A 115343-nucleotide genomic window follows, 5' to 3' on the forward strand; every position below is an offset into this window, starting at 1 on the left:
TGCATATCCTGACTCCTGTTAGCGAAGAAAAAATGGCTGCATACCGATAGTAGCTGAGTCAGGGCGAGCGGCGGCGACTGGCGCACGAGAGGTTAAAGAGAAAATGCGGCTGGCCAGATGTCCCTCAGGCCAGCGTTTCGCAGCGAATTTTACAGGCCGAAAACTTCACCGATCAGCAGGCAGGCATTGAGCGCGACCACCAGAACTACAATGGCGCGTCCGGCGTTCTGCATCAGGCGTGAATTGACCATGTCGCCCATGATTTCCCGGTTGCCGGTAAAGGAGAGCAGCGGCACCAGCGCCAGCGCGATACCAAAGCTCAGCAGCACCTGGCTCATCACCAGAATACGCGTCGGGTCCCAGCCCAGCATAATTACGATAAAAGAAGGCATCATAGTGACGACGCGACGCACCCACAGCGGAATATGAAAGCGAATGAACCCCTGCATCACCACCTGACCGGCCAGCGTGCCGACCACGGTTGAGGAGAGACCTGCCGCGACCAGGCTCAGGCCGAACACCGTTGCGGCCGCATGGCCGAGCAGCGGCGTCAGGGTCAGGTAAGCCTGATCAAGCTCGGCAATGCCGCTATGCCCGCTAAAGTGGAACGCGGCTGCGGCGGTCGCCATCATCGCCAGATTAACAAAACCGGCAATGGTCATGGCGATGGCCACATCCAGTTTGGTGGACGAGTAGCGCTGGCGCTTATTGCCGCTCGGCCCCACCTGCGTCAGCGCCGAATGCAGATAGATAACGTGCGGCATAATGGTTGCGCCCAGCACGCCTGCGGCAAGAAACACCGCATCCGATGTCGGCAGCGACGGCAGCGCCATGCCGGTGACCAGCTCGCTGACTTTCGGCTGCGAGAAGAACAGCTCGACGATATAAGCCGCCGCCACAAACAGCAACAGACCGCCAATCACCAGCTCCAGCGGCTTTTGCCCCCGGCTCTGTAGCATCAGGATCAGAAAGGTCGCCACGCCGGTTAATACCGCGCCCTGCAACAGCGAAATGCCGAGCAGCAGCTTAAAGCCGAGCGCCGCGCCGATAAATTCAGCCAGATCGGTGGCCATGGCGATGATTTCCGCCTGCACCCAGTAAAGCCACACCGCCGGGCGCGGGAAGCGATCGCGGATATGTTCAGCAAGGTTTCGGCCGGTAGCAATACCGAGCTTGGCGGACATCAGCTGGATAATCATCGCCATGATGTTAGCCCAGACGACGACCCACAGCAGCTTATAGCCGTAGGCTGCCCCCGCCTGGATATTGGTGGCGAAATTGCCCGGATCGATATAGCCGATGGCGGCAATAAAAGCCGGACCCAGCAGCGCGAGTTTGATTTTTCTGGCTCCGCGGGCGGCACGCTCGGCGGTACGGCTCTCAAACATAATTCTCTACCTGTCTGAACGCGTTTGACCATGGCAGCTTATGGCCCGATCGCGGCAAGTGAAATGCGGTTATGGTTATTGCTGTAATAGATAATGCTATAAAGTATAGCCATTGCTATACCTTAGGGTAAAGGCAGACGTGCTAATTAAATGTGCAATACGTTTAACTCTACGCCTCGAACATATTATAGACAATGAATTTGTGGATATAAGGTGTGAATGTTTTGTGAACAGGCTGTGATCGGTAAGACTATTCTCAAGAATCGGGTGATAGCGAATCCTTATAATGTGGATTTGATCTCGTTTTTAAGTAACGCGTTACATAGAATACGCAGCAAATTACAACTCTCCTCAAATCTGGAGCAAGCATGTCCCATATTTTGCACTTCCTTTTAGCACTGGTGGTGGTAGGCGTGCTGGCGTTACTCGTCAGCCATGACCGTAAAAGTATTCGCATTCGCTACATTGTCCAGCTTCTGGTCATTGAAGTGCTTCTGGCGTGGTTCTTCCTGAACTCCGAAGCCGGCCTGGGGTTCGTTAAAGGCTTCGCCGGCTTGTTTGATCATCTGCTTAAGTACGCTGCGGAAGGGACTAACTTCGTATTTGGCAATATGAACGACAAAGGCCTCGCCTTCTTCTTCCTGAACGTGCTGTGCCCGATCGTGTTTATCTCTGCGCTGATCGGTATCCTGCAACACTTCCGCATTCTGCCGTGGGTGATCCGCGGTATCGGGACAGTGCTGTCAAAGATCAACGGCATGGGCAAGCTGGAGTCGTTCAACGCCGTCAGCTCGCTGATTCTGGGACAGTCAGAAAACTTTATCGCCTATAAAGATATTCTCGGCAAAATGTCGCAGCGCCGCATGTACACCATGGCTGCGACCGCGATGTCCACCGTTTCCATGTCTATCGTCGGCGCCTATATGACAATGCTGCAACCCAAATATGTGGTGGCGGCGCTGGTGCTTAACATGTTCAGCACCTTTATCGTGCTGTCGCTGATCAACCCCTACCGCGTCGACAGCGAAGAAGATTTGCAGCTACAGGATATTCACAAAGGGCAGAGCTTCTTTGAGATGCTGGGCGAATATATCCTTGCCGGTTTCCGCGTGGCGATTATCGTTGCGGCGATGCTGATCGGTTTTATCGCCCTGATTTCAGGCCTGAACGCGCTGTTTGATTTTATCTTCGGCATTAGCTTCCAGGGCGTGCTGGGCTATGTGTTCTACCCCTTCGCCTGGGTGATGGGCGTCCCGGCGCATGAAGCGTTGCAGGTAGGCAGCATCATGGCGACCAAGCTGGTGTCCAACGAGTTTGTCGCGATGATGGATCTGCAAAAGCTGGCGGGTCAGCTGTCGCCGCACGCTGAAGGCATTCTGTCCGTGTTCCTCGTCTCCTTTGCCAACTTCTCTTCTATCGGCATCGTGGCGGGCGCCATTAAGGGCCTGAACGAAGAGCAAGGCAACGTGGTATCGCGCTTCGGTCTGAAACTGCTGTACGGCTCGACGCTGGTCAGCGTCCTGTCCGCTGCGATTGCCGGTCTGGTGCTGGCGTTCTGATAAAAACAGGGCGAGACAGCTTCTCGCCCTGTTGCATCCAGACGAAGAGAAAGGTAAATACGCGCGCCGCCTTTCGTCTGAAAGGCAAAACGTTTATCCATGCGGCGCGGATCCGGCAACGGCAGCCTCGCCCGCACCCGACCGGACAGCCTGATGCGCTGTCGCTGTTATTCGCTCCCGCGCCGATTTTTCACTTTATTCTTAATTATTCCTGCTTGTTATAACCGCTTCCGCCGCATGCCAGCCGCGCCGCGACGCCCTTCCCCGTTTCGCGCAATTCCTTTGCACAATATCGAATTTCATCTCGCGCCTGCCGCCCCGTAGTTTTTCTGATGACTTAACATCGGGAGAAGAGCATGAGCATTCAGTTTCTTGGCATGATCGGCCACCGCCTGGCATCAGAAATTATTCCCGCCAGCGGAACGCTATTCGATAAAAACTATATCGCTAATTTTGCCCGCGCCCATGAAGAGGCGGGATTTGACCGGATTCTGGTGGGCTACTGGTCCGATCAACCTGACGGTTTTTTAGTGACGGCGCACGCCGCCGCCCATACCTCACGTATTAAATTTTTGCTGGCGCACCGTCCCGGTTTCGTCTCGCCGACGCTGGCGGCGCGCAAGCTGGCGTCGCTCGATCACCTGACCGACGGACGTCTGGCGGTACATATCATCAGCGGCGGCAGCGACAGCGAGCAGCGCCGCGATGGCGACTTCCTTAACAAAGCGGAACGCTATGCGCGCACCGACGAATTTCTTAGCGTGCTGAACAAAAGCCTGACCTCAGCCCAGCCTTACGATCATCAGGGCGACTTTTACCGCGCCGAGCAGGCGTTCTCCGCTATCAAACCGCTGCAAAGCAAACTGCCGATCTATTTTGGCGGCTCCTCGCCAGAGGCCATCGATGTCGCAGCCCGTCACGCCGACGTCTTCGCGCTGTGGGGCGAACCGCTTCAGGGCGCAGCGGAGACGGTGCAAACCGTGCGCGCCGCCGCGGCAAAAAAGGGACGCGACATAAAATTCAATATCTCTTTCCGTCCGATCATCGGCAACACCGAAAAAGAGGCCTGGGAGCGCGCCGCGCATATCTATGAAACGGCGCAAAAACAGCTGGCCGAATCGGGCTATACCTTCGGCCTGCCTAAGCCGCAAAGCGTAGGCGCGCAGCGTCTGCTGGCGGCGGCGAACGAAAGCGACCGTCACGATAAGGTGCTGTGGACCGGCGTGGCGAAGCTGGTCAGCGGCGGCTATAACTCCACGGCGCTGGTGGGCACGGCGGATCAGGTGTCTGACGCGCTGCTTGATTACTACAACCTCGGCATCGACAGCGTGCTGATTCGGGGTTTCGATCCCCTGAACGACGCGGTGGAATATGGCCGCGAACTGCTGCCGCTGACGCGTGAAAAAGTCGCTGCGCAGACGCGCGGCAAAAGGAGCGCCTGATGCGTCTGGCTAGCCTGTTTGCCGGTATTACTCTGGCCTTAAGCCTGAATCACGCCTTCGCAGCCGAAAAAGTCACGCTGCGTCTTGGCGATGTTAAGGGCGACCGTTTTGCTTCGCTGAAAGCCTCAGGCGAGCTGGATAATCTGCCCTACGACCTGAAGCTTACCGCCTTCGACTCTGGCGCACCGGTGCAGGAGGCGTTAAATGCCGGCGCGCTGGATGTCGGCTTTACCGGCGATTTGCCGTTTCTGTTTGTCTATGCCGCAGGCGCGCCGGTGAAAGCCGTCGGCGCCTGGCAGAACAATCCGGACAGTATTGCGCTGCTGACCCGCCCTGATGCGGGCATTCACAGCCTGCGCGATTTAAAAGGCAAGCAGATCGCCGTCAATCGCGGCGGCTGGGGGCACTATTTACTCCTCGGCCTGCTGGAGCGCGCCGGACTGAAGCCCGACGACGTGACGCTGCGCTTTCTTGGTCCGGTTGACGGCCGCGCCGCGCTGACCTCCGGCGCGGTTTCCGCCTGGGCGCCGTGGGAGCCTTATATCGCCACCTCTACGCAGGTTGACGGCACGGTGCGCGTGCCGCAGGGCGGCGGCAACGGCATTATGTCAGGCTACTCCTATGCGCTGGCGCGCAAAGAGGCGCTGGCCGACCCGGAAAAACGCAAAGCCATCGCCGACCTGCTGACCCGTCTGGCGAAGGCACAGGTGTGGGCGGCGCAGCATCCGCAGCCGTTCGCGCAGGCGCTGGGCAAATCGCTCAATATGCCGACGACCATCACCAGCAGCTGGATCGCCGACGCGCGCATTCGTCCGCTGGTGTTCGATGCGTCCATTATCCCCACGCTGCAAAAATCCGCCGACTTTTTCCATCGCTATCAGGTGCTGCCAAAGGCGGTCGACGTCAGCAGCGCGTTTGATTTCACTCTGGCTGATGGCGCAAATCAGGTCGCGAAGCAGTATCAGGAGAATAAATCATGAGTGAGCTTCACCATCACCGCCTGCGCGATTTTGTGGCGCAGCTGGCCGCCCTGCTCGACCAGCAGCCGGACGAGGCGACTATTCTTGAGCGTGGCAGCGAGCTGCTGCGCCCGCTGTTACAGCACGACGACTGGCTGGATGAGACCTTTGCTCAGCCGCATCCACAGCACTACCAGCAATACCTGCTCTATGCCGATGCGCAGCAGCGCTTTTCGGTGGTGAGCTTTGTCTGGGGACCCGGCCAGCAGACGCCGGTGCACGATCATCGCGTCTGGGGGCTGATCGGCATGCTGCGCGGCGCGGAAGTGTCGCAGGGCTTCAGGCTGGCGAACGGCGAACTGGTGGAAGAAGGTGCGCCGGTGCGTCTGGACCCTGGCCATATCGACGCGGTCTCACCCCGCGTGGGCGATATTCACCGCGTCAGCAACGCCTTTGACGATCGCGTGTCTGTCAGCATTCACGTTTACGGCGCCAACATCGGCGCGGTGACGCGCGCGGTCTATCGTGAAGACGGCAGCGAAAAACCCTTTATCTCCGGCTACAGCAACCGCTACTTACCTAATATCTGGGACCTCTCACATGGCTAAAACTTTTCCTCTGCGCGAAGCCGCAGAGATTCAGCAGGCGCTGCGTCAGCAGCAGGAAGTGGCGCTGGTCGATGTACGCGACGAAGCGCTGTATGCGCAAGGGCATCCATTGTTTGCCGTGAATATTCCGCTTTCGAAGCTGGAGCTGGAGTGGCTGGATCGTATCCCCCGCCGCGACACGGCGATAACGCTGTATGACAACGGCGAGGGCCTGGCGCAGGCGGCGGCAGAGCGGGCGTCATCCTGGGGTTACAGCAATATTGCTCTGCTTAAGGACGATCTTGCCGGCTGGACGGCGGCAGGCGGCGAGCTGTTTATCGATGTCAATTCACCGAGCAAAGCCTTTGGCGAGCTGGTGGAATATCATAACCATACGCCGTCGTTGCCTGCGGAGCAGGTCGATGCCCTGCTGCGCGATAAGGCCGATGTCGTGGTGCTGGACGCGCGCCGCTTCGATGAATATCACACCATGTCGATTCCCGGCGGCATTAGCGTACCGGGCGGCGAACTGGTGCTGCGCGTGCGCGATCTGGCTCCTTCGCCTGACACGACGGTTGTTGTGAACTGCGCGGGACGCACGCGCAGCATTATTGGCGCCCAGTCGCTGGTCAATGCCGGCATCCGCAATCCGGTCTATGCGCTGCGCAACGGCACTATCGGCTGGACGCTGGCGGGGCTAACGCTGGAACAGCAGCAGAACCGCCGCTATGGCGAGACCAGCGAAACCGCGCATCGCCATGCCGTGGCGCAGGCGCGTCAGGTGGCGGATCGCGCGGGCGTGGCGCGCATTGACGCAGCGGCGCTGGCGCGCTGGCAGCAGGAAGCGCGGACCACCTATCTGTTTGACGTGCGCGATGCTGATGAGTACAGCGCCGGGCATCTGCCAGGCAGCCGACACGTGCCGGGCGGGCAACTGGTGCAGGAGACCGATCACTACGCCAGCGTGCGCGGCGCGCGTATTGTGCTGGTGGATAACGATGGCGTGCGCGCCAGTATGACGGCGTCCTGGCTGGCGCAGATGGGCTGGGAGGTGGCGGTGCTTGACGGGCTGCGACCGCAGGATTTTAGCGCCACGGGGGGCTGGACGCCGCGCGTTCCCGCCGCGCCGGCCGCAGAGACGGTTTCGCCGCAGCAGCTTAGCGACTGGCTACAGCAGGGCGACACCCAGGTGCTGGATTTCACCACGCGCGCCAACCATGTGAAGAGCCATATACCCGGCGCGGCCTGGCTGCTGCGCTCTACCCTACAGCAGCAGGGCCGCGCGCTGCTGCCGGATGCGCAGCGCTATGTTCTGACCTGCGGCAGCAGCCTGCTGGCCGGTTATGCGGTTGAAGAGGTTCAGGCGCTGACCGGTAAGCCCGTTTATGTGCTGCAAGGCGGCAATGCGGCCTGGCGTAACGCGGGGCTTCCAACGGAAGCCGATGAAGAGCGGCTGCTCTCCCCCGCCATCGATCGCTATCGTCGACCTTATGAAGGCACCGACATTGAAGCGGCGGTGATGCAGGCCTATCTTGACTGGGAATACGGGCTGGTGGCGCAGCTGGACCGCGACGGCACTCATGGTTTTCGCGTGCTGCAACCGCAGGCGCAAAGCGTGACGGCGTAAGCCCGGAGACGTGAATAAAGAGCGGCAGCAATGTCGCTTTTTTGTCTGTAAAGGACGCGAAGCTGAGTAAAGTTTCTGGAATATGCCTGTGAAAACAGGACTTAAATAATGGTGGAGATAAGCGGGATCGAACCGCTGACCTCTTGCATGCCATGCAAGCGCTCTCCCAGCTGAGCTATACCCCCACATCTGGAATCGTTTTTTCAGTGCCAAATCGTTGGGATGCGATTTGGTGGAGCTAAGCGGGATCGAACCGCTGACCTCTTGCATGCCATGCAAGCGCTCTCCCAGCTGAGCTATAGCCCCTAACCGAAAAAACCGTCGTGTTACTCGACGGACGGCATAATATGAAACCGTCCTCACAGTGTCAACGGCAAAATGAAAAACCGTAACCGATCGCTGAAAAAGGCGGCAAGTCGTGGATTAAACTGTTATTTCAGCAGCTTCAACCTGCCCGCTTTTCGTCAGGGCCGCTGTTGCCCTAATCAGGCGCGCTTTGCCCCCTGAGTAAGTTAAATTACGGTTAAACACCCTTTAGGATTTTTCTTGTTTTCCGTTAAAAGCCGTGTAAAACTTAGCCCGCTAACTATGTGATCATCGCTGATCGCGCCTTTAAACAACACCATCCCTGTCACAACTATCAATAATATTCGAGATACTATGTCGCTGCATTCACCTAAAGAGATCGCTCAACTGGCGATTCAGGCTGGCGTCACCAAAAGCCGCGCTTCCATTCCGACGTTATTAATTCTTGGTTTTATGGCCGGAGCCTTTATTGCCACCGGCTTCCTGCTCGATCTGCATGTGATTAACTCGCTGCCCGCTGAATGGGGTTCGTTTGGCGGCCTGTTGGGCGCTGCCGTGTTCCCGGTAGGGTTGATTCTGACCGTGCTGGCGGGCGGCGAACTGCTGACCGGCAATATGATGACTATGCCGGTGGCCTGGTTCGCGCGTCGCATTAGCGGTTTCGCCGTGCTGCGCAACTGGTTCTGGGTGACGATTGCCAACTTTATCGGCAGCATCGCGGTGGCCTGGTTTTTTGGTCACATGCTGGGCATGACCGAAGGTGATTACCTGAAGAAAACCGTCGCAATCGCCAGCGCAAAAGTAAATGCAGACTTTCTGCACGCTTTTATTTCCGGCATCGGCTGTAACTGGCTGGTGTGCCTGGCGGTCTGGCTGGCATTCGCCAGTAAAGATGTCGTGGGTAAAATTTTTGGTATGTGGTTCCCGGTAATGGCCTTCGTTGCCATCGGCTTCCAGCACGTGGTCGCCAATATGTTTATCGTGCCTGCGGCGATTTTTGCCGGTCAGCTGAGCTGGGCCGAATATGTACCGAACTTTATCGCCGTATTCCTGGGCAATGGGGTCGGCGGCGCTGTTTTTGTTGGTCTCGCCTATTTCCTCGCTTTCCGTCCTGCCAGCGAAGCGGTCGGTACTGCGCAGTAATTTTTTGCCTTTTGCCTCAGGCGAAAGGCAATTTCCTTCAGGGTTACTTTCACACGTAACGATTTGCTGTAATATGTAGAACTAATGTATTAAACAGGGACAGCATCGTGAAAAAGGAATGGTTAACCCCCGAAGAGCTGGCAAATGAAACGGGTTATAGTCGCCAGACGGTGAATAAATGGATCAAACGCGAAAACTGGACGACTACGCCGAAGCCCGGTGTACAAGGCGGTAAGGCGCGATTGATTCACATTGATGAGCGTGTAAAAAGCTTTATTCAGTCCATGCGTAATCTGAATGAACCTAACGCCTCCTACATCGCACAGCAGAACTCTTTACCTGCGTTACTATTAAGTTCCGTACAGCAAATGACACAAAATGAGCAAGACTTGCTCGCGGCGATGATTTTGCGTGAAGGAATTAAAGGCGTACTGCAACGGTTAGGTATTGGCGAAGAATAAAAAAACCGGAAGCGTAATGCTTCCGGTTTTTTTTATCAGGCCTGCGCTTCGCGTTCTGCGATAAAGCCCAGCGCTTTTTCGATGCGCGCCACGCTGCGGCGCTGTCCAATGGCTTCAACGGTGACGTCCAGGCCCGGCGACTGCCCTGCGCCCGTGACGGCGACGCGCAGCGGCATACCGACTTTGCCCATGCCAACTTCCAGCTCATCTGCCGTGCTCTGAATGGCATGATGTACGTTTTCCGCCGTCCAGTCGGAGATAGCGGCCAGCTTGTCGCGTACCACTTCCAGCGGCTGGCGAGCAACCGGACGCAGGTGTTTTTTCGCCGCGTCGGCATCAAACTCATCAAACTCTTCATAGAAGTAGCGGCAGGATGCCGCCATCTCTTTCAGCGTCTTGCAGCGTTCGCCCAGCAGCGTAACCAGTTTAGCCAGCTCCGGACCGGTGCGCGTGTCGATGTTCTGCTGTTCAATGTGCCATTGCAGGTGCGTCGCCACATATTCCGGCGGCAGGCTGTTAATGTAGTGATGGTTCAGCCACTGCAATTTTTCGGTATTGAACGCGCTGGCGGATTTGCTTACGGCTTCCAGCGTGAAGAGTTCTTTCATCTCTGGAACAGAGAAGATTTCCTGATCGCCGTGGGACCAGCCCAGACGGACCAGGTAGTTGAGCAGCGCTTCAGGCAGATAACCGTCGTCGCGATACTGCATAACGCCAACGGCGCCGTGACGTTTTGAGAGTTTTTTACCGTCGTCGCCGAGGATCATAGAGACGTGCGCATAAACCGGCACCTGCGCCCCGATAGCCTTGAGGATGTTGATCTGGCGCGGCGTGTTGTTGATGTGGTCTTCGCCACGAATAACGTGGGTAATGCCCATATCCCAGTCGTCGACAACCACGCAGAAGTTGTAGGTTGGCGAGCCGTCGGTACGGCGGATGATCAGATCATCCAGTTCCTGGTTGCTGAATTCAATCGGACCACGGATTTGGTCGTCAAAGATAACAGAGCCTTCCTGCGGGTTGCGGAAGCGCACCACGCAAGGCTCATCGGCCGCATGATGTTCATGGCTGTCGCGGCAGCGGCCGTCGTAGCGCGGCTTTTCGCCGTTGGCCATTTGGGTTTCACGCAGCTGTTCCAGGCGTTCTTTAGAGCAGTAGCATTTATAAGCCGTACCCGCTTCCAGCATTTCGTCGATTACTGCGTTATAGCGATCGAAGCGTTTGGTCTGGTAATACGGGCCTTCGTCCCATTCCAGGCTCAGCCAGTTCATACCGTCCATGATGGCTTCAATGGCTTCCGGCGTCGAACGCTCCAGATCGGTATCTTCGATACGCAGGACAAATTCGCCCTGGTTGTGGCGGGCATAAAGCCAGGAGTAAAGCGCGGTGCGTGCGCCGCCGACGTGCAGGTAGCCGGTCGGGCTGGGTGCGAAGCGAGTTTTGATTTTCATTCAGCAGTGCCTTAGATGCGCAGGTTTTATGTCTGGATGACAAAAAACGGGTTAGACGCGAAAAAACAGTGCGCACATTCTAGCACCTGGCGTTGAATCCTCAATGACTGCGCGCCAGCGCAAAGGCGTAAAGCCACAGGTTTCTGCTAATAAAACCAGCACATTGGCTAAAAGCAGCGCGGGATGCCTAATTTTGAAGCGAACGCGCATTTTAGTTTTAAAAAGCGTTGACTCACTTCGAAGGATCCCTATAATGCGACTCCACACAGCGGGGGTGATTAGCTCAGTTGGTAGAGCATCTCCCTTACAAGGAGGGGGTCGGCGGTTCGAGCCCGTCATCACCCACCACTCTTCAGGTGGCCCGCAGTGAACAAGAGATAAGATATGGGTGATTAGCTCAGTTGGTAGAGCATCTCCCTTACAAGGAGGGGGTCGGCGGTTCGAGCCCGTCATCACCCACCATATCTCAGTCAGATGACGCTCTTGTTAAGTAGTACCGAAGTGGGTGATTAGCTCAGTTGGTAGAGCATCTCCCTTACAAGGAGGGGGTCGGCGGTTCGAGCCCGTCATCACCCACCACTTCGGGTCGTTAGCTCAGTCGGTAGAGCAGTTGACTTTTAATCAATTGGTCGCAGGTTCGAATCCTGCACGACCCACCAGTTTAGAAAAAAGCGCCCTATGGGCGCTTTTTTCGTTCAGGCCCGCAGCAGAGCCTGACGTGCAGGATGAGAACCTGCGCAGGTTCGACTGAATCGCCAGAGGCGATTCAGGCTGATGCGAAGCATCACCCGCAAGGGCGAGGCCCATAGGGCCGAGGCAAATCCTGCACGACCCACCAGTTTAGAGAAAAGCGCCCTATGGGCGCTTTTTTCGTTTCTGTGCTCTGTGCTCTGTGCCGGATGATGGCGTTTTCCGCGCCGGGAAGTATCGTGCTTTTCAGGCATGGAATACGGGCCGTTACGTAAAGTCGGCGTGAACACGTCCGTGTGGCCTCGGCCGCCGCCTCCCTGCGGCGGACGCTTTACTCCACGGCCCGTATTCCACGCCTTTATGTAAGTAAGGTGCGGGCTAAAGATACCCTGCTGAGGATGCTTTATTTCACAGCCCCTGCTCCACGCCTTTATATAAGTAAGGTGCGGGCTGGTAGCTATTAAAAATTTCTGCGGCCGATGCTTTACTTCAGAGCCTGTGCTCTGCGCGATGATGCTATTCAGACGCAAACAGGTTTAGATATTTCTGAGCCTTATGGCCTAGCCCTTTCAAATCCTTAACGCTTTCCTGTCTTAAGTGATCTCTTCCTGAGCCGATAATGATCTTGTCTTATTACAAGGAGGACACCTATGTCATCAATATCCGCTTTATCTGGCAGTACCGGCAGTAGCGCAGGCAGCAGCGCCAGCGTGTCGTCACAGATTTCCGCGCTAAATAAACAGATCCAGAACATCACGAAGCAGGTAAAAGAGCTATCGGATAATCAGGAGCTGAGCGATGAGCAGAAGTCTGAAATGGAACAGATGTACCAGTCACAGATAGCCATGCTTGAAGCGCAGATTGCTCAGCTTGAGCAGAAGCAAACCGAGCAGGCGCAGCAGAAAAGTGAACCGGCACCACAGGCGGCGAGCGTGAAAGCGGCTGACGGCATCAACCGCCCGACCGCGACCAACCAAATCAACGTCTATATCTAAAACGCCGGATTGCTCGTGCGTTGTTGCGTCAGCAGCATTGCCTGCTGACGCACTTCCTGCCAGATTGCCTCTGATGCGGGCGTCAGTGAGCGGTTTTTCCGCTTAACCAGCATCAGACTACGGTTGATTTCGGGATAGAGCCGGCGCACGGTTAATGCCCTGCCCGCCGGCAGCGGCAGAGCCAGCGCAGGTAAAATGCTAATGCCGATGCCCGCATCAACCATAGGAAACAGCGTCGCGGGATGTCCGATGTCCTGCACGACGTTGATCGCCACCTGCTGCTGGCGCAGCGCCGCGTCAATCAGCGCGCGGCTGCCCGACGCGTAATCCTGTAATACCATATCGCGCCCTGCCAGCATGCTCCACTGCGCCTTATCCACCGAGGCGAGCGGATCGTCGCTGCGGCATAGCAGCAAAAATGGCTCTTCCAGAATCCGCTGGCAGTCAAGATCGCTGTCGGTAAGCGGGCCGATAACAATACCAAAATCCACTTCAGCGTTGCGGACGCTCTGTAAAACCACCTGCTGCATCCGGTCATGCAAAATCACTTTTATATCAGGATAGCTTTGCTGGCTGGCGGCAAGACACTGCGGCATAAGATGCGCGGAGATAGTCTGGCTGGCGGCGATGCGCACCGTGCCGCTTCGCTGCTCACCGTAGCTGCGAATATCCAGCAGCGTAGAGTTTATCTCTTCCAGCAGGCTCGCCATACGTGAGGCCAGCTGCTGTCCTGCTTCCGTCAGCACCACCTCGCGGGTGGTTCGATCCAGCAGCCTCACGCCGGTAACCGCCTCCAGCTCTTTAATGCTGTGGCTGACGGCCGACTGACTCAGTCCAATGACCTGACCGGCCTGACTAAAACCGCCATGATGGGCGACGGCGACAAAAATGCGAAGCTGACGCAGAGTGTAATTCATCTAAAGCGCTCATAGATTGATGCAATAAATCAATTTTATTTCTAAACCCGCTTGCTGCACAATCACAGCATGTAACTTTTAACCGGATTTTAACAATGGGATTTCTGCGACTCGATCCAATGATGATCAAACTGATCATTACGGTGCTGCTGGCGACCTTTCTGCCTGCTAAAGGCGTCTTTGTCGATCTCTTCGACTATCTGACCACGGCTGCTATCGCCCTGCTGTTTTTTATGCACGGCGCTAAGCTGTCGCGCGACAAGATCATTGCGGGCAGCAGCCACTGGCGACTGCATTTGTGGATTATGTTCAGCACCTTTGTGCTCTTCCCGATTATTGGCCTGCTGATCGTCTGGTGGCATCCGGTCAATCTTTCTGCGGAAATTTATACCGGCTTTATCTATCTCTGTATCCTGCCCGCCACCGTACAGTCTGCTATCGCCTTTACCTCTATGGCAGGCGGCAACGTCGCGGCCGCGGTATGCAGCGCATCAGCGTCGAGTCTGCTGGGCGTCTTTATCTCGCCGCTGCTGGTAAATCTGGTGATGGACGTGCACAGCAGCACGCCGACCGACGGATTTGAGCAGGTCGGTAAAATTATGCTGCAACTGCTGGTGCCGTTTGTTCTGGGCCATCTGTCGCGTCGCTGGATTGCCGGCTGGGTGGAAAAACATCGCGGCCTGATTGGCAAGACCGACCAGACCTCGATTCTGCTGGTGGTTTACTCCGCCTTTAGCGAAGCGGTGGTCAACGGCATCTGGCATCGCGTCGGCATTGATACCCTGCTGTGGATCCTGGCGGGCTGCATCCTGCTGCTGGCGCTGGTGCTGGCGATCAATATCTGCGCCTCGCGTTTGTTCGGCTTTAACCGCGCCGATGAGATCGTAGTGCTGTTTTGCGGTTCGAAAAAGAGTCTGGCGAACGGGGTGCCAATGGCCAATATTCTGTTCCCGGCCAGCGCAGTGGGGATTATTGTGCTGCCGCTGATGATCTTTCATCAGGTGCAGCTGATGGTCTGCTCTTATATTGCCCAGCGTTATAAAGTCAGCCATGAGAAAAAGCTGGCGCAGCAGGCTGTAAAAGCGTCGGTAGTCGAGTCGCAGAAATAACAAAAAGCCCGCCGAAGCGGGCTTTTTTATACTTCGCGCTTAAGGGGCTTCACCAGACCTTCCAGTCCTTCAATCTTGATGGCGAGCGTCATCTGCATCAGCTCGCCCAGATGACCTGACGGAAATTCGCCTTTCCGCGCAAACCACAGCAGATAAGGCTCCGGCAAATCGATAAGCAGGCAGCCTTTATATTTGCCAAAGGGCATGGCGGTATTGGCGATTTCAACCAGGTGCGCTTTATCCATATCAGGCGTCCAGCAGGCGGATCATTTCGTCTTCGTCGATGACCCTGATGCCCAGCTCCTGCGCTTTCGCCAGCTTGGAGCCTGCCGCTTCGCCGGCGATAACCAAATCGGTTTTCTTTGACACGCTGCCGCTGACTTTTGCGCCCAGCGCGGTCAGACGATCTTTCGCCTCGTCGCGCGTTAGCTGCGTCAGCGAACCGGTCAGCACCACGGTTTTACCGGCGAACGGGCTGTCGATCTCTTCGGCTTTCACCACCGCAATCGGCGGCCAGTGCACGCCGATCTCCTCGACCAGCTGGCGAATGACCTCCCGGTTGCTCTCCTCTTCCATAAAGTTGCGCACATGCGTCGCCACCACGGTGCCGACGTCCTGCACGGCAATCAGCGCGTCCAGATCGGCGTCCATAACTTTTTGCAGTTCGCCAAAGTGGTTTGCCAGGTTGGCGGCGGTGGCCTCGCCGACTTCACGAATGCCGAGCGCATAGAGGAAACGCGCCAGCGTGGTTGATTTCGCTTTCTCCAGCGCATTCACCACGTTTTGCGCCGATTTGGGTCCCATACGGTCCAGACCCAGCAGCTTTTCTGGCGTCAGGCGGAAAAGATCTGCGGGCGTTTTAACATATTCCGTGTCTACCAGCTGGTCGATGATTTTATCGCCCAGTCCGTCTACGTCCATGGCGCGACGCGAAACAAAGTGCTTGAGCGCCTCTTTGCGCTGCGCGCCGCAGATTAGTCCGCCCGTACAGCGCGCCACGGCTTCGCCCTCGACGCGCTCAACGTCGGAGCCGCAAACCGGACAGTGCGCAGGAAATACCACTTCGCGCGCGTCAGCCGGACGCTCAGAGGCGACGACGTTGACGACCTGCGGAATGACATCCCCTGCACGACGGATCACCACTTTATCGCCAATGCGCAGACCAAGGCGCTCAATCTCATCGGCATTATGCAGCGTCGCGTTACTGACCATGGCGCCCGCCACCAGGACAGGCTCCAGACGCGCTACCGGCGTCACCGCTCCGGTGCGCCCTACCTGAAACTCCACGTCGCGCACCACCGTCATCTGCTCCTGCGCCGGGAACTTAAAAGCCACCGCCCAGCGCGGCGCGCGCGCCACAAAGCCCAGCTGCTCCTGCAACGCCTGCGAGTCGACCTTTATCACCACGCCGTCAATGTCGAAGCCGAGATCGGGACGGTCGGTTTCAATCTGACGATAAAACGCCAGCGCCTCTTCGGCGCTATGCACCAGTCGAATGCGATTGCTTACCGGCAATCCCCAGGCCTTGAACTGCTGTAAACGCTCGTAGTGGCTGCCCGGCAGCTCGCCGCCCTCCAGCAGGCCGAAGCCATAGCAGAAAAAGGTCAGCGGTCGTTTTGCGGTAATGCGGGGGTCAAGCTGACGCAGCGAACCGGCAGCGGCGTTGCGCGGATTGGCGAATATCTTACCGTCGGTGCGGCGCGCTTCGGCGTTCAGCTTTTCAAAGCCGCGCTGCGTCATAAACACTTCTCCACGCACTTCCAGCCGCGCCGGAAAGTCATCGCCCTTCAGGCGCAGCGGGATGGCGCCGATAGTGCGAACGTTAGCGGTAATATTTTCGCCCGTGGTGCCGTCGCCGCGCGTAGCCGCTCGCGTCAGCAGCCCGTTTTCATACAGCAGGCTAACCGCCAGACCGTCGAGCTTGAGTTCGCAGCAGTAAGCGATGTCATCGCTGTTTTTCAGGCGATCCTGCACACGTTTGTTGAAGGCAAGAAAGCCCGCTTCATCAAAGGTATTGTCCAGCGACAGCATCGGCACTTCATGACGTACCTGCTCAAACACCGTCAGCGGGGCCGCCCCGACGCGCTGCGTTGGCGAGTCAGGGGTAACCAGCTCAGGATGCTGCTCTTCCAGCGCCCGCAGTTCACGCATCAGCCGGTCATACTCGGCGTCAGGTATCTCAGGCGCATCCATGACATGGTAAAGATATTCATGATGGCGCAGCGTGGTGCGCAGTTCGGTGATTTGGTCCTGGACGGATTTCATATTGCCCCATCAGATAAAAAACCCCCGACAGGCGGGGGTTTGGTAAGTCACAATTAACAGCCTGGCTTATTCCTGGGCTTCAACAACCTCGCGAATGCGGGTTTTATAGGTTTCCAGCTTCTGCGGCGTCATCATGCGGCGCTCATCGTCCAGCACGACGCCGCCCACATCGTCAGCAATACGCTGCGCCGACTGTAGCATCAGCTTGAAGTTTTGGTTCGCATCGCCGTAGGAGGGCACCATCATAAAGATAGAGACGCCTGGCGTGGAAAAATCAGACATCTCATCCGGATTGAACGAGCCGGGCTTGACCATATTGGCCAGGCTGAACAGCACCGGGCCGCTGCCTGCCGGGCTGAGATGACGATGGAAGATGTTCATTTCACCAAACTGGAAGCCTGCCTGCAAAATGCCCTGAAGCAGCGCCTCGCCGTTTAGCGTGCCGCCGGTATGGGCGGCGACATGCAGCACCAGCACTGCCTCTTTCGGCTTGCTGGCGGCTTTGGGCGCGTCCTGACGCACAGGCGCAGGCTGTTCCGGCTGATGATGAGCGGGCTGCTGCGGCTGGTGATGAGCAGGCTGCTGCGGCTGCGGCTCGGCCTGAAACTCCGGCTCAGGCTGCGCCGCTTCCAGCGGATCGGCCTGAATCGGCTGCGCAGGGGCGAAGCGCGGCGCAGGCTCCTGCGGCGCAGCAGGCTGAGCGGGCTGTGGCTGAGGCTGAGGCTGCTGCGGACGCGGCTGTTGTGGCTGAGGCGTCAGCAGCGGGTCGTTTTCAGGCTGAGGCTGCGGACGCGCAGTCTGCTGACGCGGCGCCTCTGCCGTCGCGCTGAAAGCAGGCGCGTCGTCCTGCTGGTCATCGCGCAAATGATCGATACGCGGCTCCTGATGCTGGTAAGGCCGCTCGTGGCGCACGCGCACCTCGCCGACGCCCTCTTCTTCGTCGTCGGTCAGATTGTCTTCATCATCGCGCTGTTCGCGCTGCTTGAGCCGTTTGTGCGGGCGATCGCGGAACACTGACGAGCGCTCTTTACGGCTGGTCCACAGTCCGTGAAGGAGAAGCGCTATAATGGCGATCGCGCCAACAACGATTAATATCAGACGCAAATCCTGCATCATTGTATTCTCTGTTGTTCCAATACCTTGCCACCGCGGCAAACTTTATCCTCTAACTGTATTTGCCCAGCTAAACAAGTGCAAGCTCGTGCAGTATTTTCTGACAAATAAGATAGTCACCCCACGTTTTTTTGCTGTTTTTTCACACAATCGCCTCATGGTCAGGAGAAAAAGCCAGGTTATCATGGGCGCGCCTGATTATTTTCTGGAGAGATGCCTGTATGGCCCAAGACAATACTGTCTCACGTTACAACGGCGTGCACTATTTTAGCGAAGGATGGAGACTGGTTCGTCTGCCCGGCATCCGGCGTTTTGTCATTATTCCGCTGCTGGTCAATATCCTGCTGCTGGGCGGCGCGTTTGTCTGGCTGTTTTACCGTCTGGGCAGCTGGATCCCTCAGCTAATGGCGCAGATTCCCGACTGGCTTCAGTGGCTGAGCTATCTGCTCTGGCCGCTGTCGGTGATCTCTATCGTACTGGTGTTCAGCTACTTCTTTTCTACTATTGCCAACTGGATCGCCGCGCCCTTTTGCGGCCTGCTGGCGGAACAGCTGGAAGGCCGTCTGACCGGCCAGCCTTTACCGGACAGCGGCTGGCTGGGAATGCTGAAAGATGTGCCGCGCATTATGAAACGCGAGCTGCAAAAGCTTGGCTACTATCTGCCGCGCGCGCTTGGCCTGCTGCTGCTCTATTTTATTCCGGGCTTCGGGCAGACGGTCGCGCCGGTGCTGTGGTTCCTGTTCAGCGCCTGGATGCTTTCAGTGCAATACTGCGACTATCCCTTCGATAATCATAAAGTCAGCTTCCAGCAGATGCGCATTGCGCTGCGCCAGCACAAAACGGCCAACATGCAGTTCGGCGCGCTGGTGAGTTTGTTCACCATGATCCCGGTGCTTAACCTGGCCATTATGCCGGTGGCGGTATGCGGCGCGACGGCGATGTGGGTCGATCGCTATCGCCAGCAACTGGGACGTATTGAGCTACGCTAGTACTCATCAGGACGCCTTATGCATTTTTTTACAAGGCTTATTGCGTGGGGACATATAGATATGCGTTTTCTTTCCTTCCGCCCGTAAACAGAAAGGGTATGCTCTGAGGGTTCCCAATAATTCATACAGTTAAGGACGGGCTATGAGTAAGATCTATGAAGATAACTCTTTGACAATTGGTCATACGCCACTGGTTCGACTGAACCGCATCGGTAACGGCCGCATTCTGGCGAAGGTAGAATCCCGTAACCCGAGCTTCAGCGTAAAATGCCGTATCGGTGCCAATATGATTTGGGACGCAGAGAAACGCGGCATTTTGAAACCCGGCGTTGAGCTGGTTGAGCCGACCAGCGGCAACACCGGCATCGCGCTGGCCTATGTGGCGGCGGCGCGCGGCTACAAGCTGACGCTGACCATGCCGGAGACCATGTCTGTTGAGCGACGTAAGCTGCTGAAAGCGCTGGGCGCCAATCTGGTGCTGACCGAAGGGCCGAAAGGCATGAAAGGCGCTATCGCTAAAGCGGAAGAGATCGTTGCCAGCGATCCAGACAAGTACGTGCTGCTGCAACAGTTCAGCAATCCGGCCAACCCGGAAATTCATGAGAAGACCACCGGTCCTGAGATTTGGGAAGACACTGACGGCGCAGTAGACGTATTTATTGCTGGCGTCGGCACTGGCGGTACGCTGACCGGCGTCTCCCGCTACATCAAAAACACCAAAGGCAAAAAAGAGCTGATTACCGTGGCCGTAGAGCCGACCGACTCACCGGTTATCGCTCAGGCGCTGGCAGGCGAAGAGATTAAACCCGGTCCGCACAAGATTCAGGGTATCGGCGCGGGCTTTATCCCCGGCAACCTGGATCTGGATCTGGTGGATCGCGTCGTCGCTATCACCAATGAAGAGGCCATCAGCACGGCGCGTCAGCTGATGGAAGAAGAAGGCATCCTGGCCGGGATCTCCTCTGGGGCGGCCGTTGCGGCAGCGCTGAAGCTTCAGGAAGATGAGTCCTTCGCCAACAAGAACATCGTGGTTATCCTGCCCTCTTCCGGGGAGCGCTACCTCAGTACCGCGCTCTTTGCCGATCTTTTCACCGAGAAAGAGCTACAGCAGTAAGTTTTGCGTGCGAAAATGCTGAAAAAAGCACCCGAACGGGTGCTTTTTTGTGGTGCAGATCTCACTTTCGTTACCCCCCAGATTGATTTCAGTGACTCAGCTCTGGTATTTAAGCTGCCAATTATTTCGGTGCCTGAAATTAATCAGCCTTTGAAGTGGATCAAGCTGAATCGATTTACACATTTGGCGATACGGCGAATCACGGCATAATTAGCAGCTGAAGCGCTCGACATGGATATTGACCCTTCATCTGGAATGACGCAGTTATGCAAGCGCATTTATTGGTCAGCGTCAGGCTATACCCGCGCACCTACACAGGCTAAAGTTACGGCTCCAGGCTAGACTTTAAGTCCATAACACCAAACCTGATAACGTTGGGGAAACAGAATGTTCCAGCAAGAAGTTACAATCACCGCACCTAATGGTCTTCACACTCGCCCTGCTGCGCAGTTTGTTAAAGAAGCAAAAGCGTTCCAGTCAGAAATCACCGTTACCTCTAATGGCAAATCCGCCAGCGCCAAGAGCTTGTTCAAACTACAGACGCTGGGCCTGACTCAGGGTACGGTTGTGACGCTTTCCGCAGAAGGCGAAGATGAGCAGCAGGCTGTGGAACATCTGGTTAAACTGATGGCTGAGCTGGAGTAATCCAGTCAGCTTTTGCTGTATACCGACTCCTTTGCCCCATTGAGTGCAAACATCTTGATCGCGGACAACTTGTCCGCGTTATCACATCCGTAGAGTACAGCTCCCGCGACAATGGCAATGCATTGGGTCAAAGAGCCATCGTGATTAAAAGGTAGGGTTATGATTTCAGGCATTTTAGCATCACCAGGTATCGCTTTCGGCAAAGCTCTGCTGTTGATTGAGGATGAGATCGTCATCAACCGCAAGAAAATTTCTGATGACCAGGTTGATCAGGAAGTAAAACGCTTCCTTGATGGCCGCGCTCAGGCTGCGCAGCAGCTGGAAGCCATCAAAGTTAAAGCGGGTGAGACGTTTGGTGAAGAGAAAGCAGCCATCTTCGAAGGCCACATCATGTTGCTGGAAGACGAAGAGCTGGAGCAGGAAATCATCGACCTCATCAAAAAAGATCACGCGTCAGCCGACGCCGCAGCCTATTCCGTGATCGACGGTCAGGCGAAAGCGCTGGAAGAGCTGGACGACGAGTACCTTAAAGAACGCGCCGCTGACGTTCGTGACATCGGCAAACGTCTGCTGCAAAACATCCTCGGTCTGCACATTGTTGACCTGAGCGCAATCCAGGATGAATCCATTCTGGTGGCGAAAGATTTAACCCCGTCGGAAACGGCGCAGCTAAACCTGAAAAAGGTGCTGGGCTTTATTACCGATCTGGGCGGCCGTACCTCACACACGTCGATCATGGCGCGCTCGCTGGAGCTGCCGGCGATTGTAGGCACCGGCAATGTCACCGCGACAATCAAAAACGGCGATTTCCTGATTCTGGATGGCGTAAACAACAAAGTTTACGTTAACCCCTCAGAGAGCGAGCTGGAAGAGCTGAAAGCCGTTCAGACGCAGTATCTGAGCGAGAAACACGAGCTGGCTAAACTGAAAGATCTGCCGGCGATTACGCTGGATGGTCATCAGGTTGAAGTTTGCGCGAACATCGGTACCGTGCGTGACGTCGCAGGCGCCGAGCGCAACGGCGCTGAAGGCGTCGGTCTCTACCGTACCGAGTTCCTGTTTATGGATCGCGACTCGCTGCCTACCGAAGAAGAGCAGTTTCAGGCGTACAAAGCCGTTGCCGAAGCCGTCGGCTCGCAGGCGGTCATCGTGCGTACCATGGACATCGGCGGCGACAAAGATCTGCCTTACATGAACCTGCCGAAAGAAGAGAACCCGTTCCTCGGCTGGCGCGCTATCCGTATTGCCATGGATCGCAAAGAGATCCTGCACGCTCAGCTGCGCGCTATTTTACGCGCTTCCGCCTTTGGCAAGCTGCGCATTATGTTCCCGATGATCATCTCTGTGGAAGAAGTACGCAGCCTGAAGGGCGAGCTGGAAATCCTCAAGGCGCAGCTGCGCGAAGAAGGAAAAGCCTTCGACGAGAGCATCGAAGTGGGCATTATGGTGGAAACACCGGCTTCTGCGGTTATTGCGCGCCATCTGGCAAAAGAAGTGGACTTCTTCAGTATTGGAACAAACGACCTGACACAGTATACACTGGCTGTCGATCGCGGTAATGATCTGATTTCTCACCTGTATAATCCGATGACGCCGTCGGTGCTTGGCTTAATCAAGCAGGTGATTGACGCGTCTCATGCCGAAGGTAAGTGGACCGGCATGTGTGGTGAGCTGGCTGGTGATGAACGTGCTACACTACTGTTACTGGGTATGGGGCTGGACGAATTTAGTATGAGTGCCATTTCAATCCCAGGGATTAAGAAAATCATTCGCAATACTAATTTCGAAGATGCGAAGGCTCTGGCGGAGCAGGCTCTGGCTCAACCAACAGCAGAAGATCTGATGAACCTGGTCAACAAGTTCATCAAAGAGAAAACGCTCTGCTGATCCACGAGACGCTGGCCCAACAATACTGTTTAGGAGAAGAATATGGGTTTTCTTGACAAGCTTTTTGGCAATAAATCAGAAAGCACATCTGGGACGATTGATATTGTTGCGCCTCTGTCAGGCGAGATCGTAAACATTGAAGACGTACCGGATGTAGTATTTGCCGAAAAGATCGTGGGCGACGGCATCGCTATCAAACCCACCGGCAATAAAATGGTAGCGCCGGTAGATGGGACTATCGGTAAGATTTTCGAAACCAACCATGCGTTTTCAATCGAGTCTGACAACGGCATTGAGCTGTTTGTGCACTTTGGTATTGATACGGTAGAGCTGAAAGGCGAAGGCTTTAAGCGTATCGCCGAAGAAGGCCAGAAGGTCAAGAAAGGCGACGTAGTGATCGAGTTTGATCTGCCGCTGCTGGAAGAAAAAGCGAAATCTACGCTGACGCCTGTGGTTATCTCCAACATGGACGAGATCAAAGAGCTGATTAAGCTTTCTGGTCAGGTTACCGTTGGCGAAACGCCGGTTATCCGCATCAAGAAGTAACGGATTCAGCGAAGAGAAACGGCACCCTCAGGGTGCCGTTTTTTTTAGCTATTCGGTCCCGGCGGCGCAGGCGACGGGAAGCGACAGCAAGGCCGTCGGGCGCGTCACTACCCTTATCGGGCCTGAGACACGCCCGTTATCACGCGAGACGCGCGCGCCTGGCCGTTTTACCCCTGCTGCTGTTTTTCTGCGATCCCGCTCTGATAGCGCGGCGCTGAAAGAAAAAGCTATGCTCTTTCCCTCTGCGACTGCCAGCGCGGCAAACGGATAGTCAGTTCCAGCCCACCCTCAGGCCGGTTTACCGCATGCACCTCGCCATGATGCGCCAGCACCACCTTCCGCACGATCGCCAGCCCCAGACCATAGCCCTTGCCCAGCAGCGGCGAGTTCACCCGCACAAAGGGATCGAAGATGCTGGACAGCTTCTCATTATCCACGCCCGGTCCCTGATCGCGCACGCGGATCGCCAGCCACTGCTGCTCCGCCCTCAGGTTAACCTGAATATGCTGACCGGGCAGCGAGAAACGCAGCGCATTGCGCAGTACGTTTTCCACGCCGCGACGAATCAGCTCGGCGTTGCCGCGCACCGTATAATCTGTGCTCTCATCAACCTGAAAATCGACCTGCACGCCGGGGATCTGCGCCTCGTAGCGCACGTCAGTCACCACCGCATGCACCAGACCGGTCAGGTCGAAATACTGTTCATCGGGGATGCTTTCATGTTCGGCCCGCGATAGCGTCAACAGCTCGCCAATCATTTTATCCAGCCGCCGCGCCTCTTCATCAATGCGGTCCAGAGAGGCGTTAACACTCTCCGGCGTCTGGCGCGCCAGGCCGGTCGCCAGCTGCAAGCGCGCCAGCGGCGACCGCAGCTCATGGGAAATGTCATGCAACAGCTCTTCGCGCGCGCGCACCAGCGTATCGAGCCGTTCAACCATGGCGTCGAAGGCTTCCGCCACGTTAGACAGCTCATCATGACGTTTGCGCATCATCGGAAAGAGCCGCACGCTGAGATCGCCGTTCGACACGCGCGTAAATCCTTCGCGCAGCTGGCGCATTGGCCGCGTCAGGTTCCACGCCAGCAGCAGACTGAACAGCAATCCCACCGACCCGGCAAACATAAACATGGGTTCAGGGATATTCAGAATGCGACGCGGCCCGTCCATTCCCATCGAGCTGTCTTCGCGCAGCCCTTTGACGTTGTAACGCAGTTCATACTCTTTGCCATCCGCGCCCTTTACCCAGCGCACAATGACGTCAGGGAATTTTCCTTTGAACGGTGGATTAAAGCTCTCCGGCAAGGATTCAGCGCTGGCGGCGCGCGCGTGTTGGATCACGGAAAAGAACTGACGATCGTTAGGCTCCCAGTCCGCCATCATATCTTCCAGCGCCGCCGGCCCACCGCGCTCCAGCATCGAGACGGCGGACGCCATCTGCAAATTTACAATGCGGCGCGTGGCGATAATCTCCGGCGGCTCATGGCGATTGCCGGCGATATTGAAGCCGAGCCAGAGTAGCTGACTGATGATAACGAACACGATCCAGAAGCCAATAAGGATCTTCCAGAACATACGCCCACGATAGTTTTGTCTCATCGAATGCGATAACCGATACTGCGCACCGTTTCGATATTAATGCTGTCAGCGGTCAGCGCGGCCAGCTTCTGGCGAATATTGCTGATATGCACATCGACGCTGCGATCGTAGGCTTCGCGCGGACGCCCCAGCCCTTTTTCCGACAGCTCGTCTTTCGACACCACGCGATCCGGCGCGCGCATCAGCAGATCCAGCAGATTAAACTCTGATGCCGTCAGATCGAAGGCTTTGCCCTGCCATTCGGTAATGCGCGTGGCGGGATTCAGCGTCAGTTCGCCCCAGTGCAGCACGTCCTTTTTATCCGGCAGCGGCGCCTGCTCCTCAAAGCGACGCAGCACGGCCCGCAGGCGCGCGACCAGCTCACGCGGATAGCAGGGTTTTGGCACATAGTCGTCCGCTCCCATCTCCAGCCCGATAACGCGATCGATATTGTCGCCTTTCGCCGTCAGCATGATCACCGGCAGGCGGCTGTTTTGTCGCACCTGGCGCAGCACATCAATACCGCTCATATCCGGCAGCATAATATCGAGGATCATGGCGGTGTATTGTCCGGAAAGGGCGCCGTCAATTCCCGCGCTGCCGGTTAAAACCAGCTGAGTTTCAAAGCCTTCCGCAATAAGGTACTGGCTGAGCATGGTGCCCAGCTCTACATCATCATCAACTAACAAAATTTTCATGGTGTTCTCTCGCCTGAATTGTCGCTATTTTGTCCTGAGCGGACGCCGGACGCAGCCGATTTTACGCGTTCCTTACAGATTCGACGTCAGAAGATGCTCTGGAGGACTATAGACACATTCGGCCCGCTAGTCCGGGCCGAAGCAGCAAGAGGGTTACTGATAGACGCCGGTAGAGAGATAGCGATCGCCGCGATCGCAGACGATGGCGACGATCACGCTACCCGGCTGCGCCTGAGCGATGCGTAACGCGCCCGCCACTGCGCCGCCGGAGCTGACGCCGCAGAAAATGCCTTCGCGCCTTGCCAGCGCGCGCATAGTCTCTTCCGCTTCAGACTGTCCCATATCCATCACCTCATCCACCAGTTCGGGGCGATAGATGCCGGGCAGGTAGGCCTGCGGCCAGCGGCGAATGCCAGGAATGGCGCTCCCCTCTTTCGGCTGCAATCCCACAATCTTTACGCTGCTGCTTTGTTCTTTCAGGTAACGGCCAACGCCGGTAATGGTGCCGGTGGTGCCCATGCTGGAGACAAAATGGGTCAGCCGTCCGGCGCTCTGCTGCCAGATTTCCGGGCCGGTCGTTTGATAGTGGCCAAGGGGGTTGTCAGGGTTATTGAACTGATCGAGCACATGCCCTTCGCCGCGCGCCATCATGCTCAGCGCCAGGTCGCGCGCGCCCTCCATGCCCAGCTCACGGCTCACCAGCACCAGCTCAGCGCCATAAGCGCGCATGGCGTCCTGCCGCTCTTTGCTCATATTTTCAGGCATCAGCAGGCGCAGCGCATAGCCTTTCATCGCGGCGATCATCGCCAGCGCGATGCCGGTATTGCCGCTGGTCGCTTCAATCAGACGATCGCCCGGCGCAATCTCGCCGCGCAGCTCGGCCTGATGGATCATCGACCAGGCGGCGCGATCCTTGACCGAGCCTGCGGGATTATTGCCTTCCAGCTTGAGCCAGATTTCACTGCCGTTGGCAGGCGTCAGGCGCTGGAGTTTGATCAGCGGCGTATTGCCGATAGTGTTATGCAGAGTGGTCAAGATGCGTTTCCCGGCGAACAAAGCGAGCAAAAAAAGGGCGGGAACCATCCCACCCGCTGTCGCGTGAGAAAATATCAGGCGCTTTCGGCGAAGGCAACAGCCCGCAGCGGCGTGGCACCCTGATAGAGTCGCGCCTGTTGCAGGCCAACAAACAGGCGTTCCCCGCGCACCGGCGCGCTTTTTTCACCGTCGAACACCAGTGAGAAAGGCTCGCTCTGCCAGCCAGTCGGCTGTACCACCAGCTGCCAGAAGTGGCCGCGCGGGCTGACTTCCAGAATGTGTACCGGCAGCGGCGTCTCCAGGCTGCTCTGACGGGAAACATCAATTTCCCACGGACGCAGAAACAGCTCGACCTCGCCCTGATGCGCCGGCGTATAGCCCAGCGGCCAGTGATGCGCGCCGACGTGGAACTGCGAACCGTGGATCTCGCCGTCGAAGCGGTTCACTTCGCCGAGAAACTCCAGCACAAAACGGGTAGCGGGATCGCGCCACACCTCATCCGGCGTGCCGACCTGCTCGATATTGCCCTGGCTCATCACCACCACCCGGTCGGCAACTTCCATCGCCTCTTCCTGATCGTGCGTCACGAACACGCTGGTAAACTTCAGCTCTTCGTGCAGCTGGCGCAGCCAGCGACGCAGCTCTTTACGCACCTGGGCATCCAGCGCGCCGAACGGCTCGTCGAGTAGCAGAATTTGCGGCTCCACCGCCAGCGCACGCGCCAGCGCCACGCGCTGTTTCTGACCGCCCGACAGCTGTGCCGGATAACGGTTCGCCAGATGCGCCAGCTGCACCATTTCCAGCAGACGGGTTACGCGCTGTTTGATTTCGGCGCCAGAGGGACGCTCGCGGCGCGGCAGCACCGTCAGGCCGAAAGCGATATTGTCGAACACCGTCATATGGCGGAACAGCGCATAGTGCTGAAACACAAAGCCAACCTGACGGTCGCGCGCGTGCAGCGCGCTAACATCTTTATTGTGAAAGCGGATCTGTCCGCTGTTCTGATGCTCCAGTCCGGCGATAATACGCAGCAGCGTGGTTTTTCCGGAACCGGACGGACCCAGCAGCGCGACCATCTGACCAGAAGGAATATCCAGAGAAATATCGTTCAACACCGGGGTGCGACCGAAAGATTTATTGATCTGATTAATCTCAATGCTCATGATTTTCCTCCTGTTGCAGGCGATGCTGCTGTTGCTCTAAACGCCACTGCAACACACTTTTCAGAAACAGCGTCACAATTGCCATCAGGGTCAGCAGCGCGGCGGCGGTAAACGCGCCCACGACGTTGTAGTCCTGATGCAGTAATTCAATTTGCAGCGGCAGCGTGTAGGTTTCGCCGCGAATCGATCCCGATACCACCGAGACCGCGCCAAATTCGCCCAGAGTACGCGCGTTGGTCAGCACCACGCCGTACAGCATCGCCCAGCGGATGTTCGGCAGGGTAACGCGGCGGAACATCTGCCAGCCGGACGCGCCCAGCAGCACCGCCGCCTCATCTTCGTGGCTCCCCTGACTCAGCATCAGCGGCACCAGTTCACGCACCACAAACGGACAGGTCACGAACACGGTAGCCAGCACCATGCCGGGCCAGGCGAACATCACCTGGATGTTATGCGCGTCCAGCCAGCTCCCTGCGGTTCCGTTAACGCCCCAGAACAGCAGATACATCAGACCAGCCACCACCGGCGACACGGCGAAGGGAATATCAAACAGCGTCAGCAGCAGTTGACGCCCAGGGAAATTAAAGCGCGTGACCAGCCAGGCGAGCAGCGTGCCGAACACCAGATTGACCGGCACGGTAATCAGCGCCACCAGCACCGTTAGCCAGATAGCATGCAGCATGTCGCTGTCGGCAAGATTCTGGAAGGTAACGCCTAGCCCCATCTTCAGCGCTTCGTAGAAGATGGAGACCATCGGCACGACCAGCAGCAGCAGGGAGAACAGCACGCCGACGCCAATCAGCAGCCACTTGCCCCAGTTGACCGGCTGGCGGTCGGCGTTGATGTGTGAAATATCGGCCATTAGTGACCTCCCAGTCTGCGGCCAAAGCGGCTTTGCAGCGTGTTAATGGCAAACAGCAGCACCAGCGACGCAGCCAGGATCACCGACGCTATCGCGCTGGCGGCCGGATAGTCGAACTCCTGCAAACGCACAAAAATCATCAGCGAGGTGACCTCTGTTTTCCAGGCGATATTCCCGGCGATAAAGATAACCGCGCCAAACTCGCCGATGCTGCGCGTAAAGGAGAGCGCCGTGCCTGCCAGCAACGCAGGCGCCACTTCCGGCAGCACCACGCGGCGGAAGCTCTGCCACGGGGTCGCGCCCAGGGTTTGCGCCGCCTCTTCATATTCCGGTCCCAGCTCTTCCAGCACCGGCTGCACGGTACGCACCACAAAAGGAATGCTGGTAAAGGCCATCGCTACGGCGATGCCGAGCCAGGTATAGGAGACTTTGATGTCGAAAGCCTGGTAAATCCACTCGCCGTACCAGCCATTCACCGAGAACAGACCGGCCAGCGTCAGGCCCGCGACCGCCGTTGGCAGCGCGAACGGCAGATCCACCAGCCCATCCAGCAGCGTGCGGCCAGGAAAACGGTAGCGCGTTAAAATCCACGCCATAATCATGCCGAATACCGCATTAAACAGTGAGGCCACGCCCGCCGACAGCAGCGTGACTTTGTAGGCCGCCACCAGCTGTGGATTGCTGATCACGTCCCAGTACTGCGCCAGCGTCATCTGCGACAGCTGCATCAGCAGCGCGCTAATCGGCAGCAGCAGGATTAAGCAGGTGAATAACAGGCTGGTGCCGAGACTCAGGCCGAAGCCAGGCAAGACGCGTTTCTGACTTAACGCAAACATTATCCACGCCCCGCTGATAACAGTTGATCCAGCTCGCCGCCGCTGGCGAAGTGGGTTTTCATGACGTTCTCCCAGTTGCCGAACTGATCTTCCACGCGAAACAGCTGCGTTTGCGGAAAGCGATCTTTGTGCGCATTCATCAGTTCAGGGTTGTTCACGCGATAATAGAAATCGGTAATGATCTGCTGCGCCTGCGGCGTGTAGAGATAGTTGAGATAGGCTTTCGCCGCGTCGCCGGTGTTATTGTGCTCGACGTTTTTGTCGACCCACGCCACCGGGAACTCGGCGAGAATATCGGTTTTCGGCACCACAACCTCGTAATCATCCTTGCCGTACTGGTTACGGATGTTGTTCACCTCGGATTCAAAGCTGATCAGCACGTCACCCAGACCCCGCTCGGCGAAGGTCGTGGTCGCCCCGCGGCCACCGGTATCGAACACCTCAACGTTCTTAAGAAACTTCGCCATAAAGGCGCGGGTTTTCGCCTCGTCTCCGCCGTTGCTCTTGCTGGTCGCGCCCCAGGCCGCCAGCCAGGTATAGCGGCCGTTGCCGGAAGTTTTAGGATTTGGAAAAATCAGCTTCACGTTGTCGCGGCTTAAATCAGCCCAGTCGTGGATCTGCTTTGGATTGCCTTTACGCACCAGGAAGGCCATGGTGGAGTAAAACGGCGAGCTGTTGTTCGGCAAACGGCTTTGCCAGTCGGCCGCCACCAGATTGCCTTTATCGTGCAGCACCTGAACGTCGGTGACCTGGTTATAGGTCACCACGTCGGCACGCAGCCCTTGCAGGATCGCCAGCGCCTGTTTTGAAGAGCCAGCATGCGACATTTTAATGGTAAGTTTGTCGTCGGGATGGCTGGCATCCCACTGTTTTTCGAAAGGCGCATTCAGGGCGACAAACAGCTCGCGCGCGACATCGTACGAGCTGTTGAGCAGTTCGGTGGCATTCGCCGCGCCCGCAAGGCTGAGCGACAAGGCGATACCGCCAACGATATTTTTCATCGTTCTTTTAGTCATTGGGCACCCTGAGAAAACATAAGATCTGGCTCCCGCCAGCCGTTAGCCCAGTGTATTTATAACCCCACGAAAAGCAGTAGCGGTTTTATATATCGTTTGATGATTTCAAAGTCGAAAATGGCATAAGACGCTGCAAGAGTTTATGCCTGAAACGGAAAAGCAACGGGCCGTCGAACGCGGCCCGAAGAGATTATAACGCCTGCAACTGCGCCAGAGAGGGCGCATAGAAGTAGCTGCCGCTGACCGGTCTGGTGAAACGCAGCATGGCGTCGAACTTGCCGTCGCGCTCGCCGAACATGCTCAACAGCTGCTGTTCAATGTTGTAGAGCCGCGCCGCATAGGCGATAAAGTACAGACCGTTCTTACCGCTGGCGCTGCCGTAGGGCAGACTCTGGCGCAGAATTTTCAATCCTTTGCCCTCTTCTTTCAGATCGACGCGCGCGACGTGAGACGTCGTCAGACGCGCCTCGCCTTCCAGCTCCTGATTATCGGCTTTGGTGCGACCGATAACGGCCTCCTGCTTCTCCACCGCCATGCGGTTCCACACCTTCAGATTGTGCTCCCAGCGCTGGGTAAAAACGTAGCTGCCGCCTGCATCCACGCCGTCAGCAATAATGGCCACCGCTTCGCGCTGTTCGCCCTGCGGGTTTTCGGTGCCGTCCACGAAGCCGGAGAGATCGCGGTCTTCTGTCCAGCGAAAGCCCTGCACTTCTTCCTGCACGCTGATGGCATCGGCAAAAGCGGCGACGGCCGCCTGCGCCAGGGAAAAATTGACGTCGTGGCGCAGCGACTGGATATGGATCAGCAGATCGCGCTGAGTCGCGGGCGCAATACCGTTGCCCAGCGGCTGAAAATCCTTCAGCGCCGGCGCGCTGTCGCCGCGTTTCATATCGCGCCACAGCGCATCGCCAAACGCCACCACTGCGCCGAGACCCGCATCGGGAAAGCGCTGCTGGAGCGCGGTAAGCTGAGTAAGAAACGCCTGAACGCCGGCGCGCAGCGCCGCGCTGTCACCCTGAACGCTGGCTTCCAGCCAGATAGCAAAACGGCGGTGTTCCAGCAGGATCCCGCTCTGATAATGAGCCATGCTCATGCTCTCCGATATAATCTGATTTTCGCCGGTATCATACCGGAAAGCCTTTATGCGCTACGCCTTGTTTTTAAAGGATTAACGCTGCCAGATGATTTTGCTCAATTTCCAGCTTTTTAGCACGTCATCCGACGGCATCAGGCCGTCCGGGCCGTGCCAGTCGCCGCTGTAGACATAAGAGAGGTGCTGGCTGCCCGGCGCGCGGCACGCCACATCATGGTTATTGCCCCCGCCCGCCAGCTTGCAGTTATTAAAAGCTTTACTGAATTTGTCGCTAAAGGCGTCACCGATTTTGCTGCCATCCTGCGCGGCAATGCGGCTGTCGGTGACCTCAATGCGCTCTACGCTGCTGCGTCCGCTGATTTGCATTTTCACCTCTCCGTCGTCCAGCGCCTGCCAGAACGCCACCACATCGCCGTTCTCGCTGCGCATGCCCTGACGCAGCTTATAGTCGCCGTTCAGGCCGTCGCTGATGGCGCTTTCGCTCATGGCGGTGGCGCTGCCGACGCCGCCGACGCCCTGTTCCGTCGCGGTCAGCGATGAGCCGAACCAGTTCCACGGCAGCGCCGATGACCAGTGATAGCTCAGCGGGTTATACCAGCTGACGTCGGAATCAGAGGAAGAGGCGGCGCCGGAGCTGGCGCAGCCGCTGAGCAGCGCCGCGGCCACCAGCAGGGAATAAGGTAAAGCTTTCATCAAAACTCCTGTTAATACGGTGCCGACTGGCAGAACTCATTGGAGTCGCCCGGCGCAAAAAAGTTTATTCCATTAGCTGATGTTCCTGCCGAAAACAGTCGCGCAGCCTGGCATTGAGCAGCAGCCACGTCAGCGCCAGCCCGTCGAACAGCGTCAGCAGCAGCGGCCAGGGGGACGTCAGCAGATCTCCTGCCGCAAAGGAGATGCCCTGCCACGCCAGATTCACCGCCAGCGACAGCGCCAGCACCCAGCGCCAGGCTTGCCACAGGCGCGGCCAGCGCGAACGATAGCCGGTCAGCAGCAGGCCTGCCAGCGCAGGCGCGCCGAGCATTAGCCCAAGCCAGAATGCCTGTCGATCGGGATAGAACAGCCCCAGCAGATCGCTGCCCTGCTGGCGCGACGCCCCCGCCATTATCAGCAGCAGCCAGGTTCGCGCCAGCAGCAGCAGGATAAGCCAAAAAAGAAACGGCAGCCGCAGCTGCCCTTTCGCATCATATTCATCCGGCAAATACTTCACCGCATTAATACTCCCGATCCTCAATCAGCCGCTTACCGAGCAGCACTGAATCAACCGGTTCATATTCCAGCTTCTCGTAAAACGCCACCACCTGATCGTTCTCTTCTCGCACCATCAGGTTGATTTTGGGGCAGCCGCGCGCGATCAGCTTTTTCTCCAGCCGGTTCATCAGCGCGTTGGCGAAGCCGCGCCCCTGATAATCAGGGTGCACCGCCAGATAGTAGGCGGAGCCGCGATGCCCGTCGTAGCCGCCCATCAGCGTGCCGACCACTTCGCCGCCCACTTCCGCTACCAGAAACAGATCCGCGTCATGGTTCATCTTGCGTTCGATATCCAGTTCCGGATCGTTCCACGGACGTAACAAATCGCAACGCTCCCAGAGCGTAATCACCTCTTCGAAATCTTCCTGGCGGAAAGCGCGAATTTCCATTGTATTTATCCTGCAATAAGCTCAATTCGCTGATTATCACGCATTCCGGGCCGCGCGCAACCCTGGTTAGCGCAGCGTGGAACAAAAAGCGGTAATTTTTCTGTTAGCAACCTGACATACAAAGTAATGCGCTGAAAGGATTGCGCTGTCGCAGCGAACAAAACGTTACGATATAACACTGGGCACAATTTTCTCTAACGGGCCTGCACATGCAAAAACTCTCTCTGCTTAAGCGACTGACGAATCGCCGTCAACTGCTGCTCTCCGGCCTGGCGCTGGCTATCCTGTCGCCGCGGGCGATCCAGGCGAAAGAAGAGGACGCCGCTCTGACAATGCGTTCGCGACACGCGAAGCCTGCGCCGCAGAACAACGGCAAACGTATCGTGATGATCGATCCTGGTCACGGCGGCATCGACTCCGGGGCAGTGGGCAGCGAAGGCTCAGAAGAGAAACATGTGGTGCTGGAGATTGCCGGTCACGTTCGTCAGCTGTTGCAGGACCATCCGCGCATCGACGTGCGGCTGACCCGCGACAGCGACCATTTTATTCCGCTTTATCAGCGCGTTGAAATTGCGCACCAGCACGGCGCCAGCCTGTTTATGTCTATCCACGCCGACGGTTTCACCAGCCCCGATGCCAGCGGCGCCTCGGTATTCGCCCTGTCAAACCGCGGCGCGAGCAGCGCGATGGCGCGCTATTTGTCGGATAAAGAGAACGCCGCGGATAAGGTTGGCGGCGCGAAAGTCGAACAGCAGGATCACTACCTGAATCAAATTTTGTTCGATCTGGTGCAGACCGATACGATTCGCAACAGCCTGACGCTGGGCAAACATGTGTTAGATCAGATCCGCCCGGTGCACCATCTGCACAGCGAACACACCGAGCAGGCCGCGTTCGCCGTGCTGAAATCGCCGTCAATTCCGTCGGTGCTGGTCGAGACTTCCTTTATTACCAATCCGCGCGAGGAGAAGCTGCTTGGCACCACCGCGTTTCGCCGCACCATCGCTACCGCTATCGCTGGCGGCATTACTCGCTACTTTGATGAGTACGATCGCCGCAATGGTCAGGTATAATCGCGCCACATTTTTTGCCATGAGCCAGATGTTATGCCCGATATTTCCCGCGTTAAAGCCTTTCTGCTGAACCTGCAAGAGACACTCTGTAATCAACTGGCGGCGGCCGACGGCGGCGCGCAGTTCGCCGAAGACAGCTGGCAGCGTCCAGGCGGCGGCGGCGGTCGCAGCCGCGTGCTGCGCGACGGCGCGGTGTTCGAGCAGGCGGGCGTTAACTTCTCGCACGTTCATGGCGATCAAATGCCGGCTTCGGCCACGGCGCATCGTCCTGAGCTGGCAGGCCGCAGCTTTGAGGCGATGGGCGTATCGCTGGTGATCCATCCGCGCAACCCCTACGTCCCGACCAGCCACGCCAACGTGCGCTTTTTTATCGCCGAAAAGCCGGACGCCGACCCGGTGTGGTGGTTCGGCGGCGGGTTCGATCTGACGCCCTATTACGGCTTCGAAGAGGATGCGGTGCACTGGCATCAGACCGCGTTCGATCTCTGCCAGCCGTTCGGCGATGACGTTTATCCGCGCTACAAGAAGTGGTGCGATGACTACTTCTATCTGAAACACCGTGACGAACAGCGCGGCATTGGCGGGCTGTTTTTCGACGATCTTAACGTGCCGGACTTTGAGACCAGCTTTCGCTTTATGCAGGCGGTGGGCAACGGCTTTCTTGACGGCTATCTGCCGATTGTGGAACGGCGCAAGGCGCTGCCCTGGGGCGAGCGCGAGCGTCAGTTTCAGCTCTATCGTCGCGGTCGCTATGTGGAATTTAATCTGGTGTGGGATCGCGGCACGCTGTTTGGTCTGCAAACCGGCGGCCGCACCGAATCGATATTGATGTCGATGCCGCCGCTGGTGCGCTGGGAGTATGACTATCAGCCAGAGCCGGACTCGCCGGAAGCCGCGCTGACGCGCGACTTTTTACCGGTGCGCGACTGGCTATAGCGGCGCGGTCTGCGCTTCGACTACGGCCAGCGCCACCATATTGACGATACGCCTGACCGAGGCAATACGCGTCAGCACATGAACCGGTTTGCTGATGCCCATCAGCACCGGGCCGACGGTGACGCCTTCCGAACTGGAAACGCGCAGCAGGTTGTAACTAATGCGCGCCGCTTCCACGTTAGGCATGATCAGCAGGTTCGCCGCGCCTTTCAAAGGGCTGTCCGGCATCAGCTCGCGGCGGATGTTTTCAACCAGCGCCGCGTCGCCGTGCATCTCGCCGTCAACTTCCAGCTCCGGCGCGCGGCGCTGAATAATCGCCAGCGCTTCGCGCATCTTGCGCGCTCCCGGCGCGTCAGAGGTGCCGAAGCTGGAGTGCGACAGCAGAGCGACGCGCGGCTCAATGCCAAAACGCCGCACCGTTTCCGCCGCCAGCAGCGTCAGGTCGGCCAGCTGTTCCGGCGTAGGGTCCTCGTTAACGTAGGTGTCGGTAATAAAGGTATTGCCGCTCGGCAGCAGCAGCGCATTCATCGCGCCCGCGACCTTGACGTCATCGCGCAGCCCGAACACTTTTTCCACCACGTCATAGTGCTCATGGTAATCGCCGATGGTGCCGCAGATCATCGCGTCCGCTTCGCCGCGATGGACCATAATGGCCCCGATCAGGGTGGGATTGCCGATGACCGCGCGCTGCGCCTGCTCCGGCGTCACGCCCCGCCGCTTCATCATCTGGTAATACTCATTCCAGTACGCTTTGAAGCGGGGATCGGATTCGTTGTTCACCACGTCGAAATCTTTGCCTGCCTCAATTTTCAACCCCTGCTTCTGCAGGCGCATAGCGATCACGTTGGGACGCCCAATCAGTACCGGCCGCGCCAGCCCAAGCGTTACCAGCTCCTGCGTCGCGTGCAGCACGCGCACTTCCTCGCCTTCCGCCAGCACCACCCGCTTCGGCGCTTTGCGCGCCTGGGAAAAGATCGGTTTCATAAACAGATTCGTTTTATAAACGAACTCGGTGAGCCGCTCGCGATAGGCGTCGAAATCGGCGATGGGCCGGGTCGCCACGCCGGATTCCATCGCGGCGCGCGCCACCGCGGGCGCGATCTGCACGATCAGGCGCGGATCGAAAGGTTTAGGGATCAGGTACTCCGGGCCGAAGCTTAAATCCTGGTCATCATAGGCTGATGCGACCACATCGTTCTGCTCCGCCTGCGCCAGCGCGGCGATGGCGTGCACGGCGGCCAGCTTCATCTCCTCGTTGATGCTGGTCGCGCCGACGTCGAGCGCGCCGCGAAAAATAAACGGGAAGCAGAGCACATTGTTGACCTGGTTGGGAAAATCAGAGCGTCCGGTGCAGATAATGGCGTCAGGCCGCACCGCCTTCGCCAGCGGCGGCATTATCTCCGGCTCAGGATTCGCCAGCGCCAGAATCAGCGGATCGCGCGCCATCTTCCGCACCATCTCTGGCGTCAGCACGCGCGGCCCGGAACAACCGAGAAAAATATCCGCGTTCCCGATCACCTCTTCCAGCCGACGCGCGCCGCTATCCTCGACCGCATAGGCCGCTTTGGTCGGCGTCATGCCCGCGTCGCGATTGCGGTAGATGACCCCTTTTGAGTCGCACACTACAATATTGCGCTTCTGCAACCCAAGCGCCGTCAGCAGATTAAGGCAGGCAATCGCCGATGCGCCCGCGCCGGACACCACCAGCCGCACCTCGCTTATCGCTTTATCCACAATGCGTAGTCCGTTCAGCACCGCAGCGGTACAGATGATGGCCGTGCCGTGCTGATCGTCATGAAACACCGGCACCGACATGCGCTGCCGCAGCTGCTGCTCAATGTAAAAGCATTCCGGCGCTTTAATGTCTTCCAGATTGATGCCGCCGAAGGTCGGCTCCAGCGCCGCGATAACGTTGATCAGGCGATCGGGATCCTGCTCGTCGATCTCAATATCAAACACATCAATTCCGGCGAACTTTTTAAACAGCACGCCTTTGCCTTCCATAACGGGTTTGCCCGCCAGCGCGCCAATATTACCCAGCCCCAGCACGGCGGTGCCGTTGGAGATCACCGCCACCAGATTGCCGCGGGCGGTGTATTTATGGGCCGCCAGCGGGTCCTCAGCGATTTCCAGACAGGGCGCGGCGACGCCGGGCGAATAGGCCAGCGCCAGATCGCGCTGGGTAGCCAGGGGTTTAGTGGGCGAAACCTGAATTTTGCCGGGAGTGGGATATTGATGAAAGTCCAGCGCGCTCTGCTTGAGTTGATCGTCCATTGTCGGTTCCTTTTGTCAGCTTCTGTGCGCAAGTAGTATAAAAGTTAGCCAGCGCGGAAAATGCTGGAGCGATCGCGATAAAGCCGTTTCGTACCGGAGAAAAACCAGGTCGGAATGTGCGGTTCGTCCGGCAGAACCCGCCAGTTCTGCTAACCTTTGTGATGCGCGATTTTCGCTCTCCGGCTCGCTGACAGGATGTTGCAGCACGCTCGCCCTGTTTGACGTTACGCTGTTTTCGCCGCGCGGAGCACGATGAGTTCAACCCATCGCAATAATCAGAAAAAGAGTATTTTCATCACCGAACGCCTGATGCACTGTGTTGCAGGGTGAAATCATTCGCAATAAAGAATTGCTCATCAAGGAGTTAAAAGATGAACCAGCTAGACGCACTAAAACAGTTCACCACCGTCGTGGCGGACAGCGGCGATATTGAATCTATTCGTAATTACCATCCTGAAGACGCCACCACCAACCCTTCTCTGATTCTGAAAGCCGCGGGTCTCGAAGGCTATAAGCACCTGATCGACGACGCCATCAACTATGCGAAGAAGCAAGGCGGCAGCAAAGAGACGCAGATTATCAACGCCAGCGACAAAGTGGCGATTAACCTCGGTATGGAAATCCTGAAGAGCGTACCGGGCCGTGTTTCGACCGAAGTGGATGCGCGCCTCTCTTTCGATCGTGGCATGTGTGTGACCAAGGCGGAAAAACTGGTTCGCCTGTATGAAGAGCACGGCATTGACCGCTCTCGCATTCTGATCAAGCTGGCGTCAACCTGGGAAGGCATCAAGGCCGCTGAAGAGCTGGAGAAAAACGGCATTCACTGCAACCTGACGCTGCTGTTCTCCTTCGCCCAGGCGCGCGCCTGTGCCGAAGCGGGCGTATTCCTGATTTCGCCGTTCGTGGGTCGTATCTATGACTGGTACAACAGCCGCAAGCCGCTGGACCCGTATGTGGTTGATGAAGATCCGGGCGTGAAATCCGTTCGCCGCATTTATGACTACTACAAAAAGCATCGCTATAACACCATCATCATGGGCGCGAGCTTCCGTAAAGTTGAACAGATTATCGCGCTGGCGGGCTGCGACCGTCTGACCATCTCCCCGAACCTGCTGGAAGAGCTGCAAAACAGCGATGCGCCGGTTGAGCGTAAACTAGAGCCTTCCACCGAAGGTTTCCACCAGCCTGCATCGCTCTCTGAAGCCGAGTTCCGCTGGGAGCACAACCAGGATCCGATGGCGGTAGAAAAACTTTCCGACGGCATCCGTCAGTTTGCTGTCGATCAGCAGAAACTCGAAGACGTGCTGGCCGCACGCCTGTAGTTTTTGCCTGTTTAATTTCGTCGGGCGGGTCTCCCGCCCGCACTTCTGCTCAACGAAGGGAGAACCCTATGTCATCACGCAGAGAGTTGGCGAACGCGATTCGTGCGTTAAGTATGGATGCGGTACAAAAAGCAAACTCCGGTCACCCAGGCATGCCGATGGGCATGGCAGACATCGCCGAAGTGCTGTGGCGCGACTACCTGAAACACAACCCGACCAACCCGGCCTGGGCCGATCGCGACCGTTTTATCCTCTCTAACGGTCACGGCTCGATGCTGCTCTATAGCCTGCTGCACCTTACCGGCTACGATTTACCGATGGAGGAGCTGAAAAACTTCCGCCAGCTCCACTCTAAAACTCCCGGTCACCCGGAAATCGGTTACACGCCCGGCGTGGAAACCACCACCGGTCCGCTGGGCCAGGGTCTGGCCAACGCTGTCGGTCTGGCCATCGCCGAACGCACGCTGGGCGCGCAGTTCAACCGTCCGGGCCACGACATCGTCGACCACTTTACTTATGTGTTTATGGGCGACGGCTGTCTGATGGAGGGCATCTCCCACGAGGTCTGCTCGCTGGCGGGCACGCTGGGTCTCGGCAAGCTGATCGGCTTCTACGATCACAACGGCATCTCCATTGACGGCGAAACCGAAGGCTGGTTTACCGACGACACCCATAAGCGTTTTGAAGCCTACAACTGGCACGTCGTCGGCGAAATCGACGGCCACGATGCCGAGGCGGTCAGCCGCGCCATAAAAGAGGCGCAAAGCGTGACCGACAAACCGTCGCTGATCATCTGCCGCACCATTATCGGCTTCGGCTCGCCCAACAAAGCCGGGAAAGAAGAGTCCCACGGCGCGGCGCTGGGCGACGCGGAAGTGGCGCTGGCGCGTAAAGAGCTGGGCTGGACCTCCGCCCCGTTCGAAATCCCGCAGAATATTTACCAGCAGTGGGACGCCAGAGAGGCAGGCGCCGAGCGCGAACGCGCCTGGAATGACAAGCTGGCCGCCTACAAACAGGCGCACCCGGAACTGGCGGAAGAGTACCAGCGCCGCATGAACGGCGAAATGCCCTCAACCTGGGAGAAGGAGACGCACAAGTTTATTAGCGAGCTCCAGGCCAATCCGCAGAAGATCGCCAGCCGTAAAGCGTCGCAAAACACGCTGGAGCACCTGGGTTCTCTGCTGCCGGAGCTGCTGGGCGGCTCAGCCGACCTTGCGCCAAGCAACCTCACCATCTGGTCAGGCTCTAAGCCGATTAAAGAGGATCCGGCGGGCAACTATATTCACTACGGCGTGCGGGAATTTGGCATGACCGCCATCGCCAACGGCATCGCCCACCACGGCGGCTTTGTGCCCTACACCGCGACCTTCCTGATGTTTGTCGAGTATGCGCGTAACGCCGCGCGTATGGCGGCGCTGATGAAGGCGCGTCAGATCATGGTCTATACCCACGACTCTATCGGTCTCGGTGAAGATGGTCCGACGCACCAGCCGGTCGAGCAGCTCGCCAGCCTGCGTCTGACGCCTAACTTCAGCACCTGGCGTCCCTGCGATCAGGTTGAAACCGCGGTGGCGTGGAAAGCGGCGATCGAGCGCCATCACGGGCCGACCGCGCTGATCCTGTCGCGCCAGAACCTGTTACAGCCGGAGCGTAGCCCTGCGCAGGTCGAAAATATCGCGCGCGGCGGCTATATCCTCAAGGACTGCCAGGGCACGCCAGACATCATCCTGATTGCGACCGGTTCGGAAGTCGAAATCACGCTGGGCGCGGCGGAGAAGCTGACCATCGACGGGCACAAGGTGCGCGTGGTCTCGCTGCCGAGCACCGATGTGTTTGACAAGCAGGACATCGCCTACCGTGAGTCGGTGCTGCCGACGACGGTGCGCGCGCGCGTCGCCGTCGAAGCGGGCATTGCTGATTACTGGTTCAAGTATGTCGGCATCGACGGCAAAATCGTCGGAATGACCACCTTCGGCGAGTCTGCGCCCGCCGGTAAACTTTTCCCTGCCTTTGGCTTCACCATTGAAAACGTGGTGGCGCAGGCGGAATCGTTACTCAAGCCCGCGTAATGCTTTGGCCCTTCCCCGCGCCGTGGGAAGGGCTTTTCACTTCACAGCCTGAAACAGAAAAAAATCGCTTCAGCCCCCTTCTCCCCCTCAGCAAACGCATTACTATAGGATCTTTCCCTGATTCCTCTAGCCGGATGCTTTCCCGTTGAAAAAACGTACGCCCTATCTACTGGCCCTTATGGTTTCCCTGCTGCCGTTAGCAGGCAAGGCGCAGATCGCGCCCGATCCCCTGCTCTCTTCCCAAATCGTTGACCGCTATGCTGAACATATTTTTTACGGCAGCGGCGCCACCGGCATGGCGCTGGTGGCGATCGACGGCAACCAGCGCGTGTTCGCCAGCTTTGGCGAAACGCGACCGGGTAATAATATTCGCCCGCAGAAAGACTCGCTGATCCGTATCGCCTCGCTCAGCAAACTCCTGACCAGCGAAGTCATGGTAAAGATGGCGGAGCGCGGGCAGCTGCGCCTGGACGATCCGCTCAGCAAATACGCGCCGCCGGGCGTCCGCGTTCCGAGCTATGCGGGTCAGCCGATTCGTCTGATTAACCTTTCCACCCATACCAGCGGCCTGCCGCGCGAACAGCCCGGCGGCAAACCGCATCGCCCGGTCTTTGTCTGGCCGACACGCAGCGATCGCTGGAGCTGGCTGGCTAACGCGAAACTCAAGGCCGCGCCGGGCACCTGGGCCTCCTACTCCAACCTGGGCTATGACCTGCTGGGCGATGCGCTGGCGCGCGCCGCTGGCATGCCCTATCCGGCGCTGCTTCAGCAGTTGATTACCCGCCCGCTGGGCATGAAAGACACCACCTTTACCCCCTCGCCAGAGCAGTGCGATCGCCTGATGGTGGCGGAAAAAGGCGCCAGCCCCTGTAACAATACGCTGGCGGCGATCGGCAGCGGCGGCGTCTACTCAACGCCGGATGATATGGCGCGCTGGATGCAGCAGTTCCTGAACTCAGATATTAACCCGCGTTCGCCGCAGGTCGATCGCATGCAGACGCTGATCTACCGCCGCAGTCAGCTGGCGAAGGTGGAAGGCATGGATGTGCCAGGCAAGGCCGATGCGATTGGCATGGGCTGGGTCTATATGGGACCCAAAAACGGTCGTCCCGGTATTATTCAAAAAACCGGCGGCGGCGGCGGTTTTATTACCTATATGGCGATGGTGCCGCAGAACAACGTTGGGGTATTTGTCGTGGTCACGCGCTCGCCGCTGACGCGCTTTACCGCCATGAGCGACGGCGTTAACGATCTGCTGGCCGAACTGGTCGGCAACCAGAACGGTTCGCCGATGATGGTGCAGGCTATTCCTTAAGGCGACGCTGACGGCGGCGACTGGGACACCCATAGCGTGGGCCAGTCGTCGCTGCTGTGCCAGGCGTCGCAGGTCGACTCTTCCGCATACTCCGCCAGGGTGAAATCGGTGCCGTTAAAGCGCCAGCGCGTGGCGGAGCCGCAGTCGCCCAGTCCCCGCCCCTTGCTGAAGGTATAGAGCTGCCCCGTGCTGGCATCATAGTCCGCATTAATCAGCTCCAGCTGACGTTCGCCGCGCGGCGGCGTAAACGGCAGCGTCAGACTAATGCCGCGCGCGACGTAGGGCGCAGTGCGCGTCACCTCAAAAGCCAGGTCGATAACGTTATAGGCGCCCATTTCGCAGCTCACCATCAGCAGCGCTTTGCTGTCGGTCAGCGGCGCGACGTTGACCTCGCGCCGCATCGGATCGAGCGAGCAGGTATCGGTATTCAGCCGCCAGGTGCCATAGTCCAGCAGGCCGCTGGTCTCTTCGCGAGTCAGTGCGGCAGGCGGCCCGCCCGGCCCGGCTAACCGGGGCGCGGGCGGCGCGGGCGGCACATCCCACAGCGCGCGGGAGCCGCGCTTTATCCAGGCGCTCATGCCGTTTACCCTGCCTTGAATGTCATCCATCAGCAGCAGCGCGGCCTTCAGACCATGCAGCGAAATAGCGGCCTGTGCATTGTAGGTCAGCTGGATGGCGTCCGCGTCGAGGATTTGCGCCAGAAACTCATCAATGGCGATGGCGTTGCCGGTGGCGAGATGATGGGGTTCAACCGTCCAGTGTTTGAGATCGGGACGCAGCCGACGCTGATCCAGCAGCAGGTTATCCTGTAGCGGCGCGCCGGGTACTTCGCCGCTATAGGCGCTGCCGTAGTCAATACGCAGCAGCGGACGATCGTCAACGCCGGCATGGCGGGCAATGGTCATTACCAGTCCTTTATCGCCGGGTATATTGCGCGCAACGCAAAACCCAACGTTATTACAGGTCACCTGCCAGTCGGAAAACGACTTTTGCAGTGGTTCTGCTTTAACGCAGGCGACGTAAAGAAAAGGTAGTGCCAGCAGTGATTTCGTCCAGGTCGACATCAATAAAAACGGTCCCCAAAATCTCAGAGTGGAGATGATAGCGCAACGGCCGGACATCAGGTGGGCCGAAACTGTGACCACGTCCAGAAAGCGCACCTGACTGCTGAAAAAGCATACGACAATGCGGTATGGCGTCAGGGAAATCACCGCTTCATCATGAGTAGCGCGTGGGCCGACCTCAATCGGATTTGTCGGACAATCTCACGCGACGCAACGGCATCCCCGATGCGTCTGCGGCGAAGATCAGGCGGTTAGCCAGCCGGCCAGCTGCGCGTGTTGCAGCAGCATAATGGTTTTGCCGTCGCGGATGCGGCCATCTTTTACCATCGCCAGCGCCTCTGGAAAGGCAATCTCCAGCACATCAATATCCTCATCTTCCACGCCGCCGCCCGCGTTATCGCGCAGGGATTCGTTATACTCGGCGGCAAAGAAATGGATCAGCTCGGTGACGCCGCCAGGCGACATATAGGCTTCATAAAGTTTTTTTACCTCGCCCACGGCGTAACCGGTCTCTTCAATGGCCTCCTTGCGAATGCAGACCTCCGGCGAGTCATTGTCCAGCAGCCCGGCGCACGCCTCGATCAGCATTCCGCTCGCGTTGCCGTTTACGTAAGTGGCGATACGAAACTGACGCGTCAGCACCACGCTGTTTTTTTCACGGTTATAGAGCAGGATGGTGGCGCCGTTGCCGCGGTCATAGACTTCACGCTTGTGGCGCACTAGCTCTCCGTCGCGGGTGGCCAGCTCATAGGTGTAATTACGCAGGATGAAGTAGTTATCAGAGAGAAGCTTGTCTTTAATGATGTTGATCCTGAACGACATAGTGACTCCACCGCAAAATTGAGGGAGCCTGCCATCATAGGCGTAAGCGTATGGGAAAACTATCTGAAAGCGGGAATAAAAAAGCCCGCCGTAGCGGGCGGGCTTTTCAGCGAGGCTTAATGCGCGGCGTCGTCCGCCAGCGCGTGCGGCTTCGCCTCGTCATGCAGATGGTCGTGCTCGGTCTGGGCAATGGCATGCACGCGCTTGCGCACGCCAAACCAGCCCAGCACCAGGATCACCGCCAGCACCGGGATGGCCGCGATGGTATAGGTGCCGTTCGGATAATCGAACGCCATCAGCACCAGCACGCTCAGCAGGAACAGCAGCGTCAGCCAGGAGGTGACCGGCGCGCCAGGCAGCTTAAAGCTGACATCGTCCGCTTTGCCCTCTTTGATGGCCTTACGCAGACGCATCTGGCAGATCACGATAAAGCCCCACGAGGCAATAATGCCCAGCGACGCCACGTTCAGCACAATCTCGAATACCTGCGAAGGCACGTAGTAGTTCAGCACCACGCCGATCACATAGACCGCGATAGTCACCAGGATACCGGCGTAAGGCACCTGCTGGCTGCTCATTTTCGACATAAACTTCGGCGCGGAACCGCCCATCGCCATAGAGCGCAGAATACGGCCGGTTGAGTAGAGACCGGAGTTCAGGCTGGAGAGCGCCGCGCTCAGCACCACGATATTCATAATGCTGCCGACATAGGGCACGCCCAGCTTCGAGAAGAAGGTAACGAAAGGACTCTGGCCTGCCTGATAGGCGTTCCACGGCAGCAGCAGCACCAGCAGCACCACAGAGCCGACGTAAAACAGGCCGATACGCCAGATGACGCTGTTGATCGCTTTCGGCAGCATGGTTTCCGGATCTTTACACTCCCCTGCGGCCGTTCCTACCAGCTCAATGGAGGCAAAGGCAAACACCACGCCCTGCACCAGCACCAGCGCGGGCAGCAGGCCATGCGGGAACAGCCCGCCGTTGTCGGTCACCAGGTGGATGCCGGTCGCGTTGCCGTCCAGCGGCTTGCCGGTGCCAAGGAACACCACGCCGACCACCAGGAAAATAGCAATCGCCAGCACTTTCACCAGCGCGAACCAGAACTCCATCTCAGCAAACCATTTCACGCCGATCATGTTCATGGTGCCGACAATCGCCAGCGCGCCCAGCGCGAAGACCCACTGCGGCACGTCGCCGAATGCGCCCCAGTAATGCATATAGAGCGCGACGGCGGTGATGTCGACAATGCCGGTCATCGCCCAGTTAACAAAGTACATCCAGCCTGCGACATAGGCGGCTTTTTCTCCTAAGAATTCACGCGCATAGGAGACGAAGCTGCCGCTTGACGGGCGGTGCAATACCAGCTCGCCGAGCGCCCGCAGGATAAAAAACGAGAAGATGCCGCAGACCAGATAGATCAGCGCCAGCGCTGGTCCCGCCGCCTGAAGACGTCCGCCTGCTCCGAGGAACAGGCCGGTGCCGATAGCGCCGCCGATAGCAATCATCTGAACGTGACGATTGCCCATCGCCTTGTGGTAGCCGGTGTCATGTGAGTTCAGCCAGCGTCTTTTCGCAGCACGCATTTCGGCTGCGGTTTTTTTAGTAGATTTCATAGCCTTCCTGTTTGTCCTGACCATCAATCACAGCGTTCACAAACGATTGCGTACGCTATGCGAAATGGGGTAATTGCCCGCTTAATCTGCCTGTGAGTTATAGGTAAAGCGGCAGGGGAAATTACGGCGATGAATCCTACCCGTTCTGCGTGAACGAAGCAAAAGATACCGGCAAGGCGCACAAAGTGTTTTGTAATAATCAGGTTTAATGCACAAAAAAAACCGGCCATTGGCGGGCCGGTAAATGCTACAGGGATGGAAAGGTGAGCTTCTTGAGGGTTAGCGATAAATCTCTGCGGTGCCTCTCCACAGGCTTGAGTCGCCCGGATTTTCGACGCCGATAACGCGATAGTGACTTGCGCCCATCTCTTCGGCTTTTTGCGACAGCTGACGCGTCGCGTCGTCCAGCGAGCCGCGGGTATTAGAGACAGAGACGCTGCCGATGCTTTGCAGTCCCTGCGCCTGTTCCTGACTGACCGGCGTGGCCGCCAGCGTAGAGAACGATGCGGTCGCGAACAGGGCACCAGCCAGAATCACAGTAAGTTTTTTCATAGCATGCTCCTTCAATGACGATGCAGGGGATTGGCTTAATTCCGGTTAGAATTATTAGCGCCACAATGAAAGCCAACATGCGGCCGATGTAAACCTGTGTACTTTTTGAGCGCCGCCTGAGGTTTACTCCTGGGATAGGTCAGCCGAGGTCAGTTTTTGTACCAAATGTAACTCATTATGTAGACCGACACGGGTTAAGGTGACGGTCAGAGTCTCTCTCCCCTATAATGCCCGCAACAAATACAGGGATATTCATGTGATAGTAAAACGTTCTGTGACGCGCAGCATCGCTCAGGCGCTGAGCGCTATCGTCCTGCTGGCGCTGCTGACGACCGGTCTGGCGCTGATGACGCTCTCCAGCAGCCTGCGCGATGCCGAAGCGATCAATCTGGCGGGTTCGCTGCGTATGCAAAGCTACCGGCTGGCCTGGGACAGTAACAGCGCCCCCCAGCAGCTCAGCCAGCACTTGCAGGAGTATCAGCAGACGCTGGATAAACCTGCGCTGCGCGACCTGGATCGCCCCTGGGTGCCGCAAGAGGTGATCGGTCGCTATCAGCACCTGCGCAACGCCTGGCCCGTTCTGCAACAGCAGCTTCAGCACGGCGATGCCCGTCTCTATCAGCAGCAGGTGGCGAACTATGTAGGCGAAATCGATCGCTTTGTCATGGGGCTACAGCGCTACAGCGAACGAAAAATGGAGCTGGTGGCGGCCAGCAGTCTGCTGGGCGTAATTGCTATTGTGGCGCTGGCGCTGACGACCATCCGCTTTACCCGGCGGCAGGTAGTGCGTCCGCTGAACGCGCTGGTGACCGCCAGCCGCTATGTGGAAAGCGGCAATTTCGCGTTTCCGCCGCTGGTGGTTGAGCAGGATAACGAGCTGCGCGTGCTGGCGCATACCTTTAGCGCGATGGCGTCACGCCTGCATTCTCACCATCAGGCGCTGGCCAGCGCGGTAGAAGAGAAAACGCGCGATCTTCAGGAGGCCAATCGTACCCTGTCCCTGCTGTATGAAAGCTCGCAGATGCTGACCGCCAGCCCGCTCAGCGCGGCGCTGATTGAAGCGGCCATGGCGCAGGTCTGCGAACGCGAGCAGCTGCGCGTGCTGGTGCTGGAGAGCGAGCACGCCCGGTTTGCTGTGGGAGAAAGCGACCCTGCGCAGCCCTGGCACAGCGTCCCTTTGCAACAGGATGACGAACACATCGGCTCGCTGCGCTGGCAAAGCGCACAGGCCGAGCCGCGCATGGCGCTGATGCAAAGCCTGGCCAATATGCTGTCGCGCACCGTCTGGATCTGGCAAACGCAAAAACAGGTGCAGCAGATGCTGCTGATTGAAGAGCGCGCGACTATTGCGCGCGAGCTGCACGATTCGCTGGCGCAGGCGCTCTCGTTTATGCGCATTCAGCTGACGCTGCTGCGCCGCACCCTGACTACGCCGGATTCCGCGGCGCAGAACATTATTGCCGATTTTGACCGTACGCTCGCCGACGCTTACCGCCAGCTGCGCGAACTGCTGGCGACCTTTCGCCTGACGATAGAACAGGCCGATTTGGTGGCGGCGATGCAGGCGATGATCGCCTCGTTACAGGAACAGGTTACGGCTAAAATTAGCTTTAGTTTTCAGCCGGGTCTGGAAACGCTGGATGCGCAGCAGCAGGTGCATCTGTTGCAGATCGCTCGCGAGGCGGTGCTGAACGCGATTCGCCATGCCAGCGCTGAGACAATCAGCGTGCGCTATGAGCGCAACAATCAAGGTGAGCATTTACTGACTATCACTGACGACGGCGTGGGTATCGCCAGCACCGAGGAGCCAGAAGGCCACTATGGTTTGACCACCATGTCGGAGCGCGCGGCGCGGCTGGCGGGTGAACTGAGTATTCAGGCGCTGGGACGCGGCACGCAGGTCGCGCTGCGCTTTCCGCCCCGCGCTGACGTCATATCATCGCGTTGAAACCTGACGCGATTTTTCTAACCCTTTAAGCGTTTTTGCTTTATTCGCCAGGAGTAACCATGCAACAACCCATGCTGACGGTAATGATTGTGGACGACCATCCGCTGATGCGGCGCGGCATTCGCCAGCTGCTGGCGCTGGAGCCGCGCCTGGAAGTGATTGCCGAGGCGAATAACGGCACTGAAGCGCTGGCGGAAGCGCGCCGTCTGACGCCGGACATTATTCTGCTCGATCTCAATATGAAAGGGATGTCGGGACTCGACACGCTGAAGGCGCTGCGCCATGAAGAGATCAGCGCGCGCATTCTGATCTTCACCGTGTCGGACGCGCACAGCGATATCGATACCATTATTGACGCCGGCGCCGACGGCTACTTACTGAAAGACAGCGACCCGGAACTGCTGCCCGGCCAGATTCTGGCGGCCGCGCGCGGCGAAAAGGTCTTCAGCGACGCGGTACGAAACTACCTGGCTACGCGTCAATACAGCGCCAGCCCGCTGCGGCTGCTTACCGAACGCGAGCGCGACGTGCTGCAAGAGGTCGCGCGCGGCCTGTCGAATAAAGAGATTGCCGCCACGCTGCATATTTCAGAGGAGACGGTAAAAGTGCATATCCGTAATCTGCTGAAGAAACTCGACGTCCGCTCGCGCGTGGCGGCAACCGTGATGTGGCTGGAAAGCCGCAACACTTAACCTGACGCGGGATTTACACTTTCTCCACATTTTCTCCACGATTTCCTAATTTGCAGCACGTAGAGTAAGTTCCGGCAGGCAATCTCCCCTTACCTGTCCGCACGGCCCGCCTGTATTGCGGGCCGCATTCTGATAATAACAAGCGAAACGCTGCTGAGGAGTGTCGATTCGATGTCGAATTTTTTCATCGACCGCCCCGTATTTGCCTGGGTGCTGGCGATTTTAATCAGCCTTTGCGGCATGCTGGCTATTTTTTCCCTGCCCATTGAGCAGTATCCCGACCTGGCGCCGCCTAACGTCCGCATCACCGCCAACTATCCGGGCGCGTCGGCGGAAACGCTGGAAAACACCGTCACTCAGGTGATAGAGCAGAACATGACCGGCATCGACAACCTGATGTATATGTCGTCGAACAGCAGTAATACCGGTCAGGCGCAGATTACCCTCACCTTCTCCGCCGGCACCGATCCCGATGAGGCGCGCCAGCAGGTACAGAACCAGCTTCAGTCGGCGCTGCGCAAACTGCCGCAGGCGGTTCAGTCGCAGGGGGTAACGGTGAATAAAACCGGCGACAGTAATATTCTGATGGTCGCCTTCGTCTCTACCGACGGCAGTATGGATAAACAGGATATTGCCGATTACGTCGCCAGTAATATTCAGGACCCGCTGAGCCGCATCGACGGCGTCGGCCAGGTCGACGCTTACGGCAGCCAGTATGCGATGCGCATCTGGCTCGATCCCACCCGCCTTATCGCCTATTCGCTGACCACCGACGACGTGGTCAGCGCGATTGAGGCGCAAAACGCGCAGGTCGCGGTGGGTCAGGTGGGCGGCCTGCCCTCAGTAGACAAGCAGGCGCTGAACGCTACGGTCAACGCGCAGTCGCTGCTACAGACGCCTGAGCAGTTTAAAGCCATTACGCTCAGAACCAATCCTGACGGGTCGGTGGTCACGCTGGCCGACGTTGCGCAGGTGGCGCTGGGCGCAGAAAAGTATGACTACCTGAGCCGCTATAACGGCCAGCCGGCTTCGGGACTCGGCATCAAGCTCGCCTCCGGCGCCAATGAGATGAACACCGACAAGCTGGTGCGCCAGCGCATCGAAGAGCTGTCGCACTACTTCCCGCACGGGCTGGAAGCCAAAATCGCCTATGAAACCACCCCGTTCGTTAAAGCCTCGATCCTCGACGTGGTGAAGACGCTGGTAGAAGCTATCGTACTGGTATTTGGCGTAATGTATCTGTTTATGCAGAATTTTCGCGCTACGCTGATCCCCACTATCGCGGTGCCGGTCGTGCTGCTCGGCACCTTTTCCGTGCTGTACGCCTGCGGCTTCAGCATCAACACCCTGACGATGTTCGCGATGGTGCTTGCCATCGGCCTGCTGGTGGATGACGCCATCGTCGTCGTCGAGAACGTCGAGCGCATCATGAGCGAGGAAGGACTCTCACCGCGCGCGGCGACGCGTAAGTCGATGGGGCAAATCCAGGGCGCGCTGGTGGGCATTGCGCTGGTGCTGTCGGCGGTCTTTGTGCCGATGGCCTTTTTCGGCGGCACCGTCGGCGCCATCTATCGTCAGTTCTCCATTACTATCGTGTCGGCCATGGTGCTGTCGGTGCTGGTGGCGATGATTTTGACGCCCGCGCTCTGCTCAACGCTGCTGAAGCCGCTGGCGCAGGGAGAGCATCACGGACGCCGCGGCTTTTTCGGCTGGTTTAACCGCCATTTCAACCGCAACGCGGAGCGCTATGAGCGCGGCGTGGCGCGCATTTTGCGCAAAGGCGGCCGCTGGCTGCTGCTCTACCTCGCCATTATCGGCCTGATGGCGTTCCTGTTTATTCGGCTGCCCACCTCTTTCCTGCCGCTTGAGGATCGCGGCGTCTTTATGACCCAGGTGCAGTTACCGCCAGGCTCAACGCTCCAGCAAACCTCAAACGTGGTGGCAAAAGTAGAAAACTACTATATGACCGAGGAGAAAGAGAACGTGCTGTCGGTATTCTCGACCATCGGCTCAGGTCCGGGCGGCAACGGCCAGAACGTGGCGCGTCTGTTTGTGCGCCTGAAAGACTGGGAAGAACGTCCTGGCGCCGATCGTACCTCGTTTGCCATTATCGAACGCGCGACGCAGGCCTTCCGCTCGATCAAAGAGGGGCGCGTGATCGCCAGCAGTCCGCCCGCCATCACCGGGATGGGCAGCTCTTCGGGTTTTGATATGGAGCTACAGGATCACGCCGGGATTGGCCACGCCCAGCTCATGGCCATGCGCGACAAACTGCTGCAACTGGCGGCCAGCAACCCGTCGCTGTCGCGCGTGCGCCACAACGGACTTGACGACAGCCCGCAGCTTCAGATCGACGTCGATCAGCGCAAAGCGCAGGCGCTGGGCGTATCTATTGATACCATTAACGATACCCTGACGACCGCATGGGGTTCGACCTACGTCAACGATTTTCTCGATCGCGGCCGCGTGAAGAAGGTCTATGTGCAGGCCGCGCCGTCATTCCGCATGCTGCCGGACGACATCAACAAATGGTATGTACGCAACAGCAGCGGCGGCATGGTGCCCTTCTCCGCCTTTGCCACCAGCCGCTGGGAAATCGGCTCGCCGCGTCTGGAGCGCTATAACGGCTACTCATCCATTGAGATTGTCGGCGAGGCGGCGCAAGGCGTCAGCAGCGGTACGGCAATGAACGTCATGGAGCAGCTGGTGGAGAAGCTGCCGCTCGGCGTCGGCTTCCAGTGGACCGGCGCCTCTTATCAGGAGCGACTGTCCGGATCGCAGGCCCCGGCGCTGTACGCCATCTCGCTGCTGGTGGTGTTCCTCTGCCTGGCCGCGCTCTATGAGAGCTGGTCGATTCCCTTCTCGGTCATGCTGGTGGTGCCGCTCGGCGTGGTCGGCGCGCTGATCGCCACCTGGCTGCGCGGTCTGGAGAATGACGTCTACTTTCAGGTTGGGCTATTAACCGTGGTGGGGCTGTCGGCGAAGAACGCCATCCTGATTGTTGAGTTCGCCAGTGAGATGAACAGCAAAGGCGTCGAACTGACTGACGCGACGCTGTCCGCTTCGCGCCAGCGCCTGCGGCCGATTCTGATGACGTCGCTGGCCTTTATTTTTGGCGTACTGCCGATGGCGATCAGCACGGGGGCCGGTTCCGGCAGCCAGCATGCGGTCGGCACCGGCGTGATGGGCGGAATGATCTCCGCCACGGCGCTGGCCATTTTCTTTGTGCCGCTGTTCTTTGTGCTGGTGCGCCGCCGCTTTCCGCTGAAGGCAAAACCGCTCGACTGAGTGCAAACGTAAAGGCAGCCACCGAAGTGGCTGCCTTAGATTACTGTGTGTGGTCAGAATTACAGCAAAGGGGAAGTGTGCTGCGTTTTCGCCGCGGGTTACTTAGTGCGTAACATCGCCGCGATAAATTCTTTCCAGTTCCCCATTTCAACGTCAATCATATTAACCCTCTCTTGTTGTGCTACCGATTTTACGCGGAAACTTTCGCCAGGTGAATACGGTTACACCTGTTTTCACTATCGGCAAAGACGATTAATAACTGGAGTTTTTTTAATCTGCTAGCTGAAGCACATTTCAGCAAACCGCTAATGATCCTCGTTAAAAGCCAGATTAGCCGGACCAGGCGGCCGCAGTTTCACTTAAGATTATTCTTAACACGCTTATGATAAATATCGTAACTGTCACGCGCAAAAATGAAAACGGTTACTAAGATTAATCCTGGCGACAAAATGCGCCTTTGTTTCATGGCTTTTTCCCTGCCAGCCGCTCAGAAGGCTAACCGTCTGTGGTAAACTGCCGCTCTCTTTTCACGACGGGGAAGCATGATGACAGCGCAGTGGGTGATGTACGGCATAAAAAATTGCGACACAATAAAAAAAGCGCGCCGCTATTTAGAGACTGCCGGCATCGGTTATGCATTTCATGACTACCGCGCCAGCGGGCTGAGCGATGCGCTGCTGACGCAGTTTATCGATCAACTCGGCTATCAGACGCTGCTCAATACGCGCGGCACCACATGGCGTAAGCTACCGGAAGCCGAGCGCGACGCCATTACCGACGCCGCCAGCGCCAGCGCGCTGATGCAGGCGCAGCCCGCCATCATCAAACGACCTTTACTGCGTGCGCCGGACGGTACGCTGCTGGTCGGATTCAGCGAAACCGCATATCAGGCATTTATTCAGGAGAAGTCATAATATGTTCTGCCCTGTCATTGAATTAGCACAGCAGCTGATCCGTCGCCCTTCGCTGAGTCCGGATGATGCCGGCTGCCAGGCGCTACTGATAGCCCGTCTGGAAGCCATTGGTTTCCACATTGAGCAGATGCCTGTCGACGATACGCTGAATTTCTGGGCGACGCGCGGCCAGGGCGAGACGCTGGCGTTCGCCGGCCATACCGACGTGGTGCCGCCGGGCGACGCCAGCCGCTGGATCAATCCGCCATTTGAACCCACCATTCGCGACGGCATGCTGTTTGGCCGCGGCGCGGCGGATATGAAGGGTTCTCTGGCGGCGATGGTGGTCGCGGCGGAGCGCTTTGTGGCCTCTTATCCCAACCACAAGGGCCGTCTGGCGTTTCTGATCACCTCTGACGAAGAAGCCAGCGCGAAAAACGGCACGGTGAAGGTGGTAGAACGCCTGATGGCGCGCCGCGAGCGGCTGGACTACTGCCTGGTCGGCGAGCCTTCCAGCACCGAAGTTGTCGGCGATGTAGTAAAAAATGGCCGTCGCGGCTCGATGACCGCGAACCTGACGATTCACGGCGTCCAGGGGCACGTCGCCTATCCGCATCTGGCCGATAATCCGGTACACCGCGCGATGCCGGCGCTCGCTGCGCTGGTGGCCACCGAGTGGGATCGCGGCAATGAATTTTTCCCGCCGACCAGTATGCAGATCGCCAACGTGCAGGCCGGCACCGGCAGTAATAACGTTATTCCCGGCGAGTTCTTCGTCCAGTTCAATTTTCGCTTTAGCACCGAACTGACCGATCAGATGATCAAAGAGCGCGTTGCGGCGCTGCTGGACAGCTACCAGCTGCGCTACACGCTGGAATGGAGTGTGTCGGGTCAGCCCTTCCTGACCTCGCGCGGCAAGCTGGTTGACGCCGTGGTCAAGGCGGTATCGCACTATAATGAGATTAAGCCGCAGCTGCTGACCACGGGCGGCACCTCTGACGGGCGCTTTATCGCGCGTATGGGGGCGCAGGTGGTCGAACTGGGACCCGTGAATGCGACTATTCACAAAATCAATGAGTGCGTGAAGGCAGCCGATCTGCAAACGCTGAGCCGTATGTATCAGCGGATTATGGAACAGCTGGTCGCCTGAGCGCGATCGAGAGGAGCAGGCAAATGGAATTTATTAAAGAATACTGGTGGATCCTGGTGATCCTGTTGCTGGTTGGCGTGCTGATGAATGTCTATAAGGATCTGAAGCGTATCGACCATAAAAAATATATGGCGAACAAACCCGACCTGCCGCCCCATCGCGACTTCAACGATAAATGGGATGATGACGACGACTGGCCGAAGAAGAAGTAACCCGGCGCCCTTATCTGAACGCCCCCGCCTGCGCGGGGGCGTTTTTACATCATCATAATCACGTCGTCATCGCCGGGCTTCGCCCCGCTCAGCGCCTCGTCGAAGTAACGCTTCGGCACAGTGTAATGAAGATGCTTTAACGCCAGCGCCATACTGCGATCGTCGATGGCGTGCGGCAAATCCTCCACAATATCCAGGGTGACGTCGCCCCCCAGCGCAGTCAGCCGCTGCGCCGCCTGCTCGGCGTGCTGCATCGGGATCTGCTCGTCATACTCGCCGTGAATAAGATGAATGGTGGTGCGCGTCGTGGCGCTTTCGGGAAGCGTGGCGTAGCGGCCGCTGAACGCCACTACGCGACCAGCCAGATCCGGCTGCGCCTTCACGCCTTCCAGCACCATGGTGCTTCCCTGTGAAAAGCCCACCAGCGCGGTGGCGTTGGACTGTACGCCGCTTTGTTGTTGCCAGTAGCGTACCGAATCAACGAACTGCGGCAGCACGGCGTTAACCCGCTGCTGCTCGCTCTGGTCGTGCTGCGCCGTTTCACTGAACCAGTAGTGGCCGGGCGCAGGCGCGCCTACCGCCACCACCTGCGCCTGCGGAAACTCGCGGGCGAACCAACCGCCCAGCTGCGCCATAGAGTGCGGGTTATCGCCGACGCCGTGATAGAGCAGGAACAGCTGTTGTGCAGCCGTGCTCGGCTGCTGAACAATAACGTATTGCAGTGTCATATCGACCTCCTTCAGTCACTATACGCTGCTGTGCGTAGAGCGCTATTGGGAAAATTTGAATGACTTTGTGGATTTATTCCACTTGCTGCTGAAGCCTGCGGGCCGATACCGCATCCCATGCCGTCAACGCGGTCGCCGTGTCGCGCCGCAGTTGCGCGATCAACGCTTTACGTCCCGGCAGCCCGGCCTGCTGCGCCAGGCGACCCGCCTCGGCCTGCGGCTGGAGCGCGGCGCGCAGCAGCGGTGGCGCAGCGTCGCTGGCGGCGACGAGCCGGTGCAGCACCGGCAGGCTCGCTTCCAGCGGCCGCTGCGCCCAGGCAAATCCCGCCGCCAGCAAGGCGTCTTCCGCCGTAAAAACAGAGGCGCTCTCCGGCAGATCGAGTGACGCCGCAATCTGATGACGCAGATATACCCAGTCACGCGCCAGCCGCTGCGCCGCGCGCCGCTGAAGCTCAGCGCCTTCAGGGGTCAGCGCGCATATCGCCATCGCGGCATAGCAGCCGCTGCTGGCTTCCCGCTGGGTGCCGATGCGGACCAGGGTAAAACCGCAGGCGCGCCAGAAGGCCCAGAGCGGCTCGGTATAGCCAAAGCTGACCGACAGAAAATCCGCCTCCTGCTGCGCCTGCGCCGCGGCGACCAGCGCCAGGCCGATGCCCTGCCTGCGCTGTTCCGCCGCGACCGCAATTCGGCTGATGCGCCGGGATCGCAGCGTCGCCGCCTCCACCAGTCCGGCGTGCGCGGCCAGCGACTGCGCCACCAGATTGCCGCGCGGTCGGCGTCTGCCCGCCCACACCGCCTGCGCCAGTTCGGGGTCTAATCCGCCCTCCTCGACCAGCCAGAGCGCCCCCTGCAAGGCCGGCGCGCTGCCGCTCAGCCACAGCGTCATGCCGGGCGCGTCCATTAACCGCCGCAGATCGAGCGGCGAGGTACGATAGTGGGCGCTGGCCAGTAGTCGGTAAGCGGCTTCGGGCTGGGCCGCATCCCGCTGCCAGGCGTCGGCGGGCATTAGCCAGGGCGCGCCGGGCAGCGACGCGGGCGCGGGGGCGGCGTCCTCAAACAGCAGCGCCTGATTCAGCCAGGCTTCCAGCGGGTCCTGACGCGACCAGCGCAGCGGCTCATCCAGCGTGAAATAGCGCGCCTGCGCCAGTCCGGCGCAAAATTTAAGAATAAAACCGCGTCCGGTGCCTTCGTACCCCTGAACCGTGGTGGTCAGCAGCACGCGCGGAAAGCGAGCCGCCAGTTGAGTAAGCAGCGGAGCCGGAATGGCGGCGGCCTCATCGACAATCAGCCAGCTGGCGCTCACGTCCGGCTGGGCAAGAATGGCATCCGGCGCCATAAAGCGAAAATGGTCGCCTGCAAAGCGCGCCAGCACGTCGGTCGCGACCTTCGCTGGCGCGGTAATCAGCGCGTGGGGAGCCTGCTGCGCCAGCATTCCCGCCAGCGCCGATTTGCCGCGGCCGCGCGGAGCGGTCAACACCGCGACGCCGGATGTCATGGTCAGAAGCTGCTGCAGGATGGCCTGCTGCTGCTGCGGCGCGCGACAGCGCCAGCGGGGCCAGGCAGGCAGCGACGCGATGCGCGGCGGGGCATCCTGACGCAGCAGCGCGACGGCGGGATCGGCGAGCAGCGTCTGTTGCAGATGGCGGACAAAGTTCGGCACAGGCAGGGGTTCGGCAACGTCGGCCCAGCGCAGGCTGTCCTCGTCCGGCTGCCGCGCCCAGCGCGACCACGGCGGCGTCAGCAGCAGCAGCCAGCTTCCGGCGCGCAGCGTGCCGGCCAGCGCGGCGAAGGCTTCGGCATGAAAGCCGCGCCGCGCATCAAAAATAGCATGGGTAAATTCCCGACCAAGCAGCGTGCGCAGCGCCGTCGGCGCGCAGTGGGGAAGATCGTCAACAGGCGTATCGCCGACCACCAGCCAGTCGCCCGGCAGACCGTCGCGCCATTCTGCGGCCTGCGCCAGACACCAGGCTGCGTCGCCGCTGAGAATACAGAGCCGCCTGATGCCTGCCTGCTGCATCTGGCGGCTAAGCTGTTCAGGCGTCATCCGTTGCCAGCAAAGGTATTACACTGACCGGGATCGCCGCTGTCGAATCCGCGTTTAAACCAGGTGTAGCGCTGTTCCGACGTGCCGTGGGTAAAGCTGTCAGGCACGACGCGTCCCTGGCTGCGCTGTTGCAGACGATCGTCGCCAATCGCCTGCGCGGCGTCCAGCGCCTGTTGCAGGTCGCCGGTCTCCAGCCAGTTATCCTGGCTGACGTAGTGGCCCCAGACGCCCGCGAAGCAGTCCGCCTGTAGCTCCATTTTCACTGACAGATGATTGATTTGCGTCTGGCTTGCGCCTTGCTGCATCTCGCGCACTTTTGGCTCAATGCCCAGCAGCTTCTGCACATGGTGTCCCACCTCATGCGCCACCACATAGCCTTGCGCAAACTCGCCGCCCGCGCCCAGTTTGGTTTTCATTTCATCGTAGAAAGAGAGATCGATATAGACGCGCTGATCCGCCGGACAGTAGAAGGGTCCCATCGCCGTCTGGCCGGTGCCGCAGCGGGTCTGGGTCGCCCCGCGATACATCACCAGAGTGGGCGCGACATACTCTTTACCCATCTGCTGGAACAGCTTGCCCCAGGTGTCTTCCGTAGAGGCGAGAATAACGCGGGTAAACTTCGCCGCCTCGTCGTCGTTGGCGCTGACGCGCTGCTGCTGGCTGGTTGGCGCGACGTCGCCGCCGGTCAGCAGTCCCGTCAGGTCATAGCCGTAGTAACCGGCCACAGCGACCACCACGAGCAGGATAATGCCGCCCTTTCCGCGCGGAATACGGATTTGCCGTCCGCCGCCGTAAACCGGGCTTTGGTCCCGACGGTCTTCAACATTGTCGCTCTCGCGACGTCCTTGCCAGCGCATAATCTGCTCCTGATTAAAATAGTTTTCCGTGATTTTAGTTGCGCGGCGAGACAACTACCAGTCTTACGGTCAAATGAAAAAAGGAGAGCCTCGGCTCTCCTTTTTCTGTTTCAGAAGCGTTTAATTCAGTCGAGCTTTACGCCCAGCCGCTGCGCCACTTCTTCGTAGGCTTCGATCAGGCCGCCCAGGCTCTGACGAAAACGGTCTTTATCCATTTTATCCATGGTCTGCTTGTCCCACAGGCGCGCGCCGTCCGGCGAAAATTCGTCGCCCAGCACCACTTCGCCTTTAAACAGGCCGAACTCCAGCTTGAAATCGACCAGGATCAGGCCCGCATCGTCGAACAGCTTGCTCAGCACCTCGTTGGCCTTGAAGGTCAGCTCCTGCATACGGGCCAGATTGGCTTTGCTCACCCAGCCAAAGGTTTCACAGTAGGATTCGTTGACCATCGGGTCATGCTTCGCGTCGTCTTTAAGAAACAGGTCAAACAGCGGCGGATTGAGGATCATGCCCTCTTCGACACCCAGACGCTTGACCAGCGAGCCTGCCGCGCGGTTGCGCACCACGCACTCGACCGGCACCATCTCCAGCTTTTTCACCAGCGCTTCATTGTCAGAGAGCAGCGCCTCCATCTGGGTCGGAATACCGGCTTCCTGCAATTTGGTCATGATGAAGTGGTTGAACTTGTTGTTCACCATTCCCTTACGATCGAACTGCTCGATTCTGGCTCCGTCGCCTGCTGACGTATCGTTGCGGAATTCGAGTACCAGCAGATCCGGATTGTCGGTGCTGTATACGGTTTTCGCTTTACCGCGATACAACTCAGCTCGCTTTTGCATCTTATTAACTCCAGACTTGAAAATTTCGGGTGTTCTGCGGCGGCGGGCCGCTGCGGGACGGCAACGACGCAATCGTTTACCTTGCCGCGCGCTATTATGCCAGAGACGAAAAAAAAAGGCCGGAGAATCTCCGGCCCTGAGGCGATTTATTTGTTGAGCGCCGCCTGGAACACGGCCACCAGCGCATCGTTCTGCGACTGGCTGAGCACATGGCCTTTGGGATCGATAAATTGCAGGCTGCTGCGGTTATCCAGGTCGCCGATCTGAACTTTATAGTCGCCGTTCGGCAGTTCCGGATCTTTCGCGCCAACCTCATCCCACGCGCCGCTGCCCGGCGATTTGTAGGTGACGTTGAGGCTGCCCTGGGCGCGATTGCTGTCGGTGACGTCCATGCCGACGCGCTTCATCGCTTCCGGCAGACGCTGCCAGGCAACGTTAAACGGCGTGCGCAGCACCAGCAGCGGCAAGCCGGTATCGTCCGCCCCGCTCTGTACGTCAATGCTGCCGCTGGCGCGGCCGGCCGCGGCGTTTTCGTTAGCCACGTCGATTTTGTCCAGACCGGCGCTTATCGCGTTCAGCATCTGCGCGGTATAGCGCTGAATCTGTACCGGCGAGGTAACGGCTTTATCCTGCTGCTGGAGTTCCAGCAGACGCACCGTCAGCACCTGCTGATAGCTCTGCGACTGAACGCTGATCTGATAGCGACCGCGGTACTGATTATCTTCATCGGCGCGGTTCCACTGCACCCAGTCAGTGGTGAGCTGCTGTCGCGCGTCATTACGCTGCGCTACAGGGTAGTTGTTCGCCGCCACCACGCTGGACACCTGCGACCAGACGGAACTGCGGTTGCCTTCCAGCATCAGCACGCCGGTATTGCCGGTGAACTGCGTGCGGGCGCCGTTGACCAGCGCCAGCGCCTGAGCCGGAGGACGAATGTCGAGCTGCTTGCCCACGTTGCCGCTGGCGGCTGCGTGCGGCACATCATAATCGCCGTGCGCTACCGGCAGGATCATACCCGCCGGGGCTTGCAGATCGTGCAGTTCGCTGGCCTGCAAATAGGACTCGTCACCGCTAACCTGACGCTTATAACGCTGATCGCTGGAACAGGCCGTTAGCAGCATCGCAGTAGACAGCGCCACAACGGTCGCAACCGCTGAGCGCTTTACAGAATGATTCATTGAAACTCCCTAACTTATCGCAAACCCGCTTTAATCAGCGCCTGCTCAACTTTTGGTATGGCCGCTGAAGTCAGCGGCGTCATTGGCAGACGCAGCGTGTCACTGGCGATTAATCCTAACTGTTTCGCCGCCCATTTGACCGGGATAGGATTGGGTTCACAGAAAAGCGTCTGGTGCAGATGCATCAGACGCTGATTCAGGCGACGCGCCTCGGCGAAATTGCCCTGCTGGGCCAGCGCGCACAGCTCAGCCATTTCACGCGCCGCGATATTGGCCGTTACCGAGATAACGCCCTTGCCGCCCAGCTGCATCAGGTCAAGCGCACTGGCGTCGTCGCCACTCACGATAATAAAGTTCTCATCGACCAGTGCTTGGATCTGGCTAACGCGCGATAAGTTCCCGGTTGCCTCTTTGATTCCGATAATATTTTTGATTTCAGCAAGGCGCGCGACGGTTTCCGGCAGCATGTCGCAGCCGGTACGCGAGGGGACGTTATAGAGCATTTGCGGCAGCGCCGTGCTTTCCGCAATCGCTTTGAAATGCTGAAACAACCCTTCCTGCGTCGGACGGTTATAGTAAGGCGTCACGGTCAGGCAGCCGACGACGCCGCTGTTCTCGAAACGTTTGGTGAGAGAGATGCCTTCTGCGGTGGCGTTAGCCCCGGTTCCGGCGATCACCGGAATGCGTCCGTCAGCCAGCTCCAGCGTCAGCATCACCACCTCGCCGTGCTCTTCATGGCTCAGCGTTGCGGATTCTCCAGTGGTGCCGACAGAGACGATCGCCGCGGTGCCGCTGGCGACATGATAATCAATCAGTTTTTTCAGACTCGCACGGCAGACATTACCTTTGTCATCCATTGGCGTAACGAGTGCAACAATACTTCCCGTGAACATTGGCGATCCCCTCGACAAACAAGTGCTTCATGGTACGTTTTACTCTTGTTGAAAAGCAAGCAGGCCACGCCGCTCCTGCGCTTGTCAGCAGTTTTTTTTATGTTTACCTTATAGTTATTAGCGAATGAACAGGAAATCCCACTTTGCCGCAGTCTCAACCCCACCATTTGGTGATCACCGCACTGGGTGTTGACCGTCCGGGTATCGTCAATACGATTACCCGCCACGTCAGCAGCTGTGGGTGCAATATAGAAGACAGTCGTCTCGCCATGCTTGGGGATGAGTTCACCTTTATCATGCTGCTTTCCGGCAGCTGGAACGCCATCACGCTGATTGAATCCACCCTGCCGCTGAAAGGCGCGGAGCTGGAGCTGCTGATCGTGATGAAGCGCACCAGCGCGAAAACCCGTCCGCCCATGCCGGCGACGGTCTGGGTACAGGTCGAAGTGCCGGATTCGCCCCATCTTATCGAGCGCTTCACCGATCTGTTTGATAAACATGCGATGAATATCGCCGAACTGGGTTCGCGTATTGAAACAGGCCAGGCGGATCAGACGCCGACGCTCTATATTCAAATAACGGCGCACAGTCCGGCGGGCGTTGGCGACTCTCAGTTTGAGCAGGCGTTTTACGCCCTGTGTCGCGAGCTGAACGCCGAGGGTACGCTGCGTTTCTACAGCCTGGCCGACGACGACGCGGCGACCCTCTCTGCTTCGCGCTAAGCTGTAACTGAACCGGGGCTATTTCTCCACATTACTGATGTCTGGCTATGTGGCGCAATATCCCCTGACGGCCGGGCGCCGCCGACGTTATCCCTTCGGCAACAGCCTTGCCCACAGCACAAAGAAAAAAATGGAGAGTAGTGATGAATCCACTGAAAGCCGGTGATACCGCACCGAAATTTAGCTTGCCCGACCAGGATGGCGAACAGGTAAATTTAACCGACTTCCAGGGACAGCGCGTTCTGGTCTATTTTTACCCGAAAGCGATGACGCCAGGATGCACCGTACAGGCCTGCGGCCTGCGCGACAATATGGATGAAATGAAAAAGGCGGGCGTGGAAGTGCTGGGCATCAGCACCGATAAACCTGAAAAGCTGTCACGTTTCGCTGAAAAAGAGCTGCTGAACTTTACCCTGCTCTCTGATGAAGATCATCAGGTCTGCGAGGCGTTTGGCGTCTGGGGCGAGAAATCCTTTATGGGCAAAACCTATGATGGCATCCACCGCATCAGTTTTCTGATCGGCCCTGACGGCACCATCGAAAAAGTCTTCGACGATTTCAAAACCTCTAACCACCACGACATCGTGATGGATTATCTGAAGTCTGCCTGACGCCGCCGGGATGCGGTCTGACGCCGCATCCCGCTTTCCCGTTACCGCAGATCGCCTGCCACGACCACACAGTTTCGTCCGGCATATTTAGCCTGATAGAGTGCGGCATCCGCCTGCTTCAGACACTGTTCCAGCGGCACGTCTTTGCCTGGCCAGACAGCCACCCCCGCCGAAAGGGTAATGGTGCCGACATCGGCGATCCAGGCGTCGGCGATGCTGACGCGCACGCGTTCCGCAATGCGGCGCGCCTCCTCGCTATCGGTCATCGGCAAAAGCATGAGAAACTCTTCGCCGCCGTTGCGGCACACCACATCGCTCTGCCGCGCGCTGGCGCTCAGCGTCTGCGCCACCTGCTTGATCACTCGATCCCCGACGTCATGTCCCCAACTGTCGTTCACTCGCTTGAAGTGATCGATGTCCAGCGCCAGCACGGCAAAGGGCTGACGCATCGTCTGATAAAAGTCGAGCACCGCGCTCAGGCCGCGCCGGTTAAGCAAATGCGTCAGCGGATCGGTCTGCACTTCGGACTTCAGACGGCCAATCTTGTCCTGGACCACGCCGATGCCGGTCAGCAGCGCGCGCTTCACCTGCGCCGCCTCAAAATACCAGGCGTGAACCGCGCCCAGTTCGTTTGACACGCCCGGCGCATCCATCTGGCGCGCCTTACGCGCCAGCTGCCAGAGCGGCAGCGCAATCAGCCGCGCCAGGATCACCGCCACCAGCAGCGTCAGCAGCGCAAAGGGCACCGAGTTTTTCAGCACCTGCATCAGCAGGCCAGCGAGCGGCTCAAGCGTTACGGCGGTAGGCTTCAGCGCCACCACCGTCCAGCCCGTGGTGGGCACCACCGCATAACCGGCGAGGCGCGGCGGCTCATCGGCTATCTGAAGTTGCAGCGATCCGTTGGTTTTATCCTGCTGGCCGTTGAGCAGTGCAGGCAGGGTTTTGCCGATCAGCTGCCCGTTCTGGTGATAAAGCACCTGGCTGGCGCTGTCGAGCACGTAGACGCTGGTGCCGTCGCGGTAATACTGCTCGCCCAGCAGCGTATTCAGGATGCTTTTCTTTTTCAGATAGATAGTGCCGCCTACGTAGCCAAGATAGCGGCCGTCGCGGCTCCAGATCGGCCAGGAAACAAAAATAATCAGGTTGTTGGCCGCTGAAATCGTCGGCTTGCTGATGGTCGGCTGACGCCCGCTCAGCGCTTCGCGTGACGCCTCGCTGGTCAGGTGCATACCCTGCAACATCAGGGATTCCGGCGAAATGGATTTTACTATGCCGTTGACGTCAACCACGGCCACGGAGTTAAAGCTGCTGGTCTGCTCGCGCAGGCGATCGACCTCCTGGCGCAGCAGCGCAGGATTATCAAAATCATCGCCGAGCAATCTGGCGCTGTAGTGCAACTGTGACTGCGCCAGCTGGAAAAAAATTTCGGTGGTGGACGCCAGCTTAGTGGCATAGGCGCGGTTCGCTTCCAGCGTGCTGTCGATCAGGGCCATACGCTGTACCCGCCAGGTGGCGTAAAGCGCATTGGTCAGCGTCACCACAATACTGACAATGGCGAGTAGTGCGATAAGCGTGCGCAGATCGGTTCTTGGACGCAGGCGCATTAGCATTGCGCGCCCGCCGCAAAAGATAAGTCCATACTGAATTGCCTGAGGATGTTGTTATAGTTGGAAGTTATCTGCCCTGGTGAGGCAGGGTATCAGTGTACACCCTGTCATCGTCCTGAGCACCTTTCCAGCAACAGACATTCTCAGAAATTTCTTACTTACGCGTGGCGCCAGCCAGTGAGAGCGCTGCGCGCGTAAAACGGTCACCAGCCGGAATCGCCGTCAGGAGCAGATGCCCTGCTCTGGCTGCCTGTCTCGTCAGGCTCGCTCAATCCGACTTTTCTCTTTTGTGCGTCACAGCAAAGAGCAGCAGCAGATGCACAGCGGCGCGCCGCCGCTGTGCATGACCGCCTTACAGCATCAGAAAGGCATAGCCTTCATTTTGCAGCGTCGCCACGGTGGTACCGCTGGAGATAGTGTGGGTGACGCGCTGGTCGATCCAGTCGCGCTGAAGATTATGAAAGGCGACCGACTGATCGCAGATAGAGACCTGGACGCCCGCTTTTTTCAGCTCATCGATCAGCTTAAGGTTGGGGTTATCCACGCCGTACGCTTTATGAAACTGTTCGTTGTTCAGCGCCGCCGGAACGGCATCGCTGTTAATCGACACCACGAATTTCAGCTGATCCAGCGGCACGCCTGCGGCGTAATACAGGTTGGTGACGCGCGCCACGCGCTCCAGGCCCAGATTCGGCTGGCGAATATCGCCGTCGTTGCGGTTAATCTGGAAAACCACCTTATTGCTCAGACCCGGCACGGTGCCTGGCTTAAAGGCCGGCGTATCGACATAGTGAATTTTGCCGAAGCCTTCGATAGCTGGCGTGCTCCAGAAATCCGCCGGCTGCGTAGCGTTGTCAGCAAATTTGCCGGTTACTTTTTCATATAATTCGGGCAGCTGTAGCACATTACCACCAATAAAACCGGCAATCGCCGCCACCACAATATAGGCCGCTGGACGCATTGTTATTCTCCTGCTTGTTATCTTCGGGGGGTGAAATTACATCTGTAGCCATGCGTAACCCTGGTTTTGCAGGGTTGAGACCGTCGTCGGGCTGGAGAGCGCATGAACCACCGATTTATCAATCCAGTCGTTGGGATAGTGATGGAAGGCGACCGACTGATCGCAGACGGACACTTTCACGCCCAGCTTATCCAGTTCGCCGATCAGCTTGAGATTGGGGTTGTCTACACCATAAAACTGTTTGAAGTGCGCGTTATCCAGCATCGCAGGCGTTGCGTCTCCCGTTACCGAAACCACGAATTTCAGCTGATCGGCCGGCACGCCGGAGGCGACGTAAAGGTTCACCACGCGCGCCACGCGCTCCAGGCCCAGATTGACGTCAGTCATCGCGCCGTCGCTGCGGGTGATCTGGAAGACGATCTTATTACTCAGTCCAGCGACCGGCTTAAACGCCGCGTCCGATTCATAATGAATTTTTCCATAGCCATCGACGGCGGGTGTACTCCAGAAGCCTTCAGGATCGCTGGGTTTGGCTGAAAAATGGTTAACGACTTTTTGATAGAGCATGCCGCTCTGGGTAACGCCCGCGCCAACGGCACCGCCAAGGATAGCGATGAGCGCGTAAGATACAGCTGAACGCATAAATAATCTCCGGACTACAGCGAGTTGCTGATTCACAGCCTGAATCGGGTGAGCTATCTATACCACAGCCTTGGCGCAGCAGAAGGGGGTGGCGCTGGCCGCCGCAGCCGTATTGATTTCAGCAAGAATTATTAATCTCGCTAATTAATAAAAGACGTCGATAATCAGCCTGTTTATCATCAGGGTTAAGATGGATCGGGATTAAACCGGCAAACTTTTCTGCTTAACTCTTTAGCTTCTGATTTGTGGTGCCAGTTATTTCTGTTTATTTGGCATTGCCTTCGCGGTGACGATAAAAGTTATTTATTTACGCCAGCGCTGCCGGTCCGTTTTTTAGCCGTTTTTTTCAGAGTAAGCCTGGAAAAAAACATGCCACATTCAGTTTTTTTGACCAAATTTACATATCTTTAATTATTATTCAGGTAAAACAAGGCAGACTGCACAGCGGCCGTAGCACTTTGTTCGCTTTAGAAAGCAGAATCAGGCGGCGAATAGTCCGGCAGCGCGCCTGATGCCCTGGCTGTTGAGGCGCAATACGCCGCCTGTCGGCGACATTCAATTTTTTGCTACAAAAGAGTGCATTTTGCCGTCGCAGATGCCAGCGCTGCCCATTTCTTTCTTTTTAGGCTCTGGTTAAGATAGTCGCGACGCGTCTTTTACCCTGACAAGCACACCTTTTTTTCCCGGCCTCAGGGCTTCTCTACAGGATCCAGGCATGTTGAACCGGTTAAAGAAAACGCTACTCGCCGCGCTGCTTCCCACGCTGATGCTGATGCCGCACGCGTCCGCCTGGGCAGACGTTAGCGACGCGCTGCCCGATATGGGGACGACCGCAGGCTCGACGCTCTCTATTGGGCAAGAGATGCAGATGGGCGATTTTTACGTGCGCCAGCTGCGGGCCAGCGCGCCGCTGATCAACGATCCCTTGCTCAATCAGTACATTAACCAGCTTGGCCAGCGGCTGGTGGCGCATGCCGACTCGGTAAAAACGCCCTTCCACTTCTTTCTTATCCAGAACGACGAGCTAAACGCCTTTGCCTTTTTTGGCGGCAACGTGGTTCTGCACGCCTCGCTGTTTCGCTTTACTGAAAACGAAAGCCAGCTGGCCTCGGTAATGGCGCATGAAATTTCCCACGTGACTCAGCGCCACCTGGCGCGCGCGATGGAAGACCAGAAGCGCAACGCGCCCCTGACCTGGGTCGGCGCGCTCGGCTCGGTGTTGCTGGCGATGGCCAATCCCCAGGCGGGCATGGCGGCGCTGACCGGCACGCTGGCGGGGACGCAGCAGGGCATTATCAGTTTTACTCAGGGCAACGAGCAGGAGGCCGATCGTATCGGCATTCAGGTGTTGCAGCGCGCCGGGTTTGATCCCCAGGCGATGCCCAACTTTTTACAAAAGCTGGCCGATCAGAGCCGCTTCTCTTCGAAACCGCCTGAAATCTTGCTGACGCACCCGCTGCCGGACAGCCGCCTGGCGGACACGCGCAACCGTGCGAATCAGATGCGCCCGGTGGTGGTGCAGTCCTCGCAGGATTACTACATGGCGAAAGTCCGCGCGCTCGGCATGTACGCCACGGGGCGCAATCAGCTCACTGACGAGCTGCTGGATGAGTATGGCCGGGGCAACAGCCGCGAGCAGCAGGCCGCCCAGTACGGCAAAGCGGTGCAGTTTCTTGAAGCGAAAAGCTTTGCCAACGCGAAAAAGCTGATTGAACCGCTGCTGGCGAAGCAGCCGGATAACGTCTGGTTTCTCGATATTATGACCGACATCGATATCGGTCTTAATCAGCCGCAGCAGGCGATTACGCGCCTTAACGCCGCGGGCGCGGCCAAAAACAGCCCCGTGGTGCAGCTTAACCTGGCGAACGCCTGGGTCGAGGCGAAGCAGCCCGCCAACGCCAGCCGCATCCTTAATCGCTACACCTGGGCGCATCCGGACGATCCTAACGGCTGGGAACTGCTGGCTCAGGCGTCGGCGCAGCAAGGTCTGAGAGATGAAGAGATGTCGGCGCGCGCCGAGACGCTGGCGCTGAACGGCCAACTGGATCAGGCGATTACGACCCTGAGCAGCGCCAGCGCGCAGGTGCCGGTCGGCAGCCTGAAACAGGCGCGCTATGACGCGCGCATCGATCAGCTGCGCCAGCTGCAAAACCGCTTTAAACAGTATCAGAAAGGATAAACGCTGATGGTCACCATTTATCACAACCCGCGCTGTAGCAAGAGCCGTGAAACCCTGGCGCTGCTGAAAACGCGCGGCATTGAACCAGAGGTCGTGCTCTATCTGGAAACGCCGCCGGATCGCGATACGCTGCAAATTCTGCTGCAAAAGTCTGGCATGAGCAGCGCGCGTCAGCTGATGCGGACCAAAGAGGATCTCTACAGAGAACTCCAGCTGGAAAACGCCAGCGAAAGCGAGCTGCTTGACGCGCTGGTTGCGCATCCGAAGCTACTGGAGCGTCCGGTGGTCATTAACGGCGAACGCGCCTGTCTTGGCCGCCCGCCGGAAGCGGTGCTGGGGATCCTTTAAAGCCCCAGCGTCTCTTTGACAAAGGGGATAGTGAGCTTGCGCTGCGCGCTGATGGAGGCGCGATCGAGACGATCCAGGGTGTCAAACAGCGTGCGCATTTCGCGATCGAGGCGCTTCAGCAGGAAGCGCCCGACATCTTCCGGCAGTTCAAATCCGCGCATCCCGGCACGCAGCTGCAAGGCCTGAAGCTTATCTTCGTCGCTCAGCGGTTGCAGGCGGTAGATCTGCCCCCAGTCGAGGCGTGACGCCAGATCCGGCAGATTAAGATTGAGCTGGCGCGGCGGACGATCGCCGGTGATGAATAGCCGGGTTTTGCCGGTTTCCAGAATGCGGTTATAGAGATCGAAGATCGCCATCTCCCACGCCTCTTCTCCGGCAATGCACTCAATATTATCGATGCAGACCAGCGCCAGATGCTCCATGCCGTCCAGCACGTCGGGCACGAACCAGGTGCGTTTATCCAGCGGCACATAGCCAACCGCTTCGCCGCGCGCCGACATTTCCGCACAGGCGGCATGCAGCAGATGACTTCGGCCTCCGCCTTCGCGCGACCAGAAATAGAGATAGCTGCCGTGTTGCTGACTGAGAGCGCCTTTGAGCGCGGCAATAAGCGACGGGTTCTCCCCCGGCCAGAAGCTGGCGAAAGTCTCGTCGTCCGGTAAGTAAAGTGGCAGTGACAGTTGTGCCGGCGTGTTCAGAAGCACCTCAAAAAGAACAGGCAAAAATCAGGGCAAGTCTACCACAGTTTTCCTCAGGAAAGGATAACGGGCATCCCTGCCCCGTCGGGTGTCAGTGACCGCCCTTTTGGTCCGCGTCCAGCACCACCTCTTCCGGACGCAGCAGCGTGATAACGCGGAAAATCAGCGCCAGCACGACGCCGACCAGCGTCGCCAGCGCCATGCCTTTCAGCTCGGCCGCCCCAATATGCACCTTCGCGCCGCTGACGCCAATAATCAGAATAACCGAGGTCAGGATCAGATTCTGCGCCTTGCTGTAATCGACTTTAGATTCGATCAGAACGCGAATGCCCGACGCGCCGATCACGCCGTAGAGCAGCAGCGACACGCCGCCCATTACCGGTACCGGAATGGCCTGGATCGCCGCCGCCAGTTTGCCTACGCACGACAGCAGAATCGCAATAATTGCCGCGCCGCCGATGACCCAGGTGCTGTAAACGCGGGTAATCGCCATCACGCCGATGTTTTCGCCGTAGGTGGTGTTCGGCGTCGAGCCGAAAAAGCCGGAAATTACCGTTGAAAGCCCGTTGGCAAACATAGAGCGATGCAGGCCAGGATCGCGGATCAGATCCTTTTTCACGATATTGGCCGTTACCACCAGATGCCCGACGTGCTCGGCGATAACCACCAGCGCCGCGGGCAATACGGTGAGCATGGCTGCCCACTCAAAGCGCGGCGTATAGAAGGTCGGCAGCGCAAACCAGGGCGCGTTGTAGACTGGCGTCCAGTCAACGATGCCCATGGCAAAGGAGAGCGCGTAGCCCGCCACTACCCCCACCAGAATTGGAATAATGGCGAGGAAGCCGCGAAACAGCACCGAGCCAAAAACGGTTACCGCCAGCGTCACCAGTGAAATCGTAACGGTGGTGCTGTCAGCGCTACTGCCTTCGGCGGGCAGCAAGCCGGCCATATTAGCCGCGACGCCAGCCAGCTCCAGACCGATAACCGCGACAATCGCGCCCATGGCCGCAGGAGGAAACATCACATCAATCCAGCCGGTTCCGGCTTTTTTCACAATCAGCGCGACAATACAGAACAGCACGCCGCACAAAATAAAGCCGCCAAGCGCCAGCTCATAGCCCAGCGGCAACAGCAGCAGCACCGGCGAAATAAAGGCGAAGCTGGAACCGAGATAGGCGGGGATTTTGCCCTTACAGATAAACAGATAAAGCAGCGTGCCGACGCCGTTGAACAGCAGCACCGTTGCCGGGTTGATATGGAACAGGATCGGTACCAGCACCGTTGCGCCAAACATAGCGAACAGATGTTGCAGGCTGAGCGGTATCGTTTGCAGTAGCGGTGGGCGCTCACTGACGCCGATGGCGCGACGAGTCATCATTTATCCCCTTTAAAGAGTATGTTTTTTTTGCCAAAAAAAAGCCGACTCTCTGGTCGGCTGATTCAGTTATTTAGTTCCGAAAATCTTGTCGCCGGCATCGCCGAGGCCTGGAATGATATAACCTTTTTCGTTTAATCCATGATCGACCGACGCGGTGTACAGCTCAACATCAGGATGCGCCTTCTCCAGCGCAGCGATGCCTTCCGGCGCGGCCACCAGAACCAGCACTTTGATGCTGGTGCAGCCCGCTTTTTTCAGCAGATCGATCGTGGCGATCATCGAGCCGCCGGTTGCCAGCATCGGGTCGACCACCAGCGCCAGGCGCTCTTCGATATTGGACACCAGCTTCTGAAAGTACGGCACCGGCTCCAGCGTCTCTTCATCACGGTAAACGCCTACCACGCTGATACGCGCGCTGGGAACGTGTTCCAGCACGCCTTCCATCATGCCCAGACCAGCGCGCAGAATCGGCACCACGGTGATTTTTTTGCCTTTAATCTGATCGATTTCCACCGGGCCGTTCCAGCCTTCGATGGTAACGCGCTCGGTTTCCAGATCGGCGGTGGCTTCGTAGGTCAGCAGGCTGCCCACTTCAGACGCCAGCTCGCGGAAGCGCTTCGTACTGATATCATGCTCACGCATCAGGCCCAGTTTATGTTTGACCAGCGGGTGTTTGACTTCCACGATCTTCATTGGTGTTCTCCCGGAATGAGTTGAGCTAAAAAAAAATCGCGGGATTATACCGCCTTTTCGCCAGCGCGCCATATGTCGTTGCGCAAAGAGGGAAAGTTTTGATCCGTTATTCAAGGATTGATGAAAATTGTCCGGCGCGCAATTTCACCTGTCAATGGGACTCGCAAACGTTTGCCTGCGCTGTTAGAATTGCCGCGCTTTTTGTTAACCACCAACCGCAATCGCGTGGGGATTCCGCAGTGACCGACAAGACCTCTCTCAGCTACAAAGACGCCGGTGTTGATATTGATGCTGGTAATGCTCTGGTTGACCGTATTAAAGGCGTAGTGAAAAAGACCCGCCGCCCGGAAGTTATGGGTGGGCTGGGCGGTTTCGGTGCGCTTTGCGCACTGCCGCAAAAATATCGCGAGCCGGTGCTGGTCTCCGGAACCGACGGCGTCGGCACCAAGCTGCGTCTGGCGATGGATCTGAAGCGCCACGACGCGATCGGCATCGATCTGGTCGCGATGTGCGTAAACGATCTGGTGGTTCAGGGCGCGGAGCCGCTGTTTTTCCTTGACTACTATGCGACCGGCAAGCTTGACGTTGAGACCGCCTCCTCTGTGATTACCGGTATTGCGGAAGGCTGCCTACAGTCTGGCTGCGCCCTGGTGGGCGGCGAAACCGCTGAAATGCCGGGCATGTACCACGGCGAAGATTATGACGTGGCGGGTTTCTGCGTCGGCGTCGTCGAGAAGTCAGAAATCATCGACGGCTCTAAGGTGCAGGACGGCGACGTGCTGATCGCATTAGGATCCAGCGGCCCGCATTCCAACGGTTATTCGCTGGTGCGCAAGATCCTCGAAGTCAGCCAGACCGATCCGCTGACCAAACAGCTGGAAGGCAAGCCGCTGGCGGATCACCTGCTGGAACCGACGCGCATCTACGTGAAAAATATCCTGAGCCTGATTGAGCAGGTCGATGTGCACGCTATTGCCCATCTGACCGGCGGCGGCTTCTGGGAGAACATTCCGCGCGTGCTGCCGGACAACACTCAGGCGATCATCGATGAGAAGAGCTGGGAATGGCCAGCCGTGTTCAGCTGGATGCAGCAGGCCGGTAACGTCAGCCGTCACGAAATGTACCGCACCTTTAACTGCGGTGTCGGCATGGTCATCGCGCTGAGCGCGGCCGACGCGGATAAAGCCGTTGAGCTGATGAGCGCCGCGGGCGAGAAAGCCTGGAAGATCGGCGTGATCAAGGCGTCCGACGCCGAAGAGCGCGTGGTCATCAACGCATGAAAAAGCTGGTTGTACTGATTTCCGGCAACGGAAGTAACCTTCAGTCCATCCTCGACGCCTGTGCAGACGGGCGTATTAACGGCAGCGTCGCTGCCGTTTTCAGTAATAAGGCGACGGCGTTTGGCCTGACGCGCGCCCGTGCGGCGGGTGTGCCCGCCCACGCGCTGGCGGCCAGCGACTTTCCCGATCGCGACGCGTTCGATCGGCAGCTCATGCAGGAAATCGACGCCTTTGCGCCGGATCTGGTGGTGCTGGCGGGCTATATGCGCATTCTCAGCAGCGCCTTTGTCGCGCACTATCAGGATCGCCTGCTGAATATCCACCCTTCCCTGCTGCCGAAGTATCCTGGCCTGCATACGCATCGTCAGGCGCTGGCCAACGGCGACGACGAACACGGTACCTCAGTGCATTTCGTGACCGACGAACTGGACGGCGGCCCCGTGGTGTTACAGGCCAAAGTGCCGGTATTCGCCGACGACAGCGAAGAGGCGATCACCGCGCGCGTGCAGCATCAGGAACATGCCATTTATCCGCTGGTGATTAACTGGTTCGTCGAGGGGCGATTAGCGATGCGCGAGGGCAAAGCCTGGCTGGATAATCAGCCGCTACCGCCGCAGGGTTACGCGCACGATTAAGGGATCGCGAGCCGTTTCCAGCAGACGGCTCATTATCCAGCATCGTGTCAGCGAAAAACGCCCCCTGTCCGCCGCGTATTGCGCCATGCTGCTTGCCCCCCAGGCGCCTGTTTGCGCAGGCCAGGGTGTCGCCTGCGCAACCTCTGCTCCGTTAGCCATAGCGCCCGGTAATATAGTCTTCGGTTCGCCGACTGCGCGGCGAGGTAAAGATGCGATCCGTCTCATCAAACTCCACCACCGCGCCCTGATGCATAAAGGCCGTGTAGTCCGACACGCGCGACGCCTGCTGCATATTGTGCGTTACCAGCACCAGCGTAAAATGCTGCTTCAGCGTGGTCATCAGCTCCTCGATCACCAGCGTTGAGATGGGATCGAGCGCCGAAGTCGGCTCGTCCAGCAGCAGCACGCTCGGCTCAATGGCAATGGCGCGGGCGATCACCAGCCGCTGCTGCTGACCGCTGGAGAGCGTCAGCGCATTTTGCCCTAGCTGATCTTTTACCTCGCTCCACAGCGCCGCCGCTCGCAGCGCACGCTCGCATGCTTCATTCAGCACGCGCCTGTCGCGCACGCCCTGCAACCGCAGTCCATACACCACATTTTCATATATCGACTTAGGAAACGGATTGGGACGCTGAAACACCATGCCGACCTGCCGCCGCAGCGCCGACAGATCCTGTGACGGCTGCATAATGTCGCGATCGCCGAGCAAAATCTCGCCCTCGATACGGCAGCGGCTCACAACATCGTTCATACGATTAAAACAGCGCAGCAGCGTAGATTTGCCGCAGCCAGACGGGCCAATCAGCGCAGTGATGCGCTTCTCAGGGATATGCAGCGTAATATCATGCAGCGCCTGACGCTCGCCATACCATAACGAGAGGTGGTTTAGCGTCAGCGCCGGGGCGGTATCGGGCATCATAGTCATCATCTTTATTGGGTCATCAGGCGATAGCGTTCGCGCAGCCGGTGGCGCAGCGCCATGGCCAGCAAATTGAGCGACAGAATAATCATCACCAGCAGCAGGGCCGTGGCGTACACCAGCGGTCGGTCGGCTTCTACGTTGGGGCTTTGAAAGGCAAGATCGTAAATCTGAAAGCCGAGATGCATAAACTTGCGATCGAGGTGCAGCCAGGGAAAGACCGCGTCAACCGGCAACTCCGGCACCATTTTGACCACGCCCACCAGCATCAGCGGCGCGGTTTCCCCCGCCGCGCGCGCTACCGCCAGAATCAGGCCGGTCAGCATGGCGGGTAGCGCCATCGGCAGGATCACCTGCCACAGCGTCTCGGCCTGGGTCGCCCCCAGCGCCAGCGAGCCGTGCCGCAGCGAATCAGGAATGCGTGACAGCCCCTCTTCGGTGGCGACAATTACCACCGGCAGCGTCAGCAGCGCCAGCGTCAGCGCCGCCCACAGCAAGCCCGGCGTGCCAAAAGTGGGATTGGGCAGCGCGCGAGAGAAGAAAAGCTGATCGAGCGTTCCCCCTGCCAGCCAGACGAAAAAGCCCAGCCCAAAAACGCCGTACACAATCGACGGCACGCCCGCCAGATTCACCACGGCGATGCGCACCAGCCGCGTCAGGGCGTTACGCCCGGCATACTCGTGCAGCCAGATGGCGGCGATGACGCCAAAGGGCATCACGATCAGCGACATCAGCAGCACCATCAGCACGGTGCCGAAGATAGCCGGAAACGCGCCGCCGTCGCTTTCGGTCGGGGAATCGCTGATAAAATGCCAGATCTGCCGCAGCGTATGCAGGCTCTTTTGCTGCATGTTCATGGCATTGGGATACCAGGCCTCAACGATTTGCGCGAGCGGAATGGCGTGCTGACGATCCTGGGCGTCGCTCAGGATCAACACATCGCGCAGGCTTTCATGCTGCAAATCGGCCAGCTGGCCGCTGAGCTGCGCGAAACGACGCTGCAACGCGGCCTGGTTGGCCTCGAACTCTGACAGCGCGCGGGTGTCGAACTGCTGCTGCTGACGCAACTGGTCGGCACGCGCGTCCAGCGCCGCCAGCTGATCGTTAAGCCGCGCCAGTTCCACATGACGAATGCGATCGATTTTATGCAGCAGCCCACGCACCTGTTTCAGCCGCTGATGCAGCAGGGCATCTGGATCGCGCGCCGTCAGCGGCTCATCATCTTCGCGCAGGCCGACAAACCAGCCGTAGGCGTTGCCGCCGCTGCGCCGCTGCAATACCAGAACCGCCTCTGGCTGACTGACCTTTATCGCTTCGCGCGTGTAAAGCACGCGAAAATCGGGCGCATCCCAGTCGCGGTTGCCGGTTTTAATCAGGTAGCGGTGAACGTAGCTGACTGACGGCTGCGCATCGCCTTCTGCGGCGGGCGCGGGAAAGCGCGGCTGATGCTCAAGGGTTTCTCCCAGCAGCGCCCTGCTCTGACCGTCGGGCTGCGTCAGCGTGTAGAGATCGACGCGCTGCGGCCAGAAGGCGCGCATGCCCTGCCATGCCAGCAGCCCAATCAGCAAGGTAAAAGCCAGCAGACAGACGGCGACCGCGCCTGCGGTCAGCCAGCGCCAGCGATCGTTTTGTCGCATCGCCCTCATGCCTGCCCCTCGTGCTGACTGTAGCGCTGGCGCAGCCGCTGACGAATCAGCTCCGCCAGGGTGTTAATAATCAGGGTAAAAACCAGCAGCATCAGCGCGCTGAGAAACAAAATGCGGTAGTGCGCGCTGCCAGCCGCCGCCTCTGGCATCTCAATGGCAATATTGGCGGAGAGCGCGCGCAGTCCGGAAAAGAGACCGCCTTCGCTCTGCGGCGTATTGCCGGTCGCCATCAGCACAATCATGGTTTCCCCTACTGCGCGCCCAAAACCAATCATCAGCGCGGCGAAAATTCCGGCCGACGCGCCCGGCAGCACCACGCGCGTCAGGGTCTGCCACGGCGTCGCGCCCAGCGCCAGGGATCCCTGCCCTAGCGTGGCAGGCACGCTGAATAGCGCATCTTCCGACAGGGTAAATATCAGCGGAACCAGCGCAAACCCCATCGCCAGCCCGGCGATCAGCAGGTTGCGCTGTTCATAGTGCGGCAGCCACTCCGACGCATCCCCCAGCAGATACGTCGGAACGATCAGCGTCGCCAGCGTGACGATCAGCAACAGCGGCAACAGCAGCATCACTTCCCCCCCCGGCTGCCGCCAGCGCGCCGGCAGATAGCGGCTGAGCGCGCCGCAGAGCAGCAGCGTCGCCGCCAGCGTCAGCGGCAGCAGCAGGACGCCCAGCAGCGCCTGGCTGATATGCGGAGCCAGCCACAAACCGGCAATCAGGCCGATCACCACGCTGGGAAGCGCGCCCATCATCTCGATTGCCGGTTTTACCCAGCGCCGCAGGCCTGGCGCCATAAACCAGGCGGTATAAATCGCCGCCGCCAGCGCCAGCGGCGTGGCGAACAGCAGAGAGAGCGCCGCAGCTTTCAGCGTCCCCACCACCATCGGCACAAAACTGAATTTCGCCTGATAGCTGTCTGCGGCGTTAGTGGACTGCCAGACCCAGTCGGGCGCGGGATAGTTTTCATACCAGATTTTCTGCCAGAAGCTGCGCCAGCTGACGTCCGGCCAGGGGTTTTTAATACGCAACAGCTGCCAGCTGCCAGCCCGCTCCAGCAGCAGCGCGTCGCCGCGCGGGGAAAAGGCGGCCTGCTCTACGCCTGGCGCAAGCTGACGTTGCAGAATCGGCCCAGGCTGCTTGCTGGCAAATATCTTCAGCGCTCCATCAGGATCCAGCGTGGCAAAGACGCGCCGCTGCGTTTCCGTCACGATCGCGGCGGTCGGGCTGCTGTCGGCAAAGGTGCGAATCTCATGCAGGCGCGGTCCCTGCGCGCCGGCGACAGAAAACCACTGCGTCACGCCGCGCCCATCCTGAATCAGCAAACTCTGTCCCCCCGCCAGCAGATGCAGGCTGCGCGGCGGCTGCGCCAGCGCGACGGTTTCGCGCAGCGTCGCACGGTCATCGCTAAGCTGCCAGACGCGCAGCGCCTTGCCTTCACTGGCATAGAGCAGATCGCCCTGCGGCGACAGCAGCAAATGGTCGGCGTGCGCCTGAGGCAGCGCGACCGTTCGCGGCGCCTGCCGCTGCCCCAGCGTCACAACATTCAGCCCCGTTTCGGTCAGCACAGCGATACGCCACTGGCTGTCGCTCAGCGTCGCCAGCGCCATGGCCTGCGCCGCGCCGCCCGCTATCCGCAGAGGCGTATCGCCAAGCGGATAACGCCAGGCGCCGTCGACGGGTTGCAGCAGCCTCAGCGCGCCTTCGGCATTGAGCAACAGCGTTTGCCGGTCGGCGCTGCTCGCCACCTGCTGCGGGATCGGCCGCAGCATCAGCGCCGGTTCGGCGGGCTGACCGTTAAGCGGGATAATTCGCGCCGCGCCATCCCGACCGATACGCCATCCCTTGTCGCCCTGAATCCCCGTCGCCAGCGCCGGCTGGCGATCCCAGAGCTGCTGCGTCGCCTGCGGATAGAGCGCTGGCGCAGTAAACAGCGGCAGTACCACCCAAATCAACCAGAAAAAGAGCAGCAGCATCAACAGCAGGATGGCGATGCCGCAGCATGTCACCAGACGCCGTGTGAAACGATCAATCGCGCGGCGGCGGCGATCGCTGAAATTAAGGGGGATATGGTTTAGGCTCATGCGGCTCTGAATGGAGAAGTAATTAGCCGCTATGTTGCCCGTAGCTGGTTGATAAGACAACTATAGAGGTTGGACAAGCTTGCCATACTCTCGCCATAATGATGTCGGACACTGGTTCTTTAAGTCCTGCAAACGCGATATGGAGTCAGAATGGGTCAGGAAAAGCTATATATAGAAAAAGAATTAAGCTGGTTATCCTTTAACGAGCGCGTTTTGCAAGAGGCGGCGGATAAAACTAACCCGCTTATTGAGCGCATGCGTTTTCTGGGGATCTATTCCAATAATCTTGACGAGTTTTACAAAGTCCGTTTTGCCGACCTTAAGCGTCGCATTCTGATCGGCGAAGAGCAGGGTTCACCCGGCCTGCCGCGTCACCTGCTGAAAAAAATCCAGCAGCGCGTGATGAAATCAGAACAGGAGTTTGACGGTCTCTATAATGAGCTGCTGCTGGAGCTGGCGCGCAACCAAATCTTTTTAATTAACGAGCGCCAGCTATCGCCTAATCAGCAGGTCTGGCTGCGCCATTATTTCAAACATGAACTGCGCCAGCATATTACGCCGATTCTGATTAACCACGACACTGACCTCACCGAATTTCTGAAGGATGACTACACCTATCTGGCAGTAGAAATTATTCGTGGCGAAGAGATCCGCTACGCGCTGCTGGAGATCCCGTCCGATAAGGTGCCGCGCTTTATTAATCTGCCGGCTGAATCTCCACGTCGGCGTAAACCCATGATTCTTCTGGATAACATTCTGCGCTACTGCCTTGACGACATCTTTAAAGGCTTTTTTGATTACGATGCGCTCAATGCCTACTCCATGAAGATGACGCGCGACGCAGAGTACGACCTGGTCACCGAGATGGAGTCGAGCCTGCTGGAACTGATGTCCTCCAGCCTGAAGCAGCGCCTGACCGCCGAGCCGGTGCGCTTTGTCTATCAGCGCGATATGCCTGACGCCATGGTCGAGCTGCTGCGCAATAAACTGACCATCTCCAACTACGATTCCATCGTACCGGGCGGCCGCTATCACAACTTCAAAGACTTTATTGGCTTTCCCAATGTTGGCAAGAGCAACCTGATTAACCGCCCGCTGCCGCAGATTCGCCATATCGGCTTTGACGGCTTCCGCAACGGCTTCGACGCCATTCGCGACCGTGACATTTTGCTCTACTACCCTTATCACACCTTTGAACATGTGCTGGAGCTGCTGCGTCAGGCCTCATTCGATCCCAGCGTGCTGGCGATCAAAATCAACATCTACCGCGTAGCGAAACATTCGCGCATTATGGATGCCATGATGCACGCCGCCTACAACGGTAAAAAAGTCACCGTCGTGGTGGAGTTGCAGGCGCGTTTTGATGAAGAAGCCAATATTCTGTGGGCGAAACGGCTGACCGAAGCGGGCGTGCACGTGATCTTCTCTGCGCCGGGCCTGAAGATTCACGCCAAGCTGTTTCTGATCTCACGTCGCGAAGGCGAGGAAGTGGTGCGCTATGCCCACATCGGCACCGGCAACTTTAACGAGAAGACCGCGCGTCTCTATACCGACTACTCGCTGCTGACCGCCGACGCGCGCATTACCAACGAAGTGCGCCGGGTGTTTAACTTTATTGAAAACCCCTATCGTCCGGTCAGCTTCGAGCATCTGATGGTATCGCCGCAGAACTCGCGCCAGATGCTCTACCAGCTTATTGATGCCGAAATCGCCCATGCGCAGCAGGGTAATCCCTCTGGCATTACGCTGAAAATTAACAACCTGGTCGACAACGGTCTGGTCGATCGGCTCTACGCCGCTTCGGGCGCAGGCGTGAAGGTGAATTTGCTGGTGCGCGGCATGTGCTCGCTGATCCCCGACCTGCCGGGCATCAGTGAAAATATTCGCGTAATCAGCATTGTTGACCGCTATCTTGAGCACGATCGCGTCTATATTTTCGAAAATGGCGGCGAGAAAAAAGTCTTCCTTTCGTCCGCTGACTGGATGACGCGTAACATCGACCATCGCATCGAGGTGGCCGTATCCATCCTCGATCCACGCGTTAAACAACGTATCCTGGACATCATCGCTATTCTGTTTAGTGATACGGTGAAAGCGCGTATCGTTGATAAAGAGTTGGGGAACCGCTATGTTCCGCGCGGCAATCGTCGTAAGGTCCGCTCTCAACTGGCGATTTATGATTACATCAAGAAACTGGAACAGCCTGAATAATCTATGCCCATTTCTCATAAAAGTACGCCGAGACCGCAAGAATTTGCGGCAATCGATCTTGGCTCAAACAGCTTTCATATGGTCATTGCGCGCGTGGTCGACGGCGCGATGCAGGTGCTTGGGCGTCTGAAGCAGCGCGTGCATCTGGCAGACGGACTGGACAGCAAAAATCGCCTGAGCGAAGAGGCAATGGAGCGCGGGCTAAGCTGCCTGGCGCTGTTCGCCGAGCGTTTGCAGGGCTTTAGCGCCAGCAATGTGACCATCGTCGGCACCCATACTCTGCGCCAGGCGGTGAATGCGGAGGAGTTTCTGCAACGCGCGGCGGAGGTCATCCCCTACCCTATCGAAGTGATTTCCGGTCACGAAGAGGCGCGCCTGATTTTTATGGGCGTCGAGCATACGCAGCCGGAGAAAGGCCGCAAACTGGTGGTCGATATCGGCGGCGGTTCAACCGAGCTGGTTATCGGCGAGAATTTTGAACCGCAGCTGGTTGAGAGCCGCCGCATGGGCTGCGTCAGTTTTTCCCAGCTCTACTTCCCCAACGGGGAAATCAGCCGCGACAACTTCCGCCGCGCGCGCCTGGCCGCGACGCAAAAGCTGGAGACGCTGGCATGGCAGTATCGCCTGCACGGCTGGCAGTATGCGCTTGGCGCGTCGGGCACCATCAAAGCCGCATGCGAAGTGCTCCAGGCGATGGGCGAGAAAGAAAAAATCATTACCCCTGAGCGGCTGGACAAACTGTATGACGAAGTCATTAAGCATAAGTCCTTTAGCGCGTTAAGCCTGCCTGGGCTGTCGGAAGAGCGCAAATCAGTGTTTGTGCCCGGTCTGGCCATTATTTGTGGCGTGTTCGATGCGCTGGCCATCCGCGAGCTGCGCCTGTCAGACGGCGCGCTGCGCGAAGGCGTGCTGTATGAGATGGAAGGCCGCTTCCGCCATCAGGATATTCGCAGCCGAACGGCACAGAGCCTGGCGAACCACTACGCCATTGACAACGATCAGGCGCGGCGCGTGCTGGAGACAACCGATCAGCTCTATTTGCAGTGGCGCGATCAAAACCCAAAGCTGGCCAATCCCCAGCTGGCGGCGCTGCTGAAGTGGGCGTCCATGCTCCATGAGGTTGGGTTGACCATCAACCACAGCGGTATGCAGCGCCACTCCGCCTATATCCTGCAAAATACTAACCTGCCCGGTTTTAACCAGGATCAGCAAACGCTGCTGGCCGCGCTGGTACGCTTTCATCGCAAAGCCGTCAAGGTTGAGGATCTGCCGCGCGTGACCCTGTTTAAGAAAAAACAGTTTTTACCGCTGCTGTTTTTACTGCGCCTTGGCACCTTGCTGAACAATCAGCGCCAGGCGACGACGCGTCCCGACTCGCTCAAACTGACCACCGATGACGGTCACTGGACGCTGACCTTCCCGGCAGGCTACTTCAGCCAGAACAATCTGGTGCAGCTCGATCTGGAGCGTGAGCAAACCTACTGGAACGAGGTGACCGGCTGGAAACTGACGCTGGAAGAGGAAGCCTGACAAGCCGGGCGCTTACGCCCCTTTAACAGAAGCGAACCATGATTAAACCTGAAAACTATTTTGCCGAGACTTATGGTCTGACGCCGACGCACTCTGAGGTGCTGTCGGCGCTGCCGCATCTTAATCCGGGCAAAGCGCTCGATCTCGGCTGCGGCAACGGCCGTAACAGCCTGTTTTTGAGCCAGAACGGCTTTGACGTCACCGCCTGGGACCACAATCCCGCTAGCCTGGCGCGCCTTGAGCAGATTATGGCGCAGGAAGGGATAAGCAATATCCATCCGGAGCAGCGCGATCTTACCCAGACGCGCTTTAACGGCGGCTATACCTTTGTGCTCTCCACGGTGGTGATGATGTTTCTGCAACCGGAAACCATCCCGCAGCTGATTGCCGATATGCAGGCCAGCACGGTAAAAAACGGCCATAACCTGATCGTCGCCGCGATGAGCACCGATGACTACCCCTGCCCGCTGGCTTTTCCCTTCACGTTTAAATCGGGCGAGCTAAGCCACTACTACCGCAACTGGCATATCCTTAAATACAACGAGCATGTCGGCCAGCTGCATAAGCGTGACGAGCAGGGCAACCGCATCAGCTGCCGTTTCGCCACGCTGCTGGCGCAGAAGGCCAGCCTGTAAAGGGAGGCCGCACATTGCGGCCCGCCCTCCCTGCTCTTTTTTTAAACAGCGATTGATTTCACCGCGGGGTTATGACTAAATGTTGTCATCGCCCGTTAGGGTCATTACAGGAAACACCTCGCGTGAACAGCGCCATCCCTTCCCGAAGACGTCCCAGAACCAGTTCCTTTACCCGGATCGTTTTACTGATTAGCTTTATTATTCTTGTTAGCCGCCTGATCTTTATCCTGCCTGCCGCCTTTGAGCATCATCAGCAAAAAAAAGCTGCGCCGGAGTCTGCGCCGTTGAGCACGACTATTCGCGACAGCCGTTAGCCTTTCGTGTTCTTTCTCTACGTCGCTTAAACGCAGCCTGAATAGCCGCTTGTTTTTTTGCGCCCTTTTGCGAGGCGAACCGCTACACTTCGTGCTGTAACTTTCAGACACAAAGGACTCGTTATGTCTGCCTCGCATACTCAACGTTTAATTGAAATTCGTCACCGCATTCTGACGCTGCTGCTCAGTGAACCTGATTTAGTGGATGCGCTGCTGGAGAGAGCCTCCGAGCAGTCCCCTGAACAGCAACGTGAAAATGCGGCGCATCAGGCTGAGCTGAAGCAGGACATCGATCGGCTGCACGCTGCGGACTTAGCCGATATTCTCGAAGCGCTGCCTGAAGAAGCCCGTCAGGCGCTGTGGCGTCTGGTTCCTGGGATAAAGCGCGGCCACGTGCTGGTCGAAGCGTCGGAAACCGTCTGGGCCAGCCTGACGGAAGAAATGAGCGACCGCGATATTCTGCAAGCCATTGAGCCGCTGGATATTGACGACCAGGTATGGCTGGCGCGCTATCTGCCGCGCGATCTGACCGGGCGTTTGCTGGCATCGCTGGAGCCGGGCCAGCGCGCTCGCGTACTCAGCGTGGTAGATTTCGACCGCGATCGCGTCGGACGCATCATGGACTTCAATATCCTGACGGTGCGCGCTGACGTGACGCTGGCTACGGTGCAGCGCTACCTGCGCCACAGGAAAAGCATGCCGAACGGTACGGATAAAATTTTTATCACCGATGAGAATAACCTGCTGCTGGGTGAGCTGCCGCTGACTGACATCCTGCTTAATAAGCCCAAAAAGCGCGTGGACGAGGTGATGAACACGTCGCCCACTACTTTCCAGCTTAACGACAAGGCTGAAGACGCGGCGGGCGCATTTGAGCGCTATAACCTTATCTCTGCGGCGGTCATTGACGCCAAAGGCAAGCTCATCGGCCGCGTGACCATTGAGGATGTCGTCGATCTGGTCAACGAAGAAAATGAGAGCAATATTCGCCGGATGGGCGGCATTAGCCAGGAAGAGGATGTCTTTGCGCCGGTACGTAAAGCCGTGCGCCGCCGCTGGACATGGCTGGCTATTAACCTCTGTACCGCATTTGTGGCCTCGCGCGTGATTGGCCTGTTCGAAGACACCATTTCTCAGCTGGTGGCCCTGGCGACGCTGATGCCTATCGTCGCCGGCATCGGCGGGAATACCGGCAACCAGACCATCACTATGATCGTTCGCGCCCTGGCGCTGCATCAGGTTGAGCCGGGCAACTTCTCGTTTCTGATTATACGCGAACTCGGCGTTGCGCTGCTCAACGGCCTGTTCTGGGGCGGCGCGATGGGGCTGATTACCTGGCTGATGTACGACAATCTGGAGCTGGGCGGCGTGATGATGCTGGCGATGATGCTGAATCTGCTGCTGGCGGCGCTGATGGGCGTCCTGATTCCGTTGATTATGACCAAATTAAAGCGCGATCCGGCCGTCGGCTCCAGCGTGCTTATCACCGCCATTACCGATACCGGAGGATTCTTTATCTTTCTCGGCCTGGCGACGCTGTTTTTACTGCATCACTGACCCTTATTTTTGGCCACGCAGGCCATGCAGTGCGCGTAGCGCTGTATGGCCTGTTGCACATTAAGCTGCCGCGTCACCTGCGCCAGATCCTGCGTCGCGGCAGGAATATCATAGCTGCCGCGCTGGCTCAGCCACTCCAGCACATCTGCCAAATGCCAGATAGCCGTTTTACCGTCGTGCACCGGCAAGGGGAAATGCGGGCTGTGCGCGAGCATCAGCTTGCGCATATTTTGACGCGACACCCCAATAATATCCGCCACGTCGGTTAAGCCAACATAGTCGGGAGCCGCTTCCGTCAGCTGTGCGTCTGGAATGGCGCGCTGTACCGCTTTTATCGCGCCCTGAACCGCCTGCTGCGCGCTGACGGCCTCGCGGGTAAATTCCAGCGCGATTTTTCCCGGCACCCCCAGCCCTACCAGCGCATCGTCACAGCCTGCTTCAACCAGTCTTTCCAGCAGCTCCTCCTCCGCCAGCCGAGCCTCCGGCAGCTGAAAACGCAGCGTAAAAACATATTCCATATGTGCTCCTTAATGCAGTTTGCGTAGCGCAATGCACTTATCCACGACTCGCCGCAGCGCCCGCGCGTGGTTGAAAGCATTGCGCGGCGTACTCCAGATAACGGTGACGCAAAACTCTCCACAGCGGCAGGCTGGCGTGTGCGCGGGACAGTACATTTTGCCCCAGCCATGATGCCCTGCCGTCACTATTCGCCAGCCAAAGGCTTCGGCATAGCGCAGCGTTGTTTCTATATCCTTATCGGGGTGCCGTCTTCTTTCCGTCACAAACCTTACCTCTGCCGCCATTGGTTGTCAACTGACAACCATGAAAATGATTATATGCAAACAGCAGCATGCCTTAAATCATGAAAAACAGAGGAATTAAGGAAAACCCTGGAAGAAACGCCGCAAAAAATTTCATGCAGGGCCGGGTCGCGCGCCCTACACTTGCTTAAAACCAAAGGAGAAAAGCATGTTTAAAACTGATGACTTAGTGCAGTCGAAAACGGGTGGCCCAAAGATGCTGGTGCTGCGAGTGGAAGGCGAAACCTTGTGGTGCGCGCGCGTGGATGACGCCACAAAAAAAGAGATTGAAGTAAAAGCGGACAGCGTTAACCTCTATCACGAAGATGGCGATTTCGGCGTTTGCTAAGAAGTGCGCCGGGCAGTCAGCCCGGCGGATTATCCTGCTGAACGTTTTCGCTGCCGATACCGCCGATAAAAGGCAGACGCAGGCGTAGCGGGGTAAAATCCAGCCCCATATTAAGTCCCAGCACGTTAAGTTCGAACCCCTCTTCCGCCCCCAGCGTCACGCCAGCCACGCCCAGAACAGAGACCTGAATCCCGCGCCCCGACGGAGGTAAACCAATCGGACGCCACAGAGGTCGATAGTCTTTGCCGACGGCATTGGCGGGCAGATCAAGTTTTAACGCCGGGACTTCCCGGCCAATATGCGCAAGGAAAGTATTGCTGTTGGGACCCGGCCAGGCATGATAGGTGTTCGGCCAGGGATAAGAGTGTATGGCGGCTTCAATGCGCGGGATCATCGCCTCCGCGTCGGCTCCCCGATGCTCTACCAGCAAACGCGGCTTTGCGCCGTACCAGTAGCCGTCGGGCAAATTACTATTGCGCCTGACTTTCTCGCCGCTGCCCCAGCTTATGACCTCATAGCGATTAAAGCGCGTTTCACCTGCGCGCTTGAAAATAATCCACGGATGTACCGCTACGGCGCCTTTCCAGCCGTAAGTCGGCGCGGCATACACCTGAACGATAGCCTGGCTGGCGTAGCGACGCGGATCGGGCGCCAGTCCGGAGGAGTCTCGCCGCGCTGACCACCAGCCGCCCTGGGAGCCAGAGAGGTCGCCATGACGCGTGGCCTGCGCCAGACTTGCGCCCAGGGACAGCAGAATAACCATAAAGATAAACAGGCTCAGCGCCTTTAATGGCAGCATAGGGAAGTTCCTGAAGTGGAAGGCTGAGAGAATGCAGCTAACTTATCGGGTGATGCCTTTGTTCATTAGCTCCAGTGTAAGCGTAAAGGCTAATTTCGCGCTATCGTTCCGGCGTGAAAGCCGCAAATGGTGCAAAGTAACCGCTCTGTGCGGCCGGTGCTATTTCGCTGTTATTTGCCCGTTCTGACAGCATTTACCCGCCTGAAACCAGCTCAATCAAATCAGCGGTTGTCGCCTGTAATAATTTTGCCTGGCAACCGGGTTTATTTTCCGGCAGGTTAGGTTTTTTATTTAGTCTGAGAAAAAACGCTTCAGTTATCAATGTCAGAATTAACTATAATAAGACTTATCCTCTGTAGACTTATCATCCAATAAAACCAGTAATCTGCTATGGAAAGGGTTAAAAGTGCCTTTTAGCCAGCGGATAAATTTGCTATGGAATCGGAAAGGATGGTCACAGCAAGGGCTGGCCGCACTATGCCGCCTCATCAGAGCCTGTAAGAGCGGCACAGAATCCAGCGTCAGAAATATCGTACTGAAACCTTTGCCCCGCCTCGCAATAGGCAATGAAACGGAACTTAACACTGTATTTGACTTAAGCAATTAAAAGGGAAGCAATGATTAATCCACAGCGTTTTCAGGATAAATTTCACACCTACACCGCAGGCTGGGCCTTGGCAGATTCAGGGATTTACCGACGAGTAAAACCGCGTCTATCCCATTGACTATGATACTAAGGTTATTAATACCATCTTTGAAAGATTATCGAGCCCGGTACTCAGAACCATTGCCAGAGAGCATGGCTTTATCGTTGAAAATGCCAATCAGACAACCTACCCGGATTTTACCTTAACGAGATCTGATGATTTTAATCATATTATTCAGCGTATCGCTATTGATATTAAAACCACCTGTTATCTGTCAGGCAGGCCGATGGGACTTGTGCCGGGAAGCTATAAATCATTCATTCGTAATGATACTAAAAACATTGTTCATCACGACTCTACCTATACGGACCACTGGGTAATCGGCTTTATCTATTCCCGCATTTCCGCTTTCGAAGAGTATGACCTGACCAACACCCCCTCAGGCTGGCGATATTAAATGCCCGAATGACTTACAGCCTATCTTTATCAGAAATAAAACAGATGTTGTTAGACTGCGCGCGGGAAGCGGTAACACCGCCAGTATTGGCTTCATCAAACGCAGACACCCTGAGGAATTTTCCACCACCAGCGGCCCGTTCGCGCGTTTTCGCTTTGTAAAAGAGGTCTGCGACTTTTACTGGCAGAACTACGAAAATTTGGTAAGGGAAATCAATGATGATTTCAGCCAGTGGAGCCATCCTCTGTTTCAGCGATTCTTTTAATTTTCAGCGCAAGTACCGAGTTACTTGCGCTCCGTTATGGCCGGGCAATAATAAAAATCTCTTCGTTCAGGTTATTTTTACTTAACGCATACTGATATTCGCCCGCAGAGTGGACCTCTACGGTTCTGCCACAGCTGCGCATTAGCTCAGCCATCTCGTCTGGCGTGGGGACGCCGTCGCTTCGGTAACTCATGATTATGGTCGAGCGAGAAAAGTGCTTACATATCCGCTCCAGCATGGCTAGCGCCGAATCCCGCTTATGCCAGGCGCTGTCAAAGTTAACAATAGGTCTGTGCGGGTAGCGTTTATCATTTTTCAGGTAAAGCTCGTAGTTACACAGGCCCTCTAAAAAATGATAGAAATTAGAGTAGTTAACGGGCACCAGCTTGCCGTTAATGTATGGCGGGTCCATATAGACTATGTCGTAATGCTGAGGAAAGCTCTCTATGTTCGCCGTATCGACGCTGATTGCTTTGTTGCCTTTGTCGCCCAGTTCAGGAAGCGCAGCAAGCTCCTTTATGCACTTTAAAGCATGCTCGCCGATAGCGGTTTCCCACGTCCTGGCGTTGCCAAAGGATCGTTTAACGTCTTTAAGACGCATATCAAGATTTGCGCGATGAAACAGATTATAAGGTCTTTTTTTAATAAGCGCCTGTCCAACCGCGTAAATATATAGCGACTTTTTGAAACCCGCATACTCATTTATATTATGACAAAAGTTGTCGATTTCAGCGTTTTCACTTTCGGTAAAATAGACGCCTGCAAATTCATCAGAGACAATACTTTTCCGGCCATCCGGAACATGCCGGAGCAAGAAATTCAAGTCCGCTTCCGCGTCCAGTTCAGCCAGTTCGCTTTTAGAAAAAGTCAGAAAAAGCCCGGCGGTATTTTGATTATATTTTAAATAATCATTAGCCAGCACCGTCTTACCCAGATAGCGGAACAGCAGCGAGACAATACCTGACCCGGAATACAGATCAATAACAAAGTCACACCGTTCATTATTTAAAAGCGCAGCAATCTCAGGAAGAATTTTTCTTTTAGAACCCTGAAAACGAGTGGCAGGGAAACGCGGCATCATAATAACCCTCTCCTTTTCGCCATGCTATCACATGACAGTAAAAAGGCAAATAGCGGATAATATCACCAGAAGAAGTTATCAGAAAAAGAATACAAGACCGTTATTTAAAATATGTCAACCATCGACCAGTCAGGCTGCGGAAATAATAAAAAGGTTGCTGGAAAAATAAAAAAGCCCGCAATATTGCGGGCCTGAATAGTTTTATTCCGTCAGGCGCTGGCTGTTGCCTGACGCGGGATCATTCCCACTCAATCGTCGCCGGCGGCTTGCCGCTAATATCGTACACGACGCGGGAAATACCGTTGACCTCGTTAATGATTCGGTTAGATACGCGGCCAAGGAAATCATACGGCAGGTGCGCCCAGTGCGCCGTCATAAAGTCGATGGTTTCCACCGCACGTAGCGAGACTACCCAGTCATATTTACGACCGTCACCCATTACGCCCACTGAACGCACCGGCAGAAATACGGTGAACGCCTGGCTGACTTTATTGTAGAGATCGGCTTTACGCAACTCTTCAATGAAGATCGCATCCGCGCGACGCAGCAGATCGCAGTACTCTTTCTTCACTTCGCCCAGCACGCGCACGCCCAGACCCGGTCCAGGGAACGGATGGCGATAGAGCATATCGTACGGCAAACCCAGCTCCAGACCGATCTTACGCACTTCGTCTTTAAACAGCTCTTTCAGCGGCTCGACCAGACCCAGCTTCATCTCTTTCGGCAGGCCGCCCACGTTATGGTGCGATTTAATGACGTGCGCTTTGCCTGTTGCAGAAGCGGCGGATTCGATGACGTCAGGATAAATGGTCCCCTGCGCCAGCCATTTCACGTCGGTAAGCTTAGAGGCCTCTTCATCGAAAACTTCAACAAAGACGCGACCAATGATTTTACGTTTGGCTTCCGGATCGTTTTCACCTGCCAGCGCATCGAGGAAACGGCCCTCAGCCGGAACGTGGACGATATTCAGACCGAAATGATCGCCGAACATATCCATCACCTGCTCCGCCTCGTTCAGGCGCAGCAGACCGTTGTCAACGAATACGCAGGTCAGACGCTCGCCGATGGCGCGATGCAGCAGCATGGCCGTTACGGACGAATCGACGCCGCCGGACAGGCCGAGGATCACCTTATCGTCGCCAACCTGCTCACGCAGACGCTCTACCGCATCTTCAATGATTTTCGCCGGCGTCCACAGGGCTTCGCACTCGCAAATATCGAGCACGAAACGCTCCAGCATACGCAGCCCCTGACGAGTGTGAGTCACTTCCGGGTGGAACTGCACGCCGTAGAAACGCTTCTCTTCGTTGGCCATAATGGCGAACGGACAGGTTTCCGTGCTGGCGACGGTAACAAAGTCAGACGGAATAGCGGTCACTTTATCGCCGTGGCTCATCCACACGTCGAGCAGCGGTTTGCCTGCGGCGCTGATAGCGTCTTCGATGTCGCGGATCAGCGCGCTCTGGGTTTTCACTTCGACCTGCGCATAGCCGAACTCGCGCTCGCTGGAGCCTTCAACTTTACCGCCCAGCTGCATGGCCATGGTCTGCATGCCGTAGCATACGCCCAGCACCGGCACGCCGGCGTTAAACACATATTCCGGCGCGCGCGGGCTGTTAAATTCAGTGGTGCTTTCCGGGCCGCCGGAAAGAATAATGCCGTTCGGGTTGAACTGGCGGATCTGCTCTTCGGTGACATCCCATGCCCAGAGTTCACAGTACACGCCCAGCTCGCGTACGCGGCGTGCAACCAGTTGCGTGTATTGAGAACCAAAATCGAGAATCAGAATGCGATGCTTATGAATATTTTCCGTCGTCATTGAGGCGTTTCCAGAACGGGTAACTAGATAATGAAAGCGCCCGGCTTAAGCCGGGCGATAAAACTAGCGGGATCAGGATCCCATACGATAGTTCGGTGATTCTTTGGTAATGGTCACATCGTGTACATGGCTTTCGTTGATGCCCGCGCCGCTGATGCGGACGAACTCCGCTTTGGTGCGCAGATCGTCGATAGTCGGACAACCGGTAAGACCCATGCAGGAGCGCAGGCCGCCCATTTGCTGATGAACGATCTCTTTCAGGCGGCCTTTATAGGCTACGCGGCCCTCAATTCCTTCCGGCACCAGTTTGTCAGCGGCGTTGTCTGTCTGGAAGTAACGGTCAGATGACCCTTTGGACATCGCGCCCAGCGAACCCATGCCGCGATAGGATTTAAATGCGCGCCCCTGATAGAGTTCGATTTCGCCAGGCGACTCTTCAGTACCGGCCAGCATAGAACCGACCATGACGGCTGCCGCGCCAGCAGCGATAGCTTTGGCGATGTCGCCAGAGAAACGGATACCGCCGTCGGCGATAACCGGAATGCCGGTGCCTTCCAGCGCCTCAACCGCGTCTGAAACCGCCGTAATCTGCGGCACGCCTACGCCGGTCACGATACGCGTGGTGCAGATTGAGCCAGGGCCGATACCGACTTTCACCGCGCTTACGCCCGCTTTCGCCAGCGCCAGCGCGCCGGCGCCAGTGGCCACGTTACCGCCGATAATATCCAGGTCCGGATATTTCGCGCGGGTTTCGCGAATGCGTTGCAGCACGCCCTCAGAATGACCGTGTGACGAATCGATCAGCAGTACGTCAACGCCTGCGGCGACCAGCGCGTCAACGCGCTCTTCGTTGCCTGCGCCCGCTCCTACTGCCGCGCCAACGCGCAGACGGCCCTGCGCATCTTTACAGGCGTTGGGTTTACGTTCGGCTTTCTGGAAATCTTTTACGGTGATCATGCCCAGCAGATGGAAGCTGTCATCCACCACCAGCGCTTTTTCAACGCGCTTTTCGTGCATTTTTTGCAGGACGACGTCGCGGGCTTCGCCCTCTTTCACCGTCACCAGGCGTGCTTTCGGCGTCATCACGGCGGTAACCGGCTGGGTCAGATCGGTCACGAAGCGCACGTCACGACCGGTAATAATGCCCACCAGCTCATTGCTTTCGTTCACCACCGGATAACCGGCGAAGCCATTACGTTCGGTCAGGGCTTTCACCTCTGCCAGCGTCGTGGTCGGCAGGACGGTTTGTGGTTCTGTTACCACGCCGCTTTCATGCTTCTTCACCTTGCGAACTTCTTCCGCCTGGCGCTCAATCGACATGTTTTTGTGAATAAAGCCCAGACCGCCTTCCTGCGCTAGCGCAATAGCCAGTCCCGCTTCGGTTACGGTATCCATAGCGGCAGAGAGCATGGGAATATTGAGACGAATATTTTTCGTCAGCTGAGTGCTGAGATCGGCCGTGTTCGGCAGAACGGTGGAGTGAGCAGGAACGAGCAGAACGTCGTCGAAAGTAAGGGCTTCTTTAGCGATTCTTAGCATGGCAATATCTCAACCTGGGGGTGAATGAGAACAGATAAAATATTGCCGCGGCATTATACAGGCCGTAATCGTTTGCCTCCAGCATTATTTTAGAAAAAGTCTTGATCCTCGCTATCAGCCATGTAGTATCGGTTAATTAACCTCCTGATTTACTATTTGATCTCCATCACATGTCGCTACCGCCAGTTACCAGTGTTTTTACCGTTAGCCGCCTGAACACCACGGTGCGTCAGCTGCTGGAAAATGAGATGGGCCAGGTGTGGCTGAGCGCGGAGATCTCCAATTTTTCCCAGCCCGCTTCCGGACACTGGTACTTCACCCTGAAAGACGACGGCGCGCAGGTGCGCTGCGCCATGTTCCGCAACAGCAATCGTCGCGTAACCTTTCGGCCTCAGCACGGTCAGCAAATTCTGGTACGCGCCACCATTACGCTGTATGAGCCGCGCGGCGACTATCAGCTGATTATCGAGAGCATGCATCCGGCGGGCGAAGGCGCGCTACAGCAGCAGTTTGAGCTGTTAAAGGCGAAGCTGGCAGGCGAAGGGCTGTTCGACCAGCAGCACAAGCAGCCGCTGCCTGAACCGGCGAAGCAGGTTGGCGTCATTACCTCAGCAACCGGCGCGGCGCTGCACGACGTGCTGCGCGTGCTGCACCGCCGCGATCCCTCGCTGCCCGTGATTATCTATCCCACTCCGGTTCAGGGCGCGGATGCGCCAGACGCTATCGTCCGCGCTATCGAGCTGGCGAATCAGCGTGCCGAATGCGATGTGCTGATTGTCGGACGCGGCGGCGGTTCGCTGGAAGATTTATGGAGCTTTAACGAAGAGCGCGTCGCACGCGCTATCTTTGCCAGCCGTATTCCGGTGGTCAGCGCCGTAGGCCATGAAACCGACGTCACCATCGCGGACTTTGTTGCCGACCTGCGCGCGCCTACCCCTTCCGCCGCTGCTGAAATAGTGAGCAGAAATCAGACTGAATTGCTGAGACAGTTACTTTCACAGCAACAACGGCTGGAAATGGCGATGGATTATTATCTGGCGCAGCAACAACGCCGCTTCACGCGCATTGAGCATCGCCTGCAGCAGCAGCATCCGCAGCTGCGCGTCGCGCGACAGCAGACGGCCCTGTTTCGACTCCAGCAGCGTCTAAGCGAAGCAATGGAGAGCCGGCTGCGTCAGACCACGCGCCAGCAGGATCGCCTGACGCAGCGTCTTGCCGCGCAACAGCCGCAGCCGCGGTTGTTCCAGGCGCAGCGCCAGCTGGAGCAGATACATTATCGCCTGCGGCAGGGCATGGAAAAACAGCTTAATCAGGATCGTCAGCGCTTTGCGGTGCTGGCGGGGCAGCTTGAAGCTGTCAGCCCGCTGGCCACCCTGGCGCGCGGCTTCAGCGTCACCACCGATATATCAGGACAGGTGGTGAAAAAAACCGACCAGCTGCACAGCGGCGATACCCTGCGTACACGCCTTGACGACGGCTGGGTGGAAAGCCAGGTAACCAGCATCCAGCCAGAAAAAAAGCGACGCCGTAAAACCGCTTCCTGAACAAAGACTATACTTTTTGACACATTACTTGTGCCAGGGAGTCCGGTATGATTTATAGCGTTATCCCCCCTTATATGCTGCGTAACATCGTGGCCAACGGTTCCAGTCATCAACAGGATTATGCGCGCCGCACGCTGGTGCACGTTCAACATCTGATGGCCGAGAACTGGCAGAAGCCGATCGCGCCGCAAACCGCGGCAGGCGGTCATGTTGACCGTGAAATTTATGATGCGAAAAACACCCAGAACCTGCCTGGAGAACTTCTGCGCAGCGAGGGCCAGCCAGACAACGGCGACATTGCCGCGAAAGAGGCGTGGGATTATCTCGGCGTCACCTACGATTTTTTCTGGCAAACCTACCAGCGCAACTCGCTCGACAATCAGGGGCTGAAACTGCTCGGTACCGTTCATTACGGCAAGGAATATCAGAATGCCTTCTGGAACGGACAGCAGATGGTATTTGGCGACGGCGATGGCGAAATTTTCAATCGCTTTACCATCGCCATTGATGTCGTGGCGCACGAACTGGCGCATGGCGTCACCGAGACGGAAGCCGGGCTAATCTACTTTGAGCAGTCAGGCGCGCTCAATGAGTCGCTTTCCGACGTATTTGGTTCGCTGGTCAAGCAGTATCAGCTGAAGCAGAGCGCCGACAGCGCTGACTGGATTATCGGCGAAGGTCTGCTGGCGAGCGGCATCAACGGGCGCGGCCTGCGATCGATGGCGGAACCCGGAACGGCTTATGACGATCCGATGCTGGGTAAAGATCCACAGCCTGCCCATATGGATCAGTATGTGAAGACGCGCGAAGATAACGGCGGCGTCCATCTCAATTCGGGCATACCCAACCGCGCTTTCTGTCTGGCGGCAAAAGCGCTGGGCGGCTATGCATGGGAGCTGGCGGGTCAGGCCTGGTATGACACCGTGTGCGACAAATCGCTGCCGCAGAATGCCGATTTCGTGACCTTTGCCCGCCTGACCATTCAACATGGCGAACGCCGCTTTAATCGCTCTGTGGCGCAATCTATTGAACAGGCGTGGAAGGAGGTTGGCGTGCTATGAGTTCCTTTCCTGAACTGACTGACGACGCGGTCATCGAGGTCGAACGTGAAGGCGGGCTGGCGTTTATTCCCGGCCTGCGCGGCGCGCGGCGCTTCGCGCTGGCTCAGCTCCCTCAGCCGCAAAAACAGCGCGTCTGTCAGGTTCTGGAGCAAGCGCTTCCCCTGGGCGAGCCTGAAGATAAAGCGCCGGAAATCGGACGCAGCGACCAACGCTATTTCCGCATTCAAATCAGCTACGCCACGCACCGCGAAGTCGGCACTATCGTCCTGCTCATTCCGGAGCAGGTCGCGCCGCCGGAGCTGGAAGCGCTGTGGCGCGATGGCGACCAGCCTGACAACTAAAAAAGGCCGCCGCGTGAGCAGCGGCCTTATGAAGGCGCTTCAGACCTGTCCAGTCAACAGCCGGTAAAGGCAGGGATTTCTCCCCGCCTTACGGTTGCTACTTACCAGATTCGTAAGCCATTGAAGCAGCCACCTCGCGCTGGTTATCCCGGTAGCGGATTTCGCACAGCGATTTCCGCGTAAGCCAGGTAAAGATTAAAAGTGTGAGACACACCAGTAATACGCAACAAACCAGCGTTATCTGTGGCAATTTCATGGTCACTCCTCCTTGCGCAGAGCGCGGTAAGAGGCTACCCTGCTGTTGTTCGGACAGTTGGGCAGCCTCGTGGGTTAATGAAAATTAGCTACGGGGCTTTCTTCTTTCTGCCTGACAACCAGCGATGTTTCCTCACCCAAGGCAGAAGCCTCAAGCGCCGGGGCGATTATACCCGTTGCTCTTCCCTACCCAATCCGCACGCTTTCGCTTAGCGGACGGCTTCTCAACCATTTTTGCAACTGCCGTCACCCTTACATTTTCTTGCGCGCAAAATAAAAAACCCCACGCCGAAGCGCGGGGTTTGTTAATAACGCTTAGCCGTTACGGCAGCGCATAGGCAATAACATAGTCGCCGCGATCTGGCGACTGACGCGCACCGCCTGCGGAGATCAGAATGTACTGTTTACCGTTTTTCGGCGAAACGTAGCTGATGGGTCCGCCCTGGCTGCCCACCGGCAGGCGTGCTTTCCACACCTCTTTACCCGTCGAGCTGTCGAAGGCGCGCAGATAGTAATCCTGCGTACCGGCGATAAACACCAGGCCGCCCTGCGTCGCCAGGGTTCCGCCCAGCGTCGGCATACCAATTGGCATCTGCGCATGCATTTTAATACCAAACGGACCGGTATCCTGTACCGTACCTACCGGTACCTGCCAGACGATTTTACGCGTCTTCATATCAATTGCAGACAACGTGCCGAACGGCGGAGCCTGACACGGGATACCCAGCGGCGACATAAAGCGGTTTTTGTTTACCGCGTAAGGCGTGCCTTTCAGGGGAACGGCGCCCATACCGGTATTGATGGCTTCGCCGCCGTTGCTGCCGCGCGCGATGTTTTTGGTATCGGCCGGGATCATCTGTACCCACAGGCCCAAACGCATATCGTTGACGAACATGTACTGGTTGTTGGGATCAAACGACATGCTGCCCCAGTTCATGCCGCCAAGCGAACCTGGGAAGCTGAGCGATTTGTCGGTATCCGGCACGGTGAACAGACCGTTATAGCGCATCGATTTAAAGGCGATACGGCATGCCAGCTGATCAAACGGCGTTGCGCCCCACATGTCTGACTCGGTCAGCGTCTGGTTGCCGATCTGCGGCATCTCGGTAGAGTGCGGCTGCGTTTTCGTGTACTGCTCGTTGGGAATATGGCCCTGCGGCATCGGCAGCTCTTCGACTTTCGTCAGAGGCTTGCCGGTTTCGCGATCCAGCACGAAGATCATACCGGTTTTGCCGCCGATAACCACGGCAGGCTTAGTGGTGCCATCCTTCATCGGGAAGTCAACCAGGCTCGGCTGCATCGGCAGGTCGAAGTCCCACAGATCGTTATGCACGGTCTGGTAAACCCACTTCTCTTTACCGGTGGTCGCATCAAGCGCCAGCACGGATGCGCCGTATTTATGATCCAGCGCGGTGCGATTGGCTCCCCACAGGTCCACAGAAGAGCTGCCCATCGGGATAAACACGGTGTTCATCGCCGGATCGTAGGACATCGGCGCCCAGGAGTTCGGGGTGCTGCGCTTGTAGTTCTCACCTGGCATCAGCACGGCGTTGGGATCGACGTTGCCTGGGTCAAACGCCCAGCGCTGCTGGCCGGTAATGACATCAAAACCGCGCAGTACGCCGCCTGGCATATCGGTCTGCACGTTGTCCGCAACGCGACCGCCGACCACCACAGTGGTGCCCGCCAGCGTCGGCGCTGACGTCAGCTGGTATTTCGGATCCTGCGCTTCGCCCAGACCCTCTTTGAGGTTCACCACGCCGTGATTACCGAAGTTCTCACAGAACTCGCCGTTATCGGCGTTGATGGCGATCAGACGCGCATCAATGGTGTTCATCAGAATACGACGCTGACAGGTATCGCCCGCGGCCAGGGTCGCGGCAGGGACCGGGGTAGAACCCGGCTTGCTCGGCTGAGTCAGCGGTTTGGTGGCGTCAAAGTAGGCCAGGCCACGGCAGCGCGGCCAGACTTCGGCCTGTGCGTTAATCTCGCGCTTCCAGATCTGCTTACCGCTGTCCGCTTCCACCGCAATCACGTTGTTGTGCGGCGTACAGAGATAAAGAGTATTGCCTATCTGCAACGGCGTTTGCTGATCTTCCGCGCCGTTGCCGGTCGGGCTGATCGGCGTATCGCCGGTATGGAAAGTCCAGGCGACCTGCAAATCTTTCACGTTGTCGCGCGTGATTTGATCGGCAGCGACAAAGCGGTCGCCGCCCGGCGTGCGGCCATAGTTGCTCCAGTCCTGCTGCGGCTTGCTTTTATCGACCGGGATAAGCGGCAGCTCTTTGCCGGTGAAGGCGACGGTAGGATGAGGCTGGAACATCTGCACCAGCGTACCGACCATGCCGACCGCGATAACGGCGGACAGCACGTAAGACACTTTCGCCAGAGACGATTTTCCTTCGCGCTTACGCAGCGCAGGCCAGGTTAAAAAGGCCAGCAGCATCAGGCCTGACGGCACCATCAGACGCGATACCAGCGGCCAGAATGACCAGCCCGCATCAGCCAGCGCCCAAATCAGCGTGCCGACAAAGACCAGAATAAACAGGACGACGGCAGAGGACTTACGACGGAAGAACTGAATTGCCGACAGCAGCGTCACAATACCGGCGATCAGGAAGTACCAGCTTCCGCCAAGCGATACCAGCTTGCCGCCGCCGATAGCAAAGAACAGGCCAATCGCCAGCAGCACCAGCCCCAGCAAAATAGACCAGATACCCAATCCTTTGCTGGATCGGGATGATGTTTCAGCCATAACACAAACTCTCCTGAAAAAATAAAGCGGATACCTCTTACCTTCCGGGAAAGGCGGCTGAGGCGCAGCGGCGTCTGACGGGCCGGAGATAGCTTTATTTTACTTGGTAATGATACGGACCTGTGTCCGGGTTGCAGGCATTGTGAACGAGGAGGCAATAAGCGTTTTTCGCCCTCGCGACAATACGGGCCAGGATTGTACCACCTGGTACATAATAAGGTGAACATCTATAACGTGAAGTAAACGTAGCAATAGCATTTTTGCTACAAACAAGCGGATAAGTGACTCAATTTATATGCTTCCTGCAAGAGGTGTAAAACTGCCAGAGGTTGTAAGAAAATGTGTAAGCAGACAGCCGTCTATCAATACCTTCGCAAAAGAAAAAGGGACCTTTCGGTCCCTTTTTTTATCGCTTATTCTTTTTCAGATGCGAAATCAAACGCTTACGCTTACGCTGCTGATTCGGCGTCAGCAGATTACGTTTGCCCGCAAAGGGGTTATCGCCCTCTTTGAACTGAATACGAATCGGCGTTCCCATCACGTTCAGCGAACGACGGAAGTAGTTCATCAGATAACGCTTGTAGGAGTCCGGCAGATCTTTCACCTGATTACCGTGGATCACCACGATAGGCGGATTGTAGCCACCGGCATGGGCGTATTTCAGCTTCACGCGACGGCCCCGCACCAGCGGCGGCTGATGGTCTTCCGCAGCCATGTTCATAATGCGCGTCAGCAAAGAGGTGTTAACACGTTTGGTCGAGCAGTCGTAGGCTTCCGTAACGGATTCGAACAGGTTGCCCACGCCGCTGCCGTGCAGCGCAGAGATAAAGTGCACCCGGGCAAAATCGATAAAGCCCAGACGGTAGTCCAGCGTCTCTTTAACCTGGTCCTTGATCTCCTGCGTCAGGCCATCCCATTTGTTAACCACAATCACCAGCGAACGGCCGCTGTTGAGGATAAAGCCAAGCAGCGACAGATCCTGATCTGAGATGCCTTCGCGCGCGTCAATTACCAGCATGACCACGTTAGCGTCTTCGATCGCCTGTAGCGTTTTAATCACCGAAAACTTTTCAACCGTATCGGTAATTTTGCCGCGCTTACGCACGCCCGCAGTATCAATCAGAATATATTCGCGGTCATCACGCTCCATCGGGATGTAAATGCTGTCACGGGTGGTGCCGGGCATGTCGTACACCACGACACGGTCTTCGCCAAGAATACGGTTTGTCAGCGTCGATTTGCCGACGTTAGGACGTCCGACAATCGCCAGCTTGATCGGCAGCCCGGTGGGATCGAAATCCTCTTCTTCCTCTTCCTCCAGCGTTTCGCCGTTCTCTTCCGCCGCTAGCGCCGCCCAGTAGGCTTCGTTTTCGTCTTCTTCGGTGACTTCACGCGGATCGATTTCATCCATCCACGGCAGCAGAGCGGTTTCCAGCAGGCTGGTTACGCCGCGGCCATGAGAGGCTGCAATGGCGTGGATTTCTCCCAGTCCCAGCGAGTAGAAATCGGCCACTGCCGAATCAGGATCGAGACCGTCCGTTTTGTTGGCGACCAGAAAAGTCGGTTTCTGGCGCGAACGGATATGGTTAGCGATCTGCTTGTCCGCAGGCATCAGGCCCGCGCGCGCATCCACCATAAACAGTACGACGTCGGCTTCTTCAATCGCCAGCAGCGACTGCTCAGCCATACGCGTTTCGACGCCCTCTTCAGTGCCATCGATACCGCCGGTATCAATAACAATAAATTCGCGCCCTTCTACTTCGGCGCGACCATATTTGCGATCGCGAGTCAGTCCAGGAAAATCCGCTACCAGCGCATCACGAGTGCGCGTCAAACGGTTAAACAGCGTGGATTTCCCCACATTGGGACGCCCAACCAGCGCGACCACAGGAATCATAACAGTGCCTCAATAAAAAAATTAATCGCCCGAATGGCGTGATTATAACGGTTTTAACCGCCAGGTTCAGGCTGAAGGCGCTAAGAATATCATGCCTGACTAAAAACGAAACGGCCCCTGACGCGTCAGGAGCCGTTATTCGGAAGGCGAATCCCGGTGACCGGTTAACGCGTAATCGCGTAAACCTCGCCGCCTTTGGCCTGAATAATCAGCTTGTCGCTGGCTACGACGGGTTCAGTCTGGAAGCCATCACTGTCCAGCTTCTGCTGAGCAACAAAACGGCCATCCGTGGTGTTGAGCCAGTGCAGATACCCTTCGCTGTCGCCCACAACCAGATAGCCGTTGAACAGCACCGGCGCCGTCAGATTGCGATGCAGCAGATCGCTCTGACGCCAGATAGCGACGCCGCCGTCTGCGTTCAGAGCGATCACGCGGTCGTCCTGATCCACCAGATAGATACGGCCCGCATCGACAATCAGATCTTTCACGCCGCCGATTTCGCGTTTCCACAGGATCTGACCAGAGCGCAGATCGAGCGCAGTCAGATTGCCGTTGTAAGCCAGAGCGTAGACTACCCCGTTAACAATGACCGGCGTGGTATCGACATCGTTAAGACGATCGATTTCAGTCGCGCCGCTTGGCTGGGAAATACGCTGCTGCCAGATAAGCTGGCCCTGATTCATAATCACCGCGCTGACGCGACCATTATCGCCGCCGACGATCGCGCCGCCGAAGGCCACCGCAGGCGCGGACTCGCCGCGCAGCGACAGCGCAGGCATATCAAGGTTAACGCTCCACTTCACCGCGCCGCTGCTCTGATCCAGCCCCTGCAACATGCCGTTGCTGGTGTGCACCAGCACCAGACCGTCGCTGATAACCGGTCGCGACAGGGCCTCACCCGCTACCTGCGTCTGCCAGGCGATGCTGCCATCGCTGCTGTTCAACGCAAAGAGCTGGCCGCGTTCGCTGCCGATATAAATATGATCGCCTGCGGCGGTTATGCCGCCGGAAAGCAACGCGGAGATGTTTTTCGAAAAGAAGCCGGTTTTCTCAGCGAGATCGACCTTCCATTTCTCTTTGCCGCTGGACGCATCCAGCGCTTTCACCACGCCAAAACGATCCGCCGCGAATACGGTATTGTCCTGCCATGCCGGATGCAGGTTAGAGTAAAAGTCGCCGATGCCATCGCCGACCGAGGTGCTCCACGCTTCCTGCGGCGTAAACTGATTTTCCACCTTCGGCAGCGGGGCCATTTTCACTACATCTTCTTCGCCGCTGAACAGCGAGCAACCGCTGAGCAGAGTGACTGAAATCAGCCCCGGCAGCAGGTATTTACGTAATTCCATGCGCTCTCTCTTGACTGGCTTAGCTTAAGTTATTCATCTTCATCTGCATCATTTGCTTCAGCGCCGGAGAGGCGTTTGAATCAACGCCCTTGCTCCACGCCTCGCGAGCGCCCTGCTTATCGCCTTTGCTTAGCAGCGCTTCGCCCCGAATATCCGCGACAATGGCTGTCCAGCCATCGCCCTTAACAGCGTCAAGGGTTTTAAGCGCGGCATCCGCCTGATTCTGTTGCAGTTGAATGCGTGCCAGGCGCAGGTTAATAACCGCCTGCAAATTGGCATCTTTGGTATTTTTCAGGCTATTTTCCAGCAGGGAAGAGGCCTTATCCAGCTGGTTAGCATCCACATACTGTTTCGCCACGTCCATCGCCGCCAGCGCGCCGTAGGTGTTGCTGTTCTCATTAGCGAATTTAGCCACCGCGTCCAGCGTTGCGGGCTGATCGGCTTTCATAGCGCTGGTCAGCTGCTGGTACTGCGCTGAAACCGCTTTTGATGCGCTGTCTTCATGGCTGGCCCAGTAACGCCAGCCGCCCAGCGCGGCAATGCCGATGATCACGCCGACCGCCAGCGCCTTGCCATTGTTGGCAAAAAAGCGACGTAACGCGTCAACCTGCTCGTTTTCATTGCTATAGACTTCCACGCGATCCCTCTCCTTTCTCTGGTTGGCGCCGTGCCACGCTTACTGCAACAGCGTGCGCAATGCAGCAGCAGCCTCTGTCTGCGGCAGCGTTTGTTGATCGCCGCTGCGCAAATCTTTGATTACGACCTGACCCGCCTTAACTTCGTCCTCGCCGACAACCAGCGCAATGCGAGCGCCCCATTTGTCAGCGCGCGCAAACTGTTTCTTAAAGTTGCCGCCGCCGAAGTTTGTCATCAGCTTCAGTTCCGGCGCTTCGTCGCGCAATGTTTCCGCCAGCTGCATAGCAGCAGACTGAACACCCTGGCCCGAAGCGATAACATAGACATCAACAACGCGCGTCGGTTCAAATTCAGGATTCACGGCCTGAACCAGCAGCACCAGACGCTCCATGCCCATTGCAAAACCCACGGCTGGCGTTGCGCGGCCGCCCAGCTGCTCGACCAGACCGTCGTAACGTCCGCCGCCGCACACCGTGCCCTGCGCGCCGAGGCTCTCGGTCACCCACTCAAAAACGGTGCGGTTATAGTAGTCGAGACCGCGCACCAGGCGCTGATTGACGGTATAGGCGATGCCTGCGTCGTCCAGCAGAGCGCACAGCCCCTGAAAATGCTCGCGAGATTCGCTGTCGAGATGATCCATCAGCTGCGGCGCATCGTTGAGTAGCGTCTGTACTTCGGGATTTTTACTGTCCAGCACGCGCAGCGGGTTGCTGTACATACGGCGCTTGCTGTCTTCGTCCAGCGTCTCTTTATGCTGCTCAAGGAAGGCCACCAGCGCTTCGCGATAGTTAGCGCGCGCCTCAAGCGAGCCGATAGAGTTAAGCTCCAGGCGCACGTGATCGGCGATGCCCAGCGCTTTCCACCAGCGCGCGGTCAGCATAATCAGCTCGGCGTCGACATCCGGGCCTTGCAGACCAAAGACTTCAGCGCCCATCTGGTGGAACTGACGATAGCGGCCTTTCTGCGGACGCTCGTAGCGAAACATGGGGCCCATGTACCACAGACGCTGCTCCTGATTGTAGAGCAGCCCATGTTCAATACCGGCGCGCACGCAGCCAGCGGTCCCTTCCGGGCGTAGCGTCAGGCTCTCGCCGTTGCGGTCGTCAAAGGTGTACATCTCTTTTTCAACCACATCGGTCACTTCGCCGATGGCGCGTTTGAAAAGCGGAGTTTGTTCGACGATCGGCATGCGGATTTCGCTGTAGCCGTAGCTGGCCAGCACCTGCTTGAGCGTACCTTCAATCCGTTGCCAGATAGCCGTGTCTGCCGGCAGGTAGTCGTTCATGCCGCGGATAGCTTGAATATTCTTCGCCACGTTAAAATCTCTTAATGCAAAAAAACCTGTCCGGCATCATACCTTATGAGGATGAAACCGCACAGGTTCATTAAACAAAGTCGCGCTGGGCGCGCTGACGCTTAGTTTTCCAGCTGCTGTACGTTGATACGTCGATTTTCATCCAACATGGTCGCCTTAGCGCGAATGCGTGCCTCAAGCTGGTCGATCATATCGTCGTTATCGAGACGGTCGCGCTGACGCACGCCATCTTCGTAAAAGCCGCTTTTTTTGTTGCCGCCGGTGACGCCCAGCGTCGATACCGTGGCTTCGCCGGGACCATTTACTACGCAGCCGATGATAGAGACGTCCATTGGCGTAATAATGTCTTCCAGACGCTGCTCAAGCGCATTTACCGTGCCGATGACGTCGAACTCCTGGCGTGAGCAGGTCGGGCAGGCGATAAAGTTGATGCCGCGCGAGCGAATGCGCAGCGACTTCAAAATATCAAAGCCCACTTTGACCTCTTCGACCGGATCGGCTGCCAGCGAGATGCGCAGCGTATCGCCAATCCCTTCAGACAGCAGCAGGCCGAGACCAATGGCCGATTTCACCGCGCCCGCGCGCGCGCCGCCCGCTTCGGTGATGCCGAGGTGCAGCGGCTGATCGATCTGCTTCGCCAGCAGGCGATAGGATTCTACGGCCAGAAAAACGTCTGAAGCTTTTACGCTGACTTTGAACTGGTCGAAGTTAAGGCGATCGAGGTGATCGACGTGACGCATAGCCGATTCCAGCAGCGCCTGCGGCGTCGGCTCGCCATATTTTTCCTGCAAATCTTTTTCCAGCGAACCGGCATTGACGCCGATACGGATCGGAATATTGTGATCGCGCGCGCAGTCCACGACCTGGCGGATACGTTCGTTGTTGCCGATATTGCCTGGATTGATACGCAGGCAGTCGACGCCGTATTCGGCGACCTTGAGCGCGATGCGATAGTCAAAGTGAATGTCAGCCACCAGCGGCACGTTCACGCGCTGCTTGATGAGCTTAAAGGCTTCCGCGGCGTCCATGGTTGGCACAGAGACGCGAACAATATCCACGCCGACGCGCTCAAGCGCTTTAATCTGGTTAACCGTGGCTTCCACATCGGTTGTGCGGGTATTGGTCATCGACTGGACGGCGATAGGCGCGCCGTCGCCGACAGGCACCTTGCCGACATAAATCCGGGTTGATTTACGACGGATTATGGGTGCTTCGTTATGCATATTCTTTCTCCACAATTGCCCTGGGCGCGATGCAGCGTTATTGCGCACCCAACGTCAGGCGAGCAACCTGGTTATTACGGATAAATCGACTTAAATCAACTGGCTGGTTCTGATATTGCACCTGTACCGCCGCCGGTGCGCCAATTTTCAGACGATAGGGCGCGGTTCCGGACAGGCTGAGTTTACCACCGCTGCGTTGCATTCCGCTGAACAGTTTCTTACCGGTGGCGTCAGACACCTCCAGCCAGCAGTCAGCGTTAAAGTTCATTACGATGGTATTGGGATCGGCCGCCGCTTCGCCAACGGCAGCGCCGCTGGTTGGCAGCTGACCCGCTGTGGCTGACGGGCTGGCGGCGTTATCAACCGGCGCCTGGCTCGGTGACACCACCGCATTACCGTTGCTGGTCGAGGTTGCGGCTGGCGCGGCGCTGCTGTCAGCGCTTTGCGCCGGAGCGGCGGCGCTGGATGGCTGGCTGGCGGCAGGCGCTTCCGCGCTGGCCGCCGGGCTGTTGGTCTCATCCGGCGCGGCAGGCGCGGCGGATCCGTCGCTGGCGTCATTACTGCCGCCGTCCAGCGGAATTGACTGACTATTGTCGCCGCTGCTGCCGTTTTGATCGGCCATAGAGACCAGATCGTCCTGGGAGGCTTTATGATTTTGCCACCACCATGCGCCGGTCAGACCCACCACCACAAACAGCACCAGCCAGGTAAAAATCATTAACCAGCCGTCGCGTTTTTTGCGGCGCTTACCGAGCGAGAAGTGCTGCATCGGCTCGATTTTTGCCGCGCGCACCGGCGTCTGCTTCGCCATCATCGGCAGCAGTTCCTCTTCCGGAATGTGCACCAGACGCGCATAGGAGCGAATGTATCCACGCAAAAAGGTCGACGCCAGATCGGCAGGCGATTTGTCCTCTTCGATATCACGTACGGTAGAGAGTTTCAGGCAGAGGCGTTCAGCCACGTTTTGCTGAGTCAGCCCCATTTTCTCACGGGCCAGACGCAGGCGTTCACCTGTGGAATGTACTACAGAGTTGTCTTGAGTGGCTTCAGTATTCATTAGCTAAATAACGCTGGTACTGTATCGATTGTGGAAAACTTCGCGCCAACCGGTCGCCATAACGTGTAACGTCAGCAGCGTTTCCCTGTTGCGCGGCGAAACGTATCTGTAACTCTAAGCTGCGCGCCGTAGCAGGCAGATATTGCTGATAAAGCTCAGTTAACAGTAAAGCACGCGCCGGATAGAGTACACGCTGTTTTTCCGCCTCATCCAGCAGCGCCTCGCCTTTCGCGCGATTCGCTGCAAGCGCCTGGCTGAGCGCCGCTCGCGCGGCCTGCGCATCGTCTGCCTGAAGATAACAATATCCTGACAGCTCCCACGCATCGGTGCGGGCCTCGCTTTCCGACGCATCCATCGCCCGCTTAAACTGTTGATGCGCTTCGTCATACTGCCCTAAAGCGCAAAGAAACGCACCGTAATTGTTAGCAATATAGCCGTTTGTCGGCGCCAGCTGCTGCGCCCGCTGATAGAGACGCGCGGCCTCGGCGCGATTGCCCTGTTTTTCAGCCAGTCGCGCCAGCGCCAGCGGCATACGGTAGTCGCGCGGCGCGGCGGCCTCGGCCCGGCGCAGATTGCGGCTCGCGGCGGCAACATCGCCAGCCGCCAGATAGTGCATTCCCAGCGCCAGACGCGTCTCCGCCGCTCCCGAATACGGGTTGCGGCTGACACAACCGGTTACAACAATCAGCGCCAGTAAACTGGCCGGTAATCCTTTACCCATCATTTCTCCTGGTCATGCCATTTATTACTATTGCATAGCAGCAGCCTGCCATGCATCACGACCAGGTAAAACGTTGCGATGCCCTGTTTCAGAGCGCCTTCACAGATATGGCTTCGCCTGCCATTTTTTTACGCATCGTGCGTCGGGTGCGGTCGATCACTTCACCCGCCAGCTGACCACAGGCGGCATCGATGTCGTCACCGCGCGTTTTACGCACGATCGTGGTAAATCCGTATTCCATCAACACTTTAGCGAATCGGTCAACCCGGCTGTTGGAGCTGCGGCCATAAGGCGCGCCGGGGAAGGGGTTCCACGGAATCAGGTTGATTTTGCTCGGCGTATCTTTCAGCAGCGCCGCCAGCTCATGCGCATCGTCCGTGCTGTCATTGACATGGTCCAGCATCACATACTCGATAGTGACGCGTCCCTGATTGGCATTCGATTTCGCCAGATAGCGCTTCACCGCGCCAAGGAACATCTCAATATTGTACTTCTTGTTAATCGGCACGATGTCATCGCGCAGCTTGTCGTTCGGCGCGTGCAGCGAAATGGCCAGAGCGACGTCAATCATATCGCCCAGCTTGTCCAGCGCAGGCACGACGCCTGAGGTTGACAGCGTCACGCGACGTTTAGACAGGCCGAAACCGAAATCATCCAGCATGATTTCCATTGCCGGCACCACGTTATTGAGATTGAGCAGCGGTTCGCCCATGCCCATCATCACCACGTTGGTGATAGGACGCTGGCCAGTGACTTTAGCCGCGCCGATAATTTTCGCCGCGCGCCACACCTGACCAATGATCTCAGACACGCGCAGGTTGCGGTTAAAGCCCTGCTGCGCCGTCGAACAGAACTTACACTCCAGCGCGCAGCCCACCTGCGACGACACGCAGAGCGTGGCGCGATCGTCTTCCGGAATATAAACGGTTTCGACCAGCTGGTCGCCAACGCGAATCGCCCATTTAATGGTGCCGTCGCTGGAGCGCATCTCTTCCGCCACTTCCGGCGCGCGGATTTCCGCGATCTGGCTCAGCTTCGCGCGCAGCACCTTATTAATGTCGGTCATCTGCTCGAAATCATCGCAGCAGTAGTGATACATCCACTTCATGACCTGATCGGCGCGGAAAGGCTTTTCGCCCATTGAGAGAAAGAGTTCACGCATCTGCTGACGGTTAAGATCCAGCAGGTTAATTTTTTCGCTTTTAGGGGCGACAACCAGGGGGGAAGCGGACGACGGCGTCACAATCTGTTCGGACATAATGTTCTCTGGCCTCGTTATTACACGTTATGGCTCTGGTTAAGGATAGAAAAAAATACGCCCTTGCCGAGGCTAGCTCAACAAGGGCGCAACATTGTACAACATCTGCGGTATGTTGCCAGGGTAGACGTCGGCGCATTACGTAGAAATTTGTAAAGCGCGCGATCCGGCTGGCGTCAGCCCATTAACGGGTGCGCGGGCAGATCTCGTTTTCGCCGAAGAAGTAGGCGATTTCACGCGCGGCAGACTCAGCAGAGTCAGAACCGTGGGTCGCGTTTTCAGTAAAGCTGTCTGCGTAGTCAGCGCGCAGGGTGCCGGCCAGCGCGTTCGCCGGGTTGGTTGCGCCCATCAGATCGCGGTGACGCTGAACGGCATTTTCGCCTTCCAGTACAGATACCACAACCGGACCAGAAGTCATGAACTCAACCAGGCCGTCGAAGAACGGTTTGCCCTGGTGCTCAGCGTAGAAACCTTCTGCCTGCTCTTTGCTCAGATGCAGCATTTTAGCGCCCACGATTTTGAAGCCTGCGCTTTCAAAACGGTTGTAGATGGCGCCAATTACGTTTTTAGCAACGGCGTTAGGTTTAATGATGGAGAAGGTACGTTCGATTGCCATGTTGACCTCTGTCTTTAGCATCCTGAAGAAACCGGGAACCCGCTCCCGGTAAGAAAACGCGCCGATTATAGGGAGATCGACGGGCGTTGCCTATTGGCTAACGCATGATTTATGGAAAATTATTGATTTTCATCGGTGCAGGCAGGCAAAAAATGTGCATCAGAGCAAATTCAGCTGCGGGTAAACGCAATCGTGCTTAGCTGCCCGGCTTCATCCATCACCACCAGCTGATAGCGCCCGGCATCGCGCAGCACTAACTGCGCGCGATCATTGTCGACGTCCTGCTCGACCGGCTCCCCGTTTAAAAACCACCAGCGACGCCCGCCCTGCCCGCCCTGCACCGCCACCGATAAAACCAGCACCGCTTTGCCCGGCACAGGCTGAAGGCGTTGCCCTTCTGTTACGCCGGTGATCACCAGCGGCGCCGCGTTCCCCTGACGCAGCGGCGGACAGGCGGCATCAACCGGCGGCAGACGCTGCGCGCGCCGCTCGGCCTGCGGTAGCCAGGGTTCCAGCGGTAGTGGCCACAACAGCCATTCATGACTTTGCGCGCCGGGACAGTCTGCCGCCACGCGCAATCCCTGCGGATTAAGCCAGCCGCGCAGCCGCAAACCGTTAACGCCCTCCTGCCCCGGCGCGAGCAGCGTTGGCGGTAAGGTCTGATTCAGCACCCAGCTTTGACGACGCTGGCGGCAGTTTTCATCGCCCGCGGGCAGCGGCTGACCGCCCGGCCAGCAGATACTTCTCGCGCTGACCGTCGCGGGACGCGGATCGCGCGGAGTGCCGCTGACGGGCATATGGCCGATCAGCAAACTGGCCACCTGATTCATCACCGGCACCGCCGAGGCGAAGCCGAACTGACCGGCAACCGGCGTCGCGTCGGGTCGGCCTACCCAGACGCCAATAAGATAGCGCGGCGTAATCCCTATTGCCCAGGCGTCGCGGTAGCCATAGCTGGTACCGGTTTTCCACGCCAGCGGCACAATATCCTTTACCGCGCCGCTGGCCGGCGGCTGGGCGTCGCCCGCCATCATGCGCCGCACAATCCAGGCCGCGCCCGGCGACAGCAAAGCGCGCTGTCGCAGCGGCTGATCCGCCAGCCAGCGCAGCTGCGCGGCGCTGCCCTGACGGGCGAAAGCGCTGTAGGCCGCCACCAGCTCATCCATCCGCGCGCCGGTTCCGCCCAGCGCCAGGGACAGATTGGGTTCGCTTCCCGGCGGGAAGCGCAAATGCAGGCCCGTGTTGCGCAGCCGCGCCGTGACGCTTTTCGGTCCCAGCGCGTCCAGCAGCTGCACGGCGGGCAGATTAAGCGATCGCTTCAGCGCCTCGCTGGCGCTGACCGGGCCGTGGAAACCGCTGTCAAAATTACCGGGGCGATAATCGCCGAAGCGGCGCGGCACGTCCTGCAACAGCGATTCGCCGAGGATCAGGCCGTCATCCAGCGCCATACCGTAGATAAAGGGTTTCAGCAGCGATCCCGGCGAGCGGACGCTGGCGATCATATCAACCTGGCCGAACCGGCTGTCGTCGCGGAAGTCCGCCGAGCCAACATAGCCGCGCACTTTCATACTGCTGTGATCGACCACCAGCACCGCCAGCGAGGTGCGCGGCGGCAGCTGCGGTTTAAGCGCCCCGGCAAAATTCTCCAGTTCGCGCTGTAGCGACACATCCAGCGTCGAGACGATTTTATTTTGTTTCGAGAGAGAGAGCAGGCGACGCGACAGCAGCGGCGCAGTCTGAGGCATCTGACGCGGCGGCAGCCAGACCGGCTCCTGAAGAATGTCGTTGACCTCCTGCGCCGACCAGACGTGATTCGCCGCCAGCCGTCGCAGCACCTTATTGCGCGCGGCTTCGGCGCGCTGCGGCCAGCGATCCGGCCGCAGGCGGCTGGGAGCCTGCGGCAGCACCGCCAGCAGCGCGGCCTCGCCTTTCGTCAGCTGCGACGGCGGTTTGCCGAGCCAGATCCAGCTTGCCGCGCCGACGCCCTGCACCGTGCCGCCAAAAGGGGCGCGGTTAAGATACAGCGTCAGGATGTCACGCTTTGACAGATGCCACTCCAGCTGAAGCGCGCGCCATGCCTGCACGACTTTGCCGCGCAGCGTGCGCGGCTGAGGATCGAGCAGGCGCGCCACCTGCATGGTGAGCGTGCTGCCGCCCGAAACAATGGCGCCATCGCGCAGGTTTTGCCCCGCCGCGCGCAGGATAGCGACGGGATTAATGCCGGGATGACGCCAGAACCAGCGATCCTCGTAGTTAAGCAGCGCCTCAAGATACGCCGGGGCGACCTCATCCAGCGTCACCGGATAGCGCCAGACGCCCTGCCTGTCGGCAAAGCGCCACAGCGGCGTGCCATCTTCCGCCACTACCACGCGCGCCGGCTGCACCTCTCGCAGCGGCAGCGGAAACAGCCGATCCAGCCCCAGCAGCCCCAGCGCCAGCGCTAAAAAAACAAGCGGCGGCCAGTGCCACCGCTTTTTCCAGCCTGTCAGACTCATGACTTAGCGCACACTGAGTGTTTCTGGCGTTACGCCTACGGCGCGCCACTCAGGTACGTACATCGATTCCACCTGCGGCGGCGGCATACGGTAGCTGCCTGGCGTCACCGCGCGCGCCAGATAGAGCAGCGTTTCTGTTTTGTAGCCGCTTAACGCCAGCGCCGCGACGAAACGATCGTCGCGAAATTCGATGTGCCGAATGTCCGCCTGCTGCATATCCATCATGCTCTCTTTTAACGCATCGGCGCTGTCGCCGAGGCTGGCGCTGCTGTCGCTAAGGTTCTGGTTTTCCAGCTCCAGCCCGGCAGGCAGCAGATCCACCACCAGCGCATCGCTGACGCGTTTGCTGGCGGAGACTTTCAGCCGGACCACCAGCAGCTGACCGCTGCTGAGATTGTTGAGATCCGCAGGCTTACCGTCGAGCGTGAAGTAGTCGCGGGTGATGTCCAGCACATTGTGCATCGGCGACGGCGCAGCGAGCGGATAGCCGGTCACGTTCAGCGCGCCATACAGCGTGGTCTGACTATTGTTCGTCAGCGTCACGCCACGCTGAAGCAGGTTTTCGCTCACTCCCAGGGTAAGCAGCCCACGTCCTTGCAGCGACTGCGTTTCGCCTGCCAGCGACGCCTGCCAGACCTCGCCCTGATGCTGCTGCAACGTGCGGCCCGCCAGAAACAGCGCGTTGTTTTCCTGCGTGGAGAACCAGCGCTGTCCGCGCGCCTCTTTCGCCAGATCGATCATCAGCGCGCTCTGAAGTTCAGGCATCAGCTGATTTTCCGCCAGCAGCGACAGGATCAGCGCCCGATCGCGTAACGGGCTGCCGTAGTCGCCCAGCCAGTCGGAGGAGTGACGCGTCAGGCTTACGCCCTGCGCCAGCGCCAGCTGAGCGCGCTGCGGATCGCCCATCAGCTTCAGCGCCACGCCGAGCTGCACCAGCGCCAGGCCCGACTTCGCTTTGTCGCGCTTTTCATAGAGCGCGCGCAGCGCGCCCAGCGGGGCCTGCTGCTGACGCGCCAGCACCATACCCGCATAAGCCTGCACGCTAAAGCGTAAAGCCTCTTCGTCGCTGCTCCAGCGCGTTTCAATCTGCGCCGGATCTTGCAGGTAGCGCAGCAGGCGCTCAGCGGCGCGAGGGATAACCTCCTGCGGCACGCTGTAGCCCGCCTCGCTGGCGCGCAGCAGGAAATCGGTGACGTAGGCGGTAAGCCAGAACTCCTCTTCGCTCTCTTTGCTCCATAAGCCAAAGCTGCCGTTGCCGCGCTGCATGCCCGCCAGACGCGCAATGCCGGTGTCCACCGCGGCACGGCGCGCCTCATCGCTGCTGGTTTTAATGCCCATCGCCGTAAGCTGCGCGTGATTAGTGAAAACCGACGGCCAGATGCCGCTGGCGGTCTGCTCCAGACAACCATAGGGATACGCGTAAAGCTCGCTGATATAGCGGGCGATGTTGAGCGGCGGCTGGTTGCTGAGCGACAGCTGACCGCTGAGCGTCTCTGGCTGCAACCCGCTGAAGGCGCTGGCCGCCACCTGCCAGTTCTGCCCGGCCGCTATTTCGCCGTCGACGCTCAGCGTTTGCGCCGGATACGCCGGACGCACGCCAATCTTCCAGCTGCGCTGGCTGTCGGGCAGCGCTTCGCCTGCGACAGCCAGCCCGGCTACCCGCACCTGCACTGCGCCCTCGCCAAAACCGCCCTGCGCTTTTACCGGAATACGCAGCGTGGCGCGCGCGCCTTTTGCCAGATTAACCTGATGCGATGCGTCGCCGCTCAGGGCGATCGGGCCTTGCGCCTGCACGCTGACCTTCAGAGACTGGGGTTGATCGGTGAGATTGGTCAGGTCGAGCGCCAGCAGCGCCCGATCGCCGCTCGCCATAAAGCGCGGGGTCGCCAGCTCGCTGATCAGCGGCGCGGCCACCACGACGTTGCGTTCAGCCACGCCGAAACTGTCGGCGCTCCACGCCTGCGCCATCAGCCGCAGTTCGCCGTTAAACTGCGGGATCGGCAGCTCCAGCGTGCCCTCCCCGTTTGTATCCAGCGTGACCGGCTGAAGCTGCTGCGCCACAATGTTGACCTCAGTCAGGGGTTTTCTGCCGCCGCGCGAACCGGCATCCTCGCCATCTCCGCCGAAGCGCAGCGCCGCCAGCCGACCTCCGCCCTCAATCAGCTGACCAAATACGTCATACTGATCGGCGTTGTAGCGCTTACGGCCAAAGAATCCTTCCCAGGGATCGGGAGTTTTATAGTCGTTAATGCTCAGTACGCCGCTATCCACCGCCGACAGCAGCAGCTGGATCTGCGCAGGCAGTTTGCCGCCGACGGCGCTGGCTTTTACCTTTACCTTCAGCGTCTGTTCCGGACGCGTTTTTAGCGGCGCGTCCAGCGTAAGATCAATGCGCCGCGCATCGGTTGCCATCGGCAGATGCAGCAGACCGACGGCGCGCTTCGGCGTCGTGCCGCTGGCTTTGTCGCCGTCGCGAACCACAATCGCGCTAAGGTAGAGATCGTGCCGCTTCCAGCTCGCATCCAGCGGGACATCCAGGGCGAGGCCGCCTGCGGGAACGCTGATCGGCTGCCACCACAGCGTGCCGCTGCTCGACTCCACCATCAAATAGCCTTTACCCGCCGCCGGGGATTCCACCTGAATATGGGCCGTGTCGCCGGGCTGATAGGCCGCTTTGTCGAGTTTGAGCTTTACCTGATCGGGCCGCAGCGCGCCGGTGCCGTTGGTGTTGTCTTCCCACCAGTAGCCCGCGCGAAAGCGAACGCTTGAGACGATCTTATCGCCGGCCTGAACTTCCAGCCGGTAGGATCCCCATTCCACCGGAAAGCTCACCTTCCGGCTCTGTCCCGCCTCTAGCGTGATGCGCTGCTCGTCCTCTTGCAGATCTTTCTCGTCATGACGCATCTGCCAGCCTTCGCTGTCAGAGAAACTCCAGTAGTAGTCACGCCGCTCGCGGATCAAACGCACCGCCAGATCCTGCGCGGCCAGCTTATCGCCTTTGCTGTTGGCGTAGACAATATCGAAGTCGGCTACGCTGTTTTCCGGCACCGTGGGCTGTTGGGTATAGCGATCGTAGCGGTCGTCATACACCGACTCGCTTTTAAACAGCGGACGGATGCCGGGCAGCGCAGGCGCGGGCCAGATCGCCTGGGCGACGCGACGCGTAACCGGTCGGCCGCCGGTCTCCAGCAGGCTTGCCTGAAAGATCAGATTCAGCGGCGAATGCGTCTGCGCCCACTCGCTCTCTACCGTTAGCTGGAGCCTGCCGTCGCTGTCGAGCGTGTCGTCAATATCATCCAGATTACGCTTAACATCCTCTTCCATGATGTCGCCGAACTGATAGCCTGGCAGCGCGGCGACCGCTTCGCGCGCCGGTCGCAGCATCAGCTGTCCCTGGAGTTCGTTGCCCGCCGCAGGCGCGCCGTAGAGATAGCGGCCCTCAACAGAGAATACGACGTCGGCATCCGGCGACAGCGGCGCGGCGCTGTTTTGCAACCTCAGGGCCATACGCTCCGGCAGAAAATCTTCAACGTGGAATGTCCAGCTGCGCGGCTGGCTGTCGCCGCTATTGAGGCGCAGCGTCCAGTCCCCGGTCATCGCCGAAGAGGGCAGCGGAAATCGCTGCTGGTAAAAACCGTTTTCCGGCTGCCAGACAAAGGTCTGGGTTACTTCGCCGTTGGGCTGCACTACCTCAGCCTTAAGGGGCTGCGCGGGCAGAGGCTTGCCGTCGGCGTCGCGGAGCAGCGCGTTGACGATAACTGTTTCGCCAGGACGATAGAGCGTGCGCGGACCGAAAACGAATAGCTGCTTGTCGTAGCCCTGCGGACCGGCGATGGGAAATTCAGCCAGATCCAGCGCAGGAAGGTTGAGGTCGATCAGCGACGTCTGTTCTTTTTGCGTAGCGAGCAGCAGCTTACCTTTCGCCTGAGCGGCCAGGCGCAGGTAGCCGTTGCTATCGCTGATGCCGCTGGCGAGCGTCCGCCCCTTCTCGTCCAGCAGCTGCACCTTAACGTCAGAGAGCGGCGCGCCACTGGCCAGGCTTTGCGTAAAGAGCGTCATCTCGTCAGGGAAACGGTGGAGCGACAGCCCAATATCGCTCAGGGTAAAGAGCGTAGCGGGCAGCGTGTACTGGTAGGTTCCCGCCTGTTTCATCACCGCCAGATAGACGCCCGGCTGTTTCAGCTGAGCAACCTCATCCAGCGGCAACTGCAATTTTTCACGGGTGTTGCGCGCCGGATTAAGATCGAAACGCCCGCTATAGACCAGATCGGCGTTGTTAAGCAGCTCGCGCGATGACCAGTACGCCAGATTGTTGCCGTAGTTCCACTGGGCGAGAAAATCATTCATCGCGCTATTTTTTACGCGGAAAAAATCGACGTCGACGCGCGCAACGTTAAGCGCCAGCACCGGAAGGCCCTGGGTCAGACGCAGCGGCAGCAGCGATCCACGGCTGGCGAAGCCCACCATCGGCTGAATATCGCGCGTGGTCAGCGACTGGCTAAAAGGCGCAGACAGGGTTGCGCCGCTGGCGGCGCGCAGCCCGGCGTCGACGCTGACCGTCAGCTTGCGCGACGGCTCCGGGTGACGAAAACGCAGCGATTTGCCGTTCTGCGCCAGCTCCCAGCCGCCGTCCACCTTGCCGCTCTTGTCGTCGAGCAGCTTTACGCGCGCGGCAAAATCCTGTTTATCGTCAAGCGGGGTGTTAAAAGTGAGCACCAGCGCGGCCGCGCCGTCCAGCTGAAGCTCTGAAAAATCGATGATGGTGAGCGCCTTTGCAGCCTGTTGCGTTGCCGCCGGCGTTTCAGCGCTGAGCGCGCCCGTTGCGCCGCTCAGCAGCGCCGCGCCCAGCAACATGCCGCGCAGCAGACGTTTTACTGCTCTTGCCATGGTAGATCCCTCACCAGTTACAGAAGAGTTAATTTCGCTGCGCAATTTCACCGCAAACCCACCATTTTAGCAATGCCGCCCTTGAGATAGCGCGCACATTCCCCGACACTGAGCCTTTCCCGATGATAAGAAGAGGTTGCTATGACAGCCATATTTGTCTCCGCTGACTGGTTACATGAACACTACGCCGAGGAGAGCGTGCAGGTGCTGGATGCCCGCATGCTGCCGCCAGGCCAGGAGGCCGTGCGCGACATCACGGCAGAATATCTGGCAGGCCACCTGCCGGACGCGCCGTTCTTCGATATTGAAGCGCTTTCCGATCACAGCAGCCCTTATCCACATATGATGCCGCGCGCCGAACGCTTCGCCGTGGCGATGCGCGAGCTGGGCGTTCACAGCGAGAAACATCTGGTGGTGTATGACGAGGGCAGCCTCTTTTCTGCGCCGCGCGCCTGGTGGATGCTGCGCGCCTTCGGCGTAGAGCAGGTGTCGATTCTGTCTGGCGGGTTGCAGGGCTGGAAAGCCGCGGGTCTGCCGCTGGCGACCGGCCCGGTGACGCAGCCGGAGGGCGAATTTGACGCGATCTACGACGAGACGCAGGTCAAACGTCTGACTGACGTGCTGTTGATCAGCCATGAGGGCGGCGCCCAGATCGTTGATG

Annotated in this window: 101 protein-coding genes, 6 tRNA genes and 1 other RNA gene (2 of these 108 cut by a window edge); 48 read left to right on the forward strand and 60 right to left on the reverse strand. The window is 58.0% G+C overall.

Translation table 11 applies throughout. The features are described from left to right. Window positions 1-5, reverse strand: the beginning of a protein-coding gene (locus BBB56_RS07805; protein ID WP_123800406.1) for an NAD(P)H-dependent oxidoreductase. It extends 577 nt beyond the left edge of the window; the window shows 5 of its 582 coding nt (coding positions 1-5); its start codon is at window positions 3-5; its stop codon lies off the left edge, out of view. A 144-nt stretch (window positions 6-149) separates the two neighbouring features. Further along, on the reverse strand, window positions 150-1388 hold the full coding sequence (locus tag BBB56_RS07810; RefSeq protein ID WP_123800407.1) for an Nramp family divalent metal transporter: 1239 nt from the start codon (window positions 1386-1388) through the stop codon (window positions 150-152). 368 nt (window positions 1389-1756) lie between these two features. Between BBB56_RS07810 and BBB56_RS07815 the strand changes: the two genes are divergently transcribed. The 5 genes from BBB56_RS07815 to BBB56_RS07835 all read left to right on the forward strand — a co-directional run bounded on the left by BBB56_RS07815 (window position 1757) and on the right by BBB56_RS07835 (window position 7562). After that, on the forward strand, window positions 1757-2947 hold the full coding sequence (locus BBB56_RS07815; RefSeq protein WP_123800408.1) for a NupC/NupG family nucleoside CNT transporter: 1191 nt from the start codon (window positions 1757-1759) through the stop codon (window positions 2945-2947). 356 nt (window positions 2948-3303) lie between these two features. Beyond that, window positions 3304-4389, forward strand: a complete 1086-nt coding sequence (locus BBB56_RS07820) for an LLM class flavin-dependent oxidoreductase (protein ID WP_123800409.1) — start codon at window positions 3304-3306, stop codon at window positions 4387-4389. Continuing rightward, window positions 4389-5369 carry an ABC transporter substrate-binding protein gene (locus tag BBB56_RS07825; protein ID WP_123800410.1) on the forward strand — a complete coding sequence of 327 codons (981 nt, stop codon included), beginning with the start codon at window positions 4389-4391 and terminating at the stop codon, window positions 5367-5369. The genes BBB56_RS07820 and BBB56_RS07825 overlap by 1 nt, the downstream gene beginning before the upstream one ends. Then, window positions 5366-5956 carry a cysteine dioxygenase family protein gene (locus BBB56_RS07830; RefSeq protein ID WP_123800411.1) on the forward strand — a complete coding sequence of 197 codons (591 nt, stop codon included), beginning with the start codon at window positions 5366-5368 and terminating at the stop codon, window positions 5954-5956. Before BBB56_RS07825 ends, BBB56_RS07830 begins: the two co-directional genes overlap by 4 nt. Then, window positions 5949-7562: a rhodanese homology domain-containing protein gene (locus tag BBB56_RS07835; protein WP_123800412.1), complete on the forward strand. Its 1614-nt coding sequence runs from the start codon at window positions 5949-5951 to the stop codon at window positions 7560-7562. Before BBB56_RS07830 ends, BBB56_RS07835 begins: the two co-directional genes overlap by 8 nt. A gap of 109 nt (window positions 7563-7671) precedes the next feature. Here BBB56_RS07835 and BBB56_RS07840 read toward each other — a convergent pair. Together BBB56_RS07840 and BBB56_RS07845 are read right to left on the reverse strand one after the other, a co-directional pair. Next, window positions 7672-7747, reverse strand: a tRNA-Ala gene (locus tag BBB56_RS07840). 45 nt (window positions 7748-7792) lie between these two features. Then, window positions 7793-7868, reverse strand: a tRNA-Ala gene (locus BBB56_RS07845). A gap of 354 nt (window positions 7869-8222) precedes the next feature. Between BBB56_RS07845 and BBB56_RS07850 the strand changes: the two genes are divergently transcribed. Beyond that, window positions 8223-9011 carry a formate/nitrite transporter family protein gene (locus tag BBB56_RS07850; protein WP_123800413.1) on the forward strand — a complete coding sequence of 263 codons (789 nt, stop codon included), beginning with the start codon at window positions 8223-8225 and terminating at the stop codon, window positions 9009-9011. Window positions 9012-9118: 107 nt separating this feature from the next. Next, window positions 9119-9472: a YfeC-like transcriptional regulator gene (locus BBB56_RS07855; protein WP_123800414.1), complete on the forward strand. Its 354-nt coding sequence runs from the start codon at window positions 9119-9121 to the stop codon at window positions 9470-9472. Between the two features lie 35 nt (window positions 9473-9507). Here BBB56_RS07855 and gltX read toward each other — a convergent pair whose 3' ends face one another. Continuing rightward, window positions 9508-10923 carry a glutamate--tRNA ligase gene (gltX, locus tag BBB56_RS07860; protein ID WP_123800415.1) on the reverse strand — a complete coding sequence of 472 codons (1416 nt, stop codon included), beginning with the start codon at window positions 10921-10923 and terminating at the stop codon, window positions 9508-9510. A gap of 272 nt (window positions 10924-11195) precedes the next feature. Between gltX and BBB56_RS07865 the strand changes: the two genes are divergently transcribed. The 6 genes from BBB56_RS07865 to BBB56_RS07890 all read left to right on the forward strand — a co-directional run bounded on the left by BBB56_RS07865 (window position 11196) and on the right by BBB56_RS07890 (window position 12608). Then, window positions 11196-11271: transfer RNA gene (locus tag BBB56_RS07865), tRNA-Val, on the forward strand. Between the two features lie 38 nt (window positions 11272-11309). Next, window positions 11310-11385 (forward strand) — tRNA-Val (locus BBB56_RS07870). Window positions 11386-11426: 41 nt separating this feature from the next. Beyond that, window positions 11427-11502, forward strand: a tRNA-Val gene (locus BBB56_RS07875). A gap of 4 nt (window positions 11503-11506) precedes the next feature. Further along, a tRNA-Lys gene (locus BBB56_RS07880) sits at window positions 11507-11582 on the forward strand. A gap of 45 nt (window positions 11583-11627) precedes the next feature. Next, window positions 11628-11761: non-coding RNA, RtT sRNA (locus tag BBB56_RS07885), on the forward strand. A gap of 502 nt (window positions 11762-12263) precedes the next feature. Continuing rightward, window positions 12264-12608, forward strand: a complete 345-nt coding sequence (locus tag BBB56_RS07890) for a FlxA-like family protein (RefSeq protein WP_123800416.1) — start codon at window positions 12264-12266, stop codon at window positions 12606-12608. Here BBB56_RS07890 and BBB56_RS07895 read toward each other — a convergent pair. Beyond that, window positions 12605-13525: a LysR family transcriptional regulator gene (locus BBB56_RS07895; protein ID WP_123800417.1), complete on the reverse strand. Its 921-nt coding sequence runs from the start codon at window positions 13523-13525 to the stop codon at window positions 12605-12607. The genes BBB56_RS07890 and BBB56_RS07895 overlap by 4 nt on opposite strands. A 95-nt stretch (window positions 13526-13620) precedes the next feature. Between BBB56_RS07895 and BBB56_RS07900 the strand changes: the two genes are divergently transcribed. Continuing rightward, window positions 13621-14634 (forward strand): bile acid:sodium symporter family protein, encoded by a 1014-nt coding sequence (locus tag BBB56_RS07900; protein WP_123800418.1) that lies wholly within the window; start codon window positions 13621-13623, stop codon window positions 14632-14634. A gap of 26 nt (window positions 14635-14660) precedes the next feature. Here BBB56_RS07900 and BBB56_RS07905 read toward each other — a convergent pair whose 3' ends face one another. The 3 genes from BBB56_RS07905 to zipA form a co-directional block, all read right to left on the reverse strand. Continuing rightward, window positions 14661-14879 (reverse strand): DUF3820 family protein, encoded by a 219-nt coding sequence (locus BBB56_RS07905; RefSeq protein ID WP_123800419.1) that lies wholly within the window; start codon window positions 14877-14879, stop codon window positions 14661-14663. Window position 14880: 1 nt separating this feature from the next. Then, window positions 14881-16899 (reverse strand): NAD-dependent DNA ligase LigA, encoded by a 2019-nt coding sequence (gene ligA / locus BBB56_RS07910; protein ID WP_123800420.1) that lies wholly within the window; start codon window positions 16897-16899, stop codon window positions 14881-14883. Window positions 16900-16965: 66 nt separating this feature from the next. Further along, complete coding sequence (gene zipA, locus BBB56_RS07915; RefSeq protein WP_123800421.1) at window positions 16966-18015, reverse strand: cell division protein ZipA; 1050 nt, start codon at window positions 18013-18015, stop codon at window positions 16966-16968. Window positions 18016-18233: 218 nt separating this feature from the next. Between zipA and cysZ the strand changes: the two genes are divergently transcribed. The 5 genes from cysZ to crr all read left to right on the forward strand — a co-directional run bounded on the left by cysZ (window position 18234) and on the right by crr (window position 23193). Beyond that, window positions 18234-19001: a sulfate transporter CysZ gene (gene cysZ / locus BBB56_RS07920; RefSeq protein WP_123800422.1), complete on the forward strand. Its 768-nt coding sequence runs from the start codon at window positions 18234-18236 to the stop codon at window positions 18999-19001. Window positions 19002-19143: 142 nt separating this feature from the next. Beyond that, window positions 19144-20115 carry a cysteine synthase A gene (gene cysK, locus BBB56_RS07925; protein WP_123800423.1) on the forward strand — a complete coding sequence of 324 codons (972 nt, stop codon included), beginning with the start codon at window positions 19144-19146 and terminating at the stop codon, window positions 20113-20115. A gap of 387 nt (window positions 20116-20502) precedes the next feature. Further along, window positions 20503-20760: a phosphocarrier protein Hpr gene (ptsH, locus tag BBB56_RS07935; protein WP_007889063.1), complete on the forward strand. Its 258-nt coding sequence runs from the start codon at window positions 20503-20505 to the stop codon at window positions 20758-20760. Between the two features lie 159 nt (window positions 20761-20919). Next, entirely contained in the window at window positions 20920-22647 is a 1728-nt protein-coding gene (gene ptsI / locus BBB56_RS07940; RefSeq protein ID WP_123800424.1) for a phosphoenolpyruvate-protein phosphotransferase PtsI, read from the forward strand. Window positions 22648-22689: 42 nt separating this feature from the next. Next, complete coding sequence (crr, locus tag BBB56_RS07945; RefSeq protein ID WP_123800425.1) at window positions 22690-23193, forward strand: PTS glucose transporter subunit IIA; 504 nt, start codon at window positions 22690-22692, stop codon at window positions 23191-23193. A gap of 227 nt (window positions 23194-23420) precedes the next feature. Here crr and BBB56_RS07950 read toward each other — a convergent pair whose 3' ends face one another. The 11 genes from BBB56_RS07950 to BBB56_RS08000 form a co-directional block, all read right to left on the reverse strand. Further along, window positions 23421-24788 (reverse strand): ATP-binding protein, encoded by a 1368-nt coding sequence (locus tag BBB56_RS07950; protein WP_123800426.1) that lies wholly within the window; start codon window positions 24786-24788, stop codon window positions 23421-23423. Further along, window positions 24785-25465 carry a response regulator transcription factor gene (locus tag BBB56_RS07955; RefSeq protein WP_123800427.1) on the reverse strand — a complete coding sequence of 227 codons (681 nt, stop codon included), beginning with the start codon at window positions 25463-25465 and terminating at the stop codon, window positions 24785-24787. The genes BBB56_RS07950 and BBB56_RS07955 overlap by 4 nt, the downstream gene beginning before the upstream one ends. Window positions 25466-25618: 153 nt before the next feature. Next, a complete protein-coding gene (gene cysM, locus BBB56_RS07960) occupies window positions 25619-26500 on the reverse strand; it encodes a cysteine synthase CysM (protein ID WP_123800428.1) in 882 nt (293 codons plus the stop codon). Window positions 26501-26574: 74 nt separating this feature from the next. Continuing rightward, window positions 26575-27663, reverse strand: a complete 1089-nt coding sequence (gene cysA, locus BBB56_RS07965; protein ID WP_123800429.1) for a sulfate/thiosulfate ABC transporter ATP-binding protein CysA — start codon at window positions 27661-27663, stop codon at window positions 26575-26577. Beyond that, window positions 27653-28525, reverse strand: a complete 873-nt coding sequence (gene cysW, locus BBB56_RS07970; RefSeq protein WP_123800430.1) for a sulfate/thiosulfate ABC transporter permease CysW — start codon at window positions 28523-28525, stop codon at window positions 27653-27655. The genes cysA and cysW overlap by 11 nt, the downstream gene beginning before the upstream one ends. Then, a complete protein-coding gene (cysT, locus tag BBB56_RS07975) occupies window positions 28525-29361 on the reverse strand; it encodes a sulfate/thiosulfate ABC transporter permease CysT (RefSeq protein ID WP_123800431.1) in 837 nt (278 codons plus the stop codon). Before cysT ends, cysW begins: the two co-directional genes overlap by 1 nt. Then, window positions 29361-30377: a sulfate ABC transporter substrate-binding protein gene (locus BBB56_RS07980; RefSeq protein WP_123800432.1), complete on the reverse strand. Its 1017-nt coding sequence runs from the start codon at window positions 30375-30377 to the stop codon at window positions 29361-29363. Before BBB56_RS07980 ends, cysT begins: the two co-directional genes overlap by 1 nt. 190 nt (window positions 30378-30567) lie before the next feature. After that, entirely contained in the window at window positions 30568-31464 is an 897-nt protein-coding gene (locus tag BBB56_RS07985; protein ID WP_123800570.1) for a Dyp-type peroxidase, read from the reverse strand. 81 nt (window positions 31465-31545) lie between these two features. Next, the gene (locus BBB56_RS07990) at window positions 31546-32163 is read right to left on the reverse strand and encodes an RpoE-regulated lipoprotein (RefSeq protein WP_123800433.1); all 618 of its coding nucleotides are present in this window, start codon (window positions 32161-32163) and stop codon (window positions 31546-31548) included. Between the two features lie 64 nt (window positions 32164-32227). Continuing rightward, window positions 32228-32689 (reverse strand): DUF2919 family protein, encoded by a 462-nt coding sequence (locus BBB56_RS07995; RefSeq protein ID WP_123800571.1) that lies wholly within the window; start codon window positions 32687-32689, stop codon window positions 32228-32230. Then, complete coding sequence (locus BBB56_RS08000) at window positions 32685-33110, reverse strand: GNAT family acetyltransferase (protein ID WP_033753728.1); 426 nt, start codon at window positions 33108-33110, stop codon at window positions 32685-32687. The genes BBB56_RS07995 and BBB56_RS08000 overlap by 5 nt, the downstream gene beginning before the upstream one ends. A 209-nt stretch (window positions 33111-33319) precedes the next feature. Between BBB56_RS08000 and amiA the strand changes: the two genes are divergently transcribed. Then, window positions 33320-34183 (forward strand): N-acetylmuramoyl-L-alanine amidase AmiA, encoded by an 864-nt coding sequence (amiA, locus tag BBB56_RS08005; RefSeq protein WP_123800434.1) that lies wholly within the window; start codon window positions 33320-33322, stop codon window positions 34181-34183. Between the two features lie 33 nt (window positions 34184-34216). After that, entirely contained in the window at window positions 34217-35119 is a 903-nt protein-coding gene (gene hemF / locus BBB56_RS08010) for an oxygen-dependent coproporphyrinogen oxidase (RefSeq protein ID WP_123800435.1), read from the forward strand. Here the strand turns inward: hemF and maeB are convergent. Beyond that, window positions 35114-37393, reverse strand: a complete 2280-nt coding sequence (gene maeB, locus BBB56_RS08015; protein ID WP_123800436.1) for an NADP-dependent oxaloacetate-decarboxylating malate dehydrogenase — start codon at window positions 37391-37393, stop codon at window positions 35114-35116. The genes hemF and maeB overlap by 6 nt on opposite strands. A gap of 371 nt (window positions 37394-37764) precedes the next feature. Here maeB and tal point away from each other — a divergent pair, with 371 nt between their 5' ends. From tal to ampH, 3 genes are all read left to right on the forward strand, one after another. Beyond that, the gene (tal, locus tag BBB56_RS08020; protein WP_123800437.1) at window positions 37765-38715 is read left to right on the forward strand and encodes a transaldolase; all 951 of its coding nucleotides are present in this window, start codon (window positions 37765-37767) and stop codon (window positions 38713-38715) included. A 68-nt stretch (window positions 38716-38783) separates the two neighbouring features. Continuing rightward, window positions 38784-40784 (forward strand): transketolase, encoded by a 2001-nt coding sequence (tkt, locus tag BBB56_RS08025; protein ID WP_123800438.1) that lies wholly within the window; start codon window positions 38784-38786, stop codon window positions 40782-40784. A 145-nt stretch (window positions 40785-40929) separates the two neighbouring features. Next, window positions 40930-42099: a D-alanyl-D-alanine-carboxypeptidase/endopeptidase AmpH gene (ampH, locus tag BBB56_RS08030; protein WP_123800439.1), complete on the forward strand. Its 1170-nt coding sequence runs from the start codon at window positions 40930-40932 to the stop codon at window positions 42097-42099. Here the strand turns inward: ampH and BBB56_RS08035 are convergent. The 4 genes from BBB56_RS08035 to BBB56_RS08050 form a co-directional block, all read right to left on the reverse strand. Continuing rightward, window positions 42096-43163 (reverse strand): DUF1176 domain-containing protein, encoded by a 1068-nt coding sequence (locus tag BBB56_RS08035; protein ID WP_123800440.1) that lies wholly within the window; start codon window positions 43161-43163, stop codon window positions 42096-42098. The two genes, ampH and BBB56_RS08035, sit on opposite strands and share 4 nt — an antisense overlap. Window positions 43164-43406: 243 nt before the next feature. Then, window positions 43407-43985 (reverse strand): GDP-mannose pyrophosphatase NudK, encoded by a 579-nt coding sequence (nudK, locus tag BBB56_RS08040; RefSeq protein WP_123800441.1) that lies wholly within the window; start codon window positions 43983-43985, stop codon window positions 43407-43409. A gap of 116 nt (window positions 43986-44101) precedes the next feature. Further along, window positions 44102-45598 (reverse strand): L-asparagine permease, encoded by a 1497-nt coding sequence (gene ansP, locus BBB56_RS08045; RefSeq protein WP_123800442.1) that lies wholly within the window; start codon window positions 45596-45598, stop codon window positions 44102-44104. 279 nt (window positions 45599-45877) lie between these two features. Continuing rightward, window positions 45878-46150: a YdgH/BhsA/McbA-like domain containing protein gene (locus BBB56_RS08050; protein ID WP_123800443.1), complete on the reverse strand. Its 273-nt coding sequence runs from the start codon at window positions 46148-46150 to the stop codon at window positions 45878-45880. Between the two features lie 256 nt (window positions 46151-46406). Between BBB56_RS08050 and narQ the strand changes: the two genes are divergently transcribed. The 3 genes from narQ (at window position 46407) to acrD (ending at window position 52078) form a co-directional block, all read left to right on the forward strand. After that, a complete protein-coding gene (narQ, locus tag BBB56_RS08055; RefSeq protein WP_123800444.1) occupies window positions 46407-48098 on the forward strand; it encodes a nitrate/nitrite two-component system sensor histidine kinase NarQ in 1692 nt (563 codons plus the stop codon). Window positions 48099-48157: 59 nt separating this feature from the next. Further along, window positions 48158-48790: a response regulator gene (locus BBB56_RS08060; RefSeq protein WP_123800445.1), complete on the forward strand. Its 633-nt coding sequence runs from the start codon at window positions 48158-48160 to the stop codon at window positions 48788-48790. Between the two features lie 171 nt (window positions 48791-48961). After that, the gene (gene acrD, locus BBB56_RS08065) at window positions 48962-52078 is read left to right on the forward strand and encodes a multidrug efflux RND transporter permease AcrD (protein WP_123800446.1); all 3117 of its coding nucleotides are present in this window, start codon (window positions 48962-48964) and stop codon (window positions 52076-52078) included. Between the two features lie 98 nt (window positions 52079-52176). Here acrD and ypfM read toward each other — a convergent pair whose 3' ends face one another. Continuing rightward, on the reverse strand, window positions 52177-52239 hold the full coding sequence (gene ypfM, locus BBB56_RS24050; protein WP_148085440.1) for a protein YpfM: 63 nt from the start codon (window positions 52237-52239) through the stop codon (window positions 52177-52179). A gap of 384 nt (window positions 52240-52623) precedes the next feature. Here ypfM and BBB56_RS08070 point away from each other — a divergent pair, with 384 nt between their 5' ends. Genes BBB56_RS08070 through BBB56_RS08080 form a run of 3 tightly spaced genes read left to right on the forward strand, consistent with a single transcriptional unit; the run spans window position 52624 to window position 54333 of the window. Then, a complete protein-coding gene (locus BBB56_RS08070) occupies window positions 52624-52992 on the forward strand; it encodes an ArsC family reductase (RefSeq protein WP_123800572.1) in 369 nt (122 codons plus the stop codon). A 1-nt stretch (window position 52993) separates the two neighbouring features. Then, window positions 52994-54121, forward strand: coding sequence for a succinyl-diaminopimelate desuccinylase (gene dapE / locus BBB56_RS08075; protein ID WP_123800447.1), 1128 nt, complete (start codon window positions 52994-52996; stop codon window positions 54119-54121). Between the two features lie 23 nt (window positions 54122-54144). After that, a complete protein-coding gene (locus tag BBB56_RS08080; RefSeq protein WP_123800448.1) occupies window positions 54145-54333 on the forward strand; it encodes a YpfN family protein in 189 nt (62 codons plus the stop codon). Window positions 54334-54377: 44 nt separating this feature from the next. Here BBB56_RS08080 and ypfH read toward each other — a convergent pair whose 3' ends face one another. The 6 genes from ypfH to dapA all read right to left on the reverse strand — a co-directional run bounded on the left by ypfH (window position 54378) and on the right by dapA (window position 60872). Further along, a complete protein-coding gene (ypfH, locus tag BBB56_RS08085; protein ID WP_123800449.1) occupies window positions 54378-55061 on the reverse strand; it encodes an esterase in 684 nt (227 codons plus the stop codon). Between the two features lie 73 nt (window positions 55062-55134). Then, entirely contained in the window at window positions 55135-57105 is a 1971-nt protein-coding gene (locus BBB56_RS08090; protein ID WP_123800450.1) for a tRNA(Met) cytidine acetyltransferase TmcA, read from the reverse strand. Then, window positions 57102-57962, reverse strand: a complete 861-nt coding sequence (gene ypfJ / locus BBB56_RS08095) for a KPN_02809 family neutral zinc metallopeptidase (protein ID WP_123800451.1) — start codon at window positions 57960-57962, stop codon at window positions 57102-57104. The genes BBB56_RS08090 and ypfJ overlap by 4 nt, the downstream gene beginning before the upstream one ends. Before the next feature lie 125 nt (window positions 57963-58087). After that, the gene (purC, locus tag BBB56_RS08100) at window positions 58088-58801 is read right to left on the reverse strand and encodes a phosphoribosylaminoimidazolesuccinocarboxamide synthase (protein WP_033753802.1); all 714 of its coding nucleotides are present in this window, start codon (window positions 58799-58801) and stop codon (window positions 58088-58090) included. Window positions 58802-58947: 146 nt separating this feature from the next. Beyond that, on the reverse strand, window positions 58948-59979 hold the full coding sequence (gene bamC / locus BBB56_RS08105) for an outer membrane protein assembly factor BamC (RefSeq protein ID WP_123800452.1): 1032 nt from the start codon (window positions 59977-59979) through the stop codon (window positions 58948-58950). A 14-nt stretch (window positions 59980-59993) separates the two neighbouring features. Further along, the gene (dapA, locus tag BBB56_RS08110; RefSeq protein WP_123800453.1) at window positions 59994-60872 is read right to left on the reverse strand and encodes a 4-hydroxy-tetrahydrodipicolinate synthase; all 879 of its coding nucleotides are present in this window, start codon (window positions 60870-60872) and stop codon (window positions 59994-59996) included. 143 nt (window positions 60873-61015) lie between these two features. Between dapA and BBB56_RS08115 the strand changes: the two genes are divergently transcribed. Together BBB56_RS08115 and bcp are read left to right on the forward strand one after the other, a co-directional pair. Then, entirely contained in the window at window positions 61016-61594 is a 579-nt protein-coding gene (locus BBB56_RS08115; protein WP_123800454.1) for a glycine cleavage system transcriptional repressor, read from the forward strand. A gap of 143 nt (window positions 61595-61737) precedes the next feature. Then, window positions 61738-62205 carry a thioredoxin-dependent thiol peroxidase gene (gene bcp / locus BBB56_RS08120; RefSeq protein WP_123800455.1) on the forward strand — a complete coding sequence of 156 codons (468 nt, stop codon included), beginning with the start codon at window positions 61738-61740 and terminating at the stop codon, window positions 62203-62205. A 41-nt stretch (window positions 62206-62246) separates the two neighbouring features. Here bcp and BBB56_RS08125 read toward each other — a convergent pair whose 3' ends face one another. The 3 genes from BBB56_RS08125 to BBB56_RS08135 form a co-directional block, all read right to left on the reverse strand. Then, complete coding sequence (locus BBB56_RS08125) at window positions 62247-63815, reverse strand: sensor domain-containing diguanylate cyclase (protein ID WP_123800456.1); 1569 nt, start codon at window positions 63813-63815, stop codon at window positions 62247-62249. A 349-nt stretch (window positions 63816-64164) separates the two neighbouring features. After that, a complete protein-coding gene (locus tag BBB56_RS08130) occupies window positions 64165-64773 on the reverse strand; it encodes a DsrE family protein (protein ID WP_123800457.1) in 609 nt (202 codons plus the stop codon). A gap of 36 nt (window positions 64774-64809) precedes the next feature. After that, window positions 64810-65415, reverse strand: a complete 606-nt coding sequence (locus BBB56_RS08135; RefSeq protein WP_123800458.1) for a DsrE family protein — start codon at window positions 65413-65415, stop codon at window positions 64810-64812. A gap of 715 nt (window positions 65416-66130) precedes the next feature. Here BBB56_RS08135 and bepA point away from each other — a divergent pair. Continuing rightward, window positions 66131-67594: a beta-barrel assembly-enhancing protease gene (gene bepA / locus BBB56_RS08140; protein WP_123800459.1), complete on the forward strand. Its 1464-nt coding sequence runs from the start codon at window positions 66131-66133 to the stop codon at window positions 67592-67594. A 6-nt stretch (window positions 67595-67600) separates the two neighbouring features. Next, a complete protein-coding gene (gene arsC, locus BBB56_RS08145; RefSeq protein ID WP_123800460.1) occupies window positions 67601-67942 on the forward strand; it encodes an arsenate reductase (glutaredoxin) in 342 nt (113 codons plus the stop codon). Here the strand turns inward: arsC and hda are convergent. The 3 genes from hda to upp all read right to left on the reverse strand — a co-directional run bounded on the left by hda (window position 67939) and on the right by upp (window position 70711). Next, the gene (gene hda / locus BBB56_RS08150; protein WP_233593006.1) at window positions 67939-68640 is read right to left on the reverse strand and encodes a DnaA inactivator Hda; all 702 of its coding nucleotides are present in this window, start codon (window positions 68638-68640) and stop codon (window positions 67939-67941) included. The genes arsC and hda overlap by 4 nt on opposite strands. A 91-nt stretch (window positions 68641-68731) precedes the next feature. Next, complete coding sequence (gene uraA / locus BBB56_RS08155) at window positions 68732-70015, reverse strand: uracil permease (protein WP_123800573.1); 1284 nt, start codon at window positions 70013-70015, stop codon at window positions 68732-68734. Between the two features lie 69 nt (window positions 70016-70084). After that, window positions 70085-70711, reverse strand: a complete 627-nt coding sequence (upp, locus tag BBB56_RS08160; RefSeq protein ID WP_120457591.1) for a uracil phosphoribosyltransferase — start codon at window positions 70709-70711, stop codon at window positions 70085-70087. A 239-nt stretch (window positions 70712-70950) separates the two neighbouring features. On the opposite strand from upp, the gene purM reads away from it, so the two are divergent. Together purM and purN are read left to right on the forward strand one after the other, a co-directional pair. After that, window positions 70951-71991 (forward strand): phosphoribosylformylglycinamidine cyclo-ligase, encoded by a 1041-nt coding sequence (purM, locus tag BBB56_RS08165; RefSeq protein WP_123800462.1) that lies wholly within the window; start codon window positions 70951-70953, stop codon window positions 71989-71991. Continuing rightward, a complete protein-coding gene (gene purN, locus BBB56_RS08170; RefSeq protein ID WP_123800463.1) occupies window positions 71988-72626 on the forward strand; it encodes a phosphoribosylglycinamide formyltransferase in 639 nt (212 codons plus the stop codon). Before purM ends, purN begins: the two co-directional genes overlap by 4 nt. A 151-nt stretch (window positions 72627-72777) precedes the next feature. Here the strand turns inward: purN and pstB are convergent, their stop codons facing one another. Genes pstB through BBB56_RS08185 form a run of 3 tightly spaced genes read right to left on the reverse strand, consistent with a single transcriptional unit; the run spans window position 72778 to window position 77272 of the window. Further along, the gene (gene pstB, locus BBB56_RS08175) at window positions 72778-73545 is read right to left on the reverse strand and encodes a phosphate ABC transporter ATP-binding protein PstB (RefSeq protein WP_370661855.1); all 768 of its coding nucleotides are present in this window, start codon (window positions 73543-73545) and stop codon (window positions 72778-72780) included. A gap of 11 nt (window positions 73546-73556) precedes the next feature. Next, window positions 73557-75191: a phosphate ABC transporter permease PstA gene (pstA, locus tag BBB56_RS08180; RefSeq protein WP_123800464.1), complete on the reverse strand. Its 1635-nt coding sequence runs from the start codon at window positions 75189-75191 to the stop codon at window positions 73557-73559. After that, a complete protein-coding gene (locus tag BBB56_RS08185; RefSeq protein WP_123800465.1) occupies window positions 75188-77272 on the reverse strand; it encodes an ABC transporter permease subunit in 2085 nt (694 codons plus the stop codon). Before BBB56_RS08185 ends, pstA begins: the two co-directional genes overlap by 4 nt. 150 nt (window positions 77273-77422) lie before the next feature. On the opposite strand from BBB56_RS08185, the gene ppk1 reads away from it, so the two are divergent. From ppk1 to mgtE, 5 genes are all read left to right on the forward strand, one after another. Next, complete coding sequence (gene ppk1, locus BBB56_RS08190; protein WP_123800466.1) at window positions 77423-79483, forward strand: polyphosphate kinase 1; 2061 nt, start codon at window positions 77423-77425, stop codon at window positions 79481-79483. 3 nt (window positions 79484-79486) lie between these two features. Continuing rightward, the gene (ppx, locus tag BBB56_RS08195; protein ID WP_123800467.1) at window positions 79487-81013 is read left to right on the forward strand and encodes an exopolyphosphatase; all 1527 of its coding nucleotides are present in this window, start codon (window positions 79487-79489) and stop codon (window positions 81011-81013) included. Window positions 81014-81051: 38 nt separating this feature from the next. Beyond that, a complete protein-coding gene (gene tehB / locus BBB56_RS08200; RefSeq protein WP_123800468.1) occupies window positions 81052-81648 on the forward strand; it encodes a tellurite resistance methyltransferase TehB in 597 nt (198 codons plus the stop codon). 122 nt (window positions 81649-81770) lie between these two features. Then, on the forward strand, window positions 81771-81962 hold the full coding sequence (locus BBB56_RS23740) for a YfgG family protein (protein ID WP_123800469.1): 192 nt from the start codon (window positions 81771-81773) through the stop codon (window positions 81960-81962). Window positions 81963-82085: 123 nt separating this feature from the next. Continuing rightward, entirely contained in the window at window positions 82086-83519 is a 1434-nt protein-coding gene (gene mgtE / locus BBB56_RS08210) for a magnesium transporter (protein WP_123800470.1), read from the forward strand. On the opposite strand, the gene BBB56_RS08215 is transcribed toward mgtE, so the two are convergent. Together BBB56_RS08215 and BBB56_RS08220 are read right to left on the reverse strand one after the other, a co-directional pair. Next, on the reverse strand, window positions 83513-84037 hold the full coding sequence (locus BBB56_RS08215) for a helix-turn-helix transcriptional regulator (RefSeq protein WP_123800471.1): 525 nt from the start codon (window positions 84035-84037) through the stop codon (window positions 83513-83515). The two genes, mgtE and BBB56_RS08215, sit on opposite strands and share 7 nt — an antisense overlap. Window positions 84038-84046: 9 nt before the next feature. Next, window positions 84047-84301 (reverse strand): hypothetical protein, encoded by a 255-nt coding sequence (locus BBB56_RS08220; protein ID WP_233593004.1) that lies wholly within the window; start codon window positions 84299-84301, stop codon window positions 84047-84049. Window positions 84302-84488: 187 nt separating this feature from the next. Here BBB56_RS08220 and BBB56_RS08225 point away from each other — a divergent pair, with 187 nt between their 5' ends. Further along, the gene (locus BBB56_RS08225; protein WP_123800473.1) at window positions 84489-84668 is read left to right on the forward strand and encodes a GDFGVC terminal motif YodC-like protein; all 180 of its coding nucleotides are present in this window, start codon (window positions 84489-84491) and stop codon (window positions 84666-84668) included. A gap of 16 nt (window positions 84669-84684) precedes the next feature. Here BBB56_RS08225 and BBB56_RS08230 read toward each other — a convergent pair whose 3' ends face one another. Then, complete coding sequence (locus tag BBB56_RS08230) at window positions 84685-85467, reverse strand: DUF3750 domain-containing protein (RefSeq protein WP_123800474.1); 783 nt, start codon at window positions 85465-85467, stop codon at window positions 84685-84687. 720 nt (window positions 85468-86187) lie between these two features. On the opposite strand from BBB56_RS08230, the gene BBB56_RS23960 reads away from it, so the two are divergent. Together BBB56_RS23960 and BBB56_RS24055 are read left to right on the forward strand one after the other, a co-directional pair. Then, window positions 86188-86571 (forward strand): type II restriction endonuclease, encoded by a 384-nt coding sequence (locus BBB56_RS23960; protein ID WP_123800575.1) that lies wholly within the window; start codon window positions 86188-86190, stop codon window positions 86569-86571. Window positions 86572-86626: 55 nt separating this feature from the next. Then, a complete protein-coding gene (locus tag BBB56_RS24055) occupies window positions 86627-86836 on the forward strand; it encodes a type II restriction endonuclease (protein ID WP_505541172.1) in 210 nt (69 codons plus the stop codon). A 34-nt stretch (window positions 86837-86870) separates the two neighbouring features. On the opposite strand, the gene BBB56_RS08245 is transcribed toward BBB56_RS24055, so the two are convergent. From BBB56_RS08245 to guaB, 3 genes are all read right to left on the reverse strand, one after another. Continuing rightward, window positions 86871-87917, reverse strand: coding sequence for a DNA adenine methylase (locus BBB56_RS08245; RefSeq protein ID WP_123800475.1), 1047 nt, complete (start codon window positions 87915-87917; stop codon window positions 86871-86873). A 238-nt stretch (window positions 87918-88155) separates the two neighbouring features. Further along, the gene (gene guaA, locus BBB56_RS08250) at window positions 88156-89736 is read right to left on the reverse strand and encodes a glutamine-hydrolyzing GMP synthase (protein ID WP_123800476.1); all 1581 of its coding nucleotides are present in this window, start codon (window positions 89734-89736) and stop codon (window positions 88156-88158) included. 72 nt (window positions 89737-89808) lie between these two features. Further along, window positions 89809-91275, reverse strand: coding sequence for an IMP dehydrogenase (guaB, locus tag BBB56_RS08255; protein ID WP_123800477.1), 1467 nt, complete (start codon window positions 91273-91275; stop codon window positions 89809-89811). A 170-nt stretch (window positions 91276-91445) separates the two neighbouring features. Between guaB and xseA the strand changes: the two genes are divergently transcribed. From xseA to BBB56_RS08270, 3 genes are read left to right on the forward strand one after another with little or no spacing between them, the layout of a single operon-like run. After that, window positions 91446-92819 (forward strand): exodeoxyribonuclease VII large subunit, encoded by a 1374-nt coding sequence (gene xseA, locus BBB56_RS08260; RefSeq protein ID WP_123800478.1) that lies wholly within the window; start codon window positions 91446-91448, stop codon window positions 92817-92819. 47 nt (window positions 92820-92866) lie between these two features. Next, entirely contained in the window at window positions 92867-93880 is a 1014-nt protein-coding gene (locus BBB56_RS08265) for a M4 family metallopeptidase (RefSeq protein WP_123800479.1), read from the forward strand. Beyond that, window positions 93877-94221: a protealysin inhibitor emfourin gene (locus BBB56_RS08270; RefSeq protein WP_123800480.1), complete on the forward strand. Its 345-nt coding sequence runs from the start codon at window positions 93877-93879 to the stop codon at window positions 94219-94221. Before BBB56_RS08265 ends, BBB56_RS08270 begins: the two co-directional genes overlap by 4 nt. Window positions 94222-94318: 97 nt before the next feature. On the opposite strand, the gene BBB56_RS08275 is transcribed toward BBB56_RS08270, so the two are convergent. The 13 genes from BBB56_RS08275 to BBB56_RS08335 all read right to left on the reverse strand — a co-directional run bounded on the left by BBB56_RS08275 (window position 94319) and on the right by BBB56_RS08335 (window position 114682). Next, window positions 94319-94477, reverse strand: a complete 159-nt coding sequence (locus BBB56_RS08275; RefSeq protein ID WP_123800481.1) for a type I toxin-antitoxin system Hok family toxin — start codon at window positions 94475-94477, stop codon at window positions 94319-94321. A 321-nt stretch (window positions 94478-94798) separates the two neighbouring features. Continuing rightward, complete coding sequence (locus tag BBB56_RS08280) at window positions 94799-97231, reverse strand: glucose/quinate/shikimate family membrane-bound PQQ-dependent dehydrogenase (RefSeq protein ID WP_123800482.1); 2433 nt, start codon at window positions 97229-97231, stop codon at window positions 94799-94801. A 406-nt stretch (window positions 97232-97637) separates the two neighbouring features. Then, complete coding sequence (gene der, locus BBB56_RS08285) at window positions 97638-99128, reverse strand: ribosome biogenesis GTPase Der (protein ID WP_123800483.1); 1491 nt, start codon at window positions 99126-99128, stop codon at window positions 97638-97640. A gap of 164 nt (window positions 99129-99292) precedes the next feature. Then, window positions 99293-100474, reverse strand: coding sequence for an outer membrane protein assembly factor BamB (gene bamB / locus BBB56_RS08290; protein ID WP_123800484.1), 1182 nt, complete (start codon window positions 100472-100474; stop codon window positions 99293-99295). Between the two features lie 19 nt (window positions 100475-100493). Then, window positions 100494-101111, reverse strand: a complete 618-nt coding sequence (locus tag BBB56_RS08295; protein ID WP_123800485.1) for a YfgM family protein — start codon at window positions 101109-101111, stop codon at window positions 100494-100496. A 39-nt stretch (window positions 101112-101150) separates the two neighbouring features. Next, complete coding sequence (gene hisS, locus BBB56_RS08300) at window positions 101151-102425, reverse strand: histidine--tRNA ligase (protein ID WP_123800486.1); 1275 nt, start codon at window positions 102423-102425, stop codon at window positions 101151-101153. A 101-nt stretch (window positions 102426-102526) separates the two neighbouring features. Then, window positions 102527-103648, reverse strand: coding sequence for a flavodoxin-dependent (E)-4-hydroxy-3-methylbut-2-enyl-diphosphate synthase (gene ispG, locus BBB56_RS08305; RefSeq protein ID WP_123800487.1), 1122 nt, complete (start codon window positions 103646-103648; stop codon window positions 102527-102529). 37 nt (window positions 103649-103685) lie between these two features. Next, a complete protein-coding gene (gene rodZ, locus BBB56_RS08310) occupies window positions 103686-104705 on the reverse strand; it encodes a cytoskeleton protein RodZ (protein WP_123800488.1) in 1020 nt (339 codons plus the stop codon). Continuing rightward, complete coding sequence (pilW, locus tag BBB56_RS08315) at window positions 104695-105426, reverse strand: type IV pilus biogenesis/stability protein PilW (RefSeq protein WP_123800577.1); 732 nt, start codon at window positions 105424-105426, stop codon at window positions 104695-104697. The genes rodZ and pilW overlap by 11 nt, the downstream gene beginning before the upstream one ends. Before the next feature lie 88 nt (window positions 105427-105514). Beyond that, window positions 105515-106684 carry a dual-specificity RNA methyltransferase RlmN gene (rlmN, locus tag BBB56_RS08320; protein ID WP_123800489.1) on the reverse strand — a complete coding sequence of 390 codons (1170 nt, stop codon included), beginning with the start codon at window positions 106682-106684 and terminating at the stop codon, window positions 105515-105517. Window positions 106685-106868: 184 nt separating this feature from the next. Further along, complete coding sequence (ndk, locus tag BBB56_RS08325) at window positions 106869-107300, reverse strand: nucleoside-diphosphate kinase (RefSeq protein WP_123800490.1); 432 nt, start codon at window positions 107298-107300, stop codon at window positions 106869-106871. A 170-nt stretch (window positions 107301-107470) separates the two neighbouring features. After that, the gene (pbpC, locus tag BBB56_RS08330) at window positions 107471-109795 is read right to left on the reverse strand and encodes a peptidoglycan glycosyltransferase PbpC (RefSeq protein WP_123800491.1); all 2325 of its coding nucleotides are present in this window, start codon (window positions 109793-109795) and stop codon (window positions 107471-107473) included. A gap of 3 nt (window positions 109796-109798) precedes the next feature. Continuing rightward, complete coding sequence (locus tag BBB56_RS08335; protein ID WP_123800492.1) at window positions 109799-114682, reverse strand: alpha-2-macroglobulin family protein; 4884 nt, start codon at window positions 114680-114682, stop codon at window positions 109799-109801. 141 nt (window positions 114683-114823) lie between these two features. Between BBB56_RS08335 and sseA the strand changes: the two genes are divergently transcribed. Continuing rightward, window positions 114824-115343, forward strand: the 5' portion of a protein-coding gene (gene sseA / locus BBB56_RS08340; RefSeq protein ID WP_123800493.1) for a 3-mercaptopyruvate sulfurtransferase. It continues 323 nt past the right edge of the window; the window shows 520 of its 843 coding nt (coding positions 1-520); the start codon lies at window positions 114824-114826; the stop codon falls past the right edge of the window.

The sequence above is a fragment of the Candidatus Pantoea deserta genome, assembly GCF_003813865.1.
In the GTDB taxonomy this organism is placed as follows: domain Bacteria; phylum Pseudomonadota; class Gammaproteobacteria; order Enterobacterales; family Enterobacteriaceae; genus Pantoea; species Pantoea deserta.

Excerpts from the sequence above, each read along its gene's own strand:
- BBB56_RS07810 (WP_123800407.1), bottom strand. The coding sequence starts at position 1,388 with ATGTTTGAGAGCCGTACCGCCGAGCGTGCCGCCCGCGGAGCCAGAAAA.
- BBB56_RS07815 (WP_123800408.1), top strand. The coding sequence starts at position 1,757 with ATGTCCCATATTTTGCACTTCCTTTTAGCACTGGTGGTGGTAGGCGTG.
- BBB56_RS07820 (WP_123800409.1), top strand. The coding sequence starts at position 3,304 with ATGAGCATTCAGTTTCTTGGCATGATCGGCCACCGCCTGGCATCAGAA.
- BBB56_RS07825 (WP_123800410.1), top strand. The coding sequence starts at position 4,389 with ATGCGTCTGGCTAGCCTGTTTGCCGGTATTACTCTGGCCTTAAGCCTG.
- BBB56_RS07830 (WP_123800411.1), top strand. The coding sequence starts at position 5,366 with ATGAGTGAGCTTCACCATCACCGCCTGCGCGATTTTGTGGCGCAGCTG.
- BBB56_RS07835 (WP_123800412.1), top strand. The coding sequence starts at position 5,949 with ATGGCTAAAACTTTTCCTCTGCGCGAAGCCGCAGAGATTCAGCAGGCG.
- BBB56_RS07850 (WP_123800413.1), top strand. The coding sequence starts at position 8,223 with ATGTCGCTGCATTCACCTAAAGAGATCGCTCAACTGGCGATTCAGGCT.
- gltX (WP_123800415.1), bottom strand. The coding sequence starts at position 10,923 with ATGAAAATCAAAACTCGCTTCGCACCCAGCCCGACCGGCTACCTGCAC.
- BBB56_RS07890 (WP_123800416.1), top strand. The coding sequence starts at position 12,264 with ATGTCATCAATATCCGCTTTATCTGGCAGTACCGGCAGTAGCGCAGGC.
- BBB56_RS07895 (WP_123800417.1), bottom strand. The coding sequence starts at position 13,525 with ATGAATTACACTCTGCGTCAGCTTCGCATTTTTGTCGCCGTCGCCCAT.
- BBB56_RS07900 (WP_123800418.1), top strand. The coding sequence starts at position 13,621 with ATGGGATTTCTGCGACTCGATCCAATGATGATCAAACTGATCATTACG.
- BBB56_RS07905 (WP_123800419.1), bottom strand. The coding sequence starts at position 14,879 with ATGGATAAAGCGCACCTGGTTGAAATCGCCAATACCGCCATGCCCTTT.
- ligA (WP_123800420.1), bottom strand. The coding sequence starts at position 16,899 with ATGAAATCCGTCCAGGACCAAATCACCGAACTGCGCACCACGCTGCGC.
- zipA (WP_123800421.1), bottom strand. The coding sequence starts at position 18,015 with ATGATGCAGGATTTGCGTCTGATATTAATCGTTGTTGGCGCGATCGCC.
- cysZ (WP_123800422.1), top strand. The coding sequence starts at position 18,234 with ATGGCCCAAGACAATACTGTCTCACGTTACAACGGCGTGCACTATTTT.
- cysK (WP_123800423.1), top strand. The coding sequence starts at position 19,144 with ATGAGTAAGATCTATGAAGATAACTCTTTGACAATTGGTCATACGCCA.
- ptsH (WP_007889063.1), top strand. The coding sequence starts at position 20,503 with ATGTTCCAGCAAGAAGTTACAATCACCGCACCTAATGGTCTTCACACT.
- ptsI (WP_123800424.1), top strand. The coding sequence starts at position 20,920 with ATGATTTCAGGCATTTTAGCATCACCAGGTATCGCTTTCGGCAAAGCT.
- crr (WP_123800425.1), top strand. The coding sequence starts at position 22,690 with ATGGGTTTTCTTGACAAGCTTTTTGGCAATAAATCAGAAAGCACATCT.
- BBB56_RS07950 (WP_123800426.1), bottom strand. The coding sequence starts at position 24,788 with ATGAGACAAAACTATCGTGGGCGTATGTTCTGGAAGATCCTTATTGGC.
- BBB56_RS07955 (WP_123800427.1), bottom strand. The coding sequence starts at position 25,465 with ATGAAAATTTTGTTAGTTGATGATGATGTAGAGCTGGGCACCATGCTC.
- cysA (WP_123800429.1), bottom strand. The coding sequence starts at position 27,663 with ATGAGCATTGAGATTAATCAGATCAATAAATCTTTCGGTCGCACCCCG.
- cysW (WP_123800430.1), bottom strand. The coding sequence starts at position 28,525 with ATGGCCGATATTTCACACATCAACGCCGACCGCCAGCCGGTCAACTGG.
- cysT (WP_123800431.1), bottom strand. The coding sequence starts at position 29,361 with ATGTTTGCGTTAAGTCAGAAACGCGTCTTGCCTGGCTTCGGCCTGAGT.
- BBB56_RS07980 (WP_123800432.1), bottom strand. The coding sequence starts at position 30,377 with ATGACTAAAAGAACGATGAAAAATATCGTTGGCGGTATCGCCTTGTCG.
- BBB56_RS07985 (WP_123800570.1), bottom strand. The coding sequence starts at position 31,464 with ATGGCTCATTATCAGAGCGGGATCCTGCTGGAACACCGCCGTTTTGCT.
- BBB56_RS07990 (WP_123800433.1), bottom strand. The coding sequence starts at position 32,163 with ATGAAAGCTTTACCTTATTCCCTGCTGGTGGCCGCGGCGCTGCTCAGC.
- BBB56_RS08000 (WP_033753728.1), bottom strand. The coding sequence starts at position 33,110 with ATGGAAATTCGCGCTTTCCGCCAGGAAGATTTCGAAGAGGTGATTACG.
- amiA (WP_123800434.1), top strand. The coding sequence starts at position 33,320 with ATGCAAAAACTCTCTCTGCTTAAGCGACTGACGAATCGCCGTCAACTG.
- hemF (WP_123800435.1), top strand. The coding sequence starts at position 34,217 with ATGCCCGATATTTCCCGCGTTAAAGCCTTTCTGCTGAACCTGCAAGAG.
- maeB (WP_123800436.1), bottom strand. The coding sequence starts at position 37,393 with ATGGACGATCAACTCAAGCAGAGCGCGCTGGACTTTCATCAATATCCC.
- tal (WP_123800437.1), top strand. The coding sequence starts at position 37,765 with ATGAACCAGCTAGACGCACTAAAACAGTTCACCACCGTCGTGGCGGAC.
- tkt (WP_123800438.1), top strand. The coding sequence starts at position 38,784 with ATGTCATCACGCAGAGAGTTGGCGAACGCGATTCGTGCGTTAAGTATG.
- BBB56_RS08035 (WP_123800440.1), bottom strand. The coding sequence starts at position 43,163 with ATGTCGACCTGGACGAAATCACTGCTGGCACTACCTTTTCTTTACGTC.
- nudK (WP_123800441.1), bottom strand. The coding sequence starts at position 43,985 with ATGTCGTTCAGGATCAACATCATTAAAGACAAGCTTCTCTCTGATAAC.
- ansP (WP_123800442.1), bottom strand. The coding sequence starts at position 45,598 with ATGAAATCTACTAAAAAAACCGCAGCCGAAATGCGTGCTGCGAAAAGA.
- BBB56_RS08050 (WP_123800443.1), bottom strand. The coding sequence starts at position 46,150 with ATGAAAAAACTTACTGTGATTCTGGCTGGTGCCCTGTTCGCGACCGCA.
- BBB56_RS08060 (WP_123800445.1), top strand. The coding sequence starts at position 48,158 with ATGCAACAACCCATGCTGACGGTAATGATTGTGGACGACCATCCGCTG.
- acrD (WP_123800446.1), top strand. The coding sequence starts at position 48,962 with ATGTCGAATTTTTTCATCGACCGCCCCGTATTTGCCTGGGTGCTGGCG.
- BBB56_RS08070 (WP_123800572.1), top strand. The coding sequence starts at position 52,624 with ATGACAGCGCAGTGGGTGATGTACGGCATAAAAAATTGCGACACAATA.
- dapE (WP_123800447.1), top strand. The coding sequence starts at position 52,994 with ATGTTCTGCCCTGTCATTGAATTAGCACAGCAGCTGATCCGTCGCCCT.
- BBB56_RS08080 (WP_123800448.1), top strand. The coding sequence starts at position 54,145 with ATGGAATTTATTAAAGAATACTGGTGGATCCTGGTGATCCTGTTGCTG.
- ypfH (WP_123800449.1), bottom strand. The coding sequence starts at position 55,061 with ATGACACTGCAATACGTTATTGTTCAGCAGCCGAGCACGGCTGCACAA.
- BBB56_RS08090 (WP_123800450.1), bottom strand. The coding sequence starts at position 57,105 with ATGACGCCTGAACAGCTTAGCCGCCAGATGCAGCAGGCAGGCATCAGG.
- ypfJ (WP_123800451.1), bottom strand. The coding sequence starts at position 57,962 with ATGCGCTGGCAAGGACGTCGCGAGAGCGACAATGTTGAAGACCGTCGG.
- purC (WP_033753802.1), bottom strand. The coding sequence starts at position 58,801 with ATGCAAAAGCGAGCTGAGTTGTATCGCGGTAAAGCGAAAACCGTATAC.
- bamC (WP_123800452.1), bottom strand. The coding sequence starts at position 59,979 with ATGAATCATTCTGTAAAGCGCTCAGCGGTTGCGACCGTTGTGGCGCTG.
- dapA (WP_123800453.1), bottom strand. The coding sequence starts at position 60,872 with ATGTTCACGGGAAGTATTGTTGCACTCGTTACGCCAATGGATGACAAA.
- bcp (WP_123800455.1), top strand. The coding sequence starts at position 61,738 with ATGAATCCACTGAAAGCCGGTGATACCGCACCGAAATTTAGCTTGCCC.
- BBB56_RS08125 (WP_123800456.1), bottom strand. The coding sequence starts at position 63,815 with ATGCTAATGCGCCTGCGTCCAAGAACCGATCTGCGCACGCTTATCGCA.
- BBB56_RS08130 (WP_123800457.1), bottom strand. The coding sequence starts at position 64,773 with ATGCGTCCAGCGGCCTATATTGTGGTGGCGGCGATTGCCGGTTTTATT.
- BBB56_RS08135 (WP_123800458.1), bottom strand. The coding sequence starts at position 65,415 with ATGCGTTCAGCTGTATCTTACGCGCTCATCGCTATCCTTGGCGGTGCC.
- bepA (WP_123800459.1), top strand. The coding sequence starts at position 66,131 with ATGTTGAACCGGTTAAAGAAAACGCTACTCGCCGCGCTGCTTCCCACG.
- arsC (WP_123800460.1), top strand. The coding sequence starts at position 67,601 with ATGGTCACCATTTATCACAACCCGCGCTGTAGCAAGAGCCGTGAAACC.
- uraA (WP_123800573.1), bottom strand. The coding sequence starts at position 70,015 with ATGACTCGTCGCGCCATCGGCGTCAGTGAGCGCCCACCGCTACTGCAA.
- upp (WP_120457591.1), bottom strand. The coding sequence starts at position 70,711 with ATGAAGATCGTGGAAGTCAAACACCCGCTGGTCAAACATAAACTGGGC.
- purN (WP_123800463.1), top strand. The coding sequence starts at position 71,988 with ATGAAAAAGCTGGTTGTACTGATTTCCGGCAACGGAAGTAACCTTCAG.
- pstB (WP_370661855.1), bottom strand. The coding sequence starts at position 73,545 with ATGATGCCCGATACCGCCCCGGCGCTGACGCTAAACCACCTCTCGTTA.
- pstA (WP_123800464.1), bottom strand. The coding sequence starts at position 75,191 with ATGAGGGCGATGCGACAAAACGATCGCTGGCGCTGGCTGACCGCAGGC.
- BBB56_RS08185 (WP_123800465.1), bottom strand. The coding sequence starts at position 77,272 with ATGAGCCTAAACCATATCCCCCTTAATTTCAGCGATCGCCGCCGCCGC.
- ppk1 (WP_123800466.1), top strand. The coding sequence starts at position 77,423 with ATGGGTCAGGAAAAGCTATATATAGAAAAAGAATTAAGCTGGTTATCC.
- ppx (WP_123800467.1), top strand. The coding sequence starts at position 79,487 with ATGCCCATTTCTCATAAAAGTACGCCGAGACCGCAAGAATTTGCGGCA.
- tehB (WP_123800468.1), top strand. The coding sequence starts at position 81,052 with ATGATTAAACCTGAAAACTATTTTGCCGAGACTTATGGTCTGACGCCG.
- mgtE (WP_123800470.1), top strand. The coding sequence starts at position 82,086 with ATGTCTGCCTCGCATACTCAACGTTTAATTGAAATTCGTCACCGCATT.
- BBB56_RS08215 (WP_123800471.1), bottom strand. The coding sequence starts at position 84,037 with ATGGAATATGTTTTTACGCTGCGTTTTCAGCTGCCGGAGGCTCGGCTG.
- BBB56_RS08225 (WP_123800473.1), top strand. The coding sequence starts at position 84,489 with ATGTTTAAAACTGATGACTTAGTGCAGTCGAAAACGGGTGGCCCAAAG.
- BBB56_RS08230 (WP_123800474.1), bottom strand. The coding sequence starts at position 85,467 with ATGCTGCCATTAAAGGCGCTGAGCCTGTTTATCTTTATGGTTATTCTG.
- BBB56_RS08245 (WP_123800475.1), bottom strand. The coding sequence starts at position 87,917 with ATGATGCCGCGTTTCCCTGCCACTCGTTTTCAGGGTTCTAAAAGAAAA.
- guaA (WP_123800476.1), bottom strand. The coding sequence starts at position 89,736 with ATGACGACGGAAAATATTCATAAGCATCGCATTCTGATTCTCGATTTT.
- guaB (WP_123800477.1), bottom strand. The coding sequence starts at position 91,275 with ATGCTAAGAATCGCTAAAGAAGCCCTTACTTTCGACGACGTTCTGCTC.
- xseA (WP_123800478.1), top strand. The coding sequence starts at position 91,446 with ATGTCGCTACCGCCAGTTACCAGTGTTTTTACCGTTAGCCGCCTGAAC.
- BBB56_RS08265 (WP_123800479.1), top strand. The coding sequence starts at position 92,867 with ATGATTTATAGCGTTATCCCCCCTTATATGCTGCGTAACATCGTGGCC.
- BBB56_RS08270 (WP_123800480.1), top strand. The coding sequence starts at position 93,877 with ATGAGTTCCTTTCCTGAACTGACTGACGACGCGGTCATCGAGGTCGAA.
- BBB56_RS08275 (WP_123800481.1), bottom strand. The coding sequence starts at position 94,477 with ATGAAATTGCCACAGATAACGCTGGTTTGTTGCGTATTACTGGTGTGT.
- BBB56_RS08280 (WP_123800482.1), bottom strand. The coding sequence starts at position 97,231 with ATGGCTGAAACATCATCCCGATCCAGCAAAGGATTGGGTATCTGGTCT.
- der (WP_123800483.1), bottom strand. The coding sequence starts at position 99,128 with ATGATTCCTGTGGTCGCGCTGGTTGGGCGTCCCAATGTGGGGAAATCC.
- bamB (WP_123800484.1), bottom strand. The coding sequence starts at position 100,474 with ATGGAATTACGTAAATACCTGCTGCCGGGGCTGATTTCAGTCACTCTG.
- ispG (WP_123800487.1), bottom strand. The coding sequence starts at position 103,648 with ATGCATAACGAAGCACCCATAATCCGTCGTAAATCAACCCGGATTTAT.
- rodZ (WP_123800488.1), bottom strand. The coding sequence starts at position 104,705 with ATGAATACTGAAGCCACTCAAGACAACTCTGTAGTACATTCCACAGGT.
- pilW (WP_123800577.1), bottom strand. The coding sequence starts at position 105,426 with ATGGGTAAAGGATTACCGGCCAGTTTACTGGCGCTGATTGTTGTAACC.
- rlmN (WP_123800489.1), bottom strand. The coding sequence starts at position 106,684 with ATGTCCGAACAGATTGTGACGCCGTCGTCCGCTTCCCCCCTGGTTGTC.
- ndk (WP_123800490.1), bottom strand. The coding sequence starts at position 107,300 with ATGGCAATCGAACGTACCTTCTCCATCATTAAACCTAACGCCGTTGCT.
- pbpC (WP_123800491.1), bottom strand. The coding sequence starts at position 109,795 with ATGAGTCTGACAGGCTGGAAAAAGCGGTGGCACTGGCCGCCGCTTGTT.
- BBB56_RS08335 (WP_123800492.1), bottom strand. The coding sequence starts at position 114,682 with ATGGCAAGAGCAGTAAAACGTCTGCTGCGCGGCATGTTGCTGGGCGCG.